Below are 115343 nucleotides of genomic sequence, written 5' to 3'. Positions count from 1 at the left end.
AACGTGCGGTATGCGCCATAGGCGATCCATTCAGCGATGCCACGGCCAAGGGCGGGTGCCTGTTGCAGCCCGTGACCGGAAAACCCGTTCAGGCACAGAAAATTCTCGACCACACTGTGCGGCCCGACAATCGCGTTCTGGTCCAGCGTGTTGTAATCGTAGTGCCCGACCCATTCGTTGATCACCTTGACCTGATCGAACTGCGGGACGCGGGTGGCGATGGCGGGCCAAACCTTGTCCTCCCAAAGGCTGTGGTCAAAGGCAAAGTCGTCATAGGCGACCGCAGGATCTTCGCGCGGGGGGCAACCCGCCATGTAGTATATCCCTTCGGTCCTGAAATGCACCCCCGACGGGTCGATTGTCAGCGGCAGGTCGCGGTCCAGCGGTTTGGCGGCATCGAACACAAAGGTATAGCGTTTGCGCGGCTCGACCGGGAGGGTGATGCCGGCCATGCCCGCCGTCGCGGCCGCCCGCGGGCCAGAAGCGTTGACCACCGTCCCGCAGGCCACCGTCGCGCCGGATTTCAGCATGACATGGGTGACGGATGTGCCATCGGCGGCTTTGGTCATCGCGGTCACTTCGTCGTGCAGGTATTCCACGCCGTTGCGGCGGGCCATGCGCTTGAACCAGTCAAACATGGTGCCGCCGTCGAAATAGCCTTCATCCACGCGGTTGTGGTTGGCGGCAATGATGTCATCAAGCTGATAGAACGGGTAGGCGGCGGCGACTTCGGCGGCGGTCATGTGCTGCGTGCCCGCCCCCAGTGCCACCTGTATCTGCTGGTTCTGTTGCAGCGTCTGCGCAAACTCGGGCGTGTCCGCGAGGTAGAGATAGCCAAAATTTTGCAACGCCAGATGCGGCACCTCTGGATCATCGCCCATAAACCGGCGGAAGTTCTTGATAAACTCGGCCCCGAACTGCGACACTTTCACGTTGATGGCCGAGCTGAACTGCTGGCGGATGCAACTGTTGGTATGGCTGGTGGCGGCGTATTCGTAGGTGGGGTCACGTTCGACCACCAGAACCTTGCCGTCAAAACCGGCCATCTGGGTCAGCCACCATGCGACCGACGATCCAAAGATCGCGCCACCGATGATGACAACGTCATAGGTGCTGTGATTGGGCTGCGGCATCGCGATACTCCTTCCACATAGGGGCCACATAGGGGCCAGACAGACGGGATGCCGTGCCGCGGTGTACAACAAGGCAGCCCTGCCACGACTAAACGCGCAACACCGTCCCCCGTCCATAGCTTGTGAACGCGGGGGGCAATTTCCGCGCCCGCTTGCCGTGCGATAGATTACCCATTGGCCAACGCGATGCGCCTGGGTTACACAAAACCGTCCAATGACAACGCTTTGCTGGACAAATGTAGTGAGTGCCGTAGGTTTCGGTGTAACGCTGGAAACCCGTTCAGGTGGAGAAAAGGCCCGTGCAAATGGACCGACAAGAAATCGAAAACTTGATTGCCCGTGTCGCGTTGAAAGACCGCGCGGCGTTTGACCAGCTCTATGATCGTGTTTCTGCGAAACTTTTCGGGGTTTGTCTGCGTGTGTTGAACAAACGCGCCGCAGCAGAGGACGCCATGCAAGACAGTTTCGTCAAAATCTGGAACAATGCCGATAAGTATAATGCCAATGGCCTAAGCCCGATGACGTGGCTGATCACCATTGCGCGAAATACCTCTATCGACCGTCTGCGGGCCCGCAAAAAAGGCCATCAGGACGTGAACACGCCCGGTTTTGAACTTGTCTCCCCCGGTCCCACGCCCGAACAATACGCCGTTGCCTCGTCAGAGGCGTCGCGCCTGTCGGGCTGTCTTGATACGCTGGAAGAAGACCGTGGCAAAGCCATTCGGGGTGCCTATCTGGATGGCGAGACCTATTCCGATCTGGCCGAACGCTTCGGCGTGCCGCTGAATACGATGCGAACCTGGCTGCGCCGTGGCCTGATCGCCCTGCGGGAGTGTATGAGCCAATGACCCAAACGCCTGAAACACCCCATGATGATGATCTTCTGGCCGCCGAAATGGTGCTGGGCCTGTCGTCTGACGACGATATGATCGCCGCGCGTCATCGCATTGCGACTGAACGTGATTTCGCGGACCGCGTTGTCTTCTGGCAGGAACGCCTGACCGCCATGACCGACGGGATCGATCCCGTCTCGCCGCCCGCGCGCGTGAAGAAAAAGCTGATGGCGCAGGTCTTCCCGAAGCAGCGGGTTTCGATTCTGCAACGTTTGTGGCTCTGGCAGGGGATGGCGATGGCATCGCTGCTATTTGCGGGCTACCTTGGCGTGCAACTGCTTGAGATCAACACACGTCCGGGCGACGATCAACCGACCGTTCTGGCGGCACAGCTGGTCAGCGACACCAGCCCGTTGCAAGTGTTGGCCGTGGTCGAACCGGTCAAGCACGAGATCGCGCTGCGCCGCGTTTCGGGCGCCGCGAACGAGGGGCGTGTGCTAGAACTTTGGGCGATCCTGCCCGATCAGGCTCCGGTTTCCTTGGGCGTTCTGCCCGACAGCGAGACGACGCGGATTCTTGTTCCGGCAGAGCTGCGCAGCCAGGCGGCACAGATCACGCTGGCGATTTCGGATGAACCCGTCGGCGGCTCGCCCACGGGGGCGCCTACGGGCGATGTCCTGGCCGCAGGGGCTATGTCTGAACTGTAATCCGGGTTTTATCGGGGTCGCTGACTATTCAAACAAAGACTTCGTCCGCTTTCATGTGGGCGAAGTCGTTGTTTCTTAACGGTATTTGAGAAAGTTTAATAAAAACTGCGGTTTTTTGCGTTTTCGGTGAAACTTCTCGTTTTCTACTTCCGTGTATTTCCACAACTCAGGCCGACACTGGTTGCAAGCCCATGTCGCTGAGGGACCGTGCCGTGTTTTTGGCGGGGTTTGGTAACGAGTTTGTTGGCGTGGAACCATGCATTCCGCCAACGGGTTTATCCAGTATCGGCACCTCGCGTGCCTTGTAACGAGTACCGCCGGATGTCAGCGCCACGCGCGACGTCCGGCGGCCCTTTCAACAGACATCCAATCTATCCGCAGTACCGCAACCTTAAGGGGGCATTATGAAACGCCGGAATTTCCTGAAATGCACAACGATGACGATGGCGGCCTTGCCGTTTGGCGTAGGGGGGGCGGCGCAGGCCGGGACCGTGGCACAGGGCGACTTTGAAGTCAGCCGCACCCCTGCCGAATGGCGCGCGCAACTGGGCGATGACGCATATGCCGTCCTGCGCGAGGGGGATACCGAACGCGCATTTACCAGCCCGCTGAACGATGAGGTCCGCAAAGGCGTGTTCCATTGCAAGGGTTGTGATCAGGCGCTTTATAGCTCCGAGACCAAGTTCAAAAGCGGCACCGGCTGGCCAAGCTTCTTCGCCCCGCTGGACGATGCTGTCGAAACGATGCCGGACAAGGGGTTCTTTACCACGCGGACCGAGGTGCATTGCGACCGCTGCGGCGGCCATCTGGGTCATGTGTTCGATGATGGTCCTGCACCCACGGGCAAACGCCACTGTATTAACGGTTTGGCGATGACCTTTACGCCCGCCGCCGCCTGATGCAGCGGGTTGAGAGGATTGCGATTTACACGGGCCGCCTGCTTTTGGCGGCCCTTTTCGTCGCGGGATTTGTGCAAAAGCTCGTGGACCCTGCAGCGGCGCAGGGTTTGCTGTCGGATCGCGGATTGCCCGTGCTCCTCGTCTGGCCCGCGATGCTGTTCAACGGGGTGGCGGCGATCAGCCTGATCTTCGGTCTCTGGCTCGCCCCGATGAGCGCAGCACTCGCGCTTTATTGCATGGCAACGAGCATTTTCCACTTCATCCCTGATGACCCGTGGCAGATGTCGATCTTTGTCAAGAACTGGGCGATTGCGGGCGGATTACTGGTACTCGCAGGGCACGCTGCGCAACACCGTCGGGGCTCAGGTGCCGCGGGGTTTGGCCCGTAGCGTCGGATCGGCCTGCGTCGGGTCTTCGGGCCACGGGTGGCGCGGATAGCGGGCGCGCATGTCTTTGCGCACATCGGCATAGGACCCAGCCCAAAACCCCGGCAGATCGGTGGTCACCTGCACGGGGCGCTGCGCGGGGGACAGCAGCGTGATCTGCAAGGGCTGCCCTGCGATCATGGGGTGACGGGTAGTGCCAAAGACCTCTTGCAGGCGCAGGGCGATCTGGGGCTGCGTTTCGCTATAGTCAATCGCGATCCTGCGCCCCAGCGGCGTGGTGAAATGCGCAGGCGCGGCACGATCAAGCGCTTGCTGGTCGTCCCAGCTCAGCCGCGCGGTCAGGGCAGGCAGCAGGTCAAACGCCTTCCAGTCGGCGGTGCTGCGGACACCTGCCAGATGACCGGGCAACCAATCCTCCAAGGTCTCAAGCAGGTGATCCTCGCTGAAATCGGGGAAACCATCGTCCATCAGCCGCGCCCGCGCCAGAAACAGCGCCGCCGCTTTGCCGGGCATCAGTCCCAGCTGCCGCACCCCGTCGAGCATGGCCAGCGCTATGTCGTCGGCGGGGGCGTCGGACCACGCCCTGTCGTCCAGCACTAATGCGCCAAAACGTTCCTGCTGCCGCGCCAGCACGCGGCCCTCGCGGCGGGACCAGACGCAGAGTTTATACCATCCGATTTGATCCGCGAAGCTTTCACGCAGATCGCTGTCGGACAGGCGCGCGGCTTGGCGAATGCGTGCTTCTCGAGGGTCGCCGTCAAGATCGGTCGCCACCAGCAAACGTTCCCCCGCCAGCGGATCGCTCTCGGACAGGATCGCGCCTTTGCCGCCCGACATAACGTATCGCGGGGCGTCGCCCTTGCGCCGCAGTGCTACCCTATCGGGGTAGGCAAGGGCCGCCAGCACCCCCAGCGTATCGGGGCCGTCGCCGGTTTGCCCTCTGGCCAGCCGTTTGGCGTCTTGCTTGATGCGTGAAAGGGCCGCGTGGTTGACCTCGGCCGGGACGCGCTTGCCCGCGACCGCATCCAGACGAAGCGCCAGATCGACAGAGCCGCCGCACAAGGGGTCACGCTCCGACAGGATCGCGGCCAGCGTCGGGGCGCTGCGCCCGCCTTTGGCGACCATATGCGCCAGACGGGGATGCAGCGGCATCTTGGCCAAGCTGCGGCCGTGCTGTGTGATCCGACCCGTCGCATCCAGCGCCCCCAGCATGTGCAGCACGGCCTGTGCTTCGGCCAGACGGCCTGCATGAGGCGGGGTCACGAACTTCAGGTCATCGGCCTGCGCCCCCCAGACTGCCAGCTCTAACGCGAAGGCGCATAGATCGCCGGCCTCGATCTCGGCGGGGGGGTAGGCGGCCAGCGCGCCTTCCTCGCCACGGGTCCATAGTTTGAACGCAGTGCCTTCCGACACACGCCCCGCACGGCCCGCGCGCTGCGTCGCTTCGGCGCGGGTCACGCGGTCGGTGATCAGCCGCGACATGCCAGAGGACGGATCGAACTGTGCCCGTCGTGCGCGGCCCCCGTCCACCACGATCTGCACCCCTTCGATGGTTAGCGAGGTTTCCGCGATAGAAGTCGCGAGCACGACCTTGCGGCCTGTTTTGGCCGGTGCAATCGCAGCGCGCTGCGCTTTGAAGTCCATCGCGCCGAACAGCGGGGCGAGCGTGCAATCGGCGGGCAGCCGTCCCGCCAGCGCGCTTTCAACCCGTCGGATTTCACCTTCGCCGGGCAGGAACACCAGCGCCGATCCGGGGGCGGTATCCAGCGCGTGCAACACCAGATCAGCGACTGCCTGCTCAAACCGTTGTTTGCCTACGGGCCGGTCCAGCCAATTGGGCGTCACTGGAAAGCTGCGCCCTTCGGAGGTGACCACCGGTGCCTGCATCAGGGCGGCGACGGGGGCGGCGTCCAGCGTGGCGGACATGGCGACGATCAACAGATCATCGCGCAACGCTTCGGCCACCTCCAGGCAAAGCGCGAGGCCCAGATCCGCGTTCAGGGATCTTTCGTGGAATTCGTCAAAGATCACCGCGCCGACACCGGGCAGGTCGGGGTCGTCTTGCAGCATGCGGGTCAGAATGCCCTCGGTCACGACCTCGATACGGGTGGATTTGCTGACGGCGCTGGCACCGCGGACGCGAAAGCCCACGGTTTTCCCCGGTTCTTCGCCCAAGGTCGCAGCCATGCGTTCGGCGGCTGCACGCGCGGCAAGGCGGCGCGGTTCCAGCATCAGGATGCGGCCGGTGGTCAGCCCCGCGTCCAGCATCGCCAGCGGCACGCGCGTGGTCTTGCCTGCACCGGGGGGCGCTTGCAGCACAACACGGTCCTGACCGCGCAGCGCGTCGATCACCTGCGGCATCACGTCATCAATGGGAAGGGTAAAAGCCATACGCGTGGTTATGGGCGAAACCCGGCGCGGGGCCAAGACCCGGCCTGCGGTCTGGACATTTGCGCCGCCGGGATCGAAACATGGGCCAAAGGCGTGAGGGGCAGGACCAATGAACATCGACGATCTGGCAAAGGGTATCGCAGCAGGGGAGCGCCGCGCGCTGGCGCGGGGGATCACCTTGATCGAATCCGGTCGCGAGGATCACCGTGCGCAGGCGACAGAGCTGCTTGCCGCGCTGCCCAAGGGGCGCGAGGCGCTGCGGATCGGGTTGTCGGGGACGCCGGGGGTGGGGAAATCCACCTTCATCGAAAGCTTTGGCATGATGCTGATCGGGCGCGGGCTCAAGGTCGCGGTGCTGGCAATTGATCCGTCCTCTTCGCGTTCGGGCGGGTCGATCTTGGGGGATAAGACGCGGATGGACCTCTTGTCGCGCGAACGCGATGCTTTCATCCGCCCGTCGCCCAGCCAGACGCATCTGGGCGGCGTGGCCCGCCGCACCCGCGAGGCGGTGACCCTGTGCGAGGCCGCAGGTTTTGACGTGGTGCTGATCGAAACGGTCGGCGTCGGCCAGTCAGAGACGGTGGTGGCAGAGATGTCCGATGTTTTCATGCTGTTGCTGGCCCCTGCGGGCGGGGACGAGCTGCAAGGCGTCAAGCGCGGCATCATGGAGATGGCGGATATCATCGTGATCAACAAGGCCGATGGGGATCTGAAACCCGCCGCGTCGCGGACCTGTGCCGATTACGCCGGTGCCCTGCGGTTGCTGCGCAAACGGCCACAAGACCCCAAGGGGTTTCCCAAGGCGATGATGGTGTCAGCGCTGGAGGAAAACGGGCTGGACGAGGCATGGGCAGAGGTAGAGGCGCTGACCGAATGGCGCCGCGCCGAAGGGTTCTGGCAACATGCCCGTGCCGCACAAGCCCGCTATTGGTTTGAACAGGCGGTGAAGCAGGCGTTGCTTGCGCAGTTGGAAAAGCCCAAGGCCAAGGCCGCGTTGACCGAGCTTAGCGATCGTGTGGCACAGGGGCTGGCGGACCCCACCAAAGCCGCGCAGGATTTCGTCAGCCAGCTGGACCGTTAACGCCCGCCGTTAGTTGCCGCCGCCCGCCTTGGGGTGGGCGCGGTTATAGACATCCATCAGACGCGCGGTATCGACAGCCGTATAGGCCTGCGTGGTCGAGAGCGAGGCATGGCCCAAAAGCTCTTGGATCGCACGCAGATCGCCCCCCGCATCCAGCAGATGCGTGGCAAAGCTGTGGCGCAGCGCGTGGGGTGTGGCGCTGGCGGGCAGGCCAAGCTGCATCCGTGCATCCGCCATCACCTGTGATATCGCCCGCGCCGCCAAAGGCCCGCCGCGCACTGCGCGAAACAGCGGCGCATCCCGTTCCTTCCCAAAGGGGCAGACGCGCAGATAGGCATCCACCGCATCGCGCGCCGCAGGGAGTACGGGCACCACCCGTTCCTTGCCGCCCTTTCCGATGATACGCAGCACCTCGGGCAGGGGCGCGTCGGCCCCCTTGAGGCCAAGCGCTTCGGATATCCGCAGCCCGCACCCCCACAGCAGGGTCAGGACCGCCACATCCCGCGCGGCCACCCAGGCATGACGCGACTGCATTTCCACACTGTCGATCATCGCCTGAGCGGCATCAATCGCCAAGGGGCGGGGCAGCTTTTTGGGAAACTTCGGCGATCTGGTCGACAGCACGGCGGTAGGCTCGAACCCCTCGCGCTCTGCCAGCCAGCGATAGAACGCCTTGACCGCCGACAGCTTGCGCGCCATCGACCGTGGCCCGACATCCCCACTGCGGGTCTGCGCCATCCAGGCGCGCATGTCCGAGATGGTGATCTTTGACAGTGCGCCCAAGCCTTGGCTGTCGCCCTTATGCAGAGTCATGAACGCAAGGAAATCGACCAGATCCCCCTGATAGGCGGTGATCGTGTTCTCGGCGGCCCCTTTCAGGGCGCGTTGATGGTCCAGCCAGCTTTGCAGGGCGTCCCGCGCGGCGGGGCTGATCAAAAGCGCGTTTGCCCCGCTCAAGACAGCCAGCGGCGCATCGTCCGCTCGAACACGCCAGCGAAGAAGCCCAGCAGATCGGTGCCCTGTTGCGGGCTGAACATATGCGGGTCTTCGGAGCCAAGGATCAACAGGCCCGGCAAACGGCCCGCGCCAAAGTTCAGTTTCAGGCAGGCTTCCGACCGGATCCAATCCGCCGCGCCGCCGTAGATATGTTCGGGGCTGTGTTGCACACCGCGCAGGGTCACCTGACGCACCGTGCCGCCGCGCCCGTGCGACAGGTAGTCGTCGATAAACCCCGGCTCGGCGACGTTCAGCACATCGCCCAAGCGCTTGATCGCGGGATCATCGTCATTCTCGGCAGATTCCAGCACCAGCCGCACAGCGTCGACCCGCAGGATATCGGCAACCTCGCCCCCGAGATCCTTGAGGAAGGGTTCGAAGTCTACAGGGTCAAGCATGCGCAGGATCGCGCGGTGGATCTGGTTGGTCCCGGCAAGGTTTTCATAAGCCGCGGCGATCACGTTGCGGTGCGTGTCCTCAAGCCGGTCCAGACGGGTTTCCAGCCGGTCCATGGCGATGCCGCGCAGATCGACAATATTGCCCCCCATCGCGCGTTCATTCGCGGCGATCAGGGCCTGCATCACGTCGTTGTCGTCAAGAATGACGTCGGGCTGTGAAATAATCGCTTCCCGAAGGGAATCTTCGATCTTGTGGTTACTGCTCATGCGGGTCTCTTTTTATATTTGGCACTGACATAGCATGCGCGTCAGGCTAAATCTGCTTTTTTCTTTTGGCGTATGGCTGGTTTTTCGGCGTCAAACCGCCCGTTCGCCGCGCATGGACGGGGCAGAGGCAGGGCGAAGCTGCTGCGGTTTTCTGCGAGGGCACGGGCCGACTACGGGCACATGCAGATCGTGGTGGGCACGCGCAGCCTGTGACGCGCGTGCCCCTTTGTCGTCGCCTTAGGGCGGGGTCAGAGGATGTTCTGACCTGTCTTTGCCCAATCGGCCATGAAGGTCTCGAGCCCCTTGTCAGTCAGCGGGTGCGCGGCCAGCTTCTTGATCACTTCTGGCGGGGCGGTCATGACATCGGCACCGATACGCGCAGCGTCCAGCACGTGGTTCACGGTTCGGATCGACGCGGCGAGGATTTCAGTCTCGAACCCGTAGTTGTCATAGATCGTGCGGATGTCCTGGATCAGGTCCATACCGTCAAGGTTGATGTCATCCAGACGCCCGATGAATGGCGAGATGAACGTGGCACCGGCCTTAGCCGCGATCAATGCCTGGTTCGCCGAGAAGCAGAGCGTGACGTTGACCATCTTGCCCTCGTCCGACAGCACTTTACAGGCTTTCAGACCGTCCCATGTCAGGGGCAGCTTCACGGTGATGTTTTCCGCGATCTCGGCCAGTTTGCGGCCTTCGGCGATCATGTCGTCCGCTTTGGTCGCGACAACTTCGGCAGAGACAGGGCCGTCGACCAGATCACAGATCTCTTTCGTGACTTCCAGAATGTTGCGGCCGGATTTCAGGATCAGCGACGGGTTTGTTGTTACCCCGTCTACCATGCCCAGATCGTTCAGCTCGGCGATGGCATCGATTTCGGCGGTATCTACGAAGAATTTCATGTTACGTCCTTCAGGTTGGAATAGGCAGCAGGAATGGCTATGTCTGTCGCCTAGGGCTTTAGCGCATCATCCGCCAAGCTGGAACCCTAATTCCCGTAACCCCGTTCCGGAGCGATTGGTGAAACCGCCAGAATTTTTTCATGCAAATGAGCAGGTGGCCGTGATGACCACCCAGCCGCTGGGCCGTGCGCTGGATTACAAAGCGCCCGAAGGCGGCTGCCATATGGGGGCTTTCGTCGAGGTGCCTTTGGGCCCGCGCAAGGTGATCGGTGTCGTCTGGGGCGCTGGGCAGGGGGATTACGATCTGTCCAAGATACGGTCGGTGATCCGCGTGCTCGATGCGGCCCCCATGCGCGGAGAACTGCGCAGTTTTCTGACCCGTGCCGCCGCATATACGCTGACGCCTATGCCCGCGATGCTGCGGCTGGCGACGCGTGCGCCGGGGTTGGGCGACCCGCCGTCGATGCGCAAGATTTACCGGCGCGGGGAGGGGGAGCCTGACCGGATGACCGACGCGCGCCGTCGCGTGTTGGAAACTCTGGCGGAGTATGGCGACCTTTCGTTCACGCTCAAGGAACTGGCCGAGATGTCGGGGGTAACGGCGTCGGTGATCAAGGGGTTGGTGACCCAAGGCGCAGTGCTGGAACAGGACAGCCCACGCGATCTGCCTTTCATGCGCATGGACCCGAGCTTGCCCAGCAAAGAGCTAACGGATGATCAGGCATCGGCGTCGGCGCTGCTGGCGGCGGGGGTGGCCTCGGGCACATATGGCACCACCTTGCTGCGGGGCGTGACCGGATCGGGCAAGACCGAAGTCTATCTGGAGGCCGTGGCCGCTGCGCTGAAATCCGGCAGGCAGGCTTTGGTGCTGCTGCCGGAAATCGCGCTGACCGAACAGTTCTTGCACCGTGTGCAGGCGCGGTTTGGCGCGAAGCCTGCGGAATGGCACTCGGGTGCCACGATGACAGAGCGGCGTCGCATCTGGAAAATGGTCGGGCAGGGGCAGGCTCAGGTGGTGATCGGTGCGCGGTCGGCGCTGTTTCTGCCGTTCCAGAACCTTGGTCTGATCGTCGTCGACGAGGAACATGACACCTCGTACAAGCAGGAAGAAGGCGTGCTGTATAACGCCCGTGACATGGCGGTGCTGCGGGCGTCCATCTGCGGGGCGCAGGTGGTTCTGGCCTCTGCCACACCGTCGTTGGAAAGCTGGGCCAACGCCGAGGCGGGCAAATATACGCGGGTCGAGCTGACATCGCGCTTTGGGCCGGCGGTGATGCCGACGATGGGCGCGATCGACATGCGCAGCGAAGGCCTGCCGAGCGATAAATGGGTGTCGCCCACGTTGAAGGTCGAGGTCGACAAGCGGCTGGAACGGGGCGAGCAGGCGATGCTGTTCATCAACCGCCGCGGCTATGCGCCGGTGACCCTGTGCCGCGCCTGCGGGCATCAGATCGGCTGCGATCATTGCGATGCGCGGATGGTCGAACACCGCTACCTCAAACGGCTGGTCTGCCACCAATGCGGCGAAAGCAAGCCCATGCCCGAGGTCTGCCCGTCGTGCGAGGTCGAAGGCAAGCTGGCTGCCGTGGGTCCGGGGGTGGAACGTCTGGGCGAAGAAGCCGCCGCCCTTTGGCCCGAGGCGCGGGTCGCGACGCTAAGCTCGGACATGTATGGTTCGGCCCGCGCGCTCAAGGCCGAGATCGCGGGGATCGCTGATGGGGCGGCGGATATCATCATCGGCACGCAGCTGGTTGCGAAGGGGCACAACTTTCCCAACCTCACGCTGGTGGGGGTCATCGACGCGGATCTGGGGCTGATGGGATCGGACCTGCGCGCGGCAGAACGAACCTATCAGTTGATGCGGCAGGTGGCGGGGCGCGCCGGTCGGGCGGAGGCTCCGGGCACCGCGCTGCTGCAGACCTTTCAGCCGGATCACCCGGTAATCCGCGCCATTCTGGCAGGGGATGAGGAGGGGTTCTGGAAAGCCGAAGCCGGAGAGCGCCGCCACGCCGGCGTGCCGCCCTATGGCCGGATGGCGGGCATCATCCTGAGCGGCCCTGATGTGGCCGCGCTGTTTGATGCGGGCAACCAGCTGGCGCGGCAGGATGCGCCGCTGCGGGCTATCGGCGCGCAGGTCTATGGCCCCGCGCCCGCGCCAGTCGCACGGGTGCGCGGGCGCCATCGGGTGCGGCTGTTGGTCAAGGCCGAAAAGGCCGCGCCTCTGCAAGAGGCATTGGCGAAATGGGTCGCACAGCTGCGGTTGAAGAATGATGTGCGCATCGCCGTCGATATCGATCCGCAGAGTTTTTATTAGCGGTGCGAAGTGCTTGCCCCTGCGGGGCAAGGGCCTTCGGCGAGGATTTTAGGCCATCTGGAAGCTGCGGTTGCGCGGAGCATACGCGTGAGGCGGGTGATTTGATCTCGTCAAGGGCCGGGAACGGGGGTAAGGAATTGCCCATGACCCAATATGTGACCCTTGAAGATGCCAAGCATCAACCGTTCTGGCGCCGCCCTGTGGCGCTGCTGTTCCTGATGGCGCTGGCGATGCCCATTGCCTTCAACACATGGTCGGCGCTGCTGAATAACTTTGTGATCGAGGTCGCAGGGTTCGACGGATCGGACATCGGGTTGCTGCATACGGTGCGCGAGATACCGGGCTTTCTGGCGGTCGGCGTGATCGCGATTATCCTATTCGTGCGCGAACAGGTATTGGGGTTGGTATCACTGGTGCTGCTGGGGGTGGCGACGGCGCTGACCGCGTGGTTCCCGTCGATGGGCGGTATCCTGACGATCACCATGCTCAGCTCTATCGGGTTTCACTATTACGAGACGGTGAACCAGTCTTTGCAGCTGCAGTGGCTCAAGATCGAGGACGCGCCGCGCATGATCGGCTGGCTGATGGCGGCGGGGTCATTGGCGACGCTGGTGGCCTATCTGGCGATCATGGCGCTGTGGGATACCTTGTCGCTATCCTATAACATCGTCTATCTGATTGGCGGCGGGGTGACGGCGGTGACCGCGCTGGTGGCGCTGCTGGCCTATCCGCAGTTCGAGGCCCCGACACCGCAGGTCAAGAAGATGGTGCTGCGCAAGCGGTACTGGCTGTATTATGCGCTGCAATTCATGTCTGGCGCGCGGCGGCAGATTTTTGTCGTTTTTGCGGGCTTCATGATGGTCGAACGCTTTGGGTTTGATGTGCATGAAATCACCCTGCTCTATCTGATCAACCTGATCGCCAATATGATCTTTGCCCCGCTGATGGGCCGTGCAGTCGGCTTCTTTGGAGAGCGTCGCACGCTGAGCTTTGAATACGTCGGGTTGATCATCGTGTTTCTGGCCTATGGCGGCGTCTATTATCTGGGCTGGGGCGTGGTGGTGGCTGCGACGCTTTATGTGCTGGATCACATGTTCTTTGCGCTGGCGCTTGCGCTCAAGACCTATTTCCAGAAGATCGCCGACCCTGCCGACATTGCGCCGACGGCGGCGGTGGCCTTTACCATCAACCATATCGCGGCGGTGTTCCTGCCTGTGGGGCTGGGGCTGCTATGGCTGATCTCGCCCGCGGCGGTCTTTTTCCTTGCGGCGGGGATGGCGCTGGTGTCGCTGTTGCTATCACTGATGATCCCGCGCCATCCCGTGCCGGGCCACGAGACGATCTTTTCCAATCCGCTGCCGGCCCCGGCCGAGTAGCACCCCCCTGACATAGCCGGATGTCGCGCGGCGATATCGGCGATCCTGACGGAGTTTCCCATGCCAACATTCACAGCTTTGACGACCCTAGAAGGACGCAAGCCCGCCTATGCTTTGGGCGAGGCGATGGAGCGGCTGGTGCCGGAACCCACCGGTGTCGGCGTTTTCGAGATGGAAGACGGCTCGGGCCTGTGGGAAGTCGGCGGCTATTTCGAGGAAAGCCCGGATGAGACAGCGCTGGCGGTGTTGGCGGCCTCTATGGGGGCGAAGGAATTTGTCGTTTCAGAGCTGCCGGAAACCGATTGGGTCGCCCATGTGCGCCGCGAGTTGTCGCCGGTCGAAGCGGGGCGGTTCTTTGTTTACGGCAGCCATGACGCGGACAAGGTGCCCGAAGACTGCGAGCCGCTGTTGATCGAGGCGGCAATGGCCTTTGGCACCGGGCACCACGGCACCACATTAGGCTGCTTGCGCGCGTTGGACCGGTTGGCGAACGGCGGCATGGTCGGGCAGAACGTGGCAGATATCGGCTGCGGTACAGCGGTGCTGGCGATGGCGGCGGCGCGCATCTGGCCGAACCCCGTGTTGGCCAGCGACATCGACGAGGTTGCCGTCGACGTGGCCCGCGCCAATGCGGCGGCGAATAATCTGGCCGACCGTTTGATCTGCGTCGAGGCGGCGGGGTTTGACCATCCCGAACTGGCATCGCGCGCGCCCTTCGATCTGGTATTCGCCAACATCCTGAAAGGGCCGCTGGTCGCACTTGCCCCCGATATGGCCGAGGCGCTGGCCCCCGAGGGCTATGCGATTCTATCTGGCATTTTAAACGAACAGGCGGATGACGTGATCGAGGTTTATGCGCAATCCGGCATCAATCTTGTCAACCGAGAGGTGATTGGTGACTGGACCACGTTGACTGTCCAGAAAATGCCATAATCTTTGTCACTTTTCGCCACGAACAAGGTCGAAATGCAGAGAATTTGACACATTCTTGCTTTATTATGATCTTGCGAGAGGTGGGGGCCTTTAGCGACTAGAGGCTGCCATGGTTGATGCTCGTCAACAATTTGGGACACGCGTAAAGAGTTTAGAGAGTAAGAACGTCAAGCTCGCTCGGGGCTATTACACCACCATCCGTGCCGACGGGCTGGTTGTCGCGCGGCCGGCGCGGCGCGGCCTGCGGGTGCCGACCAAATTACTGGTCGCCTTGGTGGCCCTGTTCGTCTGCTTCAAAGGGTTCGTTCTGGCGGCGATCGGTCCCACGGCCTATGACAGCAGGCTGGACAGTTTGGCGCAGGGCACCGTGATCGAACAGGCGGGGGCTTGGGTTTTGCAGGTCGATCCGGTGACGCAAACGCTTGCCCGTAAGCTGGGGCCGGTCTTTCGCGGATAGGGGTGCTGCGGGACGGTGGCTTGCACCGTCATATTTCACTGTCGTAGAACAAATGAAGCCACGCAGATCATTCAGATGTGCGTGGCTTGTGCTTTGGGTTGGCAGCCCCTTGGGCGCTATGAAACATCGACCCTTAGCGGATGAAGTGGTTCATTGCGACGCGTTCGATGTCGCCACGGACCAGACCGATATCGTCGAGTTCACGGTCGGACAGCGCGGACAGGGCGTTGCGTGTGACACGTGCGTCGTTCCATTTGATGATGCTGCCGACAACGTCGCCAAGATGCGCGAAAAAGCGGTTAACAGCTGCGGCGGTGCCGTAGGTGGTTGGGGTATTATAGTAAACAGCCATTGGAGCCATCCTTGAATAAAGAAAAGCCGGATAATCCGGCGGTGCGCTGTGCAATTAGGCAGAATGAAAACACTTCACAACACCCACCGGCGCATGTGTGTTCTGCGTTTGCTGCATAGCAGCATTTGGCGGTTTAGCGCCTATGGATAAGGGGTTTGCCGCTATTGGCGCGGGGGTCGTTTTCAGTGGCTTGAGCGTCGCAACCCGCCCCGAAATTTAGCTTCCAGGTTGAATTGTGACTTTTGTGTGGCGTGGTGCAAAAACCTTGGTGGATGTTCGCGTTTCGTGCTACTGCCTTGGAAAAAGAAAATTCTTGAGGATAATGGGCATATGATACGGGTAATCGGCATTGATCCGGGCTTGCGCAATATGGGCTGGGGCGTCATCGACGTGGCCGGCAGCCGCATCACGCATGTGGCGAACGGCATTTGTCAGTCCGAGGGGGCCGATCTTGCCACGCGTCTTTTGTCGCTCCATGCGCAGTTGACGCGCATCATGGTGACCTATCGACCCGATGCCGCGGCGGTAGAACAGACTTTTGTGAACAAGGATGGTGCTGGGACGCTCAAGCTGGGGCAGGCGCGGGGGATCGCGATGCTGGTGCCTGCGCAGGCGGGGCTGGCGGTGGGTGAATATGCACCCAATACGGTCAAGAAAACGGTCGTTGGCGTCGGCCACGCGGATAAGGGGCAGGTGCTTCATATGGTACGCATGCAATTGCCGGGGGCAGAGATTGCCGGCCCCGATGCCGCGGATGCTTTGGCGATCGCGATCTGTCACGCGCATCACGGGGGGGCCTCGACATTGGCGCAGGCCGTCGCAAGGGCAAGCGCATGATTGGCAAGATCACAGGACGTATTGATTATCGCGCGCCGGATCATCTGCTGATCGACGTGCGTGGTGTTGGTTATCTGGTCTATTGCTCTGACCGAACGATGGCCGCGCTGCCCGGCGTGGGCGAGGTGGTGGCGCTTTTCACCGATCTGGTGGTGCGCGAAGACCTGATGCAGCTTTTCGGCTTTCAGACTTTGGCGGAGAAGGAATGGCACCGGCTGCTGACCTCTGTTCAGGGTGTGGGGGCCAAGGCATCGCTGGCCATTCTGGGCGCGCTTGGGCCAGATGGTGTCAGCCGCGCCATCGCGCTTGGCGACTGGAACGCGGTCAAAGTGGCCAAGGGCGTCGGCCCCAAGATCGCGCAGCGCGTGGTGCTGGACCTCAAGGATAAGGCACCGGGGGTGATGGCGATGACCGGTTCGCTGGCCGAGGCGCATGGCGAGGTCGAGGCAGCAGCAGAGGTGATCGAAACCGCTGCCCCCAAACGCCGCCCCGTGGCCCCGCCGAACCAGTCCGCGCAGGCAGAGGCGCTGTCGGCGCTTGGCAACCTTGGCTATGGTCCGGGCGATGCGGCAGGGGCCGTGGCGCAAGCTGCCGGAGAGATGCCAGAGGCCGACACCCCGCAGCTGATCCGCGCGGCGTTGAAACTGCTTGCCCCCAAAGGATAGGATGCGCATAGCCGCGTGGCCGTCCGTATGAACCTTGCTTGGATATTTGATGATCGACAGTGACCCAACTTTGCGGCCGGACCCGCAGCCCGGTGATATAGACCGCGCCCTGCGCCCGCAGATGCTGGATGAATTCGTCGGTCAGGCCGAAGCGCGGGCCAACCTCAAGGTGTTCATCCAATCCGCCAAGCAGCGGGGCGAGGCGATGGACCACACGCTGTTCCACGGCCCGCCCGGATTGGGGAAGACCACGCTGGCGCAGATCATGGCACGCGAGCTGGGGGTCGGGTTCCGCATGACCTCTGGCCCTGTGCTGGCAAAGGCGGGCGATCTGGCGGCGATCCTGACCAACCTCGAAGCCCGCGATGTGTTGTTTATCGATGAAATCCACCGTCTGAACCCAGCCGTGGAAGAGGTGCTGTATCCCGCGTTGGAAGACTTTGAACTCGACCTCGTGATCGGCGAAGGCCCCGCCGCGCGCACCGTGCGCATCGAATTGCAGCCCTTCACGCTGGTGGGCGCGACAACGCGCATGGGGCTGCTGACCACGCCGTTGCGCGACCGTTTCGGCATTCCTACGCGTTTGCAGTTCTATACCGAGGATGAGTTGTTCATCATCGTCGATCGCAATGCCCGCAAGCTGGGGGCCCCCGCCGATGAGGGGGGCGCACGCGAGATCGCCAAGCGCGCCCGCGGCACCCCGCGTATCGCGGGCCGTCTGCTGCGGCGCGTTGTGGATTTCGCCGTGGTTGAAGGCGACGGCCGCGTGACCCGCGCGCTGGCGGATATGGCGCTGACCCGTCTTGGCGTCGACAAGCTGGGACTGGACGGGGCCGACCGCCGCTATCTGCGTCTGATCGCCGAGAATTATCAGGGCGGCCCGGTCGGGATCGAAACCATGTCGGCGGCGCTGTCTGAATCCCGTGATGCGCTGGAAGAGGTGATCGAGCCCTACCTGCTGCAACAAGGGCTGATCCAGCGCACGCCGCGGGGACGGATGCTGGCGCAGAAAGCCTGGACGCATCTGGGGATGGCTCCGCCCAAACCCCAAAGCGATTTGTTTGGCTGAGGGCGGGGAAGCCTTCGGCGAGGATTTAAGACCATTTGGAAGTTGAGATGACACCACAAGAGATCGAAGCGCTGTTTACCCGAAGCGACGACAGCTATGCCTTTGCCCGTTGGGGCCGCCCGTTGGCACCTGTGGTCTTTGGCGTGGATGATGCGACGCTGACCGTGGTCAAAAGCGCGATCGAGGCGGTCTGTCAGTTGGCGGGGCACAGCATGTCAGAGACCGACCCCGAGCTTGGCAGCAATCTGATGATGTTCTTTTTCAAGGATTGGGCAGAGCTGTTGGAGGTGCCCGATCTGGACCGTCTGGTGCCTGATCTTGCCCCGTTGGTGGAAAAGCTGGATGCGGCGGGGGCCAATCAGTATCGTCTGTTCCGCTTTGACGAGACAGGCGCCATCAAGGCATGTTTCGTCTTTCTGCGCATGGACGAGCAGCTGAGCGCGATGCCCGCGCAAGCCCTGGCACTGGGGCAGATCGTGCAGTCTTTCTTGCTGTGGTCTGATACTGCGTTCCGCGAGGTGTCGCCACTTGCTCTGCACGAGGGGGCGACGATCCTGAAGCCTGAGGTGGCGGCACTGTTGCGTGCGGCCTATGACCCCGTGATGCCCGTGGCAGCGCAGGACCCGTCTCATGCACTGCGCTTGTTCGCGCGGGTGGGGGCGGCGCAATGACCCATCATCTGCCGATCCGCGTTTACTATGAAGACACCGATATGGCGGGGATCGTCTATTACGCGAATTACCTGCGCTATATCGAACGGGCGCGCAGTGACTGGGTGCGCGAGATGGGAATCGACCAGCTGGCCATGAAGGCCGAGGGCGTGGTTTTTGCCGTGCGCCGGGTAGAGGCGGATTACATCCAGCCTGCGGTATTCGACGATATGCTTGATGTAGAGACATGGGCCACGTCGATCACGCCGGCTCGCATGGTGATGCAGCAAGAGGTCAAACGCGGCGATACGGTCCTGTTTCGGGCGGTGGTCACGATTGTTTGTATCGCGGCGTCAGGCAAACCCTGCAGATTGCCAGCGAAACTTCGCTCAATCCCCGTCTAGCAGGCGGATTGGCCCCATAATCCTAGCAATAGATATTGCACTCGGCTAAGCTTGTGCCAAATAGCGCCTTGGAAAACAGGGCCGTTGAGGCAGATGAAGCCCCTTTTGGGCGCAACAAAAAGAGCAGAACCGATGGAAGCAGAAACGCTGGCGGCGGCAAGCGAGATTGATTTCTCGCTCTTAGGTCTATTTCTCCGCGCAACGATTACCGTAAAACTCGTGATGATCATGCTGATCGTCGCGTCCTTCTGGTCGTGGTCGATCATCATTCAGAAGATGATCCAGTACCGCCATGCCAAAGCCGAGGCAGAGCGGTTTGACCAGGCATTCTGGTCGGGCGAGCCGTTGGACGGGTTGTATGACACGATCGGGCCGGATCCGGATGGGGCCGCAGAAAAGATTTTCGCCGCCGGTATGACGGAATGGCGTCGGTCGCATCGCGAGGATGGCGGGCTGATCCCCGGTGCCACCGCGCGGATCGACCGCAGCATGGATGTGGCGATTGCCAAAGAGGCAGAGCGTCTGCAAAAGGGCTTGCCCGTGCTGGCGACCACCGGGTCGACCGCGCCATTTATCGGTCTGTTCGGGACCGTGTTCGGGATCATGAACTCTTTCATCGAGATCGCGGCCCAGCAAAATACCAGCCTTGTCGTCGTCGCCCCCGGTATTGCCGAGGCGCTTTTGGCCACAGGTATTGGCCTTTTGGCGGCTATTCCCGCGGTTATCTTCTATAACAAGCTGAGCGCGGATTCTGATCGTATTTTGGGCGGCTACGAAGCCTTTGCTGATGAATTCGCCACCATTCTCAGCCGTCAGCTGGATAGCTGAGCCATGGCAGGTGGGGTGATGAAAAAGCAGGGCGGGGGTGGCCGTGGCCGCCGTCGCGGCCGTGCGCAGCCGATGGCAGAGATCAACATCACGCCGTTCGTTGACGTGATGCTGGTGCTCTTGATCATCTTTATGGTCGCAGCACCTTTGCTGACCGTTGGCGTGCCGGTCGAGCTGCCCAAAACAGCGGCCACCGCCCTGCCGTCCGAGCAGGAGGAGCCGTTGACCGTGACCGTTCTGGCGGACGGGTCCGTGCAGATCCAGAAGACAGAAACCGGGCGTGATGATCTGGTTGCCAAGCTGCGTGCCATTTCGGCAGAGCGTGCGAGCGACCGTGTGTTCCTGCGTGCGGATGGGGCTGTGCCCTATGCCTCGATTATGGAAGTCATGGGGGCGCTGAACGCAGGTGGCTTTAGCAACATTGGTCTGGTGACTGAAACCGGCGGGCCGAAGTTGGACGGCACAGGCGCGTCAGGCGGGTAACCATGCACAAGGGGCATTACATCTCTGGCGCGGGTCACTTGGGGCTCATCGGCTGGCTATTGCTGGGGAATATCTTTACCTCGCACAGCGACCCTGTGGAGATGCAGGAGGTGTCGGTCATTTCGGCCGCGCAATATGACGAGATGGTCGCCGCGGCGCAATCCGCGCAGGCGGAGGCCGCAGCGCAGCCCGAGCCTGCCCCTGAACCGGAACCTGCGCCCGAACCAGAACCGACCCCTGCGCCTGCGCCGGAGCCCGAGCCCGCCCCGGAACCCGAGCCTGTGCCAGAGCCTGAACCCATCGCACCGCCCCCCTCGGAGGACGTGAGCGATCAGGCCCCCGAGCTGCCCGAGCCGCCTGCCGATGTCGCCGTTCTGACGCCAGAGGAAGCACCCGTCGCCGTGCCGCGCCCTGTAGAGCGTGTGGCCCCCGAACCTGTAGAGGCTCCGGATCCCGAGGCGCGCACCGATGATGTGCTGCGCGAGGCCGCGACACCGGATGCGCCGGCAGACAAGGTCGTGGAAGAGGCACAGGAAGCCACCGCCCCCGAAGAGGCGACGACGCAGATTGTGACCGAAGCAACGGAAGCGCCCAAAGCGTCGCCGACCCAATCCGCACGTCCTCCGGCCCGCCGCCCCACACCTCCTGCGCCGCAGGTGGCAGAGGCACCCGTGGAGACGCCGAAACCCGAAACGCCGAAACCCGCCACACCGAAGCCGGAAACACCCAAGCCGACGCCCGAACCGGCAACGGATAAGGACGCCGTGGCAGCTGCGCTCGCCGAAGCCATGGGAGAGACCGACGCGCCTGCAACGCCGGCGGCACCCTCTGGCCCGCCATTGTCGGCTGGCGAGAAAGAATCGCTGCGCGTGGCAGTATCGTCGTGCTGGAACGTGGGGTCCCTTTCCTCCGAGGCATTGCGCACTACTGTAGTGGTGAGTGTCGCAATGAACCAAGATGGCACGCCACAGACCAATTCGATCAAGATGACCAGCAGTTCGGGCGGATCACAGGGGGCTGCCAATCAGGCGTTCGAGGCCGCACGGCGGGCAATTATCCGCTGCGGCGCGCGCGGGTATCAGCTTCCTGTAGAAAAATTCGGTCAATGGCAGAATATTGAGATGACCTTTAATCCTGAAAGGATGCGCATCAAATGATTGTACGAATTCTGAGCCTCTGTCTCGCGCTTATCGGCGGTGTTGCCTCGGTCGCGCAGGCGCAGGATGGACCATTGCGGATCGAGATTACCGAAGGTGTGATTGAACCCTTGCCCTTTGCCGTGCCCAGCTTTCAGCCCGAAAGCGGGGACGCGGGGCAGATGGCCGTTGATCTGGCGCGGGTCGTGTCCGAAGATCTTGTCGGTTCTGGTCTGTTCCGCGAAGTACCGGCAAGCGCCTATATCTCGACCGTCAGCGATTTCAACGCGCCGATCCAATATGCTGACTGGAAGGCGATCAACGCGCAGGCGCTGATCACTGGTGCCGTCAGTGTCTCGGGCAATACGTTGAATGTGAAGTTCCGTCTGTATGACGTATTTTCCGGCGCTGAACTGGGGTCGGGCTTGCAGTTTTCGGGCACGGTCGATGGCTGGCGTCGCATGGCACATAAGGTGGCCGATGCCGTCTATTCGCGTATCACGGGCGAAGGGGGCTATTTCGACAGCCGCGTCGTCTATGTCTCCGAGACGGGGCCCAAGGACGACCGCGCTAAACGTCTGGCGGTGATGGATTATGACGGGGCCAATGTGCGCTATCTGACCGACAGCTCGTCCATCGTGCTGGCACCGCGGTTCTCGCCCTCGGGGGATCGTATTCTCTACACCAGCTACGAAAGCGGCTTCCCGCGGATCTATGTGCTCGACATCGGGTCGGTGCAGCGTCGCGTGCTGGAAAGCGCCGAAGGCACCATGAGCTTTGCGCCGCGGTTTTCTCCGTCCGGCAATACGGTTGTCTATTCGCTGACCCAAGGTGGGAACACGGATATCTACACGATGGATATCAACACCGGCCAGTCGACACGGCTGACCAATACGCCTGCGATCGAAACCGCGCCCAGCTATTCGCCGGACGGCAGCCGGATCGTTTTCGAAAGCGACCGTTCGGGATCGCAGCAGCTGTATATCATGCCTGCAACAGGCGGCGAGGCGACGCGGATCTCGTTTGGCGAAGGGCGCTATGGCACGCCGGTCTGGTCGCCGCGCGGCGATCTGGTGGCCTTTACCAAGCAGAACAAGGGCCGGTTCCACATCGGCGTGATGCGGCTGGACGGGTCGGAAGAACGTCTGCTGACCGCGTCCTTCCTGGATGAAGGCCCCACATGGGCCCCCAACGGCCGCGTCATCATGTTCGCGCGGGAAACCCAAGGGGCAGGCGGGGCGTCGTCGCTGTATTCGGTCGATATCTCGGGCCGGAACCTCAAGCCTGTGCGCACCCAAGAGGGCGGATCGGATCCGTCTTGGTCGCCGCTTCAGAAGTAAACAACAGCCATAGTGCCTTGGTGTTTCCCAATACCAAGGCACTATGGTAACACCGTCACAACAGACACATTAAAATGCTATCGTCAAAAAGGCACAGTCCATGAACCGCATTCTCACCGCAACTCTATTGATCGCAGCCCTGGCCGTATCGGCTTGTACCAACCCTGACCGCTTTGGCGCGGACGGCATGAATAACGGTGCCGCGAATGGCGCAGGCCTGAACGGGGGCATTATCCCCGGCAGCGCGAACGACCCGGCTTCTACGGCATATTTCCAGCAAGCTGTCGGGGACCGCGTGCTGTTCCTGGTTGACCAATCCAACCTGACCCCCGAAGGCCAAGCGACGCTGGACGGTCAGGCAGCCTGGTTGAACACCAACACCGATTACCAAGCCGTGATCGAAGGCCACGCGGATGAGCAGGGCACACGGGAATACAACCTTGCGCTTGGCGCACGCCGTGCCAATGCAGCGCGCGAATATTTGATCTCGCGCGGGATCGCCGCCAGCCGTCTTCGCGTTGTAAGCTATGGTAAGGAACGCCCGATCGAAGTCTGTTCGAGCGAGGCATGCTATGCCAAGAACCGTCGGGCCGTGACCGTACTTGCGGGCGGTCTGACCAGCTAAGTCGTCTACGTTAGGTTAGGATTTTAATATGCGGTTTGCTTTGATTGTAGCGCTTGGACTGGCCTTTGGGCCGGTCACAGCGCAGGCGCAGGATGCGCAGACTTTGGCGGATGTGCGTCAGGAACTGACGGTACTGAATGTCGAGGTGCAAAAGCTGCGCCGGGAACTGTCCACCACGGGCGGCGCGAGCGTTGCCGTGACCGGTGGGTCGGTGCTTGAGCGCGTCAATGCAATGGAAAGCGAACTGCAGCGCCTGACCTCTAAAACCGAAGAGCTGGAAAACCGGATCAACCGCGTGGTCACCGACGGGACCAACCGGATCGGTGATCTGGAATTCCGGCTCGTGGAGCTTGAAGGCGGCGATGTGGGCAGCCTCGGCCAGACTTCTACCCTTGGCGGGGGCGAGTTGCCCGCGACCATGGCACCCGCCACGCCCGTGCCCGCACCAGCGGACCCGTTGGCCAATACTTCTACCCCCACCAATACCGCAGAGCTTGCGGTGGGTGAAAAAACAGACTTCGAGCGGGCGAAGGCGGCGCTCGCTGACGGTGACTTTCGCAGCGCCGCAGACCAGTTTGCGACCTTCAATCAGACCTATCCGGGCGGACCGCTAGGCCCCGAAGCCGATCTGCGGCGCGGCGACGCGCTGGACGGTCTGGGCGATACCCGCGAAGCGGCACGCGCCTATCTGGCAAGCTTTAGCGCCGATCCCGCGGGGCCTGTCGCGGCAGAAGCACTGTACCAGCTTGGCAGCTCTTTGGGGGCCTTGGGCCAAACCCAAGAAGCCTGCGTGACCTTGGGCGAAGTCGCATCGCGCTTCCCCACAAGCCCCTTCGTCGCGCAAGCCCAATCCGAACGCAGCGTGCTTGCCTGCCAGTGATCCGATGACCGACCCGCTGGCGCAGAGCATCGCCGCCAGCTTTGACCCCGCGCCGCCGCCCGTATTGGGTGTGGCGGTGTCGGGGGGCGGCGACTCTGTCGCGCTTTTACATCTTCTGAACGACTATGCCCGCAGCCGCGGGATCGTGCTGCACGCAGCAACCGTCGATCACGGCCTGCGACCCGAGGCCGCCCGCGAAGCCGCGATGGTCGCCGGCCAGTGTCGCGCGCTTGGCGTTCCGCATGATACGTTGAGGTGGACGGGCTGGGACCACAGCGGCAATTTGCAGAACGAGGCCCGCAAGGCGCGTTACCGGTTGTTGGCGGATTGGGCACGGGGGCAGGGCATTGGCGCTGTCTGCATCGGGCATACCGCCGACGATCTGGCAGAGACTTTCGTGATGCGTTTGGGGCGCCGGGCAGGGGTCGACGGGCTATCCGCCATGCCTGCGATTTTCGACCGACATGGCATGCGTTGGCACAGGCCCTTGCTCAACGCCCGCCGCGCCGACCTACGCGCGCATCTGACGCGTTGCGGGGTGACGTGGGTCGATGACCCCAGCAACGAGGATGATAGCTTTGCGCGGGTGCGCATCCGCAAGGCGCTGGCGGTGCTGACCGATCTAGGCGTTGATTCTGCCGCACTTGCCGATGTCTCGCGCCACCTTGCCGATGCCCGTACCGCGCTCGACGCGCAGATGTTTGCCGCCGCACGCGCCCATGCTCACGTTCAATGCGGTGCCGTGGCGATGGATTGGCAGGCGCTGTGTGATCTCCCGACAGAGACACGCCGCCGATTGCTGACCCATACGATCGCCTGGATCAACGGGGCCACCTACGCCCCACGCAGCAGTGCCGTGGCAGAGGTGCTGACAGCGCTTGATGGTGCCGGTGCCGCGACCGTGCAGGGGTGCGAGCTGCGGTTGAAGCGCGATAAACTGTGGATTTACAGAGAGTTGCAGGCAGTAAGGGCGGTTGATGCGCCCGTGGATGCGCTCTGGGACGGCCGCTGGCGTCTGGAACCTTGCGGCGATGCGCCCGCGCCCAACACGCAAACCACGATCCGTGCCTTGGGCGCTGAGGGGCTGCGCAGCTTTGCGGATTGGCGCGATTTGGGCGTGCCGCGCGGTGTCTTGCTGGCCTCTCCGGCGGTGTGGCAGGGCGCGGAACTGGTCGCTGCCCCCCTTGTCGGTCGGTCGCAAAACTGGCAAGCAGTGCTCGAACGCGGCGAAGATGCCTTTTTCGCCGCACATATGACGCATTGAACATGCGCCGATCGTGTCTATCTTACACGCATTGGGCGCTGTGTTTGGTGCCGTCCCCCGGATGTAGGAGACTTTCCTTTGGGTAATATGCGCAATCTCGCCTTTTGGGTTGTATTGATGCTTTTGGTTTTGGCGCTGTTCAATCTGTTCAGCGGCTCGACTGGCGGGCTGCAAAGCCGTGAAATCAGCTATTCCGAATTTGTGACCGCTGTCGAAGCAGGGGACGTGCGCAACGTCACGCTTGATGGTGAACAGGTCCGTTTCCGTCGTGCCGATGGCAGTGACTATGTCACGATCCGGCCCGAAGACGCCGAGGTCACCAGCCTGCTGATGTCCAAGGACATCCCTGTGCGCGCTGAACCCCAGCAGCAATCCGGTTTCCAAACCTTCCTGATGTCGCTGTTGCCCATCCTTCTGCTGATCGGTGTGTGGATCTATTTCATGAACCGCATGCAGGGCGGTGGCAAAGGCGGGGCGATGGGGTTCGGCAAGTCCAAGGCCAAGATGCTGACCGAAAAACACGGTCGTGTGACGTTTGACGACGTGGCGGGCATCGACGAGGCGAAGGAAGAGCTGGAAGAGATCGTCGAATTCCTGCGCAACCCGCAAAAGTTCAGCCGTTTGGGCGGCAAGATCCCCAAAGGCGCGCTGCTTGAGGGCCCTCCCGGTACCGGTAAGACGCTGCTGGCGCGGGCGATTGCCGGCGAAGCGGGTGTTCCGTTCTTCACGATCTCGGGCTCTGACTTCGTCGAGATGTTCGTTGGCGTCGGTGCTAGCCGCGTGCGCGACATGTTCGAACAGGCCAAGAAAAATGCGCCCTGCATCGTCTTCATCGATGAGATCGACGCCGTGGGCCGGTCTCGTGGCGCGGGCTACGGTGGTGGCAACGACGAGCGTGAACAGACCTTGAACCAGCTGCTGGTCGAGATGGACGGCTTTGAGGCGAACGAAGGCGTGATCATCATCGCCGCGACCAACCGCAAAGACGTGCTGGACCCTGCCTTGCTGCGTCCGGGCCGCTTTGACCGTCAGGTCACCGTAGGCAACCCTGACATCAAAGGCCGCGAGAAAATCCTTGGGGTGCATGCACGCAAGACGCCGCTTGGCCCTGACGTAGACCTGCGCATTATCGCGCGCGGTACGCCCGGTTTCTCGGGTGCGGATCTGGCGAACCTCGTGAACGAGGCCGCGCTGACCGCCGCACGCGTGGGCCGTCGCTTTGTCGCGATGATGGATTTCGAGGCCGCGAAAGACAAGATCATGATGGGTGCCGAGCGCCGGTCGATGGTGTTGACGCAGGACCAGAAGGAAAAGACCGCCTACCACGAAGCCGGTCACGCCATCGTCGGGATCAAGCTGCCGAAATGTGACCCTGTCTATAAGGCCACGATCATTCCGCGCGGCGGCGCCTTGGGTATGGTGATGAGCCTGCCCGAAATGGACAAGCTGCAGATGTTCAAGGACGAAGCCGAGCAAAAGATCGCCATGACCATGGCGGGCAAAGCGGCTGAAATCTTCAAATATGGCGCTGAAACCGTGTCGTCGGGCCCGATGGGCGATATCATGCAGGCCAGCCAGTTGGCGCGTGGCATGGTGATGCGCATGGGCATGTCCGACAAGGTCGGGAACATCGACTATTCGGAAGCGGCGGCTGGTTACCAAGCCAACGGCGGCGCGGGCGGGTTCAGCGTCTCTGCGGCCACGAAAGAGCTGATCGAATCCGAAGTGAAGCGCATCATCGACGAAGGCTACGACCGCGCCTTCAAAATGATCACCGACCACGAGGAAGAATTCGAACGTCTGGCCCAAGGTTTGCTGGAGTACGAGACCCTCACCGGCGACGAGATCAAGCGCGTCATGGAAGGCAAACCGCCACAAGACCCGGACGGCGAGGACACCAGCGGCACGGACAAACCAAGCCTGACCGCGATCCCCAAGGCCAAAGGCAAGAAGACGCCTCCGCCAAGCGGGATGGAGCCAGAGCCAAGCGTCTGACGCCTAGGCATTGATCACCAGAATACGAAAGAAAAGGCCCTGCACCCGCGGGGCCTTTTCTTTTGTCGCGGCTTTGCGCAGGTTACGGACAACTCAGCGCGAAAGGATGCCGGTCATGCCGACGATGAAAGAAACCGAGTTTACCGCAACGATCACATGGCTTGGTGTGGTGCCCAAGCTGGCCAAGGGCATCCGCGCCGAACCCCGGAGCGAAGCTTTCGCCAGCTACGCCGGTTTCGAGGATGACGTGCATGCGGGGCTGACCCGCGCGTCCTGTGTGCGGGTCACGAACCTCTATCCCAAGGGCACCGAGATCCGGAACGTGCGGCAGCTGTCGATCCTGTCTGCGGAAGAAATGGCCCTGATCGCGGCCGACATGGGGATGGAGACACTGGACCCCATGCACCTTGGCACGTCGATGGTGATCAAGGGCATCCCCGATTTCACCCATGTGCCGCCCAATGCGCGGCTGCAGGCTGCCTCGGGTGCGACGATCACGATTGATACCGAAAACCGCCCCTGCGTGCTGCCCGGTCGCGAGATTGAACAAGACAGCCCCGGCCACGGTCCCAAGTTCAAATCCGCGGCCGAGAACCGTCGCGGCGTGACCGCCTGGATCGAACGCGAGGGGCTATTGCGCGTCGGTGATACGCTGCGCCTGTTCATCCCCGACCAGCCAGCCTGGCAGCACGGCTAGGCCCAATGGGGCGCGGGGTCACAGCGACCCGCCATGCTCAAATCAGCGACACACCCGCCGGATCGCCGCATCAAGCGCCGGATATGTCGGAATTGCCCCCTCTGCCCATGCCCTCACAGGCGTATTGAGGACATAAGAAACATAGAACGCCGACGGCGCATCAGGGAGGACATATGACCTTTAAATCCGACATCCAAATCGCACGCGAAGCCAGCAAACGCCCCATTCAGGAGATCGGGCAAAAGCTGGGCATCAGCAGCGATGATCTGCTGCCCTACGGCCATGACAAGGCGAAGGTGTCGCAAAAGTTCATCAACTCGGTGCAGGACCGTCCCGATGGCAAGCTGATCCTCGTCACCGCGATCAACCCCACCCCCGCGGGCGAGGGCAAGACGACCACCACCGTCGGTCTGGGCGACGGGTTGAACCGCATCGGCAAGAACGCGGCCGTCTGTATCCGCGAGGCGTCTCTGGGGCCGAACTTCGGCATGAAGGGCGGGGCCGCGGGGGGCGGCTATGCGCAAATCGTCCCCATGGAAGAGATGAACCTGCATTTCACCGGTGACTTCCACGCCATCACCTCGGCGCACAACCTGCTCAGCGCGATGATCGATAACCACATCTATTGGGGCAACGCGCTAGAGATCGACCTGCGCCGCGTCGTCTGGCGCCGCGTCGTCGACATGAACGACCGCGCCCTACGCCAGATCACGGCGTCCTTGGGCGGTGTGTCGAACGGTTTCCCCCGCGAGGCTGGGTTCGACATCACCGTCGCGTCCGAAGTCATGGCGATCCTGTGCTTGGCCAAAGACCTGAACGACCTGCAAAAGCGCCTTGGCGACATGATCGTCGCCTATACCCGCGAGCGTAAACCGGTCTATGCGCGCGATATCAAAGCGGATGGTGCGATGACCGTGCTGTTGAAAGACGCGATGCAGCCGAACCTTGTGCAGACGCTGGAAAACAACCCTGCCTTCGTCCACGGCGGGCCTTTCGCCAATATCGCGCATGGCTGCAACTCTGTCATCGCGACCACCACCGCGCTGAAGCTGGCGGATTATGTGGTGACCGAAGCGGGCTTTGGTGCCGATCTGGGGGCAGAGAAGTTCCTGAACATCAAATGCCGCAAGGCGGGGTTGGCACCGTCCTGCGTCGTGGTCGTGGCCACGGTGCGCGCGATGAAGATGAACGGCGGCGTGGCCAAGGCCGATCTGGGCGCTGAAAACGTCGACGCCGTGCAGGCCGGTTGCCCCAACCTTGGCCGCCACATCGAGAACCTGAAATCCTTTGGCGTGCCCGTCGTCGTCGCGATCAACCATTTCGTCACCGACACCGACGCAGAGGTGCAAGCGGTCAAAGACTATGTCGCCTCGCAAGGGGCCGAGGCCGTGCTGTCCCGCCACTGGGAATTGGGCAGCGCTGGCTCTGCCGAACTTGCCGAGAAAGTGGTCGAGACGATCGAGAAGGGTCAGGCGGATTTCGCCACGCTCTACCCCGACGCGATGCCGCTGGCCGATAAGATCAACACCATCGCCACAAAGATCTACCGCGCGGATGGGGTGGTGATGGACCAGAAGATCCTCAACCAGTTGAAAGACTGGGAAGAGCAGGGATATGGCGATCTGCCGGTCTGTATGGCCAAAACGCAATACAGCTTTACCACCGATCCCGAAGCCCGCGGCGCGCCAACCGGCTTTACCATCCCCGTGCGCGAGGTGCGCCTGTCTGCTGGCGCGGGCTTTGTCGTGGCCATCTGCGGTGAGATCATGACCATGCCGGGCCTGCCGCGGGTGCCTTCTGCCGAAAATATTCGTCTCAATGACATCGGCGATGTTGAAGGTCTGTTCTAAGCGCGTATGAACAGGGCGCGGAGGGTCGCCCCTTCGCGCCTTCGCCTGCTGTGGCAGGTGATAGCAGCGCCACAACAGACAAAGGACGGTCCCCATGACAGCGACGATCATTGACGGCAAGGCATTTGCAGCACAGGTGCGGGGGCAGGTCGCCCAGCATGTCACGCGGCTGAAGGACGATCACGGGATCACGCCGGGGCTGGCTGTGGTGCTTGTCGGGGCCGATCCTGCCTCCGAGGTTTATGTCAAATCCAAGGGCAAGATGACCAAGGAAGTGGGCATGAAATCGGTCGAACACCGGCTGGCGGACACCACATCAGAGGCGGAGCTTCTGGCCCTGATCGACACGCTGAACAACGATGACACGATCCACGGTATCCTCGTGCAGCTCCCCTTGCCCGATCACCTGAACGAAGACCTTGTGATCGGCGCGATTGATCCGGCCAAGGATGTCGACGGGTTTCATATCTCGAACGTCGGTCTGTTGGGCACCGGGCAGAAATCCATGGTGCCCTGCACGCCGCTTGGCTGTCTGATGATGCTGCGCGACCACCATGGCACCCTGTCGGGGATGGATGCGGTCGTGATCGGGCGCAGCAATATCGTGGGCAAACCGATGGCCCAGCTTCTGCTCAACGACAGCTGCACCGTGACCATCGCCCATTCACGGACCAAAGACCTTGCCGGTGTTGTGCGCCGCGCTGATATCGTGATCGCCGCCGTGGGCCGCCCCGAGATGGTGCCGGGCGACTGGATCAAACCGGGGGCCACAATCATCGACGTGGGCATCAACCGTCTCGACGCGCCAGAGCGGGGTGAGGGCAAGACCCGTCTGGTCGGGGATGTGGATTTTGACAGCTGCGCCAAGGTGGCCGGTGCGATCACCCCGGTGCCGGGGGGCGTGGGCCCGATGACGATCGCCTGTCTGCTGGCCAATACGGTTACAGCCTGCTGCCGTGCCCATGAGCTGCCCGAACCCGAAGGGCTGACCGCCTAAGCGGCGGTTGCCGGAACCGGCACCATCGTGCCCTGAAGCAAGGCGATCAGCACCTGCTGGTCGCCGGTTTGGGCAAAGACCTCGGCCGTGACCACACAAAGCCGCTTGCCCGGTTTCACCACCTTGCCAATCGCGATCAGCCGGTCTCCGCGGGCGGGGGCCAGCAGGTTGATCTTGATCTCTGCGGTGACGACCTCGGTATCTAAGGGCAGTGTCGTCAGCGCGGCATAGCCCGCAGCGCTGTCCCCGATAGAGAAGGTCAGCCCCGCGTGGCCAAACCCCTGCTGCTGGCGCGTGCCGGGCAGGATCGGTGCCTCGATCCGGATGAGCCCATTCGACACATCGCTGAGTTCAGCGCCGAGGGTCTGCATCATCGATTGTGCGGCAAAGCTGTCGCGGATGCGGGCGATTTCTTGCGGGGTCATAGGGGCTCTTTCAACATGGATAGCGGGCCCCGTGGCTGCGCTTAGCGCGGCATGGGGATCGCGGTGGGCTGCGGTCCGGTAAGTATGGCGCAGGCCTGCGGACCCATCAATGCCTGTAGCACCGGCGCGTCACTGTACAAGCCGCCGGTATAGGTGCCAAAGGCAGGCATGATCAGCCGTTGGTCGTCATACAGGAAGGCCGGACGCGTCACCGACCGCCCGCGCAGCCGCAGCCGTGCCTTGGGGTGATAATGTCCCGAAACCTCGGCCTGCGCGCCGGCCTGTGCGATATGTCGGAACTGCAAGGGGCCGATCACAAGCTCGGCCAGATGCTCCCCGCCCAGTTCGACGGGGCCGGGGTCGTGGTTGCCCTCTACCCACAGCCACTGCCGGCCCGCCTGCAGCCGCGCCAGCGTCAGTCGCGCAGGCTCGGGCAGGGCATGGGCCGCGTGCAGATCATCGAAACTGTCGCCCAGACACATCACGACGCGCGCGGGTACACGGTCAAGCGCCGCCGCAAGCCGGGTCAACGTGTCCATCGTCTCGTAAGGGGGAAGCGCCGTGCCGCCGCGCCGCGCAATCCGTTCGGCTTTGCCAAGATGCAGGTCGGACACGCAGAGCAGCCCGTGATCTGCCCACCACAAGGCACCAGAGCCAAGCGCCGTCAGCCGCGCGCCGCAAAAGTCGAATTCATACCCGATGTTCATGCTGCGTTCATCACCAAGTTTGCCCGCGGGCGCAAGGGGCGCTGGCCGATGGACGCGCCTATGGCGGGGCGCAGGAGTATTTGAAAAAGGGTGAAGCGGAAGACGCCCCCGCCTGATCCCGAGGGGTGTGGGGGCGTCTTCACCCTTTGCGGTCATCGGCTCTCCAGCCTGTACCGCGGGGTGATCATGTGGGAAAAAAAAAAATACCTAAGCGAAAGTTAATTCACCCTTTCAAAAATACTCAGCTGCGCAGCGATTGCCACGTCTAGCGCCGTTTGAGGGGGATGTTATCCGGCGCGGGGGTGATCTGTGCGAGGCCGGAGGCTTCCATCAATCGCGCGGACTCCTCGGCCAGCAGACGCTCTTCTGCCTGCCCCTTGACCGGCACGCGACCCATTTCCAGAAACAGCGGTGCGGACAGCGGGCTGACACGGTCGAGGATACGGTGGTCGATCCGGCCCTTGATACGATGCAGCATTTCCTCGATCCGGCCAAAGTCGACCAGCCCGCGCAGGGCCTCTTCGCGGGTGATATCGAGCAGGAGGTGATCGGGTTCGTATTTCTGCAAGGTGTCATACAGGATATCAGAGCTGAAGGTCGCCTGCCGGCCAGACTTACGGGCTTGGGGGGTGTTCCGTTCGATCAGCCCTGCGATGGTGGCGGCGGCGCGGAACGTGCGTTTCATCACCGCATTGCCGGCCAGCCAATGGTCCAACCCGTCATGCAGGGCTGTGGCATCAACGAGCGGGGCGGGGTCATTGACCGGATCCAGCCCCCAGATCAGCGTGGCATAATCGGTGGCGACGAAGCCCAGGGGGTTCAGGCCCAGTTCCTCCATCCGTTTTGTCAGCAGCAGCCCGAGCGTTTGCTGCGCGTTGCGACCGGCGAAGCCGTAGAAGACCGTCTGGGCGCGGCCCTCATGGGGGAAGCTTTCGATCAGCAGGCGGCCCGGCTGCGGCAGTTGGCTGACCTCGCGTTGCAGGGTCAGCCATTCGGCCGTGTGGCGCGGCAACTCGGGCCAGCTGTCTTGGGTGAACATGCGTTGCACGCGGGCGGAGAGCTGGGTCGAGGTGGCGAATTTGGTGCCCATGAACGTAGCGACGCGTGGTTTCTTGGCGGCGGAGCGGCTGACCTCTACGGTCATTTCCCGCAGCCCTTCGTATTTGACGATCTGGCCGCCGATCAGGAATGTGTCGCCCGCGCTGAACGAGGCGGCGAAACCTTCCTCGATTTCGCCCAAAGGGGCACCGCCGCGGTTGCGTTTCATACGGACTTTCAGCGTGTCCGTGTCCTGAATGGTACCGATGTTCATACGGATACGCTGGCTGCTGCGCGGGTCGCGCAGGTGCCATTTGCCGTTTGTGCACATCAGACGTTGCCATCTGTCGTAGGCGCGCAGGGCGTAGCCGCCTGTGGCACAGAAATCGAGGCAGGCGTCAAAGGCGGCGCGGCTGAGGCTGGCATAGGCCCCGGCAGAGGTCACCTCGGCATAGAGCGCATCGGCGTCGAATGGGCCGGCGCAGGCGGTGATCAGGATATGTTGGCATAACACATCGCGGGGGCCGGGGCCGCGCGGGTCGCCGTCAAGCTCTCCTGCCAATACGGCGTCGAGGGCGGCGACACATTCGACCACCTCGAACCGGTTTGCAGGCACCAGCAGCGCTTTGGAGGGCGCGTTATAGCGGTGGTTGGCCCGCCCGATGCGCTGGACCAGCCGTTTGACATTCTTCGGCGCACCGATCTGGATCACGAGATCGACATCGCCCCAGTCGATCCCCAGATCAAGGCTGCCGGTGCAGACAATCGCGCGCAGATCACCGCGCACCATCGCGGCTTCGACCCGTTCGCGTTGCTGCCGATCGAGCGACCCGTGGTGGATGCCAATGGGCAGGCTATCTTCGTTGGCGAGCCAGAGATTGTGAAAGAAAATCTCGGCCTGAGCGCGGGTATTGTGGAAGATCAGGGTGGTTTTATGCTGGCGTATCTGGTCGAGCACGGCCGGAATCGCATTGGCCGCCCCATTGCCGGACCACGGCGGGGCCGCGTCCGTGCGCAGCATCCGGATGTCGGGCGGCGGGCCGGGATCGGCCAGCAGGATCGGGCAGGGGTCGGGGTGACGTGCCATGAAATGCGCGATGGCGGCGGGATCTTCGACGGTGGCTGACAGGCCCACCCGTTTCAGCCCCGGACACAGACGTTGCAGCCGCGCCAGCGCCAGCATCAGCTGGTCGCCCCGCTTGCTGTCGGCCAGCGCGTGGATCTCGTCGATCACGACACGTTTGAGCCCTTTGAACATGCGCGGTGCATCCTCGTAGGAGGTCAGCAGCGCAAGGCTTTCGGGGGTGGTCAGCAGGATATGGGGCGGGTCGGCGCGCTGCCGGCGTTTGCGCGTTTGCGAGGTGTCGCCGGTGCGGTCCTCGATCCGGATGGGGAGACACATTTCGGTCACCGGGGTGGTGAGGTTGCGCTTGATATCCGCGGCCAGCGCCTTGAGCGGCGAGATATAGAGCGTGTGCATCCCCTCGTGACCGCCCTCGGCCAGATCGACCAGCGTGGGGAGAAAACCCGACAGCGTCTTGCCGCCCCCGGTCGGCGCGATCAACAGCAGGGCGGGCACCTCGGCGCGGTCCAGCATGTCTTGCTGGTGGGGGTGGATGGACCAGCCTTTGGTGGCGAACCAGTCGGAGAACTTGGGGGGCAGGGTCTGCATGGGGTGCAAGATAGGCTGTTTGCACGCGGGGGCCAGCCCCCGCACCCCCGGAGTTTATCTGGCAAAATGAAGCGGATGCCCGCGCCGGTGTCGAGCGCGGTGCTACCTGACGATGGTTTCATCCTCGACGAACATATTGGCCCAAGCACGGTCAATCAGATCAGGGCGCATCTGGTGCGGGATACCTTCGAAATCGCAGATGGAAATCATCTGGTCGATCAGGAAGATCGGCTGATAGTTGGCGAACACGTTGTTGATCGTAGGGTATTTTGTTTTCAGCAAATGGATCAGCGTCGCCTCGTCCAGTTTGATGTTTCGTTTCTTTGCGACCATGGCAAAGATCTTGAGGAAGTTTTCCTGATTAGGCCCGTCGATCTTGATCTTGAAGAAGATCCGGCGCAGGGCGGCCTGGTCGAAGATCTCATTGGGGTGGAAGTTGGTGGAGAAGACCACCAGCGTGTCGAAGGGAACTTCGAACTTCTCGCCGGATTGCAGGGCGAGGATGTCCTTGTTTTCTTCCAGCGGCACGATCCAGCGGTTGACCAGCGCCTGTGGCGATTCTGCCTGTCGGCCAAGGTCGTCGACGATGAAGATGCCGCCGGTGGATTTCAGCTGCAGCGGGGCTTGATAGGTCCGTGCGGTGGGGTTGTAGACCAGATCAAGCATATCGAGCGTCAGCTCGCCCCCGGTGATCACTGTGGGGCGTTCGCATTTGACATAGCGGGTGTCAAAGCGCGTCACGCGGCGCAGGGATTTCGGATCTTGTTTCTCTTCGGAAATGGCGGTGTGCACGATGGGGTCATAGACCGTGATTACCTGACCGGCGTATTCAATCGCGCGGGGGACATAGATGCGGTCGCCAAGCGCGTCGCGAATCCCGTTGGAGATGCTTGATTTACCATTGCCGGGGGGGCCGTACATCAGGATGGAGCGACCGGCCGTCACGGCTGGGCCAAGGTTGCCGATCAGCTCGGACGGGAGCACCAGATGGCCCATGGCGGCTTCGAGCTTTGCGCGGGTGATCTGCATGTTGCGCACGGACTGGCGTTTGATCTGTTCGCGGTAGACATCAAGCGGCACGGGCATCGGGCCGAAGTATTCCGATTGCGCCAAGGCATCCAACGCGCGGGCCTTGCCCAGATCGGTCAGCTGGTAGCCCATTTCATTGCCGTTATTCGCGTTGAGCGTGCCCGTCGCTTCGAGAAGGCGTTGGTCGCGCGACAGATCTACCAGTTCCTGCGTGACCTGAAGCGGCAGGCAGATCGCCGCTGCGAGTTCGCTGACCATGGTGACGTTCTTGCGGAACATCGTCTTGATCATGATGTCGCGCATCATCACCACGGGCAGCTTCATCTCTTGGATGGTGCGCGGCGGAGGAGGGGCCATGACGGCGCTGGTTTGCATATTCATGAAGGCTTCTTTCATGGGGACACGGGCGTGCCCCAAGGCGTAGCGGTTGAATATGGCGAAATCAGGCCCCGAAGTAGGCGCCGAGCATTAAATATGCGGCAAGCACAGTTCCAAGGGCGAGGCCCATGGGGAATTTCTTGGCTTCGTGCCAGCTGACCCATTGCGGGGCAAGTTTGCGCAGAGGGGAATATTTGGCGGCGCGGTGAATGATATAGGCGGCAACCAGCGTCGCCATGAACAGCGCCATGACAAAGCGCACATCCCCGAGCGCGATAAAGGGCGTGGCGGCGGCGATGAATTTCGCATCCCCCGCGCCCATCAGCCCGCCTGCGTTCATGAAGATGCCCACCACAAGGGCCACCACCATCGCCAGCAGGTGCCAGAGGTAGCTGTCAAAGGGCAGGGCAATCGGGCCGATCAGCACAAACACGGCGGCCAATGCGATCACCGTGACATTGGTGATCCGCATAAAGGCCAGATCGGTGTAGATCGTATAGGCACAAAGGGGCAGCGCGAAGGGCAGGAACCACAGCGCTGCGGAGCTGGTGATCTCCACGCGTTAGCCTGCGTTTTCCAACGCGCGCAGCGACCGGACGGCGGCCTCGAAGTGCTGCGGGTGGGTGCTGATGGCGTCGCGCAGCAGCCCTTTACCGGTTTCAACGTCGCCCTTCTTGATCGCGGAGAGGGCGAGGGTGTGCAACAGTTGCGCGCGCTCCGTCTGGTCCATCTCGATCGGGGGGAGGCTGTATTCACGTTGCGCGCCACGGGCGAGGATCAGGTTGTTCTTGGCGGTAAACAGCGTTGAATCCTGCTTCACGGCCTCGCCGAAAAGGCGTTCGGCAGCCTGATAGTCGCCGCGCGTCAGTTTGGAGTAGCCCCAGTTGTTCATGACCGAACCGGGCTTGGTGGTCAGACCGATGGCGATCTCGTAAAAACTGTCGGCCTTGTCCCATTCCTGTTTGCTGTCAGCGACGATCGCCTCGAGCCGGTAGCGGTTGTAGGTTTCATGGGTGGGCGGGACGGAATCCAGCGTCTTTTCCGCCTTAGCCCAATCGCCTGCGCGGATCAGCGCATCGGCGTAATCAACCTTGTCGTCGGGGGTGGCATCCTTGGAAGCGGCAACTTTGCCCCAGACCGATGCGGCCTCTTGGTTGCGTTTGGCGCGGATCAGGGATTTGCCCAAGCTGCGCTGGATGTCGATGCGGTCGGGGTTTTCCTGCGCGGTGCGGGTGAAATAGCTGACCGCCTCGTTCGGGTCGGCCACTGTCAACATCACATCGTTGAGGTTGCTTTCATCCACGACGTTCACGTCCTGGAAGGCGCGGGTGACGGTATCCTCGCCGGATTTCTTGCCGCAGCCTGCTACTGCGACGACGCCTGCAATGCAGGCGGCCAATAGGATAGGGTGGCGCATTTTTGCGTCCTTTTACTGCTCTGCCTCGTTATGATGCTGGCCGAACCAGATAGTCGCCCGAGCCGCGCCGCACCAATTTATAACTGTCTTCTTGATCCGGGATCGTAACAGAGTTTTCCGATTTTGCGAGTGCTAAGCGCAAATTGTCACGGATTGCGTCACTTTCGCCATTATCGAGCGCATAGGCCTTGCGAAAGGTCAGCTGGGCTTCGGCGAGTTTGCCGCGTTCCATCAACACAACGCCGAGATTATTCCAGACCTCGGGGTGGGTTTCGTCCTTTTCTACAGCGTCGCGCAGCAGCTTTTCCGCCTGACCCAATCGCCCCAGCCCAAGGTTGGCGCTGCCCAGTCCCGACAGGATTTCGGCGTCCAACTGGGAGGCGAGCGCGGCGCGGTTGAAGGCGCGGATGGCCAGTTCGTATTCGCCCGCGCGCATCAGACGGTGGGCGACCTCTACCCCGTCTTCGGCGTCCTTGCGGGTGTTGACACCGGGGGCAAAGGGGTTGTCAGGGCTGGCGCGCTTGCCCCCAAACGCGGAAAGACCGCCTGCAGAGCAAGCGGCCAATCCGGCGATCAGGGTCATACAAAGCGCGAGCTTGAAGGGTAACGCGCGCTTGGGAATGTGGATCATGCAGAGCCTTACTGACCTAGTTTGGTAATGTTCATCACCGATGGCGCGACCAGAATGATCAGCAGCGGAGGAACGGTCAGCATCATTGTGGCAAGTGTCATCTTGGTTGGCAACTTGTTTGCGGCCTCTTCGGCGCGCATCACGCGTTTGTCGCGCATCTCGGCGGCATAGACCCGCAGCGCGTCGGCGATGGATGTCCCGAAGGCGGCGGATTGTACCAGCACCGTCACAAAGGACGACACATCTTGCACGCCGCAGCGTTCGCCCATGGCGTTCAGCACGCTGACCTTGTCTTTACCGGCCTTCATCTCATAGGCGACGATTTCGAACTCTTCCGCCAGCGCAGGGTAGGAGGCGCGCAATTCGCGGGCCACGCGGACGATACATTGATCAAGCGACTGGCCGGCTTCGACGCAGACGAGCATCATGTCCAGCGCATCGGGGAAACCGCGTGTGATTTCCTCTTTCCGCTCGGCGACGCGGCGGGTCACCCAATAGCGCGGCAGGAAATATCCGATGCCGCCGGGGCCCACGGTATAGAGCATCATCTTGTTGGTGGTCATGCCTTCGCCGCCGCCAAGGAAATTGATGTAGACGGTGCCGATCACCAGCCCGGCAATGCCAAGCGCCATCTGGGCAAAGTGAAAGAACCGTACCGCATCGCGCGAGCTATAGCCCGCCTGACGCAGCAGCAGCGCCTTGGCGCTTAGCTCTTCCACGTCTTCGGGTTCGAGGAACTTGGCGAATTTTTGCAGCTTCTCGTTGCGGTCCGACTGGCGCAGGCGCTGTTGCTTGCCTGCATCGGCAGCCTCGGTCTGGCTCCGTTTGAGCTTGGCCAAAGGGTCTTCGGGCTGGCGCAGGATCATGACAAGCGTTGCGCCCACCATGGTCAGGCCCAATGCGCCCAGAATGGCGATCCAGCCCATGGGGCCAAGTGCGGTGTCGAGTGAGTTGAGGAAATTCACAGTGAGGCCCCCTTAGACTTTGATATCGGTCAGCTTGCGCATGACGATGAGGTTAAGCGACAGGAACAGGACAACCGCGATACAGCCGGGGATGAACAGCGGGTGGGTCATGACTTCGTCATAGTAATGCGGGTCACCGAGTTTGATCACGATCAGCGCGACAACGGGGAAGGCTGACAGAAACTTGCCCGACCATTTCGCTTCAGCCGTGATGGCGCGGACGCGGCGGAACAGACGGAAGCGGGCGCGGATGACTTTGGCCAGCCCTGCAAGGATTTCGGCAAGGTTACCCCCCGATTGCTGCTGGATGGTCACGGCCACGGCGAGGAAGCGCAAATCCTGCATATCAAGCCGTTCGGCCATATCCTTGAGCGCCTCGCCAATGTCGCGGCCATAGGCGGTTTCATCGGCGATCACGCCGAATTCCGACGCAAGCGGGTCCTGGATTTCCTTGGACACGATAGAGATCGCGCTGGTGAAAGGGTGGCCCACGCGCAGCGACCGCACCATAAGTTCCACCGCGTCAGGCAGCTGCTCTTCGATCATGTCCATGCGCTTCTTCGCTTTGGACGAGATCCAGAAAAATACGGCCCCGACACCGATCCCGACAGAGATCAGGATACGCACGGGCACTTCGGTATTGGTGCCGATGGTCAGCCCCAGAAAGGCGACGACCGAAAGGCCGGCCATGATCATGATCAGCTGTTTCGGCGCAAAGGCGATCGCGGCCTTTTGTGCTTTCTCGGCGAGCAGGGAATAGACCGGAATGGATTTGTTATCCATGTGCTGCTGCATTTCCTTGCGCAGCTTGTCCAGAACCTCTTCGCGGCCCGCGCCTTTTTCCAGCATTTCAAGCCGGCGGTTGACCTTGCTGTTGAGGCTGATGGATTTACCGAAAGCGACCAGATACAGCCCTTCGACCAGCACAAGGACACCGACGAAGATCAGGCCATAGATAATGGGTTCTGCACTCATGATTGATAATCCTTACTTGACCACAACGGGTTCATAGATCGACGATGGCAGGTCATAGCCCCACATCTTGAAACGTTCAGAGAAGTGGCTGCGCACGCCGGTGCCGGTGAAGTGGCCGATGATCTTGTTTTCGGGCGTCAGGCCGACGCGCTGAAAGCGGAAGATTTCCTGCATAGAGATCACGTCGCCCTCCATCCCGGTGATTTCGGTGATCGACGTCATGCGGCGCGACCCGTCCTGCAAGCGCGATGCTTGTACGATCAGGTTCACAGCCGACGAGATCTGGCTGCGGACCGCTTTCAGCGGCATTTCGATACCGGCCATGGCGATCATGTTTTCCAGACGGCTGACCCCATCGCGGGCAGAGTTGGCGTGGATCGTGGTCATCGACCCGTCGTGGCCGGTGTTCATGGCCTGCAGCATGTCGATCACTTCCTCGCCGCGCGTCTCGCCGACGATGATCCGGTCAGGACGCATCCGCAGGGCGTTTTTCAGACAGTCGCGCGGGGATACCTCGCCCTTGCCTTCAACGTTGGGCGGGCGGCTTTCCATGCGGCCCACATGGGTCTGTTGCAGTTGCAGTTCGGCGGTGTCTTCGATGGTCAGGATCCGTTCATCGTTGGCAATAAACGATGACAGCGCGTTCAGCGTGGTGGTTTTACCAGAGCCCGTACCGCCCGAGACGATGATATTCAGACGGGTGGCGACGGCGGCTTGCAGATAGGCTGCCATCTCTTCCGAGAAGGCCCCAAAGCTTACCAGATCATCAATGCCCAGTTTGTCTTTCTTAAACTTACGAATGGAGACAAGGCTGCCGTCCACGGCAATCGGCGGGACCATAGCGTTGAAACGCGAGCCGTCTTTCAAGCGCGCATCGACATAAGGGTTGCTTTCATCGACGCGACGGCCAACGGCGGAAACGATCTTGTCGATGATCCGCAGCAGGTGCTTTTCGTCTTTGAAGGTCACGTCGGTCAGCTGCAGTTTACCCGCGCGTTCCACAAAGATCTGTTGCGGGCCGTTAACCAGAATATCGTTGACGCTGTCGTCTTTCAGCAGCGTTTCCAGCGGGCCAAGGCCGGTCACCTCGTCATACAGTTCGGAGTTCAGTTGAACGCGATCCTCGCGGTTCAACACGATGGATTTCTCGGCCAGAATCTCGGTCGAGATTTCGTTGATCTCGCTGCGCAGATCCTGTTCCGAGGCGTGTTCAAGGGCGGCGAGGTTCAGGTTCTCAAGCAGGGCGCGGTGCAGTTCGAGCTTGATGTCGCTCATGCGTTGCTTGCGCTTCACGTCGCGATCCTGCGGGGCGACGGTTGCGGCTTGAGCCACGCGGCGCATGCTGGCGGGTTTGGGCGCGACCGCTTCCTCGGGCTGTTGCTGGGGCGCGGGAGCTTTCGCCTTTGGGGCGGGTGTGGCTACGGCAACGTCACCTGGCTTTTTATACTTCGAGAACATCTGAATACTCTTTCTAAATTATCTGGCGCTTGGGCCGGATCAGGCGGCTTTGGCTTCGTCAGCCTTGAGGTCGTGGATAGAAGACGCGAGCTTTGCGATCTCGCGGCGTAGCGGGTTCTTGGCGGCGGTATTGGCGAGCGGCAGACCGTGGTCGTTGGCCTGCGTCACCTGCTTGCCGCCATCAGGCAGCTGCACGTCGATGGAAATACCAAGGCTTTCTGCCATCCGTTTGACCCGCGCTTTGGCGTTAAGGTCGGTAAATTTCGGCGCGCGGTTCATGACATAGCGCAGCTTTTCGACCGGCAGCTCTTCGGATTGCAGCGCGCGTTTGAAACGCAGGGCGTTTTGGGCGCAGCGCATATCCAGTTCGAGCATGGCAAAATAGACATGCGCATTGCTCAGCACGGTTTCGGTCCATTGCACCAGCGTCGACGGCATATCGACAACAACGTAGTCGAACTGGTTGCGCGCCATATCCAGAATCCGCGTCACATCTTCCGAGGTGATCAGATCAAGCGGCAGCATATCGGCGGGGGCGGTGAGGACCTGAAGCGTGTCTTCATAGGTCAGCAGAGCCTGACCAAAGCTTTCCTCGTCCATCTCGTCTGTCTCGATCAGCATGTCATAGACGACTTCGCGGCGCGGCAGGTCCAGATAGGTCGCCACGGCGCCGAACTGCAGATCGAAATCCAGCAGGCAGACCTTTGGCGGGTTCTTTTTGTCGGAGGTCGCCAGTTCCCACGCCAGATTAACGGCCATGCTCGTCGCACCGGTGCCACCGGCCAAACCATGTACCACGATCACAGCGCCGTCCTTATCGGCACCGGGTTTCAGCTTGGGGCCTGCCTCGATGTGTTCGGCTTTGGGCTCGGGGCCTGCGCGCAGACGTTCGATGGTCGCCGCCAATTCGCCTTCGGGCAGCGGGTAGGGGACGAATTCATCCGCACCTTGACGCAATAGAGAATGGAGCGAGGCCGGGGACATGTCTTCGGCGATCAGGATCACCTTGATATGACGCGATTTGGCCTGCGAGATGATTTCGGACATCATCGGCAGATTCTCTTCGTCCTCGGAATCAAGCGCCAGTGCAATCAGCTCGAGCGTCGCCGCTTCGGGCTGGCTGAAAAAAGCGAGGCTTTCAGAAAAGCCGAGATCACCCCAGGCTTCGCCCAAAGCTGATTCCATATCCTCGATCAGCAGGTCAAAGTTCTGTACATCACGGCTGACAGTGCAGGCGATGATCTGTGGTGCGTCAATCTGTGGCATACTGCTGCTCATACCTAAACTTCCCCTTCTACTCTTTGGGGCGCGGCAAGGGCTAATCGGGCGTCGCCCTGTTCTTTGCCTTGCGGTCCCCTGCGTCAGACCACGGTGGCCGGGCGCAACTGTCCTATTGCAGTGAATATCCCTGCCAAGTTGGGCAAGATTGGGGCTAAATAGTTTCTATTGTTTGGTCTTTTGAAACGATCCGCAGGGATTTGCCGGATTGAAACGCAAAAGGCCCGACCGTCAGCGACGATCAGGCCTTTCTCGAGGTATCTTTTATCCGGTTATTCCGTCGCGGTTCCGGTCGATGTTGCGCCGCCCGATAGCTGAGTCGGTGGCACGGCGCTGGCAACGTAATCGCGATAGATGATCTGCGCGTATTTGCCGTCCAGAACGGTGGGATGACGCCCGACAAAGCCGCTGACTTCGGTCACTGTGCGACGGTTCGCCCGTGCGCGGCCCTGTGTCACGATCAACGGCTGCGTTTCGCCAAAGGAAACAACGGCCTCAAGACGGCTGCGGCTGATGCCTTGTGTTGACAGATACGCAACAACGGATTGTGCTCGGCGCAGGCCCAACGCTTTATTGTAGCTGTTTGAACCGACAGCATCGGTATGGCCATACACGCGGAAGCGGACCTCGGGGAATTGGCGAATCCATCCCGCTTGGCGCCGCAGCACGGCCTGCGCGGCCCCGTCCAGCTGGGCCGAGTTAAAGGCAAAGGTCACCGTGGATTCGACTTCGCCGGCAAAGCGGTTGGCCAGATCGAAGGTGTACTGGCGTTCGCCTGTCATCACCAAACGGTTGTTCAGCGTGGCGTTTCCAAAGGTGCCTAGATCGGTCAGGGATCCTGCTTCGCGGTGGAACTGGGTATAGACCGGATCAGGGCTGCTGGCACAGCCTGCCACGGTCATCGCCAAAGCGGCGCATAACCCGGTGATTTTGCCTGTCGAAGGGATCGCTGATGTCATCTGATCAATCCAATACATAGCCATATGACCCGCTAAAGTCCTGTTTGGCAACCTCGCCAGCGGCCCCTTTGGTGGGCGCTGTGCTGCCTTTGGACGTGCGACCTGACAGGAACAATTCGCTTTCCGTGGGCGGTTTGATCCGGTCGGTGGGCAGGGCCAAAGCCTCGCCGCGGGTGGGGGTCACAAGATGGGCCGTGATAATGATCACCAGTTCGGACTGGCTGCGCTGATAGTTCGCGCTGCGGAACAACGCGCCCAATACAGGCACATCGCCGATCCAGGGTAGCTGGCTGGAGTTATCGGTGAAATCGTCGGTCAGCAGGCCCGCGATCGCAAAGCTTTCGCCGTCGCGCATTTCAACCGTGGTCGAGGTTTCGCGGCGGGTGAAGGCCGAGATGTCGAAACCATTGCCCAAGGACACGCTGTTGCTGGCATCAATCGCCGACACAGCGGCTTTGAGTTCGAGGTTAATCAGGTCTTTATCCACGACACGGGGGATAAAGCTCATTTCTACGCCGAAGGGTTTGTACTGCACCGAAATCTGGTCGCCGGTCTGGGCGACAGGTACGGGGTATTCGCCACCGGCAAGGAACGTCGCCTCTTGCCCGGACAGCGCGACGAGGTTCGGTTCGGCAAGGAAGCGTACGGCGCCCTTCTGCTCCAGCGCTTCAAGCAGCAGGCCGACTTGGGTGGACCCTGCGTTAAAGCCGAACAGTACCGCGCCTGCGTTGCTGTTGGACGCAGGTGTCGTGCCGCCAAGAGAGTTTGCAATCGCGCCTGACGTATTTGTCGTATTGGTCCCGCCGTTGATCGCAAGATCATTGCCCACCAGCCCGTTCAACGCGAGCGACGCGCTTAGGGATTTGGAGACAGATCGGCTCATCTCGGCAAAGCGGACTTTCATCATCACCTGCTGGATGCCGCCGACGCTCATCAGGTTGGAGACGCGTTCCGGCGCGTAGCGTTCGGCCAGATCAAGGGCGCGCTGCAGGCGTTGGGTGGAGGACACGATGCCCGACAGGACGATACCGTCGTTGGCTGTGCGCACTTCGATCTTTTCGCCGGGCAGGATCTGCCGCAGGCGTTCCTTGAATTCAGAGACATCCGCCGCGACGCGCACATCCACGTTGGTGATCAGCTGACCGGCCGCATCCAGCAGGGTCAGCGTGGTCAGGCCAGGGGATTTGCCCAGCACATAGATGGTGCGATCAGACAGGGATGAAATATCGGCGATCCCCGGGTTGGCGATGCTAAGCTCGGCAAAGGGGATGTCGCTTTCAACCACAACCGCGCGGTTCATCGGGACTTCCAACACACGGTTGGTGCCCTTCTTGACCACGCGGAGCGTGTTGGCCTGCGCGTCGATCGGCGCAGTCAATGCAAATGGCATCGCACCAATGGTCAGTCCCAATAGGGCTGCTTTAATAAACTTATCGATTTTCATGTGACCTGCCTTTGTGATCACGCCTCAAAATAGGGTCTTTGCGCCCGCCGTTTGCGACACTGTGCGGTCCTTTGCGTTTTTTTGCAAGAATCAATGACAGGGGGGGGCGGGTATATGTGGATTAACAGCAACATATCCGAAATGGCAAAACGCCGCGCAAAGTGATGCGCGGCGGTGTTGAGGTCCGTATTTGCCCTGCCTGACAAGCAGATCAGTTGGTGCAGGGGATCGGGATTTCGACCACTTCAGCACCACGACGAGTCCGGATGGTGCAGACTTTTTCTGTAGTTGTTTCGACTTTGACCGTTTCTTCCGTCAGGCCGAGCAGGCGGCGTTGGTCGACTTCGATCTCACCGGCGACGGTGTCATCCTCTGCCCCGACGAGCGAGAGGGATAGGTCACCCGTCGATTGCGCCTGTGCCAATGCGGCAACTTGATAGGGCTGAACGGCAACAGTCACAGTATTCGCGATGGCCGCCTCGCTGCGTTCGCCGCCGGCGCTTTGGTCGATCGCGATGATCTTGACGCCTGCCTCGATCAGTTTGGTCACGTCTCCGGTATCGGCGCGGTCGTTGCCGCCTCGGTTGATGCGGCCGGTCCAGTAGACATCGACACGGTCACCGGGGCGCAGGAAGCCCGAGACGCCGCTTGATACATCGACGCGGATCGCGAAAGCACGGCTGCCCCGTTCCAGCTGCGAGGTGAGGCCGGTATCGGCACCGGGTTCGGTCACCTTCGCCGCCATAATGGCTTCGTCTTTTTCCATCGCACGCAGCACGACACGCAGGTCATCGCTGTTTTCGGGGAAAAGCGCTGCTTCTTCGATAAACGTGCCTTCGGGGATCGCATCCTCGGGCCATTTTACCTGCCGCACATCTTCGCGGGTCAGGCGCTGCCCGTATTTCAGCGGCCCGTTGGCCACGTATACACCAACCGTCGGCACAATCTGTGCCAAAGCCTCTTGGGCCTGTTGGTTGGCGCGTTGATATTCACTGATGCGGCCCTTTGCCAGATACACAGCACCACCTGCCAAGGCGATACCGGCGAGCAGGACCAGTCCAAAAACCATCCGCATGTTACTTACCTCTCTTGAGTGTGTGCCGGTCCCAGGACGCGGCGCGAAACTTATACCAATGGATAGGCGGTGATTGTGTTCAGACTATGGATAATCCGCGACCAAGCTGGGTCATTATAGTGGTGGATTGGGTTAGATGTCGCCCGGCGTCTGGGTCATCACCCGGTCTGCTAGATCCACAGTTCCGGTAGTCATGCTGACGACAATGAGAACCGCCAGAGATACCACCGCTGCGCATAAAACAACCCAGTCAACTGTGACCGCACCGCTTGGGCTTCGCCAGAATTTGATAAGCTTCGAGAGCATTGTTTTGCCTTGCGTGATGAAGGTCTAAAAAAAACTGGCCGCATTCTGTCGAGCAGAATGCGGCCAGCGAAATTTCGTGGTGTGACGAACGCTTAGCCGCCGATGCTGCCAGGGTTTTGTGTCCCCATGTAGGAGTTGGTTTTCGATGTCAGGTTGGAAGCGCCTGTTTCGATCGAGGAGTAAGCTGCCACGGCCAGGCCAACAACGGCGGCGGTCAGAACAACCCAGTCAACAGTCACAGCGCCGGATTCGTCGTTTTTGAAGTTCTTGATAAAGTTCATCATGGTATGTCCCTCCAAGGATCATAAAGTTTTCAATCTCAACCCTGTCGTCCGTTTCGATGCTTCTCTCTCAATTCCGCATCTGGCTGACTTGGTATGAGCCTATATAGCCTTGTGAATGGGGCACGAATTTGGCGGCAATTGTGACATTTCGTTTTTCAGGGCTGGTTTTTGGCAGAATTATTGTAGCCCGCTGATACAAAACAATTTTCCATCTTCATTTTTTGTTATCCTTGATGGGAAGCGGGGCAGGATTGCATCAATTATGGCGAAATCGCCATGTTCCCTGCCATGTTTGGTTGGTTTGGCGAGGGTTTCCGTGCGAGATTGCTGAAAAAGAGCATTAAATAATCAGTGCAGGCAGCGATGTTTCGACGAATGACCGTATCTTTGATGGTGGGGATGCTGGCGGCCTCGGCTGTCTGGGCAGACGCGCCCAAGCCGTTTCCCAAGTTCGAGGCAAAACGTGTGAAGCCGCCCAAGCCGGGCAGTACCAATCGGATCAATGTCTTTATCGAACCCAAGGCAGACGACGTCCCCGAGGTTGTCGCAACCGAAACCGGTGCCATCGTGCCAGCGTCACCGGGGCAGTATGATTGGTTCTGGGATCGTGTCTCTCCGGCGGTCGAGAAATCTGGCCCGGGCCGGCTGGAGGCCGCGATGATCACGCTGGCAACGGCCAGCAGTAAAATCCCCGCGCCACGCATGCAACAGATGCAAGAGATCGCCAAGGCCAACGGGATCGACATCCTCCGCTCTACCATCGGGACACAGGTGTCACCTGCGCTTGTGCTCGCGGTGATCACGGTTGAATCCGCAGGACGGCCCGATGCCATCAGCGGGGCAGGGGCGCAGGGCTTGATGCAACTGATGCCTGATACAGCGACGCGCTTTGGGGTGACCGATAGTATGGTCCCGACGCAGAATATCGCGGGCGGCGTAAAATACCTGGATTGGCTGATGGGCGAATTTGATCGCGATCCGATCTTGGTGCTGGCGGGCTATAACGCGGGCGAAGGGTCCGTGCACAAGCACGCGGGCGTGCCGCCTTTTGCCGAAACCCGTGACTATGTGCCCAAGGTGCTGGCCGCTTTTCAGGTCGCCAAGGGCCTGTGCCAGACCCCGCCCGAGCTAATCTCGGACGGATGTGTCTTTGCGGCGATGAACTGACACCAGTTTGGGGCCGAGTGTAAAAAGGGGCGCGGCCATCGCTGGCTGCGCCCCTTGTCGTTCATCGCGTCAGCAGACTAGACGATTGTCGCTTCGGTCGCGGCGCGCAGTTCGTCTTCCGTGACGCCATCGGCGCATTCAACGATCTTCAGCCCGCCTTCAACGACATCCAGCACACCTAGATTGGTGATGATGCGGTCAACGACGTTCTTGCCGGTCAGCGGCAGGGTGCATTCTTTCAGCACCTTGCTGTCGCCATGCTTGCTGGCGTGGTCCATGACCACCACAACGCGGCCCACACCCGCGACCAGATCCATCGCGCCGCCCATGCCTTTGACCAGCTTGCCGGGGATCATCCAATTGGCGAGGTCGCCGTTTTCAGCCACTTCCATCGCGCCCAGAATGGCCATGGCGATCTTGCCGCCGCGGATCATCCCGAAGGAGGTCGAGCTGTCGAAATACGAGGTGCGGTCCAGCTCGGTGATGGTCTGCTTGCCCGCGTTGATCAGGTCGGCGTCTTCCTCGCCCTCGATGGGGAAAGCCCCCATGCCCAACATGCCGTTTTCCGACTGCAAGGTCACATCCATCCCGTCGGGGATGTAGTTGGACACCAGCGTCGGAATCCCGATGCCAAGGTTCACATACCAACCGTCTTGCAGTTCCTGCGCGGCGCGTGCCGCCATTTGATTGCGATCCCAAGCCATTATGCCGTCCTCACTGTGCGCTGTTCGATGCGTTTCTCGTGATCACCCTGAATGATGCGGTGCACATAGATGCCGGGCAGGTGGATCGCGTCGCCGCCAAGGCTGCCACGGGGAACGATCTCTTCGACCTCGGCGATGCAGATCTTGCCACACATGGCCGCTGGCGGGTTGAAGTTGCGCGCCGTCTTGCGGAACACGAGGTTGCCGGTGTCATCCGCTTTCCAGGCTTTCACGATCGCCAGATCCGCAACGATGCCGCGCTCAAGGATATAGGTCTCGCCGTCGAAATCCTTGTGCTCTTTGCCTTCGGCGATCACGGTGCCAACGCCGGTCTTGGTATAGAAACCGGGGATGCCCGCGCCACCCGCACGCATACGTTCGGCCAAGGTGCCTTGCGGGTTGAATTCCAGCTCAAGCTCGCCGCCGAGATACTGGCGCATGAATTCCTTGTTCTCGCCGACGTAAGAGCTGATCATTTTCTTGACCTGCTTGGTCTGCAACAAGATACCGATGCCGAAATCATCTACGCCCGCATTGTTCGAGGCAAAGGTCAAATCCTTGGTGCCCGCGTCCCGGATCGCGTTCAGCAGCAGTTCGGGAATACCGCAAAGGCCAAAGCCCCCCGCTGCGATCAGCATGCCATCGTGCAGCACGCCTTCCAGCGCCTCGGCAGCGCTTCCATAGATTTTCTTCATTCCGGCTCCTTTCAAGAGAGGCTCACGGCCCTGTCGTATTATCGTTATACGACTTCTATGACGCGGCGTAACGAACGTGTCAAACCGCCGACGCTAATGTCAGCGGTACCAGTGAAGCTTGCCGGAAAATTCGGGTGAATGTGCGCCCACCCTGCGTCGGGTGGGCAGCTGTCGTCGCGGGATCAGTGCAGCCCGCAGAGAGGTCAGACGATGCGTACCTGCGTGCCGATGGGGGCAATCTGGTACAGCGCTTCGATCATGTGGTTGTAAAGCCCGATGCACCCGTCAGAGCTTTGCCGCCCGATCTTGCGCGTGTCATGGGTGCCGTGGATCAGATAGGCGGGCCAGCTGAGGTACATCGCATGGGTGCCAAGCGGGTTGTCCGGACCGGGCGGCATATACTTCAGATCGGGGTCGCGTTCGATCATGCTGGGTGTCGGTGTCCAGTCGGGCCCAACACGTTTGCGCACAATGCGGGTGTAGCCGCGTTTGGTCAGCTCGTCGCTGCGGGGGACGGAGGTCGGGTAAATCTTGTAGGTCTCGCCATCGCCGCCCCAATAGTGCAGCGCGCGGGAAGAGGTATCAGCCACGATCGCGGCTTTGCCCAATGTATCAAAGTGGTCCTGCCAGTTCTGGCTGGAAAATCCATTGGTATTGTGACGTACCGGTGCTGCGATCTCTGGCACCGGCGTCTGTGCGCGCAATAGGGCCGGCGTGAAAAGCGCCGCGCCCGCTGTCAGGATCAACCCGCGTCTCGAGAATGTCTGCTCTGCCATCTTTATGTCCTTCTACCGTGGCGATTGTCACAGGTAAAAGCAGCAAGGGCAGGGCGGGGCAACTCACATATATGTCATTTCATGAATATGTGAGTTGCGCTCTCACTCTTCCGGTGCGGCGGCCGATTTTGCGGGTGCCTTTTTGGCCGCTGGTTTCTTTGCGGGGGCCTTCTTGGCAGCCGTTTTCTTGGCCGGAGCCTTTTTCGCAGCGGTTTTCTTTGCTGCGGGCTTCTTGGTTGCGGCTTTGCGCTTGGCAGGGGATTTCGCCAGCTTTTCCTCGATCAGCTCAACCGCACGATCCATGGTCAGATCGGCAGGCTCGACCTCTTTGGGGATGGTAGCGTTGACTTTTTCCCACTTCACATAAGGCCCGTATTTGCCTTCCATGATGTTAACCTCGCCGCCCAGATCGGGGTGTTCGCCCATCTCGCGGATCGGTTTTGCCGCTTTGCCACGCCCGCCACGGCTGGCGACTTTCTCGGCCAGAAGCTGCACGGCGCGGTTCATGCCAACGGTGAACACCTCGTCCAGTGTTTCGAGGTTCGCATTGGTCCCGCCACGGTTCGACGTGCTGTCGGCGTGTTTGATATAGGGGCCGTAGCGCCCGATATTTGCCCAGACCATCACCCCATCTTCCGGGTGCGGGCCGATCTCTCGCGGCAACGACAGCAGCATGACAGCGCGTTCCAGCTCCAGCTCTTCGGCGGGCCAGTCCTTGGGCACCGATTGACGCGGCGGTTTTTTGTTCTCTTCGGTGACGGGGCCGCGCTGCACATAAGGGCCGAAGCGCCCTTTGAACACGCGAATCTCGTCGCCCATATCCTCGCCCAGCAGTTTGCCATCGGGCGGAATAGCCGAGGCTTCGGCCTCGGGGTCGGGCGGGCCGAAGGGGCGGGTATAGCGGCATTCAGGGTAGTTCGAACAGCCGATGAACGCGCCGCCGGACCGTGCCGTGCGCATGGACAAACGCCCGATCTCGCAGTTGGGGCACAGGCGCGGGTCGCTGCCATCCTCATTGGGCGGGAAGAGGTGCGGCTCGAGTACCTCGTTGATCTTCTCCAACACCTCGGTGATGCGCAAATCGGCTGTTTCGGCAATCGCAGCCGAGAAATCCTGCCAGAACCGGCCCAGCACATCCTTATAGTCGGCATCCGCCGCGCTCACCTTATCAAGCTGGTTTTCCAGATCGGCGGTGAAGTCATAGCCCACATATTTGCGGAAGTAATTCTCGAGGAAGGCCGTCACCAAACGGCCCTTGTCCTCGGGGAACAGACGGTTGCCTTCCTTGCGAACGTATTCGCGGTCCTGAATGGTCGTGACAACGCTGGCGTAGGTCGACGGGCGCCCGATTCCCAGCTCTTCCATGCGCTTGACCAATGTCGCTTCAGTGTAGCGGGGGGGCGGCTGGGTAAAATGCTGCTCTGGCGTGACGGCGCGTTTGTCCATCTTGTCGCCTTGGGTGATCTGCGGCAGGCGCTTGTCATCCTCGTCCACGACATCGTCTCGGCCTTCTTCGTAGACGCGCAGGAAGCCGTCGAATTTCACCACCTGGCCGGTGGCGCGCAGCCCGACCTGTTCGTCCTTGCTGCCGATCTCTACCGTGGTGCGTTCCAGACGCGCGCTTTCCATCTGGCAGGCCAGCGTGCGCTTCCAGATCAGGTCGTAAAGCTTGCGTTGATCCGGTTCGGTCAGTTTCAGCGCGTCGGCATCTTTGGTCATGTCGGTGGGGCGCACACATTCGTGCGCCTCTTGCGCGTTCTTGGCCTTGTTCTTGTAGATCCGCGGCTCGGACGGGACATACTCCGCCCCGAACCGGTCCGAGATGGCGTCCCGTGCCATCGTGATCGCCTCGGGGGCCATGTCGATGCCGTCGGTCCGCATATAGGTGATGTGACCGGCTTCATAGAGGCGCTGCGCCGTGCTCATGGTCTGGCGTGCGCCCATGCCGAACTTGCGGCTGGCTTCCTGCTGCAGGGTCGAGGTCATGAACGGGGCCGAGGGGTTGCGGCTCGCGGGTTTCGCCTCGACGCTGGTAACCGTCAGATCGCGGCTGGTGATCGCCTGTACCGCCATCTCGGCCTGGGTTTCATTGCCAAGATCAAAACGGTCCAGCTTCTTACCGGCAAGCGTCACCAGACGGGCCTCGAACTCTTGCCCGCGCGGCGTGGCGACCAGCGCCTTGACGCTCCAGTATTCGCGGTTGCGGAAGGCCTCGATCTCCATCTCGCGCTCGACGATCAGCCGCAGGGTGACCGACTGTACCCGCCCCGCCGACTTTGCACCGGGCAATTTGCGCCACAGGACGGGCGACAGGTTGAAGCCCACCAGATAATCCAGCGCGCGCCGTGCCAGATAGGCCTCTACCAGTGGCATATCGACCTGACGCGGGTTCGCCATTGCTTCGGTCACTGCCTTTTTGGTGATCTGGTTGAACACCACGCGGCTGACCGGCGTGTCCTTCTTGATCGACTTGCGCTTGGTCAGCGCCTCTTGCAGGTGCCAGCTGATCGCTTCGCCTTCGCGGTCAGGGTCAGTCGCGAGGATCAATGCGTTGTCGTCTTTCAGCGCATCCGCGATGGCTTTGACGTGTTTCTTGCTGGCTGCGGCGACTTCCCAAGTCATGTCGAACCCGTTTTCCGGGTCGACCGATCCGTCTTTGGGCGGCAGATCGCGGACGTGGCCGTAGGACGCAAGCACGGTGTAATCACTGCCGAGATACGAGTTGATCGTTTTAGCTTTGGCAGGTGATTCGACGACGACAACTGGCATAAAATTCGGCACCTTGGATCAAATTAATTCGCGTGGCTTATGCTGTGACATGTGGCGTGAAGCGAAGTTTGTCAATCCGCAGAACAGCGCGCCCCCTTTGATACACGGGCTATAAAGCGCCTTTTCGGGGGTGTTTCACGGTGCAATCCGGCCGGGGTTCCGGCTTCCAGATGGTCTAAATCCCGGGGGCGCTTTGGAGGGTCTCCAAAGCGGGGGCTGGCCCCCGATCTGCGGCCGCGTCACGCTCAGTCCGCGCGGGATACCAGCCCGCCTGCGTGGCGCAGGATATGCCCGTTCAGCTCAAGCTCGACCAGAACAGGCGTGGCGATCCCCGGTGCGACCGCCAGATCGCGCAGCAGCTGGTCTTCGGCAACGGGGCTGGGGCCAAGGCGTGACAATATATCGGTGTGCAGCGCTGCAATGTCGCGCTGCGGCGCGGGGGCGGCTGCTGTGGAAATGGGCGGGCTGGCGGCGGGAGCCTTTGCCGGTCCCAGTTGATCCATCACATCTGCGGCATTGCGCACCAGCGCCGCCCCGTCACGGATCAGCATGTTACAGCCCGCGGCACGGGCATCGAAGGGGTGGCCGGGCACGGCAAGCACCTCTCGCCCCTGATCCAGCGCGTCACGGGCGGTAATCAGGCTGCCGGATTTCGCCGCCGCTTCGACCACGACCGTTGCGCGGCTTAGCCCTGCGATGATCCTGTTGCGGCTGGGGAAATGCCGCGCCATCGGTTGCAGCCCCATCGGTTGTTCCGAAATGCGCAGCCCTTGGGCCGCGATGTCTTGGGCAAGCGTCGTATTCTCTACCGGATAGATCACATCGACGCCCCCCGCTTGCACCGCGATTGTGCCAGTGTCGAGCGTGGGCAGATGTGCCGCGGCATCAATCCCCCGCGCCAATCCCGAGACGACCGTAAACCCCGCCTCACCCAAACCGGATGCCAAGGCGCGGGCCATGCGCGTCCCGAGCGATGAGGCGTTTCGCGCGCCCACAATCGACACCAAGGGGCGGTGCAGCAGCTCGATATCTCCGATTGCCCATAGAAACGGGGGGGCGTCGTCAAGCTCTGCCAGATGAGGGGGGTAGGCTGCGCAATCATGGGCAATCAAGCGCGCGTTCGCGGCCTTTGCCGCGCGCAGCTCTGCATGGACGACATTCTCGGGGCAGATGCGATAGTCTTTCACACCTGCGGCGCGGGCGACGTCGGGCAACGCCTCAAGCGCGGTACGCGCGGTGCCGTAGTCGCGCAGCATGCGGTAATAGGTGACAACGCCGACACGGCGCGAGCGCAACAGACGAAGCCGCGCAAAGCTGTCGTCTTCCAGGGTGGGTGGGACCAAGGGGGGCGTGGAAGAGGAAGGAGTGTTGTTCCTGTCAGTCATCCCGCGTCTCCGTCCGTTGCCTCACCAGCTTTAGGCAAAGCTGCTTAACGAAACGTGAACGGCAAAGGTTTAATCCGAACTACTAATCTTCTTCGGTGTGCGATCCGGTATCGGATCACCGGAGCACCTAAGTGCATTCCGGTAATCCGTTTTCACTTAGGCGGCAGCGGCACCGCCGACGGTCAGGCCGCCGATCATCAATGTGGGCTGTCCAACGCCCACGGGCACCCATTGGCCCGCCTTGCCGCAGTTGCCCATGCCCGGATCCAGCGTGGGATCATTGCCGATGGCGCGGATCTGTTGCAGCGCTGTGGCCCCGTCTCCGATCAGCGTGGCCCCTTTGACGGGGTCGCCGACCACGCCATTGCGCACACGGTAAGCTTCGGTGCAGGAGAAAACGAATTTGCCGTTGGTGATATCCACCTGCCCGCCGCCAAAACCGACCGCATAGATGCCGTCCTTGAGGTCCGCGACGATATCACCGGGGGCCACGTCGCCGCCCAGCATATAGGTGTTGGTCATGCGCGGCATCGGGGTGTGGGCATAGGATTCGCGGCGGCCATTGCCGGTTGGGGCCACGCCCATCAGCCGGGCGTTCTGCCGGTCCTGCATATAGCCTACCAGCACACCGTCCTCGATCAGCACATTCTTGGCCGAGGGCGTGCCCTCGTCATCAACAGAGATAGACCCGCGCCGGTCGGGGAGGGTGCCATCATCCAGCACCGTCACGCCTTTGGCGGCGATGCGTTGGCCCATGAGGCCGGCAAAGGCGCTTGAGCCCTTGCGGTTGAAATCCCCTTCCAATCCGTGACCGATGGCCTCGTGCAGCAGGATGCCGGGCCAGCCGGGGCCAAGCACAACATCCATGACGCCCGCAGGCGCGGGCACGGCACGCAGGTTGACGCAGGCGATGCGCAGGGCTTCGCGCGTTTTGGCCTGCCAGTCGGCGGGGTCCAGCAGCCCGTCCAGCCCGATACGCCCGCCACCACCGGCGGTCCCGCTTTCGCGGCGGCCATCCTGTTCGACGATGACCGACACGTTCACCCGCGTCATCGGGCGCACATCGCGGACAGAGGTGCCTTCGGGGCGCAGAATCTCGACCTCCTGGATAGAGGCAGAGATAGAGGCAGAAACCTGCACGACTCGCGCGTCAAGGCTGCGAGCGAAATCGTCGATCTCGCGCAGGGTGTCGACCTTGACGGGAAAGGCCGCGCCCGCGATCGGATCTTCGTCGGTATAGAGCTTTTGATTGGTCGCGGCTGGCGCATCCGCCCATGTGCCGCCCCCCGCACCCACGGCCAGCCGTGCGGTTTCGCTTGCGCGGCGCAGGGCGGCTTCGGTGATCTCGGTCGAGTGGGCGTAGCCAGAGACATCGCCCCGCACCGCCCGCAAGCCAAAGCCTTCGGAGGCATCGTAGCTGGCCGTTTTCAGCCGCCCGTCGTCAAACACCAACCCTTCAGACCGCCGGCGTTCGAAAAACAGTTCCCCGTCGTCGGCACCTGCCACAGCGTCGCGCAGGATGGATAGCGCGGCGTCACGGTCAAGCTGCGCCTCAAAGGGGTTGAAAGGCGGCTGGCTCATAAAAATGTTCCCTGAATCGTGTCATAAAAATCGCTTCGCGTCCGTTTGACGCAAGCAGAAGTCTTTATCTTGAAGTTAGAATATGATTGTAAGCGTACAGATTACAACGGGACAGCTGCCTCCAATTGCGGGGTGCTGCTGGGATTCGCTTATCAATGGTCACAAGATCAGGACGACATATGAAACATCTTCTCTCTTTTTCGGGTCTCATGGCCGCTTTTTCCGCCGTGCCAGCAATGGCGCAGGAAAACCTTCGCATCGACGGGCTTGAAATCATTGGTGAGCCGGTAGACGGCAAGATGGGCTTTCAGCCAGCCGTGACCCGCGTCGCGCAAGACATCCACGATCTGGACCACCTGATCCTGATCATCATCACCTTGATCACCATCTTCGTGACCGGTCTTATCCTTTGGGTGGCGATCCGCTATAACCGCAAGCGCAACCCCGTTGCCGCGTCGTTCACACACCACACGCCGGTTGAAATCCTCTGGACCGTCGCACCGATCGTGATTCTGGTGCTGATCGGGGCCTATTCGCTGCCGATCCTGTTCCGTCAGCAGGAAATCCCGCAGGCCGACCTGACCATCAAAGCGACCGGCAACCAGTGGTACTGGTCCTATGAATATGTCGACGAGGGCTTTGGCTTTGACAGCTACATGATCGGTGCACCGGCTGTTGGCGGCGAAAACCGCAAAACACCCGAAGTGATCGCGCAGCTTGAAGCAGCCGGCTATACCGAACAGCAGTTCCTGCTGGCGACCGATACCGCCGTTGTGATCCCTGTCGGTCAGACCATCGTTGTTCAGGTCACCGGTTCCGACGTGATCCACTCTTGGGCGATGCCTGCCTTTGGTGTGAAACAGGACGCCGTGCCCGGCCGTCTGGCGGAGACATGGTTCACCGCCGAGAAAGAAGGCGTGTACTTCGGTCAGTGTTCCGAGCTGTGCGGCAACGCCCACGCCTATATGCCGATCACTGTGAAAGTCGTCTCGGAAGAGGCCTATGCCCAGTGGCTTGGCAACGCGAAAGAAGAGTATGCGGGCATCCCGCAGACTCTGACCGTTGCGTCCAAGTAAGGCACAGTTGCTGATGCGGGGTGCGCGAGGCGCGCCCCGGGTTCCTTTTGTATGAGAGATCGCATGACAGATACCAGCACGACACCTGCGGGCGAGTATGAGGCGCAGTTCGGCGATTATTTCGCCCTGATGAAGCCGCGCGTCATGCAGTTGGTGGTATTTACCGCACTTGTTGGCATGCTCGCAGCGCCCGAGTCTGTGCACCCCGTGATCGGCTTTGCCTCGATCCTGTTTGTTGCAATCGGGGCAGGGGCCTCGGGCGCGCTGAACATGTGGTGGGACGCCGACATCGACGCGATCATGCGCCGGACCCAAGGCCGCCCGATCCCGTCGGGGCGCGTCCAGCCGGGCGAAGCGCTGGCGATCGGTGTGGCGCTGTCGGGTATGTCTGTCGTCATGCTGGGGCTGGCGGCCAACCTGCTGGCCGCGGGTATGCTGCTGTTCACGATCCTCTTCTACGCCGTTTTCTATTCCATGTGGCTTAAGCGTGCGACGCCGCAGAACATCGTCATCGGCGGTGCTGCGGGGGCGTTCCCGCCCGTGATCGGCTGGATCATCGCCACCGGCAGCTTCTCGGTCGAGGCATGGCTGATGTTCGCGCTGATCTTCATGTGGACCCCGCCGCACTTCTGGGCCTTGGCGCTGTTCATGCGCAATGACTATGACGACGCGAAGGTGCCGATGCTGACCGTGACCCACGGCCGCCGCTCCACCCGTCGTCACATTCTGGCCTATACTGTTTTGCTGGTCATTCTGGCGGTCGGCACCGGCTTCACCTCGATCGGCGGGCCAATCTATCTGGCGACCGCGGGCGTGCTGAACCTGTTGTTCCTGATCGGGGCCTTCCGCATCTGGCAACGTGATGAAGACGACAGCGAAGCCGATGATTTCCGTGTTGAACGCAAGTTCTTCCGCCTGTCGCTATGGTATCTCTTTTTGCACTTCGGTGCCATTCTGCTTGAGGCCACCCTGCGGGGCTACGGCTTGGGAGGCTGGTAATGGGTATTCGCGCTGAACACGAGATTCACACACGCCGCCGCGGGCGCAACCTTGGCGTCGGTCTGCTGCTGGCCGCCTTCGTCGTGCTGGTCATGGCGCTGACCTTTGTCAAAATCACCAACATCGATTTCAACGATCTGCCCGGTGGTGAGCTTCAAACACAGGAGAGCAACTGATGGCCCTGTCCGGACCCGCGAAGACTGTAGTGCAAACCGTCTCTGTCGTCATCCTGATGGGCGGGCTGGCCTGGGCATCGGTGCCGTTCTACGACTGGTTCTGCCGCGTCACCGGCTTTGGCGGGACGCCGGGGCAGGTCGCGGGGGCCGAGGGCGAGGTGCTGGATCAGACGATCAAGGTGCGTTTCGACGGCAGCTTGAACGAAGATATGCCGTGGGAATTCAAACCCGTCGTCAACGAGATGGAACTGCGCATCGGCGAGACCGGGCTGGCGTTCTACGAGGCCTATAACCCAACCGATCACCCCGTCGCGGGGCAGGCGTCCTACAACGTGACGCCCTATGCCGCCGGGGCCTTCTTTGAAAAGATCGAATGTTTCTGCTTTACTGAACAGGTGCTCGCCCCCGGTGAGCGTGTTCAAATGCCCGTCAGCTTCTTTGTTGACCCCGAAATCGTCGAAGACCGTGATGCCAAGTATGTACATACGATCACACTGTCTTATACGTTCTACGAAATTGACCTGCCCGAGGACTATGAAGCCCCCGATCAGGACAGCGAGACAAACCTGAATTAAGAAAAAGGTGAGGGACTGAACCAATGGCCCATGAAAAGAACCATGACTATCACATTCTGCCGCCGTCCACATGGCCATTGCTCAGCTCCATCGCCGGCTGTGTCATGCTGGTTGGTGGTGTTTTCTGGATGCACGATGTAACCCCCTTCGTCTTCTTGGGTGGTCTGGTTGCCGTTCTGTACTGCATGTTCGGATGGTGGTCCGAGGTTGTTGCTGAAAGCCACGTCGGCGATCACACCAACGTCGTGCGCATCGGTCTGCGCTATGGCTTCATCCTGTTCATCATGTCCGAAGTGATGTTCTTTGTGGCGTGGTTCTGGACCTTCTTCAAAGAAGCCCTCTACCCGATGGATGAATTCCCGGGCTCCACATATGTGCAGCCGGATATCATTCCCGTTGACGCCTTCCACCTGCCGCTGATCAACACGCTGATCCTGCTGCTGTCGGGCTGCGCTGTCACATGGGCACACCACGCGCTGGTACATGAAAACAACCGCAAAGACCTGATCGCCGGCCTGTCCATCGCGATCGTTCTGGGCATGCTGTTCACCGCGTTCCAGGCCTATGAATACTATGAACTGCTGGCCCATGACGACTGGACCTTCGGCGGCGACCTGTTCTTCTCCAGCTTCTTCATGGCGACAGGCTTCCACGGTTTCCACGTTGTGATCGGCACGATCTTCCTTGCGGTCTGCCTGTTCCGCGCGATGAAAGGCCACTTTACCCAAGAGCAGCACGTCGGCTTTGAAGCCGCTGCCTGGTACTGGCACTTTGTTGATGTGGTCTGGCTGTTCCTCTTCTTCGCCGTCTACATGTGGGGCATCTAAGCCCGCAGTCGGCTTGCAAACCGGGCAGCAATCACTAAAAGCAACAGGCGCGCGAGGGGGACCTTGCGCGCCTTTGCATTGCCGCCACCCGTCCACGGGTGCCAACCTCAAGAGAGCTTTATGCGTCGTACGCTATTCCTGCTGATCGTCGGCCTTGGCGGGGCTGCTATCCTGATCTGGCTGGGCGTTTGGCAGATCCAGCGGCTGGCGTGGAAAGAGGCGATCATCGCCGACATCAACACCCGCATCGCCGCCGCCCCCGTCGACCTGCCCCCTACCGTCAACGCCGAGGATGACGCCTACTTGCCCGTCGCGGTGACCGGTTCCTATCACGCAGGCGAGGTGCATGTGCTTGTGTCCCAGAAAGACGTCGGCGCAGGCTACCGCGTTATCGCGCCTTTCACGCTAGAGGATGGCCGCCGCATCATGGTCGACCGCGGCTTTGTCCTGACGACGGACAAGGACGCCCCCCGCGCTTTGGGCCCCGCGACGGTGACGGGCAATCTGCAATGGCCGCGCGAAACCGATAGCTTCACCCCCGAGGCCGACCTGAAGGGCAACATCTGGTTCGCCCGCGATGTGCCGGATATGGCGCAAACGCTTGGCACCGACCCCGTTCTTCTGGTTGCGCGTAGCAGCACGCCTCAGCCAGCGGGGATCAGCCCGTTGCCCGTCGATACTGCCCGTATTCCCAACGACCACTTGCAATATGCCATCACTTGGTTCTCTCTTGCCGCGATCTGGCTTGGGATGAGCCTGTTCTTCTTGCGCCGCCGCCGCGCGCCCAAAACCGAAAGCTGACCCTTATGCGTTATGTCTCCACCCGTGGTTCCGCCCCCGTTTTGTCGTTCGAAGAGGCACTGCTGACCGGCCTCGCCCGTGACGGCGGCCTGTATGTGCCCGAAACGATCCCGACGCTCGGCACCGATGAGCTGCGCGAGATGGCCACGATGTCCTACGAGGATGTCGCCTTTCGTGTGATGAAGCCCTTTGTCGGCGACACATTCAGCGACGATGAATTCAAGGCACTGATCGCCAAGGCTTATGCGGGCTTCAACCACAAGGTGCGCGCGCCGCTGGTGCAGCTTGAACAGGGGCACTTCCTGCTTGAACTGTTCCACGGTCCCACGCTGGCGTTCAAAGACTTTGCCATGCAGTTGATCGGCCACATGTTCCAGGCCGTGCTGTCGCGCAAGGGGGAACGGGTGACCATCGTCGGTGCGACCTCGGGCGATACCGGATCAGCCGCGATCGAAGCCTTCCGCGGGCTGGATAACGTCGATGTCTTCATCCTCTTCCCCCATGGCCGCGTGTCCGAAGTGCAGCGCCGACAGATGACCACACCATCGGAAAGCAACGTGCACGCGCTGGCGCTGGACGGTGATTTCGACGACTGTCAGGCGCGCCTGAAAGACATGTTCAACGACCACGCTTTCCGTGACGGGGTGCAACTGGCAGGGGTCAATAGCATCAACTGGGGCCGCGTGCTGGCGCAGGTGGTCTATTACTTCACCGCAGGGCTCGCTATGGGCGCGCTGGACCGCAAGGTCAGCTTTACCGTGCCCACGGGCAACTTCGGCGATATCTTCGCGGGCTATATCGCGCGCGAAATGGGACTGCCGATTGCCGATCTGGTTGTTGCGACGAACCAGAATGACATCCTGCACCGCTGCCTGACCACAGGCGGCTACCACAAGGGCGAGGTTCATGCCTCTATCAGCCCATCGATGGATATTCAGGTCAGCTCCAACTTTGAACGCGCCTTGTATTTCGCCTACGGCCAAGACAGCGACGCGATCAATGCGCTGATGGGCGATCTGGCGAAGGGTGGGTTCGACGTGGGCGACAATGCCCTGCGCGATCTGCAAAACACCTATAAATCGGGCCGCGTGTCCGAAGAGGAAACCAGCGAGACGATCAAGGCCTTCTACGCCGACACAAACGAACTGCTGTGCCCGCATTCTGCCATCGGGGTGCGCGTGGGGGCGGCCTTGCGTGATCCGGCGACGCCGATGATCACGCTGGCCACCGCGCATCCGGCCAAGTTCCCCGACGCGGTCGAAGCCGCCACAGGCCAGCGCCCGCCGCTGCCCGACCACATGGCCGATCTGTTCGACCGCGAAGAACGCGTGACCCGCGTGCCGAACGACCTTGAGGCGCTCAAGGATATCATTAAAGGGGGCATCGCTCAGTGAGCTTGCAACAACACCGCCTGTCCAACGGCTTTCGTATCGTAACCGAACATATGCCGGGGCTTGCATCGGCATCTATCGGGGTCTGGGTTTCGGCGGGCGCGCGGCATGAGACGGCCACGCAAAACGGTATCGCGCATTTCCTTGAGCATATGGCGTTCAAGGGCACGGCCAAGCGCACGTCGTTGCAAATCGCCGAAGCGATCGAGGATGTGGGCGGCTATATCAACGCCTATACCTCGCGTGAAGTGACGGCTTATTACGTGCGCGTGTTGGAAAATGACGTGTCGCTGGGGCTGGATGTGATCGCGGATATCCTGCGCAATCCCGTCCTTGATAATGGCGAGATCGAGGTAGAGCGCGGCGTGATCCTGCAAGAGATCGGTCAGGCGCTGGATACGCCGGATGATGTGATCTTTGACTGGTTACAGGAAAAGGCATACCCCAACCAACCCATCGGGCGCACCATTCTGGGCCCGTCCGAACGCGTGTCGAATTTTAGCCGCGAAGACCTGTCGGGCTTTATCAGTCAGCATTACGGCCCCGACCAGATGATCCTCGCCGCCGCTGGGGCGGTGGACCATGACGAAATCGTACGCCTTGCTGAACAGCTGTTCGGCGACATGCCCCCCAAGCCTCTCTTCGACGTAGATGCTGCCAAATTCAGCGGCGGTGAAGTGCGCCAGTTGAAACCGCTTGAGCAAGCGCATTTCGCCCTCGGGTTCGAAGCGCCCGGCTACCGCGCCGATGATATCTATGTCGCGCAGATCTATGCCTCTGCCCTGGGGGGCGGCATGTCGAGCCGCCTGTTCCAGGAGGTCCGCGAGAACCGCGGCCTGTGCTATACGATCTTTGCGCAGGCGGGGGCCTATGCCGATACGGGCATGATGACGATCTATGCTGGCACCAGCGGCGAACAGCTGCCCGAACTGGCGGGCATCACGATTGATGAGATGAAGCGCGCCGCGTCCGACATGTCCCCGGCCGAGGTTGCAAGGGCACGGGCGCAGATGAAGGCTGGCCTGCTGATGGGGCTGGAGAGCCCGTCGAACCGCGCGGAACGTCTGGCGCGTCTGATCCAGATCTGGGACCGCGTCCCCCCGCTGGAAGAGACCATCGCGCAGATCGACGCGGTCACCACAGGCGACGTGCGCGACTTTGCCCAGAATATCGCCGCCAGCGCCCCTGCGGCATTGGCGCTTTATGGTCCCGTAGACGGCGCCCCCACATTGGAAGAACTTCAGGAGCGTCGCGCTGCCTGATGCAACTGCTGAAACGAAAGCTTGCCATTGAAACCGAAAGGCTGACGTTGCGCCCACCGGTGCATGCTGACTTCCGCCCCTGGGCCACCCTGCGGTCGGACAGCATCACCTACCTCACCCCGTGGGAGCCGTCCTGGGCACCGGACCACCTGTCGCGCAAAGCGTTTACCAATCGGGTCTACTGGGCCAACCGGTCGGTCTCTGCGGGGACGGCGCTGCCGCTGTTCCTGATCCGCCGCAAGGATAACATGCTGATCGGGGCGATCACGCTGGATAACATCCGTCGCGGCCCGGCACAGGCGGGCACCTTGGGGTATTGGACCGGCGAACAATTCGCCCGCCGTGGCTATATGCGCGAAGCCATCGAGGCGACGGTGCACCACGCCTTCACCCGTCTGGACATCAGCCGTGTCGAGGCCGCCTGCCTGCCCGAGAACATCGCCTCGCGCGGGTTGCTGGAAAAGACCGGTTTCAAGTACGAAGGCGTCGCGCAAAGCTATCTGCAAATCGACGGGCGCTGGCGGACCCATGTGCTGTATGCGCAGCTGCGCGGGGACCGTCGGGGCAAGACCGCAGCGGGGTAGGGGGCTATGATCGCCTATGTCACTGTCGGGGCAGACGACCTTGCACGTGCCAAACGCTTCTATACCGCTTTCCTGCCAGCCTTGGGCTATGCCTTGACCGAAGGTCCCAAAGGCTTGAGCTTTGTGCTGTCGCAGGCTGCGGGGCACCCCGTGGCCTTGCCAGATTTCTACGTCAAACCGACCTTTGATGGCGCGCCGGCTTCTGCTGGCAACGGGTCGATGATCGCGTTCGAAGCAACCAACCAGGCACAGGTGCGCGTGCTACACGCCGCAGCGCTGGCCGCGGGCGGCAGCGATGAGGGCCAGCCGGGGTTTCGCGCCACCTATGGTCCGCGCTTCTACGTCAGCTACCTGCGCGACCCCCAAGGCAACAAGATCGCGTTGTTCTGTGATAATCCGGCAGAGCCGGGCAGGGATGATCCACCCCCTGCGCCGACGCGTTGATATGAAAAAGGCCAGACATCGCTGTCTGGCCTTTCGTTACTCTGATGTCCGCAGCGGCTTACTGGCGGCTTAGCGGCGGCGGTCGCGCCGCGCACTCATCGGTTGGAAGGCGACGCCGACGTGCGCCTCGCAATAGGGCTTGCCCTGCTGTACGGGCAGACCACAGAACCAGAAATCATCCGTTGCAGGGTCACCGACGGGCCATTTGCAGGTCCGCTCTGTCAGGTCCATCAGGCCGATCTTCTTCGACTTTTTCTCGACCTCGCTCACCTTGGCAAGCGCCTCAGGGCTGATCTCGTTCGCGGAGGGCTGCGGCGGCAGCGGCTGACCGGCGGGAATGATCTTGGCGCGCGCGGGCAGGTTGGGACGGGGCGCTGGCGCAGCCTCTGCCGGTTCCGGCTCTGCGGCTTCGGGGGCGGGTTCAGCCTTGGGTTTGGCGGCTGCGGCGGGTTTTGCGGCCGGCTTGGCCTTGGCTTCCGGTTTGGCAGCCGCAGCAGGCGCGGCGGCGGGCGCTGCGGTTGCGGTCCGGTTGGACAGCCCCAGACGATGCACCTTGCCGATCACGGCATTGCGGGTCACACCGCCCAACTCCTTTGCAATCTGGCTTGCGGATTGGCCCTCGCCCCACATTTTCTTCAGGATCTCTACGCGGTCATCGGTCCAAGACATTTGGCGTCCTTAGCTAACAAGCGGCCCTTCTCAGGACCGCCGTGGAAAAATCTCAAGCCCCTATACTAATCACTGACAGCTTGGGTGCAAGGCGCGAACGGGCGATTGGGACGGCAGCGGCGGCAAACGCTCCCTTAAAACCACAGCAAAGCAGCCCCGGCACCGTTCGTGCGACAGATTGCGGCGATCGCGCGCCAATTTTTGCTTTGCAAGCCGCGAAAAGCTGCTTATGCAAACGGCATGATCAACCGTTCGACATCCTCTTTGCGACGACGCCAAGGCTAATTGGCGACACCGGCCCCTGACACGGGGGGCACGGCATTGATCTTTTGCGACATAAATTGCGTCGCACCCCTTCAAATCTTATTGACCCTCTCCGTCACACATGGCCTTTTGTGCCTTTGATGCGGCCAACCCATAAGGATGATCCTGATGATCCCATCTGTTCTGCCGACCTATTCACGCGCCCCCCTGAGCTTTGTCAAAGGCGAAGGGTCCTGGTTGATTGAACAGGACGGCCGCCGATTTCTGGATCTGGGCGCAGGCATTGCGGTGAACGCGCTTGGCCATGCGCACCCCGCGCTGGTGGCGGCGCTGACCGAACAGGCGGGGCAGCTTTGGCATACCTCGAACCTCTACGAGATCCCCCAGCAACAGGAACTGGCCGACCGGCTGGTCGCGCTCAGCTTTGCCGATACGGTGTTCTTCACCAACTCCGGCACCGAGGCATGCGAACTGGCGGTCAAGATGGCGCGCAAGTATTTCTACGACAAGGGCCAGTCCGACCGGACCGAGATCATCACCTTCTCGGGTTCGTTCCACGGGCGGTCATCTGCCGGGATCGCGGCGGCAGGATCCGAGAAAATGACTAAAGGCTTCGGCCCGCTGCTCCCCGGTTTCAAACATATCGAATTTGGCGATATGGAGGCGCTTGGCGCGGCGATCACCGATACCACAGCCGCCATCATGATCGAGCCGGTGCAGGGCGAAGGCGGCATCCGTCCCGTGCCGGATGCTGACCTCAAACAGATGCGCGCGCTGTGCGACACACACGGGCTGCTGTTGATCTTTGACGAGGTGCAATGCGGCGTGGGTCGCACCGGCAAGATGTTCGCCCATGAATGGGCCGGCGTCACCCCCGACATCATGATGGTCGCCAAAGGCATCGGCGGCGGTTTCCCCCTGGGCGCAGTGCTGGCTACAGAGAACGCGGCCTTTGGCATGACGGCGGGCACCCACGGGTCGACCTATGGCGGCAACCCGCTGGGCTGTGCCGTGGGCAATGCTGTGGTCAATATCATCGGCACAGACGCCTTTCTTGACGATGTGAACCGCAAGGCCGGCCTGATGCGCCAAAAGCTCGAAGGATTGGTCGCCAGCCACCCTGACGTGTTCGAAAGCGTACGCGGCAGCGGGTTGATGTTGGGGCTGAAATGCAAAACCACCAACAGCGATGTCGTCGCCGCAGGGTACCGTCACGAGGTCATCACAGTACCGGCGGCAGATAACGTGATCCGCCTGCTGCCCCCTCTCAATATCACCGATGAAGACATCGCCGAGGCCGTCTCCCGCCTTGATCAAGCGGCCAGCAGCCTTGCTGCCAGCTGACCTTCATTTTGCCCTATAAACTCCGGGGGGCCGGGGGGCTGGCCCCCCAACTCCCTAAAATTAAAAGAATACCCCATGAAACATTTTCTCGATATTCACCAAACCGATCCGGCTGACCTGCGCAGCATCATCGACAATGCCGCCACGATGAAATCGTCCCGACTGGGCCGCCCCCGTGGTGCGCCGGATGATGAACAGCCGCTCAAGGATCACATGGTCGCGCTGATCTTTGAAAAGCCCTCGACACGGACGCGCGTCAGCTTTGACGTGGGCGTGCGTCAGATGGGCGGGCAGACGATGGTGCTCTCTGGCGCAGATATGCAACTCGGCCACGGAGAGACCATCGCCGACACGGCACGGGTGCTCAGCCGCTATGTCGATCTGATCATGATCCGCACCTTCGAAGAGGCAACCCTGCTGGAGATGGCGGAATATGCCTCTGTCCCGGTGATCAACGGGCTGACCAACCGCACCCACCCCTGCCAGATCATGGCCGATATCATGACCTTTGAAGAGCATAGCGGCCCGATCAAGGGCAAAAAGGTGGTCTGGTCCGGTGACGGTAACAACGTCTTCGCCAGCTTCGCGCATGCGGCCAAAGCCTTTGATTTCGAACTTGTGTTTACCGGCCCGCAGACACTGGACCCCGAGGCCGCGCTGAATGGCCTTTACACAACCGAGCGTGACCCGAACAAAGCGGTAGAGGGCGCGGATCTGGTCGTGACAGACACATGGGTGTCGATGCATGATCCGCAATCGGCGCGCGAACGTCGGCACAACCAGCTGCGCGGCTATCAGGTGAATGACGCGCTGATGGCCAAGGCAAAACCCGACGCGCTGTTTATGCACTGTTTGCCCGCGCACCGCGACGACGAGGTGACAAGCTCTGTTATGGACGGCCCAAGCTCGGTCATTTTTGACGAGGCTGAAAACCGGCTGCACGCGCAAAAGTCGGTCATGCGCTGGTGCTTGGGGAAATGAGCGACCGGCGGCCCATCGTTGTCGCGGGTGCGGGGGCGATCGGCTGCTTTGTGGGTGGCATGCTTGCCGCCCACGGTCGCGATGTCACGCTGTTGGTTCGCCCCCGCGTGGCAGAGCAGATCCGCAAGCATGGTCTGCGGCTGACGGGTTTTGACGGGCTCGACCAGCAGGTGCCTGCCGCAAGCCTGACCCTGTCACAGGACCCTGCCTGTCTTGCCGGGGCGGGGATCGTGCTGGTCACGGTCAAGACCGACGACACCGCCGACATCGCCCGGCTGGTGGCGCAGCACACACCGGCGCTGTCGACCATTGTCAGCCTGCAAAACGGCCTCGACGCGGCCGAGATCCTGCGCGAGGCTTTGCCGCTGCATGATGTGCGCGGAGGCATGGTGCCTTTCAATGTCGTCCCCCATGGCGACGGGCGGTATCACCGCGCGACCAGCGGGGATATTTTCGTCGAAACGGGCCGGATGCCGCTGGCGGGCTATCTGTCGGGGCCGGGATTGCAGGTCACGGGGACGGGGGCGATCATCGGCGTTCAATGGGGCAAGCTGCTGCTGAACCTGAACAACGCGCTGAACGCCCTGTCAGGGCTGACCTTGCAGCAACAACTGCTTGACCGGCGCTGGCGGCGCGTGATGGCCGCCCAGATGGCCGAGGCGCTTGCCGTGCTAAAGGCTCATGGCATCCACCCTGCATCCTCCACGCCATTGCCCGCACAGCTGATCCCTTGGGTGCTGCGCCTGCCGACGCCGCTGTTCTCACGTGTCGCGGCCAAGATGCTGACGATTGACCCGATGGCGCGGACCTCGATGTCCTATGACCTAGAGGCGGGTAAACCGACCGAGATCGACGCGCTTCAGGGGCGGATCATCGCGATGGGGGCGCAGGAAGGCATCGCCACGCCGCTGTGTCAGCGGGTCTCTGATTTGGTGAAAGAGGCGCAGGCGCGCGGTCCGGGGTTGCCCGATATGGACCCCTCGGACCTTCGCTAGGCGGCGAGGCCATGCGCCACAGCGCTTAGTTGACCAGCGCGTTCAGCCCCAGAAAGATCATCGCTGACATGGTTGCTGCCGCGGGGACGGTGATGACCCAGGCCGCGACGATGGTCATGAAGTGCGACCGGCGCACGAGTTTTCGGCGGCGGCGTTCCTCTACAGCGATGCGTTTGACCTGACCGGCTTTGGCACCGGGGCGACGCAGGCGGCGCTCCATATGCCATTCGCGGTAGAAGCCTACGCCAAAAACGCCCCCCACAGCGATATGGGTAGAGCTGACGGGCAGGCCCAGCCACGAGGCGATGATCACGGTAATGGCCGCAGAGAGGGCGACGCAATAGGCGCGCATCGGGTTCAGCTTGGTGATCTGGCTGCCCACCATGCGGATCAGTTTCGGCCCGAAAAGGAACAGCCCGAACGAGATGCCGAAGGCCCCGATCACCATCACCCACATGGGGATAGAGACTTTGGTCTCGAACCCGCCAAATTCAGTGGCGTGTACGATCGCGGCGAGGGGCCCAACCGCGTTGGCGACATCATTGGCCCCATGTGCAAAGCTGAGCAGCGCTGCGGAAAAGACCAGCGGCAGGCCGAACAACACTTTGACGGATTTGTTGCGGTTCTCCATCCCGATCGACGCGCGGCGGATGACGGGGTAGGAAATGGCATAGGCCAGAACGCCACAGGCCAAACCGATCAGCAGGGCAGAGCCCATGTTGATCTCGACGATCTTCTTGAGCCCCTTGAGCGCCAGATAGGTGGCAAAGACACCGGACATGACGCCAATCAGGATTGGCACCCAGCGGCGCGAAGCAGCGATCTTGTCCTCTTGGTAAAGGATTTGCGACTTGATCAGCGCAAGGAACATCGCCGCGACAGCGCCGCCCAAGACGGGCGAGATGATCCAGCTGAGGGCGATCATACTCATCGAAGGCCAGTTCACTGCCGCCATCCCCGCAGCCGCGATGCCGGCCCCCATGACGCCGCCCACGACCGAGTGTGTGGTCGAGACCGGCGCGCCCACCCATGTGGCCAGATTGACCCACAGGGCCGACGAGATCAGCGCGGCCATCATGGCCCAGATGAACACTTGGGAATCTGCGACCGACGCGGGGTCGATGATCCCTTTCGAGATGGTCGATACCACGTCGCCACCAGCCAGAAGGGCACCGGCACTTTCGCAAATGGCAGCGATGATGATCGCGCCGCCCATGCTCAGCGCCTTGGCCCCGACAGCGGGGCCCATATTGTTGGCAACGTCATTGGCCCCGATGTTTACCGCCATATAGGCCCCGAAGGCCGCAGCGGCGATCACCACATAGTTGGAAGGCTGCGCGCCAAAGAACAGACCTGCGACCAGCGCGGCCAATACGATGAAGGCAAGGGCAATGCCAAATCCGACCATAGGCCGCGCCACATAGGTCGCGGCCTGTTCCACCCGCGAGATGCGGTTCAGGTCAGAATCCAGTGTTTTCCACTGTTGGCCTTTGGGTCCGTCGGTCATTGCTGCCTCATTTTCTAAAACCATGCGCTCGTGGCACAGTGAAAACGGTTTCGCAAGGCCGCACGGGTGGCTATCGGGGCGTGGCGACTAGAGGTTCAGAAGGATTTCGCGCAAATCAGGCTCTGCCACCAGTTCGGCGGCTTCCTTTGGGGGCATCCAGCGGCGGGTGCGCAGGTCGACCTCGGGGTATTCATCCTCGATGTGACGGACGCGGGTCAGGTAGACCTGTGCGATGACGGGCGTGGTCATCCCTTCGGACAGGCCCTTGTCATAGTCATAATACCCGATCGGCTCGCTCTCGATATCGGCCTTGGACACGCCTGCCTCTTCCCATGCTTCGCGCAGGGCGGCACCGGCACCGTCCAGTCCGTCAATCGGCCAGCCTTTCGGCACGATCCACCGGCCGGTGTCACGGCTGGTGATCATCAGGACTTCTTTACCTTCGGGGGTTTCACGGTAGCACAATGCGGCGACCTGAATACGTTTGGGGCGGCGCCAGATGGGGAGGATCATACCCTCCCACGCGCGTTTGAGTTCATGTATCATAATTAAAACGTTAACCTGTAACTTCGTTGTTCTTGCTTTTATCCGGTCATCGTAGCTGAAAAAGAGACGAGAATCAATTTCACCCCCGCAAACCCTTGTGCAGCGGCGGTGTGCATCCCACTGTTTGATGGACATTATAGGAGATTTAGCGCGATGGCCGCAGATTTAAAGACCGCAGATATTGGCGTTTATGGTCTGGGGACGATGGGCAGTGCGCTGGCGCTTAATCTGGCCGAGCAGGGGTTCCGTGTGGCGGTCAGCAACCGCGAAGCCGATTGGATCGCGCCCTTTCTGGAAGAGGCCGGACCGCTGGCGGGTCAGCTCTCGGGCCACGCGACGCTTGAGGATTTTGTCGACAGTATCGCGCAACCCCGCAGCATCTTGTTCATGATCCCGTCGGGTGCACCGATGGATGCGATGATCGACGCGGTGATGCCGCTGCTGGATGAGGGCGACACCATCATTGATGGCGGCAACGCCGATTTCCACGACACCCGCCGCCGCGCCGCCGCCTTTGACGGTACGGGGCGGCATTTCGTCGGCATGGGCGTGTCGGGCGGCGAAGAGGGCGCGCGCCACGGCCCGTCGATGATGGTGGGTGGTACCGATCACAGCTGGACCCAGCTGCGCCCCATGCTCAGCGCGATTGCGGCCAAGTTTCAGGGCGCACCTTGCGTCGATCATCTGGGGCCGGACGGGGCGGGGCATTTCGTCAAGACCGTGCACAACGGGATCGAATATGCCGACATGCAGATGATCGCTGAAGTCTACGGGCTGTTGCGCGACGCCGGTGGGCAAACGGCACCGCAGATCGGGGCGCTGTTTGAAAGCTGGCAGAAAGGGCCGCTCAGCTCTTACCTGATCGAGGTGTCCGCCGCCGCGCTGCAAACCGTGGATGCCGAGAGCGGGACGCCAATGGTGGATTTGATCCTTGATAAGGCGGGTCAGAAAGGCACGGGCCGCTGGACCCTGATCGAGGCGCTGAAGCTTGGCCAGTCGGCCAGCACGATCGAGGCCGCCGTCGGCGCCCGTGGCTGGTCCAGCGAGAAAGCCTTGCGGGTCGCGGCGGCGCCGCTCTTGCCGGATGCGGTGACCGGCGGCACGCTGCCCACCGAGGACGAGATGAAATCGGCCCTGCTGGCCGCGCGCATTCTGGGTCACGCGCAGGGGTTCCGCGTTTTGTCCGCCGCCTCTGACGAATTTGGCTGGCAGCTGGATATGGCCCGCATTGCAAAGATCTGGCGTGCGGGCTGTATCATCCGGTCAGCCTTGCTGGACGATCTGGCCGATGCGTTCCACGCAGGATTGCCCGAGGGGGCCTTGATCCTCGCCCCCGCCATCCGCGATATGCTGGGCGATCACCTTGCTGGCCTGCGCAAGACCGTCGCTGCCGGGGTGAGCCTGGGCGTGCCCATGCCCGCGCTAAGCGCGTCACTGGCGTGGTATGACAGCATCCGAACCGCACGCGGGTCCGCGAATTTGATCCAGGCGCAGCGCGACTTTTTCGGCGCGCATGGGTTTGAACGCGGCGATATCGCGGGGGCGCACCACGGGACGTGGAACGCGATCCGGCGCGACTAGGGCGCTGGTTTAACCGCGGCGCAGGGGCGATTGCGCGAAAGGGTCTGTCTCGTAGGTGACATGCGACAGATACAGACCCTGCGGCGGGGCGACGGGGCCGCAGGCTTGACGGTCCCGCGCAGCGAGCATCTGTTTCACATCGTCGGGCGCAAATGATCCGGCCCCGACGCGTTCAAGCGTGCCCACGATGCTGCGCACCTGATTGTGCAGAAACGACCGCGCGCGCACGTCGAATTGCACCTCGACACCGCCGCCGACGGGATGCTCTGTCATATCCACACGGTCCAGCGTTTTGACCGGCGTTTGCGCCTGACAGATGGTCGAGCGGAAGGTGGTGAAATCATGCTCGCCGATCAGATGGGTCGCGGCCTCGCGCATGCGGTCGATGTCCAGCGGCTTCTTGACCTGCCAGACCAGCCCCGCCTGATGTGTCGCCGGAGGGCGACGTACCAGCACACGAAACAGATACCGGCGTTCGAGCGCGGAAAAGCGGGCGTGAAAATCATCATCCACCGCGACGCAATCGACAATCGCAATGGGCAGTGGTTTCAGATGATAGTTGATCGCCTCGGACAGGCGGAACGGGGTCCAGTCACGTTCCATATCGCAATGGGCGACCTGCGCCAGCGCGTGGACACCGGCGTCGGTGCGCCCTGCGGCGGCGATGTTATGGGCGCGCGGTTCGATCTTGGCCAAAGCGTCCTCTATCGCGCCTTGGACCGACGCAAGGTCGATCTGGCGTTGCCAGCCGACAAAAGGTGCGCCGTGGTATTCGATTTTCAGGGCATAGCGTTGCATGGCGGGCGTTTACCCTGAGGGTGGCCATCTGGCAATCCCTGACCCGCGTGCCTATGTTAGAGCGCAACGACAGGTGAAGGCGGGCACGGGCTTTGGTACTCTCAAGAATTGCCGATGGCATTTGGCGGCAGGTGGAAAATGTGCAGGACGGGGTGTCCGAGACGTTCTTCGAGCCTGTGATCCGTCTGGGCGTGACCGGTTTGGCGCGCTCCGGCAAGACCGTGTTTATCACCTCGCTTGTGGCGAACCTGCTGGATCGCGGGCGGATGCCGGGGCTGCTTGCGGCTTCCGAAGGGCGGATCGAGGCGGCGTTCTTGCAGCCGCAGCCCGACGATACCGTGCCGCGGTTCGAATATGAAAACCACCTTGCTGCGCTGACGGGGCCCACGCCGCATTGGCCTGACAGCACCCGCGCCATATCGGAACTGCGCCTGTCCTTGCGGGTGCGGCCAAATGGCTTGCTTGCGGGGTTTCAGGGGCCGCGCACGGTGCATCTTGATATCGTGGATTACCCCGGCGAATGGCTGCTGGATCTGGCGCTGATGGATGTGGATTATGCCACGTGGTCGGCGCAGGTGCTGGCGCGGATCGCCAACCGCGAAGAGGCCGCGGGCTACCGCGTGCTGGTGGAGGGGATCGACCCCGAGGCGGCGTTGGACGAACCCGTGGCCCAAGCGCTGGCCGCCAGCTTTGCCGAGTATCTGCAAACGGCACGGGCGAATGGCTATTCCGACTGCACGCCGGGGCGGTTCCTGCTGCCCGGTGATCTGGCCGGATCGCCGGTGCTGACCTTTGCGCCCCTGCCGGGCGGCGAGGGGCCGCGCGGGTCACTGCTACGCGAGATGGCGCGGCGGTTCGAGGCGTATAAGCGGCAGGTGGTCAAACCGTTCTTTCGCGATCACTTTGCGCGGATCGACCGGCAGGTCGTGCTGGTGGATGCGCTTGGCGCGATCAATCAGGGCCCCCGTGCGGTCGAGGATCTGCGCGCTGCCATGAGCGATATCCTTGGCAGCTTCAAACCCGGACGCAACGGATTTCTGACGCAGCTTTTGCGCGGCAAACGGGTCGAGAAAATCCTCTTTGCCGCGACCAAGGCAGACCATTTGCACCACAGTCAGCACGCCAGCCTCACCGCGATCATGGAGGCGCTGACACGGGATGCCCGCGACCGCGCGCGCTTTGCGGGGGCTCAGACATCGGCCATGTCGCTGGCGTCTTTGCGTGCTACCACCGAAGCCACAATGACGCACAACGGCGAAACCCTAGAGGTCGTGCGCGGCAGCCTGCTGGATACCGGCAAAGAGGCCGCGTTCTATCCCGGTGAACTACCCAAAGACCCGGCACATCTTCTAAGTCCGGCGCGGGCGGGGGCGGAAAAATGGCTGGATCAGGATTATCAGATCATGCGTTTTGCGCCTGCTCGGCTGAACCTGCGCCCCGGTGACGGGCCGCCGCATATCCGTCTGGACCGCGCGGCGGAGTTCTTGATCGGGGATCGTCTGTGACCGGTGATGATGTGACCATCGCACCCGCGCGGGTGCTGGATGCCGGTCGCCTGTCAGAGGTGATGGCCTGCGCCAATGCAGATCACGATTGGCTGCCTCAGGCCCACAGCCGCGCAGAAGAGATCGGCACTCTGGGCGATATGATCGACGTGGGCTGGGTGCAGGTGGCGCGGACCGACGGGCATGTTGTGGGCTTTCTGGCACGGCGTGCGGCCGAGATTCACGGGCTGTATCTGCACCCCAAGGCCCAAGGCAAAGGAATCGCGCAGCGTTTGCTGAACGGGGCCAAGGCACAAAGCGATCGGCTCGCGCTGTGGAGTTTCGAGGCGAACCTGCGTGCGTCGCGGTTCTACCGTGCCGCGGGCTTTATAGAGGTGGCGCGCAGCGACGGGGCAGGCAATGATTTCGGGCTGCCCGATGTACGGTTTGAGTGGATGAAAGGGGCGGCGTGATGGCCAAGGGTCCGGTGCTATTTGACCTTGAAGAAGACACAACCGCGCGGCCTTCGGTATCGGATGCGCCGCCGGTGCCCGATGTGGGTGCGCCCGCGCCGCAAGGGCAGGCGATGCAGATCGCGGCACGGCTGGCCGCGCGCAAGCCGTCTAAGCTGGTGCGTCTGTTCTGGTGGCTGCTGACCACGCTCATCGGCGCGCTGGTGTCCATTGCCGCGTGGAACTTTATCATGGGGCTGCTGGCGAGCTATCCGCTGTTGGGGCTGGCGATGACCGTGCTTATTGGTGCGGTGCTGCTGGTTCTGGTACTGCTCTGTCTGCGTGAATTGGCGGCCTTTAGCCGTTTGGCGCGGCTTGAAGGTTTGCATCACGACGTGGGCGAGGCGCTGGCGCAGAATGATCTGACGGCGGCGCGGGCTGTGACCGACCGGCTGGTCGGTCTGTATCAGGGCCGCGAGGATACCCGTTGGGGCCGCGACCGTCTGGCAGAGCTGCGCGGCGATCAGTTGGATGCGCAGACCTTGCTGGCCCTGACCGAGGCAGAGCTGTTGGGCCCTCTCGACATCGCCGCCAGCCGCGAGGTCGAGGCGGCTGCACGTCAGGTCGCGACGGTGACGGCGCTGGTGCCCTTGGCGCTGGCCGATGTGGTCGCGGCGATGACCAGCAACCTGCGCATGATCCGCCGCGTGGCCGAGATCTACGGCGGGCGCTCGGGCTTCTTTGGGTCGTGGCGTCTGACGCGGGTGGTGCTGTCGCATCTGGTGGCGACAGGGGCCGTGGCTGTGGGCGACGACATGCTGGAGCCGATCCTTGGCGGAACGATGCTGGCAAAACTGTCGCGCCGCTTTGGCGAAGGGCTGGTGAACGGTGCGTTGACCGCCCGCGTTGGCGTCGCCGCGATGGAGGTTTGTCGCCCCATGCCGTTCTCGGAAGCGCGCCGCCCCAAGGTGCGCAGCATCATCAAACGCGCGCTGTCGGGGCTGTTTTCCAAGGGCAGCTAGATGCCGGGGCGAGGGGGCTTGTCGGTCGATCTGCTGCGGCCTATAAGGCTGCATATGACCCGGAACTCCGCGATCATTATTCGAATTATTTTCCCGGCGCTCTGATTGACGAGACGCCGGGCAGAGGTGCTTGAGTTTTTCGCGCCGCATCCGAACATTCACCATTCCGAAATACCGTTGCCAAAGGACGCCCGCCATGTGCGCCGACACCCCCGAAACGCTTGACTATAAATCCACGCTGAACCTGCCGAAAACCGATTTCCCGATGCGCGCGGGCCTGCCCAAACGCGAACCCGAATGGCTGGAGCGGTGGGAAAAGATCGGCGTCTATGACCGCCTGCGCGAAAAACAGGGGCGCAAGCCCTTTACGCTGCACGACGGCCCGCCCTATGCGAATGGCAACCTGCATATCGGCCACGCGCTGAACAAGACGATCAAGGATATGATCGTGCGGTCGCACCAGATGATGGGCTTTGACGCGCGCTATATCCCCGGCTGGGATTGCCACGGTCTGCCCATCGAATGGAAGATCGAGGAACAGTACCGCCAGAAGGGCCGCGACAAGGACGATGTGCCGATCAACGATTTCCGCGCTGAATGCCGCAAGTTCGCCGCCGGCTGGGTTGATGTGCAGCGCGACGAATTCAAACGTCTGGGCATCACCGGCAACTGGGCTGATCCCTATCTGACGATGGATTTCCACGCGGAACGTGTGATCGCCGAAGAATTCATGAAGTTCCTGATGAACGGCACGCTCTATCAAGGCTCCAAACCCGTGATGTGGTCGCCGGTTGAAAAGACCGCGCTGGCCGAGGCCGAGGTCGAATACCACGACAAGGAAAGCTTTACGATCTGGGTGAAGTTCAAGGTTGTTGGCACGGATGACGCCAGCCTTGACGGCGCGCACGTCGTGATCTGGACCACGACGCCCTGGACCATGCCGTCCAACAAGGCCGTCGTCTACGGCGAAGATATCTCTTACGGTCTGTACGAAGTCACCGGCCGCCCCGAGGAATCCTGGGTCACTATCGGTGATCGCTATCTGCTGTCGGACAGCATGGCGATGGATGTGTTCGGGCGTGCGCGTCTGGATGACACCATGGTGCGCCGTTTGCGGGATGTGACGCAGGACGAACTGGCAAAGATCAAGCTGCAGCACCCGCTGGCAGGGGCCGAAGGCAGCAATGGCGAATGGGACGATCTGCGCGATTTCCGCGCCGCCGATTTCGTGACGGACACCGAAGGCACGGGCTTTGTCCATTGTGCGCCGTCGCATGGTCTTGAGGAATATGAACTCTACCGCGGTCTGGGGATGCTGGATCAGGTGATCACCTATAACGTGGTCGAAGACGGGTCTTTCCGCGCCGATCTGCCGTTCTTTGGCGGCAAGAAGATCCTCAAACCCAACGGCAAGGAAGGCGACGCCAACACGGCCGTTATCAACAAGCTGGTCGAGGTCGGCGGGCTGCTGGCGCGCGGCAAGATCAAGCACAGCTATCCGCATTCCTGGCGCTCCAAGGCTCCGGTCATCTACCGCAACACGCCGCAGTGGTTCGCCGCGATCGACCGGCCCGTTGGCGACGGGCAGGACAGATTCGGCAAGACCATCCGTGAACGCGCCCTGACCGAGATCGACAACGTCAACTGGGTGCCCAAAAAGGGCCGCAACCGTCTGCACTCGATGATGGAGGCACGCCCCGACTGGGTGCTGTCACGTCAACGGGCCTGGGGTGTGCCGCTGACCTGCTTTACCAAGAATGGCGCGCTGCCAACGGATGAAGACTTCTTGCTGCGTAACCCCGAGGTCAACCAACGCATCGTCGAGGCGTTCGAGGCTGACGGTGCGGATGTCTGGTACGAAGATGGCGCAAAAGAGCGGTTCCTTGGCGGCATCGTGAACCCCGACGACTATACCCAAGTATTCGACATTCTGGACGTGTGGTTCGATTCCGGTTCAACCCACGCCTTCGTTCTGCGCGACCGCGAGGATGGCTCGGAAGACGGTATCGCGGATGTCTATATGGAAGGCACGGACCAGCACCGCGGCTGGTTCCATTCGTCGCTGCTGCAATCCGTGGGCACCACAGGCCGCGCGCCTTATCGTAACGTGGTGACGCATGGGTTCACGCTGGATGAGAAGGGCATGAAGATGTCCAAATCCATCGGCAACACCATCGTTCCTGAAAAGGTCGTGCAGCAATACGGCGCGGATATCCTGCGTCTGTGGGTGGCGCAGACCGATTATACCGCGGATCAGCGGATCGGGCCGGAAATCCTGAAAGGCACCGCCGACAGCTACCGCCGTCTGCGCAACACCATGCGTTATATGCTGGGCGCGCTGTCGGACTTTACCGATACCGACCGGACCGAACCCGCGGAGATGCCAGAGCTTGAACGCTGGGTGCTGCACCGTGTGGCAGAGCTGGATCAGATCGTGCGCGAAGGCTATGCGCGCTACGACTTCCAAGGCGTGTTCCAGGCGGTGTTCACCTTTGCCACCGTTGATCTGTCCGCGTTCTATTTCGACGTGCGTAAGGATGCGCTGTATTGCGACGGCGATACGTTGCGCCGCCGTGCTGCGCGCACCGTGCTGGACATCCTGTTCCACCGTCTGACGACATGGCTGGCCCCTGTGCTGGTGTTCACCATGGAAGAAGTCTGGCTTGAACGGTTCCCCGGCGACGAAAGCTCGGTTCACCTGACGGATATCCCTGAAACGCCCAAGGCGTGGCTGGATGCCGATCTGGCGGCGAAATGGGCCAAGGTGCGTGCCGCGCGGCGGGTTGTGACCTCGGCTTTGGAAGTGCAGCGGGTCGAGAAGGTCATCGGGGCCTCGCTTGAGGCCGCGCCAATGGTGTTTGTTGCCGATGACGCTCAGCGGGCGGCGCTTGAAAGCGTTGCGTTCGAAGACGTTTGCATCACCTCGCAGATTGCCATCACCGGCGATGACGCCCCGGCAGAGGCGTTCCGTATGCCAGAGACCGACGGCGTTGCCGTGGTGTTCGAGAAAGCTTCGGGCGAAAAATGCGCACGTTGCTGGAAGGTACTGCCGGATGTCGGCACCCACGATCACGCGGGCGTTTGTGCCCGGTGTGACGAGGCTGTGTCCTAAGATGACGCCGCGCCGCTTGATCCGGAAACTCGGGTGAAGCGGCGCAGCATCCCCACGCGCTTTGGCACCTTGGTCGTGACCGAGGATGCGGGCGCGATTACCCATCTGCATTGGGGGCAGGATACCCTACACCAAGACAAAAGCGCGCTGCTGGATGAGGCCGAGGCGCAGCTGCGTGCCTATGATGCGGGGCGGCTGAGACAGTTCACTTTGCCACTGCGCATTGGCGGAAGTGCCACGTTGCAAGCGGTCTGCGCCGAGATGTCGGCGATCCCCTTTGGCGATACAGTGACTTACGGTGACATCGCGACCAAACTGGCGATCCCGGCGCAAGTGGTGGGGCAGGCCTGCGGGCAGAATCCTGTCCCGGTCATTGTGCCGTGCCACCGTGTGATGGGGGCTAAGGGGTTGACCGGATACTCGGGTGCTGGCGGGGTAGAGACCAAGGTCGCCCTGCTACGCCACGAAGGGGCGGCAGGGTTGCTGATCTAGTTTAGAGGTTTCGTGCCGCTGCTTTGGCCCCGCGCGCCTCTATCAGGCCTCGCGGTCGTAAAGATACTGCTGCGCGACACCGGCAAACATCAGATAGACGCTGGTGATGATCAGGCCCCAATGCGCCCAGCTTTGCGGGTGAAAATCGACCCACGCGGCCCAACCGGCAAAGAACGTCCAGCCCAATGCCATGGGCAGGGTGACCATGCGCCAACGCTTTGTCCGGACGGGGTGCACGAATTTCAGCGGGGCGAACATGGTAACGGCCAAGACCGTGACAAGCACCAGCGACACCCACCATGGCGGCGACAGGGCAAAGAGCACCAGCACCAGCATGTTCCAGCATCCGGGGAAGCCCCAGAAGGAGTTATCCTTGGTTTTCATGCGTGTGTCGCAGAAATACATGGCGCTGGCGAAGGTGACGATGATGATCATGACCCAACCGCTCCACCCGTCCATGAGGCCGGAATGGAATAGCGCAAAGGCCGGAATAAACACATAGGTGAGATAATCGATGATCAGATCAAGCAGCACGCCGTCGAATTCGGGCGCGTTGGTCTTTACATCGTATTTACGCGCCAGCGGCCCGTCGATCCCGTCGACAAAGAAGGCGACAACCAGCCAGAGAAACATCATATCCCAGCGTTCGTCGGCGGCAGCAAGCATGGCCAGCATGGCGAAAATCGCACCCGTCGCAGTGAACAGATGGACAAGAAGGGCGCGGGAATGAATATTCATATGCGACAGATGACAAATCTTTTCGGGGGATGCAAAAGGAAAAGCGTGTGTTGCCGCGCAGGCTTGGGTTGACCCCGCTCGCGATTCCGCCTAAAGCCAGCAAACCAATTTCAGGGTTTGCCGTAGCGCGGCCCATATGGGTATTGCACCGGATCGCCGGAAATGCCCCGCAGCAAAAGGATAGACCCATGTCGCGCGTTTGCGAATTGACCGGAAAAGGCCCGATGACGGGCAACAACGTAAGCCACGCCAAGAACCGTACACGTCGTCGGTTCTTGCCAAACCTGAACGATGTCACCCTGCAGTCCGAAGCACTGGGCCGCGGTTTCAAGTTCCGCATCTCGGCAGCTGCTTTGCGCACTGTTGACCACCGCGGTGGCTTGGACAAGTTCATGGCGAAGGCAAAGGACACTGAACTGTCCGTCAACGCGTTGAAAGTTAAGAAAGCAATTGCAAAGTCCAGCGCCACAGCAGAAGCGCTGTCGTAAGACTTTCCAATCGTTACGATGTTGTAGCCCTGGCCCTCGGCCGGGGCTGCGTCGTTTTGGGCTGGTGCTTTTTCAAGCGCTTCGTCTAGGGTGCGGCCCATGACCCTGCGTTCCCTTTCAGCTTTGGTTCTGGCGTTGATGCTGGCCCTCACGGGGCAAAGCATGGCTGTCGCGCGCGGGGCTTCTGCGGCGACGGGGCAGATGGTGCTGTGCACCGGTGCGGGCCCTGTAGCGATTTATGTGGATGCGCAGGGCAAGCCGACCTCGGCCCCGCATATCTGCCCCGATTCGGCGCTTAACGTTGCAATGGCAGGCACGGTGGTTCTGGCGGCCGCACCGATGCGGATCGTGACCTTTGTCGCGCCGGCGGTGCATGTCCTGACTGCCGATGTGCCGCGACGTAAAACGCGCCACGACCCAAGGGCCCCGCCTGTCGCTGTCTGACCCACACCCTTCACAGACATTTTGAATATGACGACAGGATATACCAATGACACCTGCTTTGCTGACCCGCGCTGTCTGCGCATTGTTTCTCTTTTCCGCCCCTCTCGCTGCCGAAGGCATCATGGTGGATGACGCCTACATCCGCAGCTCGACCGCGAAATCCACCTCCGGTGCGGCGTTTATGGTGGTGATGAACCACTCTGGCGCGGATGACCGTTTGATCGGGGCGTCCTCCGACGTGGCCGACAAGGTCGAACTGCATTCCCACACCTCTGACGACAATGGCGTCATGCGGATGGGCGAGATCGAAGGCGGCGTGGCCATTGCGGCGGATGACATGCACGCCTTCAAACGCGGCGGCGACCACCTGATGTTCATGGGCCTGAAAGGCCCGCTGGAGCAGGGCGCGATGGTGCCCGTCACACTTGAGTTCGAAAAGGCCGGTGCGGTCGAGATCGAGGTGATGGTCGATCAGGACCGCAAGCCGAACCATGGCAAGATGAAGCACGACCGCGGTGATATGGATCACACCGGTCACGAGATGCCGAAAGACTGAGCCTTTTCACACCCATGAATGGTAGCGGCCCGATCTGTGTTAAAACGCGGGCCGCTGCTGGGGTGGGCTGCTCAAGAGTTCCTCCACCCAATCTGTGACCACACGTGTCGCCGGACCGGTGCGGTGCTCGGCGAACTGGTTCCCCACGGCAGAACGTTCGAGGTTCAGCTCTACCGTATGGGCCCCATTGCGCCGCGCCTCTGCCACGAAACCGGCGGCGGGGTAGACGTTGCCAGAGGTGCCGATGGCTGCAAAGATATCGGCCTCGGCCAGATGGTCAAAAATCTCGTCCATGTCATAGGGCATTTCGCCGAACCACACGATGTCGGGCCGCGCGGCTGCGGCATTGCAGGCGGGGCAGGGATCACCGACGGCCATGACCATAGGCGCGGGCCAACGGTGGTCGCAGGCAGCGCAGAGCGCTGAATTCAGCGCGCCGTGCATATGGATCACCCGCGCGCCGCCCTGTTCGTGCAGATCATCGACATTCTGCGTCACAATCACCACCTGTCCGGCATAATTCGCCTGCAGTCTGGCCAGCGCTTGATGCGCCGCGTTCGGTAATACCTCCGCCGCCTGTTTGCGGCGACCGTTATAGAAATCGACAACCAGTTGCGGATCGCGGGCAAAGCCTTCGGGAGTGGCGACGTCCTCGACCCGGTGCTGCGCCCAAAGCCCGTCTTCGGCACGGAAGGTATCAATGCCGCTTTCCGCAGAAATGCCCGCGCCGGTCAGAATGACGATTTTGCTCATGTCAACCCCTTTGTTATACGCGACAAGTGAACCAGCCACGCAGCTTTTGCGCAAGCGGTCAGCCCTCTAGCGCCTCGAAACTGGAAGAAAGCCACGGCAACTGCGCCACCGTCGGCGCGATCATGTGGGACCGAAGCAGTTGCCGCATCGTGTCGGCAATATTCTGGGGCACCGGCCCCGTCCAGTCTGACCCCGCAAACAGCGAGATCTGTCGCGTTAATCCGGGCGTGGGGAGCGGGTGAACCGCAAGCTGCTGGTGAAACCGCTCTGCGCGGCAATAGCCGAAGGGTGTCGTGATGGCCCAGCCGATGCCCCGTGCCACCATCGCCATCAGGGCGAGATGGCTGCCGATCTCGAATTGCGAGGGCAGGGTGATATTGCTGCGCGTCAGATGGTTGTTGATCTGGTCGGCGATCAACTGGTCCGCCGCGTATTTAACAAAGGGCAGGGCGGATCGCCCCGTCATCAGCGCGGCGCTGTCGCCGTCAAAGCTTGCCGGGGTGACGATAACAAAGGGATCGCGCGCCAGCGGAATCTCGATCAGCCCGCTTTTTGCATCCCCACTGGTGGCCGCAATGGCGATATGAAGCGATTTGTCCTGCACCGACTGGATCAGCCCCTTGCTGCCGTCGGTTACCATGCGAAAGCGACAGCCCGCCATACTGTCGGCCAGTAGGGTCGCCAGACGCGGGGTGACATCGTTGTCAAAGTCGTCGATCACGCCAAGGCTCAGGTCGCTGAGGTTGGCAAGATCCATGACCGTCAGCTCGGATTGCGCGAGCCGGATATGGGTCAGCGCCGCGCCGCTGTGACGCAGAAAGCTTTCGCCCGCCGCGGTCAGGCGCATGGGGCGCGTGCTGTGGTCGATCAGGGCGGTGCCCATGGCGGCTTCGAGGTTGCTGATCTGCTGGCTCACGGCGGGTTGGCTTAGCCCTGTCAGCGCGGCGGCCTGTGCGACCGATCCACGGCTGGCCAAAGCCTCGAACACCTCTATACCGCGCAGGGTGATGCCCTTTTTGATCATGGTGCTCGCCCCCTTCGTTCTTTCCAATTTTGTGAAGCATGCCCGATAAATTGGCAAGCTTGTCGCGTATCATGCGCCCATAGTTTCACAAAACTGAAATGAGCCCTGGGGTGGTGCGGCGGTACTTGAAGCTTGGCCGCGCGCGGCGCACCATAAGGGAAATCACGCACCGGAGGCCTCATGAAAATCGCAACCGCCGCATACCCGCTGGATGTCCTGACCAGCTGGGCGCAATATGAAGACAAGCTTGCAGGCTGGGTCGCAACGGCGGCCGCCAGCGGGGCGGAGCTGTTGGTTTTTCCCGAATACGGGGCGATGGAGCTTGCGACGCTCGCTGGCCTTGACGTGGCGGGCAATCTTGAGGCGTCGCTGTTTGCTGTCTCGGACCGGTTGGCGGATGCGGATGCGGCGCATCAGAAACTGGCGGCGGAATATGGCGTGCATATCGTTGCGGCATCGGGGCCCGCGGTGACGCCTGCCGCTGCCCGTCCGGTGAACCGCGCACGTCTGATCACCCCTTCAGGTCAAATCGGGGTGCAGGACAAGCAAATCATGACCCGATTCGAACGCGAGGTCTGGGGCGTGGTCGGCGGGGAGCCTCTGCGCATCTTCGAGACCACATTGGGCAAGATCAGCATCCTCATCTGCTACGATAGCGAGTTTCCCCTGCTGGGCCGTGCCCTTGCCGATTGTGACATCATCGCCGTGCCGAGCGTGACGGAGGCGCTGGCAGGCTACTGGCGTGTCCGCATCGGATCCATGGCGCGGGCACTGGAAAATCAATGCGTTACGGCCATGTCATCCTGCATCGGCCCTGCGGATTGGTCAGAGGCGCTTGGCACATCCTACGGGGCGGGCGGCATCTTCTGCCCGCCGGATGTGGGCTTTCCATCCACCGGAGTCCTTGCCGCCGCAGAGATCAACGTGCCCGGCTGGACCTTCGCCGAGGTCGACATCGCCCAGATCAGCCGCGTGCGTGCAGACGGGGTGGTTTTGAACCGAAACCACTGGGAGGATCAGTTCGGGCGTGACGCAACGGCCATAAACGTGCCTTTGATGTGAATACCCCTTGAAAAAAGGGAAAATTGCGCCCATTTAAGCCTGCGTCCTGAAATTGCAGGGCAAAGTGTTCAAGGAGAGACCATGGCCAAGGAAGACACGCTCGAATTCCCCGGTATCGTGAAAGAACTTCTGCCGAACGCGACGTTCCGGGTCGAGCTTGAAAACGGCCATGAGATCATCGCACATACGGCAGGAAAGATGCGCAAGAACCGCATCCGTGTTCTGGCTGGCGATAAGGTACAGGTGGAAATGACCCCCTATGATCTGAGCAAAGGCCGGATCAATTACCGCTTTAAATAATACGCTTTTCCGAGAATCACCTAGTGGTTTTCGGGCAGCGATCTAGGATCGCATATGAGTTTTATCCTCGGATCAGGAAGTCCGCGCCGCAAGGAATTGCTGGCGCAAATCGGCGTTGTGCCTGACGATATTCGCGCGCCCGATATCGACGAAACCCCCCATGCCGCCGAACTGCCGCGCCCCTATTGTGCGCGTATGGCCCGTGAAAAAGCCGCCGCGGTGCAGGCGGGGGCCGATGATATCGTGCTGTGTGCCGATACCACCGTCGCAGTGGGGCGGCGAATCCTGGGCAAGCCTGCGGATGAAGCAGAGACGATCCGTTTCCTGCGCCTCATGTCGGGGCGTCGCCACAAGGTTATAACGGCCGTCGCGGTCAAGCGCGGAGACAAGCTGTGGCAGCGCGATGTGGTCAGCACCGTCCGCATGAAACGACTGTCGGACGCCGAGATCACGGCCTATCTGGCAACCGGTGACTGGCACGGCAAAGCCGGCGGCTATGGTATTCAGGGCCCGGCAGGAGCCCTTATCCCGTGGATCAGCGGATCATTCACCGGCATTGTCGGCCTGCCACTGGCCGAAACCGCAAACCTGCTGCGTGCTGCAGGATATGTTTTCGCAGGAGAGACCTCATGAAGGGCCGTACGATCGTTCTGGACCATTTTGGCGACATCGAAGCCGCCGCGCTGATCGTGGACGGCAAGCTGGATGACCTTCTGATCGACAGCGACGGCCCGCGCCCCGGCACGATCTACCGCGCCATCGCGGATCGTCCGGTCAAGGGGCAGGGGGGGATGTTTTTGAAAACGCCCGACGGCCCTGCGTTTCTGCGCCAGATCAAGGGGCTCGCACCGGGGCAACCCATTCTTGTGCAGGTATCCGGCTATGCTGAACCCGGCAAGGCCGTTCCCGTCACCCAGAAGCTGCTGTTCAAAAGCCGCTATGCCATCGTGACGCCGGGCGCACCCGGCACCAATATCTCGCGCAGTATCCGCGACGAGGAAGAACGGGACCGGCTGCTCGAAATCGCGCACGAAGCGTCCGACGGGGCCGCACATGGCCTGATTCTCCGGTCCTCTTGCGCTGGCGCGGATGCCGATGACATCGCCGATGATATCGACGCGATGCTGGCGCTGGCGGACAAGGTATTGGACGACCCATCCACCGACATGGAGGTCCTGTCCGAGGGCGATGGTCCGCATATTCTGGCCTGGCGCGACTGGGTCGCGCCCGCCGACGTCGTGACCGACCCCGGTGGTTTTGAAACCCATGGCGTGTTGGACACTGTCGACAGCCTCTCGCAGGCGCGCGTCGCGCTTGACGGTGGTGCCTTTATGTTTGTGGAACCTACCCGTGCGTTGGTGGCCGTTGATGTGAACACCGGTGCGGACGTGTCCCTTGCTGCCGGGATCAAAGCGAATATGGCCTGTGCCCGCGCCTTGCCCCGTGCCCTGCGTCTGCGCGGATTGGGCGGGCAGATCACGCTTGACCTTGCGCCCATGCCCAAAAAAGATCGCCGCCCGTTCGAGACCGCGTTGCGCCAGGCCTTCCGCGCCGATGACGTGGAAACGACGCTGGTCGGCTGGACCCCGCTGGGCCACTACGAACTGCAACGCAAACGCGCCCGTATGCCTTTGGCCGAGGTGCTAAAGTGACCTGCCCGATCTGCGACCGTGAAACCTCTCCCAAGTATCGCCCCTTCTGTTCCGGGCGCTGCGCTGACGTGGATCTGGCCAAGTGGCTGAACGGCAGCTACGCGACCCCCAGCCGCGACCCCGAGGATATCGAGGCCGCAATCGAAGCCACCGAGGCCGCTTTGAACGCCCCCGACAAGCCGCATTAGAATTTTCCGAAAAAACCTTTGCCAAACATGGCAAAACCCTCTGGACACCCCCGCCGCAAACTCCTAGAACCCGCACACCCGACCACTACGGTGGTCTCCGGTGCCCGGGTAGCTCAGGGGTAGAGCAGTGGATTGAAAATCCTCGTGTCGGTGGTTCGATTCCGCCCCCGGGCACCATTTCTAAGTTATAATCTCAGTTTTTATGTTAAAAATGCAAGCTAAGCGTGTGTATTTCAAAAACACACCAAACGCACACTTTTTGACGTGTTCGCGGGCCGGTTTGCGCGTGAAACACTGTGTTGAACACAGTGTTTATGTTTGGGTGTGCGAGCAGAGTGTTTAGCTACGCGATGTTCGCCTCAAGCCGCAAGCAGCGCAGGTGCCAACGGCTCATTGCGGCCATTGACCATATGCGCACAGCAATTCGACATGAGGTGCCCACAGCGGCCGCTCGACTTTCACGCGAAGTTGGGCAGGTGACTATATCTTCAACCGGCGTGCCGCAGCATATCCGCCTGCGCAATCTTTAGAGTGCGATACGTTGATTTAGGAAAACTGCACATTGTTGCAGGTGCGCCACGCTTTCCCTAGTCAGATTGGGTGATTTGGCTAAGATATTGAACCCGAACCAAGTAATGGTGGGCGATTAGGCTCAGATGACCATAACTTTGATCTGATAAGAACTTGGGACCATCGACCTAAAACGATCACACTGTCATTTAGGCAATCAGTTATTTCACTTATTTAGGAAGGCATAGCGCAGCATGGCACGATTTAATCCTCACGAAGACAGTGCCGAAGCCGTTTATGAAGCGGCGGCTGAGTGGCGAGATCAATGTCTCCTCTCAGACGCTTCAATATTCGTTGATAGCCGCTCGCTCTGGACCAAGCCTTTGTTCGACGAACTGGATGAGCGTTTTGTCCAAAACCTCGACGCAGGCGAAGGTGACTTCTTCGAAAAACTTGAAGCGCAACTGGCTGAAGGGTCAAGTGAATGCAAACAACTTATGGCAGAGCTGCTGTGGGTAATGCTGTTGTTTGCATCGCGGATTTCACCTCCCAAAAAGCGGCAAGGTATTCAGAAAATCTGGAGTTGGTCAGGTGAACCACTTTCGGAAGATCACCCACAACTCTCTGATGCAGTACTTGGTGGGCTAGGCCACACTGGCACGGCATACAACACTCAGAGGTGGCGAGAGATTGTTTTTGCAATCAACGCATTGAGAGACTTCAAGGTAAAGACCGCTGAGGACCAGCAAGAGCTTGCAAGTAACCCTTGGGCTTTTGCAGATTGGTTGACGTCAGTATCAGATGACGGAAATCGCCAACTGCGCCACATCTTGCCGCACCTGATCTTTCCCGAAACCTTTGAGCGCATCAGCACTGTCCGCGACAAACATTCAATTCTTGCCGCGTTTGAAGACGTGCCAATCAAAGAAGTGCGCAAGCGCGCCCTTGTTGAGATAGACCGCGACTTAAAAGAGCTCCGTGAAAAATTAGAAGCTGATCAGGATGATCCCGTAGATTTTTATTGGGGCCAGATAGTCGAGCATTGGAAACCATCTCCAGACGACAGTGTGACTTTGCCAAAAACGATCATAAAAGACATCGGCAATATAGGGGGAGTGCCCTCAGATTCACTCAACACCATTTTCTATGGGCCGCCAGGCACGGGTAAGACCTTCGAAACCGCTAAACGCGCAGTCTTGATTTGTGATGGTCATGCCCCTGTCGCACGCGAAGATGTGATGCAGAGGTACAATGAACTCTACCGAGAGCGCAGGATCGATTTTGTTACGTTCCATCAAAGCTACAGCTATGAGGAATTCATTGAAGGGTTGCGCCCCGAAACTGACGGGGGAGACGGTGATCACGAAGATCAGCAATCAGCTGGTTTTCGACTAGTCGCAAGACCCGGTGTTTTAAAGCGCATCGCCGAACGCGCAAAACAAAGGCCCGCCAAATCAGAGCATCATTCTGACTATTCCCAACGCCGCATCTTCAAAGTTTCGCTAGGGCAAGCCTCGAACGCCGAGGATGACGACATAAGGACGGAAGCCTATGAGAAAGGTCTTATTTCGCTAGGTTATGGGGGACAGATAGACTGGTCTGACCCGCAATACAGCACTTTCAACGATGTTTACGAAAGATGGCGCGAGCAAGAAGGAGAGCAGGATGCTACGGGTAAAAACCCAAACATCGAAATGCTAAACCAGCTCCGTAACAATATGCGCTCCGGGGACATCGTCATCGCAAGCCAGGGAAACAAGCGAGTGCGCGCCGTCGGCATCGTAACTGGTCCCTACAGGTACGACGCTGATGCTCGGCATCCACATCGCAGAAACGTTGAGTGGCGTTGGCAAGCGGACGACGAAAACGGAATTGAAGTGGGCGACATCTACGGCGGCAACTTCTCTCAAGTGTCGATTTATCAGCTACTTCATAGGAAGGTTAACTGGGACAATCTGTTGGCTTACATCGAACCAGCAGCAGCAGACGCCCCTCACCCAGCTCACGTGCTCATCATTGATGAAATCAACCGTGCGAATATCTCAAAGGTAATGGGTGAACTGATCACTTTGCTTGAAGAAGACAAGCGCGACGGTGCAGTTAATAAGCTGACGGTAACCCTACCATACTCTGGAGAAAGCTTCTCGCTGCCAGGCAATCTCCATATTGTTGGAACGATGAATACTGCTGACCGCTCGATTGCGATGCTTGATACAGCATTGCGTCGTCGTTTTCGGTTCGAAGAACTAGCTCCAAAACCGGACCGCCTGAGCAAACATGTTGTTGATGGAATTGGTTTGGACAGTGTCTTAGAGGCGATAAACGAACGCCTTGAGTGGTACATAGGAGCGGATCATCTGATCGGTCATGGATATTTGATGACTGTAAGAAATTTGGAGATGCTTGACGACATCATAGCCAACAAAATTGTTCCTCTTCTTCGTGAGTACTTCCATGAGGACCTTGGCCGCGTGCGTGCTATCCTTGGTGGAGGAGATGCCTTCTTGAAGCGAGAGCGCATTCCGAAACCGCCAGGTATCGATGGTGGCTATGAGGATGACCGCTTTAGATATGTCGACAACTATCTAATCAACGGTGAGTATGGACGCGAAGCGTACGACCAGCTTTTAGGTTTGACACCCAAGCAGACTAGTTGAGCTGCAATGATCATTCAGCAGCGAAACCAAGAGGAATTAGTCCTAAGCGAATGGGGGTTCTTACCTGTTGATCAGACCAACCTGCGTGATGACGAGGCAAACGGTCTGTTCAGAGCTGCAGAGCATGCGGCTCGCGAACTGAAGTTGCCAGAAGGTGCGGTCCTCAATCGCGTCGTTGGTGGCTTGAGAGCTGGGCAAGTTTGCGGCGTCATAAGCCATCGAGGGCGTTCACTTGAAATACTTCCAAAGATTGATGGAACCGGCACAGAAAGTCGTCTTAGTCTGGTCCGGATGTTGTCAGTTGCTTACGATCTTCGGGTCTCAGAAGGTGAACTGGCGCAACTACAGACTCAACGTAAGACACTGTTAGAGCTATTGATTGGCCTTTTTGCCCGCCGACTGTCTCATGCCATGAAGGGTGGGCTTCAAAGGCAGTATATTCCTCATGAAGAGGATCTGCCCTTTTTGCGTGGATCATTGGATATTGCACGACAACTCTCGAGACGGCCAGTTGCTCCAACACTACTGATGTGTCGTTTCGATGAGCTGTCAGAAAACACACCGATCAATCGCCTGCTCAAAGCTACGGCTCTTCGTCTGTTCCGGGTATGCAAAAGTTCCAACACACGGCGAGAGCTACAGATTATTCTGGATGCTTTTCACAGCATCGCACATACGAACAACCCGCTTTCCGAACGGATACACTTAGACCGCAGCGCAGCAGCATTTTCAGCTTTGATACCGTTGGCGCGTTTACTGCTAAGCGGCGATTGGCAAAATACGACAAGTGGGAGAAGTGCAGGCACGGCCCTGCTCTTTCCGATGAACATTCTTTTCGAACAGTACATCACCAAACGCGCGCAACAGACGGTTGGTCGAGAAATCGTTAGAAAGCAGCATTCTAAGCATCACGCACTTAAGAACCAGCTGTTCCAGCTCAGACCCGACTTAGTCTTCGAGTATGGCGACCGACCGATTATCCTTGATACCAAATGGAAGCAGCTCGATCGGACAGACCCAAAAAGATTAGGTGTTTCTCAATCTGATATTTACCAGATGCTGGCCTATGGCCACAGCTACACCACTGCTCAGCAAAAACCGCGACTTGTCCTACTATATCCCCACCACGCCGATTTGAGTGCGCCGGAAGGCGTGCTACGACAATGGAGCGTTACAGGGTCTGACTTGCCATTGAGCATAGCTACGGTTGATATATCCAAAGACCGGTCTGGATCAGATTGGGTGGAATTCTTTAGCAACGTTGCGCCAAACCGCAAGCCCGTAGTCTTTGAGTAAGCCACTTTCCGTTCGAGAGAGCGACGTAGCTTTGACGTCAAAGGTCGGTCTAGTGTAGGTCGTCCTTATTCTTAGAAAGGGACCTAGCCAGTGCGCCGGTAAGCATGTCAACTATACCGGCTGCCGTCTTCAACATGGGCTCTCCGTGGTATTTGGCCTTCAAACTTAGCATGAAGTTTGTAGAGGCATTTATTTCATCAGACGAGGGCTTCTCAGGGTCCATGGATAGAAGCTCTAGGCGCTTTAGCCTTATTTCCTCGGAAAGCCTGACGAAACCTATGTAGACATCCGCGGCGTGGCCCGCGATGTCATCGTCGTCTTCAATGATTTTGCGTGTGATTTCATCACCAGCAAGAAAGTCGGCGTCACAGAAGTTGGTTGCGGCCGCCATTTTTGTCCCGAGTTTCGAGCCGCGCATTTCACCGGCGATCTCGGCCTCATGAAATAGGTGGTCATGCGCCAAGCCTACTGCCTTATGAACTTCGGAGAATTGATACCCAAAGGCAGCCATTTGAACTCTGATTAAGGTGTCTTCAGTTGGATCAGCTTCGGCATCTGAAATGAGCGCCATGGCGAGGTCTTTAATTCGCAATGCGGACCAAACCAACGCCTCCGCTGAAGACCTTGAAGCCGACACCGGTGCGAGCTAACCGAGTGGGTGAGGTTCTTCGCAAGATGTTCAGTCTGGCGGTAACGTGGAAAATTCGCGCCGACAATCCCGCCGCCAGTTTCCGCAAGCGCCCCGAAACGGAACTTGAGCGGTTCCTGTCATTCGAGGAAGTACAGCGCCTCGCAGAGGCCCTCTGCGCCGATCCAGACCAGCGTGCCGCCGGGTTTATCCGCCTTTTCATGCTGACCGGCACCCGCTGTGGCGAGGCCCGCACGGCCACCTTCGATCAATTCAACCTCGATCTGGTAATCTGGACCAAGCAGGCGGCCGATACCGAGCAGCGCAGCGTCCACCGCGTGCCAATCTCGCATGAGGCTGTCGCACTGATCCGTTTGCGCAGGGACGCGGTGCCCAATGGCTGCCCTTTCCTGTCCCCGGCGATGAGCCGGGCTAGCTAGTGGTCGATCTCAAGTGCTTCTGGGAGTGGATGCGCGTGCAGGCCGACATCCCCGACGTACGCATACACGACCTGCGCCACACCTTCGCCTCGCTACTAGTATCGGGCGGCGCATCGCCGGAAATGATCGGACGTCTCCTGGGGCACACCCAGATTGGGACAATCCAGCGCTATGCCCACCTGATCGATTTGCCTTGCGGGCAGGGGTGGATGCAGTCGGGGAGATGCTGAAGCCGCGTTTGAAGTTGGTAGGTGGTCACGACCGAACGGGCCAGAGTGGTCTTGGAGCTACTTTAACGTTCGGGATCTCTTGCACAACGGGCCAAACTGACCGCAAATAGGCCAAGGTCGTGGTATGGCGTTGCCAATCCGCGCCGCCGTATGTTTGTGCGGTCGTTTGAATGGCTTGGCGGAAACCCTTCTTCTCGTTACTGAGTAATCAATTGGGCAGAGCCAGAACATTTGCAGCGATCACTTTTAATGGTTGAAACCAATCAAAGCGCAATTGACCGTGTATTCGGCACAATTTGCCAAATAATAATTTGGGGGTCTCGTGGCAGTTAAGAAATCTGAAATCTACAGTTCTCTCTGGGCAAGCTGCGATGCGCTCCGAGGCGGCATGGATGCTTCGCAATACAAGGATTATGTCCTCGTTTTGCTGTTCGTAAAATACGTTTCCGATAAATATGCGGGTGATCCAGATGGCTTGATCGAGATCCCTGAGGGCGGCAGTTTTGCCGACATGGTCGCTTTGAAAGGCGACAAGGAGATCGGCGATAAGATCAATGTTATCATCTCAAGGCTGGCCGAGGCGAATGATCTCAAAGGCGTCATCGACGTCGCTGACTTCAACGAGGAAGAAAAGCTTGGTACCGGCAAGGAAATGGTCGATCGCCTCTCGAATCTGATCGCGATTTTCAATCGGCCAGAACTTGATTTCCGCAACAATCGCGCCGAGGGCGACGATATCCTTGGTGATGCCTACGAATATCTGATGCGTCACTTCGCTACAGAGTCAGGCAAGAGCAAAGGCCAGTTCTACACGCCGTCAGAGGTGTCGCGGATCATGGCCAAGGCGATCGGCATCAGCGCGTCTAGCCGAGCCGACCAGACGATCTATGATCCGACCTGCGGTTCTGGCTCTTTGCTGCTCAAGGCGCGGGATGAAGCGCCCGCTGGCATTACGATCTATGGTCAGGAAAAGGACGTGGCCACCCGGGCGTTGGCAAAAATGAACATGGTGCTGCACGATTGCCCGACAGCGGAAATCTGGCGTGACAACACCCTCGCCAGCCCGCATTTCAAGAATAGCAATGGCGGGCTTAAGACGTTTGATTTCGTCGTCGCCAACCCGCCATTTTCGGACAAGGCATGGGGCACCGGGCTTGATCCGGTCAATGACCAGTACGATCGCTTCGATTATGGCGTGCCGCCAGCCAAAAACGGCGACTACGCTTATTTCCTGCACATCATCGCCTCGTTGAAGACTACCGGCAAGGGTGCTGTTATTCTGCCGCACGGGGTGCTGTTCCGCGGCAATGCCGAAAGCGACATCCGCGAGAAGATCATCCGCAAGGGCTATATCAAGGGCATCATCGGCCTGCCTGCTAACCTGTTCTACGGCACAGGTATTCCCGCCTGCATCATCGTTATCGACAAGGAAAACGCGCAGGCCCGCACCGGTATATTTATGGTCGACGCCTCCAAGGGCTTTGTGAAGGACGGCAATAAGAACCGCCTGCGCAGTCAGGACCTGCATAAGATTGTCGACGCTTTCACCAAGCAGGTCGAGATCGACAAATACTCTCGCATGGTGCCACTGGCCGAGATTGAAAAGCACGGCTTCAACCTCAATATCCCGCGCTACATCGACAGCTCCGAACCCGAAGACCTGCAGGATATCGAGGCGCATCTGAAGGGTGGCATTCCCGTCGGCGACGTCGACGCGCTGGCTGAGTTCTGGCAGGTCCTGCCCGCTGTGCGCAATACGCTGTTTGGGCCGGGCGACCGCGAGGGCTATCTGACGCCCTTGGTTAACGCGTCAGGCGTGAAATTCGCTATCCTTGACCATTCCGAATTCACCAACTTCACCGACCGGGTGACGGCAGTGTTCGATGACTGGCGCGCGGCGCATATCGACCGGCTGCGGGGAATCGCCGTCGGCGACAAGCCAAAAGTGCTGATCGCCGAGATATCTGAGGATCTGCTGAACCGTTTTAAACACGTGGCGCTGATCGATGGCTATGACGTCTATCAGCACCTTATGACCTATTGGGCTGAGGTCATGCAGGACGACACCTATGTACTGGTGCAGGATGGCTGGGCGGCGGGCAAAGTGATCCGCGAACTGGTCAGGAACGCTGACGGCAAATACTCCGAAACACCGGACATCAAGATTGGGAAGCGCCACCTGAAAGCCGAACTGATCCCGCCCGCGCTGATCGTGGCGCGGTTCTTTGCGGCAGAACAGGCCGAGGTTGATCGTCTCACTGAGGTGCTTGAGCAGGCCGAGGCCGCCGTAACAGAGCTTCAGGAAACACATGGCGGCGAAGGCGACGCGCTTTTCGGTGTGGAGAAAAAGAACGAGGCGCTGGCGGCTTGGGCCGATGCTTTTGACACGGTCTGGAACCAGCGTGACCCAGCCAGTCTGCGGCAATATCGCAAGTGCATTGAAAACGCCGAGCGGCTGGTCGCTGATATCGACGATCTGACGTATCGGCCTGTCTTTGGGCCTTTGAAGAACGCCAAGGGAAAGCTAACGTTGGGCGCGATCAAGGACCAGATCAAGCAGACGAACACGCACGAGGATCAGGCCACCCTTGAGAAATACCTAGAGCGTGACAAGCTGCTGAAAGCGCATCGCAAATCGACCAAGGAAACCCGCGAGGCGGCAGAAACCAAACTGTTGCAGCAGATGGAGAACGAGCCAGACAGCGAGGACTTTGCCGACCTTCGGATCATCCGGTGCTATCTGGACGGACTGGAACTGGCTGCCACCGCCAAAGCGGAGAAGACAGAGCGGCAAGCGGCACTGGATGCCATGGTTGTGGCGCAATATGCCAAGTTGTCCGAGGCCGAGGTGAAGGTGCTGCTGGTCGAGGATAAGTGGCTGGCGCAGGTGCTGGCCGAGGTGCTGGCCGAGGTGGACCGCGTGTCTCAGGCGCTGGCGGGGCGGGTCACGGTGCTGGCGGAACGCTATGCAACCCCGCTGCCAAAGCTGGCCGAGGATCTAGACGTGCTGAGCGCCCGGGTGGCGGCGCATCTGAAACGGATGGGGTTTGCGGCGTGACGATACAGGGCGAGATCAGGCCGGGGTACAAGCAGACCGACGTGGGGGTGTTTCCGAAGGATTGGGACGTTGTTCACCTTGGCGAAATCGGAAGCTTTTCCAAGGGCCAAGGCATTCGAAAGGATCAGGCTAACAGCGGCAGCGTTCCGTGTGTCAGGTATGGCGAAATCTACACTTTCCATCACGAGATCATTCGAGAATTTCGCAGCCATATCTCCCCGGACATCGCAAAGACCAGCAAGAAGCTGAAGGTAGGTGATATTCTTTTCGCAGGGTCTGGAGAGACAAAGGCGGAAATCGGGAAGTGTGTCGCATTCCTCGACAACATCGAGACATTTGCGGGTGGCGATATTGTCATCCTCTCGCCAACACGTGGCGACTCCCGCTTGCTTGGCTACCTTCTAAATACTCCTGCAGTTGCGCGGCAAAAGGCCAGCAAAGGGCAAGGCGACGCCGTCGTGCACATCAGCGCTACTGCGCTTTCTACGCTTGTCTTTGCGCTTCCCTCCAGCGAAAAAGAACAACGCGCCATTGCGGCGGCGTTGGCGGATGCGGATGCGTTCATTGCGGCGTTGGAGGGGATGATCGCCAAGAAGCGCGACCTCAAGCAGGCCGCCATGCAACACCTCCTCACCGGCAAAACCCGCCTGCCGGGCTTCTCGGGGGAGTGGGAGGTGAAGCGGTTGGGGGAGGTTGCAGCTATTCGCAACCACAAGATCAACACCTTTGGCGCTGACGCAGCAGCGTTCTGCGTGGAGCTTGAGCAGGTAGGCCAGAATACTGGTCAGATCGACGGCCATTCCGATGCGCGCAGCCGCCGATCCGTAAAATATCTATTCCAGAAAGGCGATGTGCTATTTGGGCGATTGCGGCCATACCTGCGCAAGTTTTGGTGGGCAAACCGCGATGGCGTTTGCTCAACTGAAATCTGGCCCTTAATCCCGATCGGCGATCGCCTGGTGTCTGGTTTCTTGTTCCAAACCCTTCAGACGGATGCCTTCATCGAAGCCGCTAACTCTTCTTACGGCACACATATGCCGCGGTCGGATTGGAAGGCGCTGACGAAGTTCGAATTCAACCTACCCACCGATCCGAACGAACAAACCGCCATCGCCGAAGTTCTCTCCGACATGGACGCCGACCTTGCGGCGTTGGAGGCGCAGGCCGCCAAGGCCCGTGCGGTCAAGCAGGGGGTTATGCAGGAATTGCTGACAGGAAAGGTGCGGTTGGTATGAGTATAGTCGGCCAGATTGAAAAGAAGACGCAAGTACGGGTGGTCCAACTGTTTCGGGACCAGCTTGGCTATGACTACCTTGGCAACTGGATCGACCGCGCGGGCAACAGCAACATCGAAGAGGATTATCTGCGCCCGCATCTTGCGGCCAAAGGTTACGCCCCCGCCCTGATCACCAAGGCCATCGCGCATCTGACCAAGGTCGCCACCGACCAGTCCCGCAGCCTGTATGACATCAACCGCGATGTTTATGACCTGCTGCGCTATGGCGTGAAGGTAAAGGCCGACGTGGGCGAGCAGACCCAGACCGTCTGGCTGATCGACTGGGCGAACCCCGCTGCCAACCATTTCGCCATCGCCGAAGAGGTGGCCGTGAAGGCCGCAACATCGGACGGCAAGACATTCGGCAAGCGCCCCGATGTGGTGATCTATGTGAACGGCATCGCACTTGGCGTGCTGGAGCTGAAACGCTCGACCGTGTCGGTATCCGAAGGCATCCGCCAAAACCTCGACAACCAGAAACCGATGTTTAGCCAGCGGTTCTTTACCACCATGCAGATGATCATGGCGGGCAATGACACCGAGGGCCTGCGCTATGGCGTGATCGAAAGCAAAGAGAAATACTGGCTGAACTGGCGCGAAGAAAACCCCGCCTATCGCGACGGGATCGATGCCCGCGATACGCGATATCTGGGGGACGCGCCGGGTCTGGGGCTGCTGGACACAGCCCTGCTGCGGCTTTGCGCCAAGGACCGGTTTCTGGAGATGATCCACAACTTTCTGGTCTATGACGCGGGCGCGAAAAAGACCTGCCGCCACAACCAGTATTTCGGCGTGCGCGCGGCGCAGGACCAGATCAGGCGGCGCGAGGGCGGGATCATCTGGCACACCCAAGGATCGGGCAAGAGCCTGACGATGGTGTGGCTGGCCAAGTGGATACGCGAAAACGTCAAGGGGTCGCGGGTGCTGGTGATCACCGACCGAACCGAATTGGACGAGCAGATCGAGAAGGTGTTCAAGGGCGTCAACGAGGACATCCAGCGCAGCAAGAGCGGCGCGGACCTGATCGCGCAGCTGAATGCCGAGGCACCGTGGCTTTTGTGTTCGCTGATCCACAAGTTCGGTGGCAAGGACGAAACCGACGCCGATGTCGGCAGCTACATCGAGGAGATGCGCGCCGCGCTGCCGCATGATTTTCGCGCCAAGGGCGATCTGTATGTGTTCGTGGATGAATGCCACCGCTCGCAAAGCGGCGATCTGCACAAGGCAATGAAGGCGATCCTGCCGAATGCGATGTTCATCGGTTTCACCGGCACGCCGCTGTTGAAAGAGGACAAGCAGACCAGCCTTGAGGTGTTCGGCCCCTATATCCACACCTATAAGTTCAACGAGGCGGTCGCCGACGGCGTCGTGCTCGACCTGCGCTATGAGGCGCGCGATATCGATCAAAACATCACGTCGCAGGACAAGATCGACAAGTGGTTCGAGATCAAGACGCAAGGGCTGAACGATCTGGCCAAGGCGCAGCTGAAGGCCCGTTGGGGAACCATGCAGAAGGTGATGTCGAGCCAGTCGCGTCTTGAGAAGATTGTTTCTGATATTCTGATGGACATGGAGCTGAAAGACCGGCTGAAGAGCGGCCATGGAAATGCGATGCTGGTGTCGTCGAGTATCTATCAGGCGTGCAAGTTCTATGAGTTGTTCGACAAGACCGATCTGGCGGGAAAATGCGCGATCGTCACGTCATACAAGCCGACAGCGAGCGATATCAAAGGCGAGGAAAGTGGTGAGGGCCTGACCGAACGGCTGCGGCAATACGACATTTACATAAAGATGTTGGGCGGTATGGAGGCCGAGGCCTTCGAGAAGCAGGCCAAGAAGAAGTTTATCGACGCGCCTGCGCAGATGAAGCTGCTAATCGTCGTGGACAAGCTGTTGACTGGGTTCGATGCGCCGTCGGCTACGTACCTCTACATCGACAAGAAAATGCAGGATCACGGGTTATTCCAGGCGATTTGCCGGGTCAACCGTTTGGACGGTGACGATAAGGAGTACGGCTACATCATCGATTACAAGGACCTGTTCAAGAGTCTAGAGACATCGATCCAGGATTACACGACCGAGGCTTTTGATGGATACGACAAAGAGGATGTGGCGGATCTGCTCACCGATCGCCTTAAGATGGGTCAGACCCGTTTGAATGATGCGCTGGAAGCCGTCCGAGCACTGTGCGAGCCCGTTGAGGCCCCTCGGGATACCCACGCGTATTTGCAGTTTTTCTGCGCCAAGGACACCGGGGACAAAGATGCCCTGAAGGAGAATGAGCCGAAGCGCCTTGCCCTTTATCGGCTGGTTGCATCGCTTTTGCGCGCCTATGCTGAGATCGCAAATGAAATGGGTGAGGCTGGCTATTCTGACAGCGAATCGGCTGCCATAAAGGCCGATGTTGATCACTTCGAAAAGGTCCGCAACGAGGTGAAGCTCGCCAGCGGCGACTACATCGATCTAAAGATGTACGAGCCTGCAATGCGGCACTTGATCGACGCCTATATTCGCGCAGAGGAAAGCGAAACTATTTCCAAGTTTGATGACATGTCGCTGGTTCAGCTGATCGTGGAGCGCGGTGTCGATGCAGTGGAGGCTTTGCCCGGGGGCATACGTAAGAACAAGGAGGCGGTCGCCGAAACCATTGAAAACAACGTGCGCAAGGTGATTATCGACGAGACACCTATCAATCCGAAATACTATGAAAAGATGTCGGACCTCTTGGATGCATTGATCGCACAACGGAAGACTGACGCGATCGACTACGAGGCATATCTTGCAAAGATCGTTGAGTTAACCAAACAGGCAAAGAGCCCTGAGACGACAACCTCATACCCGGCGTCGGTCGACACTCCGGCAAAAAGAGCCTTATTCGATAACCTCGATGAAAATGAGGAATTGGCTATAGCGGTCGACGCGGCCATTAGGGCGACCAAGAAAGACGCCTGGCGCGGCAACCGGTTTAAGGAAAAAGAAGTACGTAACGCCATCAAGGCAAATATCGCTGACCCTGCTTTGGTCGACCTGATCTTTGACCTGGTTCGAAATCAGCATGAATATTGATGGGCACCAGATTACGGTTGGCGGAATTGAAGTCGATATTGTCCGAAAGCCGATCAAGAACCTTCACCTTGGCGTTTACCCTCCGAATGGGCGCGTGCGGGTCGCTGCTCCGGTAGGCGTGAACGATGAGGCTGTGCGTCTCGCGGTTGTGACGCGCATGGGATGGATCAAACGCCAGCAGGCAAAGTTCGATACCCAGCCCCGGCAAACCGAGCGATCCTTTGTATCTGGCGAGAGCCATTTCTTTTTCGGTCAACGCTATCGCCTAAATATAATCGAGGGTGGCCGTGCCGGTCGTGTTCACATCCGCAACAGCCGGACGTTAGACTTACATGTTAAGGTGGGCGGGGATCAGGCAACGCGAGAAAGAGTGTTCCAAGGCTGGTATCGCCACGAGCTAAAGGCGCGCGCGGCCCCGTTGTTGGCATCTTGGGCGGAATCGTTCGGCATTGGTCTTCCAAAATGGGGGATCAAACGCATGAAAACCAAATGGGGCACCTGCAACATCGAGGCGAAGCGAATTTGGCTGAACCTTGAACTTGTGAAAAAGCCGCCGCAGTGTCTGGAATACGTCATTGTGCATGAGTTGGCGCATTTCTTTGAGCGAAACCATTCGGATCGGTTTGTGGCTCTGCTTGATCAGAAGTTGCCTCAATGGCGCCTGGTCAGGGATGAGCTGAACTCGGCGCCGCTCGCCCATGAGGAGTGGAGGGAATGAGCGTTAGGGCCTCAACGGAAAGCAGCTATTTTCCGCCATGACTGAACCCGTCGCATCTTTTTCTAGGACGATTGGCATCGATTACTCCGGTGCCGAGACCGCAAATTCGAGCCTCAAGGGACTGCGTGTCTATATTGCAATGGGGAACGAAGCCCCGGCCGAGGTGCTACCGCCGCCATCGCCGAAGAAATACTGGACACGGCGCGGTATTGCTGAATGGCTGGTGGAGCGTCTTGCAGAAGATATTCCGACTGTTGTCGGGATTGATCACGGTTTTTCGTTCCCGCTGCGCTATTTCGAGGTTTACGGTCTTGAACCAGATTGGCCGGGCTTTCTCGAAGATTTTCAGCGGCACTGGCCAACTGATTCTGATCACACATACGTCGACTTCGTGCGCAATGGGTCTGTCGGCAATGGAGCTACACGGGAGGGAAGCTCGCGCTGGCGTCGCTTGACTGAAGAGCGCTCGCCGGGTGCGAAATCTGTTTTCCAATTCGATGTACAAGGATCAGTTGCGAAATCAACTCATGCAGGCATTCCGTGGCTACGTTTTATCCGCCAAGCGCTGGGCGACCGGGTGCACTTCTGGCCGTTTGACGGCTGGGAAATCCCGGGTGGCAAGTCGGTGGTCCTTGAAGCCTATCCCAAGCTCTGGAGTTCAGCGTTTCCAGCCGAGGATCGAACCGCCGACCAGCATGATGCTTACAGCATTGCTGCCTGGCTTGCGCAGGCAGGTGTCGACGGCAGTTTGATGGAGACATTGCAGCCGAAGCTGACTGCCTCAGAGGCCGCAGTGGCGCAGGTGGAAGGATGGATTCTTGGAGTGCTTTGCGAAGCGCCGCGAAAGGAAAAGCCGCCTGCTAAGCAATCCACTGGCCGGGCTCCGCGTTCAGATCGAAAGACAACTACGCCCGGATATGTGAATCGAAACGGACAGGAAGTCCTTCGTGGCACGGATATTCCCGGAAACGATCACAATCAGGTTGTCTATGTGATGAGGTGCAAGGCCTGTGACAACCGATATGGTGCAAACGGATCAGACATATGGCAACGACGCTGTCCTGCTTGCGAAGGTGGCGCTTCTGGGCTTGGGTTTTGAGGTGACACGTTGTTCCGATTTGGGACATTCAGGTTTTCAGAAGGGTTAACAATAGGTCAACCTGTCTAACCACTCTATGTCCGTTTGAACCCGTCCGCTGCGGTTGATTGTGGCTGGAAAACTTCGGTAGTTCAAGGAGTTATCGCGTAACTCAGTGAAAAAAGGATGGCAAGACTGGCGGGAGATGGGGCGCATAACCTGAAGGCTGCTAGTCTAAATTCTGCCCCCACAAGCAAGATAACCAGCCAGGCGGGACATATACGCCTTTAAGGCCTGCGTGTTGCGACCGCTTGAATGGGCCGGGCTGCTGATGTCGACTCAAGACCAAGGCTCGGAAATGCGCGCCGTCCACGTGTTTAAAAGTCCTCTCTGGCGCAGTGTTTTGAAGTTAGACACTGACGATATGCTTCAGTCGGTGCGCTTGCAGTGAGGCACTCTTGACCTTTTGTAAGTACGGCAGGGTGTTAGGGCGCTATCCTCCATCGTCGAGTTTGCTAACTCGGTTCGTTCTGACGCCAGTCTCCTTTCCGCATTACCCCAAACCAAACTTGACATCGGGCAGGTGAATCGCAGATTGAGAACAAATAGCGAACAGTTAGGATTCCCATGCCAGTTTACCCAGTTGATGAACCCGTCCACATACCATCACAATCTGTTCGAATTGTCAGCACACCAGTCAGCGCAGGTTTTCCTTCGCCAGCTGGGGACGACCTCGAAGATGAGATTGACCCTATGGCATGGGTCGTGCGCCATCCTGCATCGACATTTTGGTGGCGCGTAGAAGGGGACTGCCTCTGGGACGCTGGGATACGTGATGGTGATATCATCGCTGTAGACCGTGCTGGCAAGCGCCGCATCGGGAGAGCCGTGCTGGCCGTGGTAGATGGTGCTGTCACAGCAAAAATCCTCCGTAAGCGTGGCGACAGATACTACCTCGCGCCTGCGAATAGTCAGGAGCAGTTCCCCGACGTCGAACTAACTGAGGATAGTGAGATCTGGGGCGTCATAGCTGGTGTTGTCCGGCGTTACGACTTGGCATGAAGCGGCCTGTTGCGATCAGTGACAGCGCGAATTTCTATGTGAGCGCTGAACGAATATTCGATCCGACGCTAAAGAACGTCCCGGTGATCGTGCTATCCAACAACGATGGCTGCGCCATAGCGCGCAGCGATGAGGCCAAGGCCTTGGGGATCAAGATGGGCACTCCGCTGCATCACATTCGCGAAAAGGTTGATGCTCATGGTATCCGCGTCTTCAGCTCGAACTACACCCTCTATGGCGATATCTCTCGTCGGGTGGTTGAGGTCTACGAAGACTTCACGCCAAACGTCGAGATCTATTCCATCGATGAATGCTTCCTCGACTTCGTCGGATTCAAGGACCGCACTGCACATGCCATGGCGCTGCGTTCAGCGGTCCTAAGGAGAGTAGGGGTGCCAGTACGTATTGGCATCGCGCCCACCAAGACGCTTGCGAAATGTGCGAACGATATCGCCAAGAAGAACCCCATTTTTGCAGGGGTCTTGGATATGATGGATGAGAGCCTTGCGCGCTGGCTGCTACCGCGTGTGCCAGTCGGGGACATCTGGGGCGTTGGTCGCAAGACCACCGACAAGTTGAAGGCCCTGGGTGTACACACGGCAGCCGATCTTCGTGATCTGCCAATCCGGCAGGCACGGGCTGTTGGTACTGTGGTGCTGGAGAGGATCGTATTGGAGCTACAGGGTGAGGCGTGTCTCGCCTTTGAGGACGTAGAGCCACAGCGCAAAGGTATGGCTGTAACACGGTCAGCAGGCACTCCGATGACAGACTTCGACACGCTGTTCCAGGCGATCACCGCGCACGCATCACGTGGCGCTGAAAAGCTACGCCAGCACGGCTTGGTCGCTGGTACGCTGACTGTGTTTTTCCACACCAATAAGCACCGGCCAGATCGACCCCAGTATACTGCATCGAGAACTACCCGCATGACCCCGATGTCGTCGGATACCTTTGATCTCGTTGAGGCCGCACGACGCTGCGCGGAAGCCGCATGGCCTAAGTCGGACGTTAAAAGCTATGGCTTCACCAAGGCTGGTATCATGCTGAATGACCTGGTGCGGTTCGAAGATCGTCCTCAGACGCTCTTTGACCAAACGCGTCCAAAATCACCGGCGCTGATGAAGGCTCTGGATGACGTGAATGATCGGTTTGGGAAGAAGACGATGGTTCTGGCCAGCGAAGGTAAGAACCAAACGTGGCGTCTTCGCGCAGATCATCGGAGCCCGCGCTATACCACGCGAATGGAAGACCTGCCGGTGGTGCGATAGGGGAGGCCAACCGGTCCAAACGGCTGGGTTTTTCTTGTAAAGTAGAGGTCTAAATCTGACCGTACGCTTCGGTCCTCATGCCGACCTACACAGCAATGTCGATAAGAGGTCGCGCCAGTAACTCGACAGAACCTTAAGAAGGCTGACCTGCGGCGCGGCTAACTTAGATACAATCTTCAGCCCGATAGGTTGGCACGCAGGAATTTTACTTAGTTCGCCGAGTACAACCCGATGTTGGATACTGCAACATACGCATCTCGTTCGCATCCTATAGCCAATATCCCAATCCGTCTAAGACAATTTGGGTCGAAGGCTGCGTCCACCCGATGCGGTACCAGTGAAGAAAAAGGAATTCTGACCTTTTGCCAGTGTGGTTCGCCCACAAAATCGGCGCGAAAAGATTGCCAAGGTCTCGATAGCTGCGCCGTGCGAAGCCGAACATCGTAGGTGCCACCATCACCGTATACGTCCATCTCGATGCCGTCCCAGGCGCTTACGTCGACATCCGTACCACCTTCGTGAAGGTCAAATGCCATCTGGATAAAGCCACCGTTGTTCTCGAGAGAAACTGTACCACGAAGAACCGTTGCGTTGCGGCCGCCAACGCTTTCTTCTGCGATGCAACCACTCGATACACCGCCCATGACCGTGTCTGATATAAATTCCCAATTTGGTGGAAGTTGTTTCATAATGCCTATCGTCTTCTCTATTCACGAGGTGCGGCCAGCCTACGCACCCAACAGCTAGATCTGCTGAAACTCAAACGAAAGCGCTTATTCCCTATGGGGGGCTGAGGCTGCAATGACAACCTGTCGCTGGAGCGAGGTACAGGTGAAAGGGTTGATGGGGATCGGATGAGAGGTTTATCACTTAGGTGCAGCGCTCCAGTATAACCCATAGCAGTTGATAAGGATTATGCCGCTCGGTGCAGGCCGATTGTCAACTCAGTGAGCTCCATTATTCGTTCGGAAAGCACGGTCAAAGCCAAACCGGAAGTTCTTTGCTCTGGGAATGAAGATTTTCCACGTTATACGCTGGCAGTATACGAGTTTGGAGCATGCTTACATACAAGCATCGAAAAGTTTAACGGGTCCTAAGCCTGCTCGTAGGTAGCCTACGACTACGTTTATGCAAGGTATCCACGTAGTGCATCGCTAACAACATCACGGGCGACCTCTTTAGAATTCTGCGCGCCTGAGGTTCTAAACCAAATCCCTACCCAATTGATAGCACCTAGGATCACGAGGCTTGCAAGCTTTGGGTCTAGATCTGAACGTAAGGAGCCATCGTCAACGCCTTCTTGCAAGATGGTGCGAAACAGACTGTCGATTTGATCGCGGCTGGTCTGATCTGGTTCGGTGTCTTCGTCGCCAAGTTTCTAGAGATTGGTATGATCACACCGCCAGTGGGTTTGAACGTTTTTGTCATTAAGGGGGTCGTCGACCGTTCTATATCACTGGGCGTGATCTTTCGTGGGGTCATCTGGTTTTTGGTGGCGGATGCGGTGGTAGTGACGATCATGGTAGCCTTCCCGCAAGTGATACTTTGGCTGCCCAGCCTGTCTTAGCGGTGTGTCGGCGTACCTCTAATTATTATGGATTCTTGGAGTTATATTCCGCTTCAAGTTCCTAGTTCGGCCGCCTTGGGCTTCATCCGAGCCCAAGGCTATAAGACTACTGTGCTGAGGGATTCATAAGTTGTTCTCCGGCGCGCCTGATTCTTTAAGGTGCGTGGGTTTGCCTCTTGAAGCGAAAGATCAACCTGCATCGTTTGGTGGCTCGATGGAGTTCCAGGAAGGTTTTGTGCTCGGAACGCCATCTTGGGGCGAACCTCATTTTTACCTCATGTGCGCCGCCTCTGCGAGATCAAGGATCCCCTCAAGGGCTTTCCGAAACGCCCCGTCCAGTTCGATCTCCGTCCTGAGGCTGGCCATCCTGAACATCACAACCAATCCCTGTTCAGCATCACTAAATGGGAGGCCTAATGTATCACTTAGTACCTCATAGACGCCCTGGTGATACTCTTCGATCGCAACCAACAAAAACTTCGACTGATTGAGTCCCAACGTTTGCGCCAGCGCGGGAACCCGGTCCAACGGAACTCTGGTTAATCCCTGTTTCATCATGGTGATTATATTGGCATGCTTGAAGCCGACGCGATCAGCGATTTCCCGTTGGGTGAGGCCGGATTCATCAATCGCTTTAGCGAGCATTTGCGCGGTTGGGCTGAATGTCATTTGTGGAACTCCTAGCGTTTCAAGTTAACAACGCTTTGTTCTAGTCGCTTCAGAATTGTCCGGTGTAGCGATCGCCTGAACAGCAGGCGCGCCCTTAGGGGCTGCGCAGCGCGCCATAAGAGGCGTTGTTGCGGTATCACCCATCACGTTTGGCGAATTTGCGTCTGGCGCTCAGCGGCGCTCTGAGAGCCTCTGATGGCCTGCGCTCTTTTGGGCATGTTTTTCCGCCTCTACAAGGATGGGCGTCCAACCCGGACTTTTATGCCTCCAGTGCAGCCTATGGAGTCAGCCTGCCTTCTAAGACTTCGAACCGCTACTGAGCATAATTTGAATAACTCCACACTTCCTTTTGAGGGGATTTGAACTGTCAAAAACGTTAAATTTACTCGGGGAAACTACGTGGATATTGATGGCTTTTGCATCGATATTTACTTGAAACTCCTCGCAAATGTTGCTTCGTCTCTGCTGATCGCTGAATGACATGTCAGCGCGAAGTTTGGGTGTGTGCACTTGAGGGTATCAACTTGGAGAGATTTGAAATTCCGCTGTTGTTCAACGAGAAGCCAAACTGGCCCATCCTGTTGGATCCACCGAGCCTTCACTACACCTCAAGCGCTTACATGCGCGCCAATGGCGATGACCCACAACCTATCCTGAAAGACCGACTGATCCTGAAGCCAGATATCGACCTCAACCGGTATCGATGTCACGCTGTTCTTGATTGGATCGAGGTTCAGATCGAGACGATTGGCGTGCACCAAGCAATAAATATCCAGAGGTTTGCAAGCAAAGTGCTGGGCGACAACAGATCAGCATCGAAAGTCTATGTCTCTGGACCAACTCGGAATAGTGGGTACAGCGGGTCGAGCTTCATAATCCGGTTGCAACAACCAGAATTCCGCCACTTAGGATTTCTTTGCGCAGAGCTTTTGAAGAAGTACCCAACTTCGGCCAGATCCATAGACGACTTGGCTATTGCCGGGATTGAGGTTTCAGTCGACTTCTACGTCAAGAACCACGCTGAGATGGGTTCTGAAGCACAGAACCTTTTGCGTTGGCAAATGACAGAAGTTTTGCGACGGCATCTCCGGCCTGAAAGATCGCTTACTGAGTTGGAAGAAAATCAACCGCGCTTCTTTGCGACAGTAAACGGGAAGTCGACCTCGAAGTCGTTGGTCAGCAAAGCGACAGCTAAGGCTTCGGGCAAACAGCGCAGCGAGATTCAGCGACTTGGTTTGAATGAAAGAGTTCTCGCGCCGTTGCGGATAGGAGCACACGAACAAGCGCCCATCGATACGACGTTTTACATCGGCAAGAAGGGCTCCCCGGTGATGCTACGAGTCATGGACAAGACTAACGATCAGCGTGACCCAAATCTTGGCACGGCGGTTAATCTCGCGCCAGCCGAATGTCGGTCTCGAATTGAGGTCACATTCATGAAGAAGCCCGACGAAGTTGGTGGCCCTGCTGCAGTTGAACTTGAAACCCTTAGTGACCTCGTTGAGTATCCATTAAAAACAATCAGGAAACTTGTTTTCGAGTTTTTCTACCCCACCACAAATAGCGACGATGAACTGGCTCATCTTTCATTTCCGGTGAATGTCACGGAACTGGATGTTTTCAGGCTGAGTGGGGTTTACGGGTTGGATCGACTGCAGCGATCAATTGCGGAAATCAGCGACCGCCAATATCGGAAGAAAGAAATTACAACGAAGCCGAGACCGATCGGCAGGAAAGGGAAGGCTGTCTCATTTGTAGAGTTGAATCGAATGATCGATAGATCCCTGGTTCGGCTTTCAGGGGATTGGGTGTCATCATGAACCCCGCATTGCTATGAGGTATTGCGCTGAGGGGCTCACAGCGCGCCGTAGGGCTCAGGGTCGTGACTTCGACTTCATGTGTACTGCAGCGCGCAAGGCGTTCACCAGTGAGCCCCTTATGCGCCCTCAGCCACCACAAGTCCTTTCTTGAAAATGTAAGAGGGTGTCGGCGGGTTGTCCTGTCAGTGCGGAGGGTGGATTCTTGACAACTTTTCTGAACGGAAAACCTTTGTATCAGTCACAATCCCCGGGACGTCCTAACGTTGTATGGTAATCAAGCTATGTTGGTTCAATCGACTGTTTTGCAAGATCGGCGTGCAGATGACGACGCTGCGGTCCCTAATAACTGAATTCAGTCATTACTTACTACCCTCAGTCCCAGTACAGACACCTAAAACAATTTTAGTATTCTTTGCAACATAGGACGATCGCCTATCTAGAAGCCTTACTTCAATAGTAACCTTGCCAGCCATCTTGCTTACCTCCTTACTACAAGTACTGACGATACGATCCACCGAAAGCACATAGGCATCTGTTTCGGGCAACTGATACTTGTATGGCGATGATCAAGATAACCCCCTCCCGCATCTGTCAGTAATGGTTCTCTACGTGATGTTAGTCCCTGCACTTTAGTCTAGCCTTTTCAAAGCACGAGCTACTGATGCTGCAGACCACTTACTCCTCCTTGTTGTCATCAAACCTCTTTCGTTTGCTTCACGTGCAAGATCTGTATTGGTGATGCTGTCTCGGTTCTTGAGTAGCTCTGTCTTAAGTCTTTGCAGTTCACTTGCTTTCTGGATAGCCGCTTCTGCTCTAGCTGCTTGTGATGCTTGTGTAGCTTTACGGGTTTGATCTCGTTTGTCTTCTGCGCTCATTGTGGATCGAGAGACCTTTGTCATCGAGAACCTTAAGGGGCTTTCCACCGCTAAGATATTACGCGCCTTTATCTCGCTCAGTGTGCCGATATCTTCGTTGGTTCGTAAATCCCTGAAATGCCCTGCATAGCTGCGAAGCTCATCGAATAGACCCACCCTTTGACCCAGGTCGCATTTTACAAAGATCCTCCGGAAGTCATCGATCCAAACCTTCCCACCGCTGTCCTTCGCTTGTTTGAGAATAGCTTCCAATTTGGGCAGATCGCTGAGCTTAGATCTTGTTCGCGAATAGTCATAGTAGATGCGAGGGCTGATATCTCTCTCGCTTGAATTGATCACGTGGCGGAAGTTGCTGATCTGCTGCTTCGCTGCGATGCAGTTCCTGATAGAACCAGTCGGTTTTGGCCCATAGTCAATAAGAATGTAAATTATCATCATCGCGCCTCGTAAGCGTTGTTGCAACGTAAATGATCAGATTTTGCCATGATATGCAATTTATATCCTGCTTTGGTACAGATGTTTTCAGCTGCTCCGTTCGATATCCGTCTTAGGCACTGATTTATAATCATTTTATTCGTGATGAGCATCGGATTTTGCCCGACGGATGATCGGCGTTGTTGTATAATGAAGCATAGAGAAACAACGCTAAGGAGAAACTTATGCCCCGGAACTCAAAGTCAGTATCTGATGCTTGTGACAGCTGGTTGAAAACGTGTGAGCGCAATGAATTGGAGCGGTCGACGCTCAAAGCCTACAAAAGCCATGCCAAGATCCACATTGAACCGAAGATCGGTGATCTTCTGCTCACGGACCTGTCACGCAGTCAGATCCGCGATTTCATGCATGAACTAATAGACGACGGCGTATCACGCGCTCAGGTTCGCAAAATCATGGTTAGTCTGCGTTCAATATTGTCTGAAGCCGTCGAACGGGAGTGGATCGATCACAATGTCGGAGTCGACGTGAAGGTAAAACGTCAGGCTAGAGCGCTGGGCGATGACAAAATCATTCCAACCAAGAATGAAATCAGAAAGATCATCGACAATGCGCCCGCCTCGCACAAAGCAATGTTCATCACTGCGATCTTCACCGGAATGCGCATATCTGAGCTAAGAGGCTTGACGTGGGGCAACATCGACTTTCAGGCCAAGGTCATTCGCGTCAATCAACGGGCAGACGAATACTGCCAAATTGGTGCGCCAAAGAGTCGAGCCGGGGTACGAACAATCCCCATGGCTCCAACGGTGTTCGAGGTGTTGTCAGAATGGAAGGGCCTGGCCCCAGTGAGCCCTCTTGATCTGGCATTCCCGAACTCAGTGGGGAAAGTTCAGAATTATTCAAACATATACAACCGTGTGTTTAAGCCCATGTTGGTCGACAACGGTATCGTTGATCATAGTGGGCAGTCAAAGTTCGGCATCCATGCACTTAGACACGCCGCCGCGTCATTGTTCATTGAGCAGGGCTGGAATCCAAAGAAGATCCAAACGCTTCTGGGACACGCGTCGATCAATATGACGATGGATGTCTACGGACATTTGTTCGAAAATGCAGAAGAAGACGTGTCGATGTTTGAAAAGCTTGAGAACGATCTAATGGGCGCTTGAAGCACAACAAAGGCGTCTTAAATGCCCCCCCGCTAAATAATTCCAAAAGATACCAACGCGGTATTGGACTCCCATGCAAACACGTTAAGGTCGAAACTCGCGAAATGAGCGGTGGTAGTGGAGTGTGAGGAACAGCATGATAACAGACAGTGTTATTGATAGCTTGAAGGTATTGGTCGACAATCGTTCGTTGCTGCCAAATGTGCTCAAATTGCTTTTACCAGAAGGCAAGCCGTTCGACTGCGAAGGTCAGCTTTGGGACTACAAGGTCAAAGCACCTATTCTTGATGTCGATCCTTCAACCGACAAGAAAGCAGCCCATAAAATCGCTATTGGCGAGATGGTAAAGGACGCCGTCTCGTTTCATAATGCACACGGCGGGTATCTAGTTTTCGGCATTAAAGATAAGGGCAAAGATCGTATAGTTGGTGTGCAAGACGCTTTCAATTGCGCTGATTTCAACAAGTCTCTGCACAGCTATACCGGAGTGAGCATTGAGTGCCTCTACAACGTTGTAGAATGGACTTCGGAGCGCCACTCCTTACCTTTCAATATCGGCTTGCTGCTTATTCCGCGGCGCGCGGCAGGTGTAGCGCCAGTAAAGTTGGTTCGAAAAGGTCCTGAAAAAGCCAATGGGAAACGTTGCTTCGAAGATCAGATATATGTTCGAATCCGAGATGAGTGTCGGGCGGCTGCAAATACACACGAAGATTGGCAGTTCCTTCATTCGGACAGGCTTCCCCCAGAGCAGATAGCCAGCTCAGCACGCGTTGCAGTTCAGACGCATCTTCCAGCACGTGATTCTGATTTAGTTGAGTTTGTTGGTCGGAGCGAACAGCTTGCGAGTCTTCGCCAATGGATAGCCGATGTTCGCAGCCCAGTTCGTTTAATAACTGGCATTGGAGGGCTCGGGAAGACAACGCTTGCATTTCATTTTGCGGAGGAAGTCTCTAACACCGGCGCTGGTGAGGTCGAATCCGTAATCTGGCTTACTGCGAAACAGCAAACCTTTTCTGCTCTTCGCGGTAAGATGGTGCCCACTTCTCGCGTTGATTTTGCAGATATCGGATCGCTCTTTAACAGTATTCTTAAAGTGTTGAGCTATGAATTCCCTATTAGGGAAGAAGAGCCCACTATCGATGAAATTTCAGACCGTTTGGTTGAGGCACTAACAACAATCCCATCATTGGTTATTGTTGACGACCTAGATACACTTCCACCGGACGAACAGAAAGAAACTGTCGCAGCGCTGAACAGCTTGGCCCTTCGAACTGTTGGCCGAGACCTGCCCCCTTCGAGGGTATTGATGACCTCAAGGCTTGATCAGGGTTTGCCGCTGACAGCCATAGTAAAGATAAAGGGCCTCGAACTCCAAGACTTCAAAGTTTATCTACATAATCTGTGTGCAATGTTGGGTATCTCAACTTTTAAGGAAGCAGAGCTTCAATTGATATTTGAAGCATCTTCGGGTTCTCCACTCTTTGCTGCTTCAATATTGCGATTAATCAAGCTCGGCGAAGACAGGCGGGAGGTCATAGAAAAATGGAACGGTGCAGACGGTGAAGAGGTTCGTAGTTTCGCATTTCAACGTGAGCTATCACGACTGAGTAGCGTGCAAGCGCGCGTTCTCTATGCGGTGATGCTGCTAGGGGAGACAACGCTCAACGACATCGCTGAAATTCTCAATATGTCCTCACGGATAGTGCGCGATCAAGTTTCAGAGCTACAAGCCTATCACCTCATCTCCACAATCACTCGCGCTAAAGGCGATTCGGCACTCACTATGCCCAACGAATTACAGCCAGTGGTAGGACTAATCAGAGATCAGTTAGGAAGTTCTTCAAAACCAGTGGAGGAAGCAGTAGCTCTCGCTCATGCAAAGAGTGGAAATCAAGAGCGAGAGGTAGGTACAAGCATCCGCGCGATTGCTCGTTCGTGGGCCGACGACAAACACAACGAGGCTCTGATTATCGCCCAAGACTTACGTCGCAAATTTCCGGACAATGGCGATGTCGCAAGCGTATTAGGCTCGGCATTTCTCCGCATTAGGCAACCGAAGTATCGAGAAGCAGACCGGGAATTAGAGAGGGCAGTCAAGCTTGGCTGCACAAAGTCGGAGCTCCTATCAAATATTATTCAGACGAAAACAGCCTTGGAAGATTGGTCTGGACTAAAGGAATACGTGCGCACTCGAATATCGAATGAGTTCGGCCAAGATATAGCATTGAATGCTCACCTAACCGCCAACAGAAAGCTCATCTCAATCGCACGCGGAAACGGCAATAACGATCAGGTTGCAGCGTTGTCAATTGAAGCAGTGGAGAGAATCTCTGCCAAAATCCAGCGCGCTAGAATAGAGCCCAATTATTTTACTGAACTGGTCCAGCAACGCTTCGACTTTGCGAACACCTACGTCGAAGCGATAGAGCGAGAATGCAAGCATCCAGGCGACAAACTGAAGGTGTTCGAAGCTGTATCCCGTCTTGCGAATGCAGATTTCGTGGTCCTCTTTCTCCTTGAAAAGGGTGTAATCGCTTTGGAACAATGGTGGGACGATGTTGAGAAGAGACCGGTGGCAGATATCTCCGCATGCACCATTCTCATCAGTATGCTAGGGAAGCTGGAGGGCATAGAGCAGCGGCTTGCGGACTACAAAAACGACACCGATGCACCCAAGAAGTTCGAAGCTCGGCGAAGGTCTCTCGAATTTCGGGGGGGTGCGCTTCAAGCTTCGATTGGGTGAAGTTGCCTCCACAAAGAGCATACCTAATTTCAAAAACGTGCCTGTTAGGGAGTATCACTTGCGTTGTGAAAACGTAAATGAAACCTTGCTATTGTGACGGGATTGGATGGATTGAAAATCCTCGTGTCGGTGGTTCGATTCCGCCCCTGGGCACCATCTTTTACCATAACCTGCTGATATCCCTCGGTTTCTTTGAGAAACTGCGCGGGCGTAGGACATGGTGTATGACAATTTGGTGCCTTTCTCGTTCACGAAGAACGGCATATTCTATTTCGAGAGACGTGTCCCAACGGACCTCTTGAGGCATTACGACACACGGAAAATTTCATATTCTTTGAGAACGAGGTCGGCGCAGGTCGCTACAACTCGGGCTAGGCGGGCGGCTGATCAACTCGACGAATACTGGTACTACCTCCGTTGCAAGGATGCGGAGCTGCCCGGTAAGCACCGCTTGCGGATGACCTCGAGTTCCGCCCAGGCAGCGCCAGAGGTGGCGATAGGCGACGCTGTGCTTCTATCTGAGGCCGTGTCTATCTATCTTAAACAAAAGGGTCATGGGCGTCCTGTGACCTTTCACAGGGCTGCGGAGCGTTCCTGTGGGTACGTGATCGATGTCGCGGGAGATAAAGACCTTCGAGGCTATACGAAGAAGGACGCCAATGCCTTCCGGGATGCGCTGATCAAGCGCGGGCTGTCGGGGAGCAGTATCACCCGCATCTTCGGCACCGTCCGGTCCGTCACTAACTTCGCAGCAAGCGAGGCAGGGGTGTCGTTCAACAACCCTTTCAGCGGGGTATACTTCGACCGTCAGGCTGGGGTGCAAGAGCGTGAGCCGCTAGTCGGAGAAGTAATCGACATTGTGCAGGCGGAGTGCGTTTCACTGGACGACGACCTACGTTGGCTTGTGGCGTTGGTTTCTGACACAGGTATGCGCTTAGCTGAAGCGACAGGGCTAGCTTTGACCGATCTGGTGGTGGAAGGTGACTGTAAGAAAGTCATCATCCGAGAGCACCCCTGGAGACGCCTCAAAACGGCTGGTAGCTCCCGGGAAATTCCCCTTGTCGGTAAGGCGCTCTGGGCCGCTCAGCGTATCCACACTCACGCTGCGGGCCAAGTTCACGCCTTCCCAAGGTACAACAGAGGCCAGCTAACGAATGCTAACTCAGCCAGCGCCGCACTAAATAAGTGGTTGAAGCCGATGGTGCCGACTGGGTGTACCATGCATAGTTTCCGCCACTCACTAAGAGACCGTCTCCGCGCTGTTGAGTGCCCTTCAGACATCGTAGATCAGCTCGGGGGGTGGCAAACTGATGGCGTTGGGCATGCCTACGGAAGGGGTTACCCCCTTGAGGTTCTCGCGAAATGGATGCGGAAATTGGTGTGAGGGGCAGTGTGGGTCGCTATGACTTAGCCGCCCCTTGTGTGCCTGTTTGTTGGCGCTTATGCTATTGGACCGGATGTGATCCCTGCTAGCTGAGTGCCAGGAACGTCGTATATTAATTTGTCCAAGATAACCTCAACGCACAGGCTGGGCTGCAACACGCCTGTAGCTGTATCGTGAAGCTCGGTCTGGATCAGTTGGTCCAATGGTTGGGCGTATCGCCTGTCTTCGCTCTCGCCGTGCTCAGCAATCGTCTTGGCTCTGAGTTCCTCCAAGGCATTCTTGGCGGCTTCCAACAGAGTGTCGAGGTTTTGTACCTCGTAATCCAGCGTGATGCTGACGTTCTTAACGGTATCGGTCAACAGGTTGCTCCTTCATAAGGCGAGCAAGGTTTGTACGGACGCACCATGTCCTACGCCCGCGCAGTTTCTCAAAGAAACCGAGGGATATCAGCAGGTTATGGTAAAAGATGGTGCCCAGGGGGGGGGGTGGGGTTTGCCGTCTTTTGTCCCTTCTGCCCCCCCCCTCTTCCCTCCCCCCCCCT

At 59.5% G+C, this 115343-nt stretch carries 109 protein-coding genes and 2 tRNA genes (1 of these 111 running past the window's edge); 70 read left to right on the top strand and 41 right to left on the bottom strand.

What is annotated here, in order from left to right; all coding sequences use genetic code 11:
• Nucleotides 1–1133: the 5' portion of an NAD(P)/FAD-dependent oxidoreductase gene (locus B4F27_RS00830; protein WP_286758607.1), read on the bottom strand. The gene continues 70 nt to the left of window position 1, outside the view; the window shows 1133 of its 1203 coding nt (coding positions 1–1133); the start codon lies at nt 1131–1133; the stop codon falls past the left edge of the window.
• Nucleotides 1134–1438: 305 nt separating this feature from the next.
• Between B4F27_RS00830 and B4F27_RS00825 the strand changes: the two genes are divergently transcribed.
• The 4 genes from B4F27_RS00825 to B4F27_RS00810 all read left to right on the top strand — a co-directional run bounded on the left by B4F27_RS00825 (nt 1439) and on the right by B4F27_RS00810 (nt 3961).
• Nucleotides 1439–1981 carry a sigma-70 family RNA polymerase sigma factor gene (locus tag B4F27_RS00825; protein ID WP_005851609.1) on the top strand — a complete coding sequence of 181 codons (543 nt, stop codon included), beginning with the start codon at nt 1439–1441 and terminating at the stop codon, nt 1979–1981.
• Nucleotides 1978–2673, top strand: a complete 696-nt coding sequence (locus B4F27_RS00820) for an anti-sigma factor (protein ID WP_286758606.1) — start codon at nt 1978–1980, stop codon at nt 2671–2673. The genes B4F27_RS00825 and B4F27_RS00820 overlap by 4 nt, the downstream gene beginning before the upstream one ends.
• A 404-nt stretch (nt 2674–3077) precedes the next feature.
• Complete coding sequence (gene msrB / locus B4F27_RS00815) at nt 3078–3572, top strand: peptide-methionine (R)-S-oxide reductase MsrB (protein WP_286758605.1); 495 nt, start codon at nt 3078–3080, stop codon at nt 3570–3572.
• Nucleotides 3572–3961, top strand: a complete 390-nt coding sequence (locus tag B4F27_RS00810; protein ID WP_286758604.1) for a DoxX family protein — start codon at nt 3572–3574, stop codon at nt 3959–3961. The genes msrB and B4F27_RS00810 overlap by 1 nt, the downstream gene beginning before the upstream one ends.
• Here B4F27_RS00810 and hrpB read toward each other — a convergent pair.
• The gene (gene hrpB, locus B4F27_RS00805) at nt 3935–6349 is read right to left on the bottom strand and encodes an ATP-dependent helicase HrpB (protein ID WP_286758603.1); all 2415 of its coding nucleotides are present in this window, start codon (nt 6347–6349) and stop codon (nt 3935–3937) included. The two genes, B4F27_RS00810 and hrpB, sit on opposite strands and share 27 nt — an antisense overlap.
• A 109-nt stretch (nt 6350–6458) precedes the next feature.
• Here hrpB and meaB point away from each other — a divergent pair, with 109 nt between their 5' ends.
• Complete coding sequence (meaB, locus tag B4F27_RS00800) at nt 6459–7430, top strand: methylmalonyl Co-A mutase-associated GTPase MeaB (RefSeq protein WP_286758602.1); 972 nt, start codon at nt 6459–6461, stop codon at nt 7428–7430.
• 9 nt (nt 7431–7439) lie between these two features.
• On the opposite strand, the gene B4F27_RS00795 is transcribed toward meaB, so the two are convergent.
• The 3 genes from B4F27_RS00795 to fsa all read right to left on the bottom strand — a co-directional run bounded on the left by B4F27_RS00795 (nt 7440) and on the right by fsa (nt 9993).
• Nucleotides 7440–8387 (bottom strand): tyrosine recombinase XerC, encoded by a 948-nt coding sequence (locus tag B4F27_RS00795; RefSeq protein WP_286758601.1) that lies wholly within the window; start codon nt 8385–8387, stop codon nt 7440–7442.
• Complete coding sequence (locus B4F27_RS00790; protein ID WP_005851624.1) at nt 8384–9091, bottom strand: DUF484 family protein; 708 nt, start codon at nt 9089–9091, stop codon at nt 8384–8386. The genes B4F27_RS00795 and B4F27_RS00790 overlap by 4 nt, the downstream gene beginning before the upstream one ends.
• A 248-nt stretch (nt 9092–9339) precedes the next feature.
• Entirely contained in the window at nt 9340–9993 is a 654-nt protein-coding gene (gene fsa, locus B4F27_RS00785) for a fructose-6-phosphate aldolase (RefSeq protein WP_009826101.1), read from the bottom strand.
• Between the two features lie 118 nt (nt 9994–10111).
• On the opposite strand from fsa, the gene B4F27_RS00780 reads away from it, so the two are divergent.
• The 4 genes from B4F27_RS00780 (at nt 10112) to B4F27_RS00765 (ending at nt 15073) form a co-directional block, all read left to right on the top strand.
• Nucleotides 10112–12307 carry a primosomal protein N' gene (locus tag B4F27_RS00780; protein ID WP_286758600.1) on the top strand — a complete coding sequence of 732 codons (2196 nt, stop codon included), beginning with the start codon at nt 10112–10114 and terminating at the stop codon, nt 12305–12307.
• A gap of 143 nt (nt 12308–12450) precedes the next feature.
• Nucleotides 12451–13683 carry an MFS transporter gene (locus tag B4F27_RS00775; RefSeq protein ID WP_286758599.1) on the top strand — a complete coding sequence of 411 codons (1233 nt, stop codon included), beginning with the start codon at nt 12451–12453 and terminating at the stop codon, nt 13681–13683.
• A 60-nt stretch (nt 13684–13743) separates the two neighbouring features.
• Complete coding sequence (locus B4F27_RS00770) at nt 13744–14616, top strand: 50S ribosomal protein L11 methyltransferase (protein WP_009826104.1); 873 nt, start codon at nt 13744–13746, stop codon at nt 14614–14616.
• A 109-nt stretch (nt 14617–14725) separates the two neighbouring features.
• Nucleotides 14726–15073, top strand: coding sequence for a hypothetical protein (locus B4F27_RS00765; protein WP_037943314.1), 348 nt, complete (start codon nt 14726–14728; stop codon nt 15071–15073).
• A 133-nt stretch (nt 15074–15206) separates the two neighbouring features.
• On the opposite strand, the gene B4F27_RS00760 is transcribed toward B4F27_RS00765, so the two are convergent.
• Entirely contained in the window at nt 15207–15425 is a 219-nt protein-coding gene (locus B4F27_RS00760; RefSeq protein ID WP_005851636.1) for a DUF1127 domain-containing protein, read from the bottom strand.
• Between the two features lie 330 nt (nt 15426–15755).
• Between B4F27_RS00760 and ruvC the strand changes: the two genes are divergently transcribed.
• From ruvC to folD, 16 genes are all read left to right on the top strand, one after another.
• A complete protein-coding gene (ruvC, locus tag B4F27_RS00755) occupies nt 15756–16262 on the top strand; it encodes a crossover junction endodeoxyribonuclease RuvC (RefSeq protein ID WP_009826106.1) in 507 nt (168 codons plus the stop codon).
• Nucleotides 16259–16927, top strand: coding sequence for a Holliday junction branch migration protein RuvA (gene ruvA, locus B4F27_RS00750; protein ID WP_037943315.1), 669 nt, complete (start codon nt 16259–16261; stop codon nt 16925–16927). Before ruvC ends, ruvA begins: the two co-directional genes overlap by 4 nt.
• Before the next feature lie 49 nt (nt 16928–16976).
• Nucleotides 16977–17996 (top strand): Holliday junction branch migration DNA helicase RuvB, encoded by a 1020-nt coding sequence (ruvB, locus tag B4F27_RS00745; protein ID WP_009826108.1) that lies wholly within the window; start codon nt 16977–16979, stop codon nt 17994–17996.
• A gap of 47 nt (nt 17997–18043) precedes the next feature.
• The gene (locus B4F27_RS00740) at nt 18044–18667 is read left to right on the top strand and encodes a hypothetical protein (RefSeq protein WP_132997128.1); all 624 of its coding nucleotides are present in this window, start codon (nt 18044–18046) and stop codon (nt 18665–18667) included.
• Nucleotides 18664–19050: a tol-pal system-associated acyl-CoA thioesterase gene (gene ybgC / locus B4F27_RS00735; RefSeq protein WP_005851645.1), complete on the top strand. Its 387-nt coding sequence runs from the start codon at nt 18664–18666 to the stop codon at nt 19048–19050. The genes B4F27_RS00740 and ybgC overlap by 4 nt, the downstream gene beginning before the upstream one ends.
• A gap of 132 nt (nt 19051–19182) precedes the next feature.
• On the top strand, nt 19183–19878 hold the full coding sequence (gene tolQ, locus B4F27_RS00730) for a protein TolQ (RefSeq protein WP_005851646.1): 696 nt from the start codon (nt 19183–19185) through the stop codon (nt 19876–19878).
• Nucleotides 19879–19881: 3 nt separating this feature from the next.
• Nucleotides 19882–20361, top strand: coding sequence for a protein TolR (gene tolR / locus B4F27_RS00725; RefSeq protein WP_005851648.1), 480 nt, complete (start codon nt 19882–19884; stop codon nt 20359–20361).
• Between the two features lie 2 nt (nt 20362–20363).
• Nucleotides 20364–21518 carry an energy transducer TonB gene (locus tag B4F27_RS00720; RefSeq protein ID WP_286758598.1) on the top strand — a complete coding sequence of 385 codons (1155 nt, stop codon included), beginning with the start codon at nt 20364–20366 and terminating at the stop codon, nt 21516–21518.
• Nucleotides 21515–22837 carry a Tol-Pal system beta propeller repeat protein TolB gene (gene tolB, locus B4F27_RS00715; protein WP_005851653.1) on the top strand — a complete coding sequence of 441 codons (1323 nt, stop codon included), beginning with the start codon at nt 21515–21517 and terminating at the stop codon, nt 22835–22837. The genes B4F27_RS00720 and tolB overlap by 4 nt, the downstream gene beginning before the upstream one ends.
• 100 nt (nt 22838–22937) lie before the next feature.
• Nucleotides 22938–23462: a peptidoglycan-associated lipoprotein Pal gene (pal, locus tag B4F27_RS00710; RefSeq protein ID WP_005851654.1), complete on the top strand. Its 525-nt coding sequence runs from the start codon at nt 22938–22940 to the stop codon at nt 23460–23462.
• 28 nt (nt 23463–23490) lie between these two features.
• Complete coding sequence (gene ybgF / locus B4F27_RS00705; RefSeq protein ID WP_286758597.1) at nt 23491–24342, top strand: tol-pal system protein YbgF; 852 nt, start codon at nt 23491–23493, stop codon at nt 24340–24342.
• 4 nt (nt 24343–24346) lie between these two features.
• A complete protein-coding gene (gene tilS / locus B4F27_RS00700) occupies nt 24347–25606 on the top strand; it encodes a tRNA lysidine(34) synthetase TilS (protein WP_340246793.1) in 1260 nt (419 codons plus the stop codon).
• A 78-nt stretch (nt 25607–25684) separates the two neighbouring features.
• Nucleotides 25685–27601, top strand: a complete 1917-nt coding sequence (ftsH, locus tag B4F27_RS00695; RefSeq protein WP_074635859.1) for an ATP-dependent zinc metalloprotease FtsH — start codon at nt 25685–25687, stop codon at nt 27599–27601.
• A gap of 115 nt (nt 27602–27716) precedes the next feature.
• Nucleotides 27717–28298, top strand: a complete 582-nt coding sequence (locus B4F27_RS00690) for an MOSC domain-containing protein (protein ID WP_074635857.1) — start codon at nt 27717–27719, stop codon at nt 28296–28298.
• Between the two features lie 173 nt (nt 28299–28471).
• The gene (locus tag B4F27_RS00685) at nt 28472–30148 is read left to right on the top strand and encodes a formate--tetrahydrofolate ligase (protein ID WP_286758595.1); all 1677 of its coding nucleotides are present in this window, start codon (nt 28472–28474) and stop codon (nt 30146–30148) included.
• 94 nt (nt 30149–30242) lie between these two features.
• Entirely contained in the window at nt 30243–31145 is a 903-nt protein-coding gene (gene folD / locus B4F27_RS00680; RefSeq protein WP_286758594.1) for a bifunctional methylenetetrahydrofolate dehydrogenase/methenyltetrahydrofolate cyclohydrolase FolD, read from the top strand.
• On the opposite strand, the gene B4F27_RS00675 is transcribed toward folD, so the two are convergent.
• The 15 genes from B4F27_RS00675 to B4F27_RS00605 form a co-directional block, all read right to left on the bottom strand.
• Nucleotides 31142–31570 carry a PaaI family thioesterase gene (locus tag B4F27_RS00675; protein WP_286758593.1) on the bottom strand — a complete coding sequence of 143 codons (429 nt, stop codon included), beginning with the start codon at nt 31568–31570 and terminating at the stop codon, nt 31142–31144. The two genes, folD and B4F27_RS00675, sit on opposite strands and share 4 nt — an antisense overlap.
• Before the next feature lie 41 nt (nt 31571–31611).
• The gene (gene pdeM / locus B4F27_RS00670) at nt 31612–32277 is read right to left on the bottom strand and encodes a ligase-associated DNA damage response endonuclease PdeM (RefSeq protein ID WP_286758592.1); all 666 of its coding nucleotides are present in this window, start codon (nt 32275–32277) and stop codon (nt 31612–31614) included.
• A 265-nt stretch (nt 32278–32542) separates the two neighbouring features.
• Complete coding sequence (locus B4F27_RS00665) at nt 32543–34987, bottom strand: ligase-associated DNA damage response DEXH box helicase (RefSeq protein ID WP_286758591.1); 2445 nt, start codon at nt 34985–34987, stop codon at nt 32543–32545.
• A 102-nt stretch (nt 34988–35089) separates the two neighbouring features.
• Complete coding sequence (locus B4F27_RS00660) at nt 35090–36397, bottom strand: ATPase (protein ID WP_286758590.1); 1308 nt, start codon at nt 36395–36397, stop codon at nt 35090–35092.
• 61 nt (nt 36398–36458) lie between these two features.
• Nucleotides 36459–36953 (bottom strand): prepilin peptidase, encoded by a 495-nt coding sequence (locus tag B4F27_RS00655; protein ID WP_037943330.1) that lies wholly within the window; start codon nt 36951–36953, stop codon nt 36459–36461.
• A 3-nt stretch (nt 36954–36956) separates the two neighbouring features.
• Complete coding sequence (locus tag B4F27_RS00650) at nt 36957–37811, bottom strand: tetratricopeptide repeat protein (RefSeq protein WP_005851667.1); 855 nt, start codon at nt 37809–37811, stop codon at nt 36957–36959.
• 28 nt (nt 37812–37839) lie between these two features.
• Nucleotides 37840–38394, bottom strand: a complete 555-nt coding sequence (locus B4F27_RS00645; RefSeq protein ID WP_005851668.1) for a tetratricopeptide repeat protein — start codon at nt 38392–38394, stop codon at nt 37840–37842.
• A gap of 56 nt (nt 38395–38450) precedes the next feature.
• Entirely contained in the window at nt 38451–39407 is a 957-nt protein-coding gene (locus B4F27_RS00640) for a type II secretion system F family protein (protein WP_373276849.1), read from the bottom strand.
• 12 nt (nt 39408–39419) lie between these two features.
• Complete coding sequence (locus B4F27_RS00635; protein ID WP_237278445.1) at nt 39420–40382, bottom strand: type II secretion system F family protein; 963 nt, start codon at nt 40380–40382, stop codon at nt 39420–39422.
• 12 nt (nt 40383–40394) lie between these two features.
• Nucleotides 40395–41840, bottom strand: coding sequence for a CpaF family protein (locus B4F27_RS00630; RefSeq protein WP_037943335.1), 1446 nt, complete (start codon nt 41838–41840; stop codon nt 40395–40397).
• Nucleotides 41841–41879: 39 nt separating this feature from the next.
• Nucleotides 41880–43118 (bottom strand): AAA family ATPase, encoded by a 1239-nt coding sequence (locus B4F27_RS00625; protein ID WP_005851672.1) that lies wholly within the window; start codon nt 43116–43118, stop codon nt 41880–41882.
• Nucleotides 43119–43390: 272 nt separating this feature from the next.
• Nucleotides 43391–44095, bottom strand: coding sequence for an OmpA family protein (locus tag B4F27_RS00620; protein WP_286758589.1), 705 nt, complete (start codon nt 44093–44095; stop codon nt 43391–43393).
• The gene (locus tag B4F27_RS00615; protein WP_037943338.1) at nt 44082–45521 is read right to left on the bottom strand and encodes a type II and III secretion system protein family protein; all 1440 of its coding nucleotides are present in this window, start codon (nt 45519–45521) and stop codon (nt 44082–44084) included. The genes B4F27_RS00620 and B4F27_RS00615 overlap by 14 nt, the downstream gene beginning before the upstream one ends.
• A gap of 211 nt (nt 45522–45732) precedes the next feature.
• The gene (cpaB, locus tag B4F27_RS00610; RefSeq protein WP_074635840.1) at nt 45733–46596 is read right to left on the bottom strand and encodes a Flp pilus assembly protein CpaB; all 864 of its coding nucleotides are present in this window, start codon (nt 46594–46596) and stop codon (nt 45733–45735) included.
• 398 nt (nt 46597–46994) lie between these two features.
• Nucleotides 46995–47186: a Flp family type IVb pilin gene (locus tag B4F27_RS00605; protein WP_037943339.1), complete on the bottom strand. Its 192-nt coding sequence runs from the start codon at nt 47184–47186 to the stop codon at nt 46995–46997.
• A 375-nt stretch (nt 47187–47561) separates the two neighbouring features.
• Between B4F27_RS00605 and B4F27_RS00600 the strand changes: the two genes are divergently transcribed.
• Nucleotides 47562–48353 (top strand): lytic transglycosylase domain-containing protein, encoded by a 792-nt coding sequence (locus B4F27_RS00600; protein WP_286758588.1) that lies wholly within the window; start codon nt 47562–47564, stop codon nt 48351–48353.
• A gap of 77 nt (nt 48354–48430) precedes the next feature.
• On the opposite strand, the gene B4F27_RS00595 is transcribed toward B4F27_RS00600, so the two are convergent.
• From B4F27_RS00595 to tldD, 6 genes are all read right to left on the bottom strand, one after another.
• Nucleotides 48431–49057, bottom strand: coding sequence for a 3-oxoacid CoA-transferase subunit B (locus B4F27_RS00595; protein ID WP_009826130.1), 627 nt, complete (start codon nt 49055–49057; stop codon nt 48431–48433).
• On the bottom strand, nt 49057–49752 hold the full coding sequence (locus tag B4F27_RS00590; RefSeq protein ID WP_005851680.1) for a CoA transferase subunit A: 696 nt from the start codon (nt 49750–49752) through the stop codon (nt 49057–49059). Before B4F27_RS00590 ends, B4F27_RS00595 begins: the two co-directional genes overlap by 1 nt.
• 203 nt (nt 49753–49955) lie before the next feature.
• Nucleotides 49956–50528: a L,D-transpeptidase gene (locus B4F27_RS00585; protein ID WP_005851682.1), complete on the bottom strand. Its 573-nt coding sequence runs from the start codon at nt 50526–50528 to the stop codon at nt 49956–49958.
• 102 nt (nt 50529–50630) lie between these two features.
• Nucleotides 50631–53297 carry a type I DNA topoisomerase gene (gene topA / locus B4F27_RS00580; protein ID WP_286758587.1) on the bottom strand — a complete coding sequence of 889 codons (2667 nt, stop codon included), beginning with the start codon at nt 53295–53297 and terminating at the stop codon, nt 50631–50633.
• Between the two features lie 245 nt (nt 53298–53542).
• Nucleotides 53543–54682 carry a DNA-processing protein DprA gene (gene dprA / locus B4F27_RS00575; protein ID WP_286758586.1) on the bottom strand — a complete coding sequence of 380 codons (1140 nt, stop codon included), beginning with the start codon at nt 54680–54682 and terminating at the stop codon, nt 53543–53545.
• A gap of 156 nt (nt 54683–54838) precedes the next feature.
• Nucleotides 54839–56263, bottom strand: a complete 1425-nt coding sequence (gene tldD / locus B4F27_RS00570) for a metalloprotease TldD (protein ID WP_074635831.1) — start codon at nt 56261–56263, stop codon at nt 54839–54841.
• Between the two features lie 179 nt (nt 56264–56442).
• Between tldD and coxB the strand changes: the two genes are divergently transcribed.
• The 10 genes from coxB to B4F27_RS00520 all read left to right on the top strand — a co-directional run bounded on the left by coxB (nt 56443) and on the right by B4F27_RS00520 (nt 64398).
• On the top strand, nt 56443–57339 hold the full coding sequence (gene coxB / locus B4F27_RS00565) for a cytochrome c oxidase subunit II (RefSeq protein ID WP_037965074.1): 897 nt from the start codon (nt 56443–56445) through the stop codon (nt 57337–57339).
• Between the two features lie 63 nt (nt 57340–57402).
• Nucleotides 57403–58338 carry a heme o synthase gene (gene cyoE / locus B4F27_RS00560; RefSeq protein ID WP_005851689.1) on the top strand — a complete coding sequence of 312 codons (936 nt, stop codon included), beginning with the start codon at nt 57403–57405 and terminating at the stop codon, nt 58336–58338.
• Nucleotides 58338–58514 (top strand): hypothetical protein, encoded by a 177-nt coding sequence (locus B4F27_RS00555; protein ID WP_005851690.1) that lies wholly within the window; start codon nt 58338–58340, stop codon nt 58512–58514. The genes cyoE and B4F27_RS00555 overlap by 1 nt, the downstream gene beginning before the upstream one ends.
• Complete coding sequence (locus B4F27_RS00550) at nt 58514–59089, top strand: cytochrome c oxidase assembly protein (protein WP_074635829.1); 576 nt, start codon at nt 58514–58516, stop codon at nt 59087–59089. Before B4F27_RS00555 ends, B4F27_RS00550 begins: the two co-directional genes overlap by 1 nt.
• A 23-nt stretch (nt 59090–59112) precedes the next feature.
• A complete protein-coding gene (locus tag B4F27_RS00545; RefSeq protein ID WP_005851694.1) occupies nt 59113–59916 on the top strand; it encodes a cytochrome c oxidase subunit 3 in 804 nt (267 codons plus the stop codon).
• 120 nt (nt 59917–60036) lie between these two features.
• Nucleotides 60037–60717, top strand: coding sequence for an SURF1 family protein (locus B4F27_RS00540; RefSeq protein WP_286758585.1), 681 nt, complete (start codon nt 60037–60039; stop codon nt 60715–60717).
• A 5-nt stretch (nt 60718–60722) separates the two neighbouring features.
• The gene (gene thrC / locus B4F27_RS00535; protein ID WP_009826137.1) at nt 60723–62111 is read left to right on the top strand and encodes a threonine synthase; all 1389 of its coding nucleotides are present in this window, start codon (nt 60723–60725) and stop codon (nt 62109–62111) included.
• Complete coding sequence (locus B4F27_RS00530; RefSeq protein ID WP_005851699.1) at nt 62108–63370, top strand: M16 family metallopeptidase; 1263 nt, start codon at nt 62108–62110, stop codon at nt 63368–63370. Before thrC ends, B4F27_RS00530 begins: the two co-directional genes overlap by 4 nt.
• Complete coding sequence (locus B4F27_RS00525) at nt 63370–63954, top strand: GNAT family N-acetyltransferase (RefSeq protein WP_005851700.1); 585 nt, start codon at nt 63370–63372, stop codon at nt 63952–63954. Before B4F27_RS00530 ends, B4F27_RS00525 begins: the two co-directional genes overlap by 1 nt.
• Before the next feature lie 6 nt (nt 63955–63960).
• Nucleotides 63961–64398: a VOC family protein gene (locus B4F27_RS00520; protein WP_286758584.1), complete on the top strand. Its 438-nt coding sequence runs from the start codon at nt 63961–63963 to the stop codon at nt 64396–64398.
• A 69-nt stretch (nt 64399–64467) separates the two neighbouring features.
• Here the strand turns inward: B4F27_RS00520 and B4F27_RS00515 are convergent, their stop codons facing one another.
• Complete coding sequence (locus tag B4F27_RS00515; RefSeq protein ID WP_005851702.1) at nt 64468–65067, bottom strand: GcrA family cell cycle regulator; 600 nt, start codon at nt 65065–65067, stop codon at nt 64468–64470.
• Between the two features lie 432 nt (nt 65068–65499).
• On the opposite strand from B4F27_RS00515, the gene B4F27_RS00510 reads away from it, so the two are divergent.
• The 3 genes from B4F27_RS00510 (at nt 65500) to B4F27_RS00500 (ending at nt 68651) form a co-directional block, all read left to right on the top strand.
• On the top strand, nt 65500–66675 hold the full coding sequence (locus B4F27_RS00510; RefSeq protein WP_286758583.1) for an aspartate aminotransferase family protein: 1176 nt from the start codon (nt 65500–65502) through the stop codon (nt 66673–66675).
• A gap of 75 nt (nt 66676–66750) precedes the next feature.
• Nucleotides 66751–67656 carry an ornithine carbamoyltransferase gene (gene argF / locus B4F27_RS00505; protein ID WP_009826142.1) on the top strand — a complete coding sequence of 302 codons (906 nt, stop codon included), beginning with the start codon at nt 66751–66753 and terminating at the stop codon, nt 67654–67656.
• Complete coding sequence (locus tag B4F27_RS00500) at nt 67653–68651, top strand: 2-dehydropantoate 2-reductase (RefSeq protein ID WP_286758582.1); 999 nt, start codon at nt 67653–67655, stop codon at nt 68649–68651. Before argF ends, B4F27_RS00500 begins: the two co-directional genes overlap by 4 nt.
• 25 nt (nt 68652–68676) lie before the next feature.
• Here the strand turns inward: B4F27_RS00500 and B4F27_RS00495 are convergent, their stop codons facing one another.
• Both B4F27_RS00495 and B4F27_RS00490 read right to left on the bottom strand, forming a co-directional pair.
• Entirely contained in the window at nt 68677–70158 is a 1482-nt protein-coding gene (locus tag B4F27_RS00495; protein WP_286758581.1) for an inorganic phosphate transporter, read from the bottom strand.
• A gap of 87 nt (nt 70159–70245) precedes the next feature.
• On the bottom strand, nt 70246–70704 hold the full coding sequence (locus tag B4F27_RS00490; RefSeq protein ID WP_009826145.1) for an NUDIX hydrolase: 459 nt from the start codon (nt 70702–70704) through the stop codon (nt 70246–70248).
• Between the two features lie 153 nt (nt 70705–70857).
• Between B4F27_RS00490 and gndA the strand changes: the two genes are divergently transcribed.
• The gene (gene gndA / locus B4F27_RS00485) at nt 70858–72285 is read left to right on the top strand and encodes an NADP-dependent phosphogluconate dehydrogenase (RefSeq protein ID WP_286758580.1); all 1428 of its coding nucleotides are present in this window, start codon (nt 70858–70860) and stop codon (nt 72283–72285) included.
• Nucleotides 72286–72294: 9 nt separating this feature from the next.
• Here gndA and truA read toward each other — a convergent pair whose 3' ends face one another.
• The gene (gene truA, locus B4F27_RS00480) at nt 72295–73083 is read right to left on the bottom strand and encodes a tRNA pseudouridine(38-40) synthase TruA (protein WP_074635813.1); all 789 of its coding nucleotides are present in this window, start codon (nt 73081–73083) and stop codon (nt 72295–72297) included.
• A gap of 92 nt (nt 73084–73175) precedes the next feature.
• Between truA and B4F27_RS00475 the strand changes: the two genes are divergently transcribed.
• From B4F27_RS00475 to B4F27_RS00455, 5 genes are all read left to right on the top strand, one after another.
• Entirely contained in the window at nt 73176–74588 is a 1413-nt protein-coding gene (locus tag B4F27_RS00475) for a YcjX family protein (protein ID WP_167543138.1), read from the top strand.
• Nucleotides 74585–75040 carry a GNAT family N-acetyltransferase gene (locus B4F27_RS00470; protein ID WP_074635809.1) on the top strand — a complete coding sequence of 152 codons (456 nt, stop codon included), beginning with the start codon at nt 74585–74587 and terminating at the stop codon, nt 75038–75040. The genes B4F27_RS00475 and B4F27_RS00470 overlap by 4 nt, the downstream gene beginning before the upstream one ends.
• Nucleotides 75040–76041 (top strand): YcjF family protein, encoded by a 1002-nt coding sequence (locus B4F27_RS00465; protein WP_286758579.1) that lies wholly within the window; start codon nt 75040–75042, stop codon nt 76039–76041. Before B4F27_RS00470 ends, B4F27_RS00465 begins: the two co-directional genes overlap by 1 nt.
• A 196-nt stretch (nt 76042–76237) precedes the next feature.
• Nucleotides 76238–79153: an isoleucine--tRNA ligase gene (ileS, locus tag B4F27_RS00460; RefSeq protein ID WP_286758578.1), complete on the top strand. Its 2916-nt coding sequence runs from the start codon at nt 76238–76240 to the stop codon at nt 79151–79153.
• A 33-nt stretch (nt 79154–79186) separates the two neighbouring features.
• Entirely contained in the window at nt 79187–79645 is a 459-nt protein-coding gene (locus tag B4F27_RS00455) for a methylated-DNA--[protein]-cysteine S-methyltransferase (RefSeq protein WP_286758577.1), read from the top strand.
• Between the two features lie 42 nt (nt 79646–79687).
• Here the strand turns inward: B4F27_RS00455 and B4F27_RS00450 are convergent, their stop codons facing one another.
• On the bottom strand, nt 79688–80383 hold the full coding sequence (locus B4F27_RS00450; RefSeq protein ID WP_286758576.1) for a CDP-alcohol phosphatidyltransferase family protein: 696 nt from the start codon (nt 80381–80383) through the stop codon (nt 79688–79690).
• A gap of 188 nt (nt 80384–80571) precedes the next feature.
• Here B4F27_RS00450 and rpmB point away from each other — a divergent pair, with 188 nt between their 5' ends.
• The 3 genes from rpmB to B4F27_RS00435 all read left to right on the top strand — a co-directional run bounded on the left by rpmB (nt 80572) and on the right by B4F27_RS00435 (nt 81871).
• Nucleotides 80572–80871 (top strand): 50S ribosomal protein L28, encoded by a 300-nt coding sequence (gene rpmB, locus B4F27_RS00445; protein ID WP_005851725.1) that lies wholly within the window; start codon nt 80572–80574, stop codon nt 80869–80871.
• A gap of 99 nt (nt 80872–80970) precedes the next feature.
• A complete protein-coding gene (locus B4F27_RS00440) occupies nt 80971–81315 on the top strand; it encodes a hypothetical protein (protein WP_243251314.1) in 345 nt (114 codons plus the stop codon).
• 46 nt (nt 81316–81361) lie between these two features.
• The gene (locus tag B4F27_RS00435; RefSeq protein ID WP_286758575.1) at nt 81362–81871 is read left to right on the top strand and encodes a copper chaperone PCu(A)C; all 510 of its coding nucleotides are present in this window, start codon (nt 81362–81364) and stop codon (nt 81869–81871) included.
• Between the two features lie 39 nt (nt 81872–81910).
• Here B4F27_RS00435 and B4F27_RS00430 read toward each other — a convergent pair whose 3' ends face one another.
• Together B4F27_RS00430 and B4F27_RS00425 are read right to left on the bottom strand one after the other, a co-directional pair.
• The gene (locus B4F27_RS00430; protein ID WP_286758574.1) at nt 81911–82624 is read right to left on the bottom strand and encodes an NAD-dependent deacylase; all 714 of its coding nucleotides are present in this window, start codon (nt 82622–82624) and stop codon (nt 81911–81913) included.
• 58 nt (nt 82625–82682) lie between these two features.
• On the bottom strand, nt 82683–83648 hold the full coding sequence (locus tag B4F27_RS00425; protein WP_064216900.1) for a LysR family transcriptional regulator: 966 nt from the start codon (nt 83646–83648) through the stop codon (nt 82683–82685).
• 180 nt (nt 83649–83828) lie between these two features.
• Here B4F27_RS00425 and B4F27_RS00420 point away from each other — a divergent pair, with 180 nt between their 5' ends.
• The 8 genes from B4F27_RS00420 (at nt 83829) to B4F27_RS00385 (ending at nt 91313) form a co-directional block, all read left to right on the top strand.
• The gene (locus tag B4F27_RS00420) at nt 83829–84710 is read left to right on the top strand and encodes a carbon-nitrogen hydrolase family protein (RefSeq protein ID WP_005851734.1); all 882 of its coding nucleotides are present in this window, start codon (nt 83829–83831) and stop codon (nt 84708–84710) included.
• An 81-nt stretch (nt 84711–84791) separates the two neighbouring features.
• A complete protein-coding gene (gene infA, locus B4F27_RS00415) occupies nt 84792–85010 on the top strand; it encodes a translation initiation factor IF-1 (RefSeq protein ID WP_005851736.1) in 219 nt (72 codons plus the stop codon).
• Between the two features lie 54 nt (nt 85011–85064).
• Entirely contained in the window at nt 85065–85643 is a 579-nt protein-coding gene (locus B4F27_RS00410; protein WP_286758573.1) for a Maf family protein, read from the top strand.
• Complete coding sequence (locus tag B4F27_RS00405) at nt 85640–86662, top strand: ribonuclease E/G (RefSeq protein WP_286758572.1); 1023 nt, start codon at nt 85640–85642, stop codon at nt 86660–86662. Before B4F27_RS00410 ends, B4F27_RS00405 begins: the two co-directional genes overlap by 4 nt.
• Nucleotides 86659–86850 (top strand): DNA gyrase inhibitor YacG, encoded by a 192-nt coding sequence (locus B4F27_RS00400; RefSeq protein ID WP_037943388.1) that lies wholly within the window; start codon nt 86659–86661, stop codon nt 86848–86850. The genes B4F27_RS00405 and B4F27_RS00400 overlap by 4 nt, the downstream gene beginning before the upstream one ends.
• A gap of 102 nt (nt 86851–86952) precedes the next feature.
• Nucleotides 86953–87027: transfer RNA gene (locus tag B4F27_RS00395), tRNA-Phe, on the top strand.
• Nucleotides 87028–87614: 587 nt separating this feature from the next.
• A complete protein-coding gene (locus tag B4F27_RS00390) occupies nt 87615–90017 on the top strand; it encodes an AAA family ATPase (protein WP_286758571.1) in 2403 nt (800 codons plus the stop codon).
• 6 nt (nt 90018–90023) lie between these two features.
• The gene (locus B4F27_RS00385) at nt 90024–91313 is read left to right on the top strand and encodes an McrC family protein (RefSeq protein ID WP_286758570.1); all 1290 of its coding nucleotides are present in this window, start codon (nt 90024–90026) and stop codon (nt 91311–91313) included.
• 49 nt (nt 91314–91362) lie between these two features.
• Here the strand turns inward: B4F27_RS00385 and B4F27_RS00380 are convergent, their stop codons facing one another.
• Together B4F27_RS00380 and B4F27_RS17640 are read right to left on the bottom strand one after the other, a co-directional pair.
• On the bottom strand, nt 91363–91884 hold the full coding sequence (locus B4F27_RS00380) for a hypothetical protein (protein ID WP_286758569.1): 522 nt from the start codon (nt 91882–91884) through the stop codon (nt 91363–91365).
• Between the two features lie 197 nt (nt 91885–92081).
• Nucleotides 92082–92294 carry a hypothetical protein gene (locus B4F27_RS17640; protein ID WP_414717679.1) on the bottom strand — a complete coding sequence of 71 codons (213 nt, stop codon included), beginning with the start codon at nt 92292–92294 and terminating at the stop codon, nt 92082–92084.
• A 116-nt stretch (nt 92295–92410) separates the two neighbouring features.
• On the opposite strand from B4F27_RS17640, the gene B4F27_RS17635 reads away from it, so the two are divergent.
• The 8 genes from B4F27_RS17635 (at nt 92411) to B4F27_RS00340 (ending at nt 104137) form a co-directional block, all read left to right on the top strand.
• Complete coding sequence (locus B4F27_RS17635) at nt 92411–92611, top strand: tyrosine-type recombinase/integrase (protein WP_414717681.1); 201 nt, start codon at nt 92411–92413, stop codon at nt 92609–92611.
• Between the two features lie 322 nt (nt 92612–92933).
• Nucleotides 92934–95669 (top strand): type I restriction-modification system subunit M, encoded by a 2736-nt coding sequence (locus B4F27_RS00370; protein WP_286758568.1) that lies wholly within the window; start codon nt 92934–92936, stop codon nt 95667–95669.
• The gene (locus B4F27_RS00365) at nt 95666–96904 is read left to right on the top strand and encodes a restriction endonuclease subunit S (RefSeq protein WP_286758567.1); all 1239 of its coding nucleotides are present in this window, start codon (nt 95666–95668) and stop codon (nt 96902–96904) included. The genes B4F27_RS00370 and B4F27_RS00365 overlap by 4 nt, the downstream gene beginning before the upstream one ends.
• Nucleotides 96901–100011 carry a type I restriction endonuclease subunit R gene (locus tag B4F27_RS00360; RefSeq protein ID WP_286758566.1) on the top strand — a complete coding sequence of 1037 codons (3111 nt, stop codon included), beginning with the start codon at nt 96901–96903 and terminating at the stop codon, nt 100009–100011. Before B4F27_RS00365 ends, B4F27_RS00360 begins: the two co-directional genes overlap by 4 nt.
• Nucleotides 99980–100729, top strand: coding sequence for a M48 family metallopeptidase (locus tag B4F27_RS00355; RefSeq protein ID WP_286758565.1), 750 nt, complete (start codon nt 99980–99982; stop codon nt 100727–100729). Before B4F27_RS00360 ends, B4F27_RS00355 begins: the two co-directional genes overlap by 32 nt.
• Before the next feature lie 37 nt (nt 100730–100766).
• Entirely contained in the window at nt 100767–101828 is a 1062-nt protein-coding gene (locus B4F27_RS00350) for a hypothetical protein (RefSeq protein ID WP_286758564.1), read from the top strand.
• A 606-nt stretch (nt 101829–102434) separates the two neighbouring features.
• Nucleotides 102435–102869, top strand: a complete 435-nt coding sequence (locus B4F27_RS00345) for a LexA family protein (RefSeq protein WP_286758563.1) — start codon at nt 102435–102437, stop codon at nt 102867–102869.
• Nucleotides 102866–104137, top strand: coding sequence for a Y-family DNA polymerase (locus B4F27_RS00340; protein ID WP_286758562.1), 1272 nt, complete (start codon nt 102866–102868; stop codon nt 104135–104137). Before B4F27_RS00345 ends, B4F27_RS00340 begins: the two co-directional genes overlap by 4 nt.
• A 209-nt stretch (nt 104138–104346) precedes the next feature.
• Here B4F27_RS00340 and B4F27_RS00335 read toward each other — a convergent pair whose 3' ends face one another.
• Together B4F27_RS00335 and B4F27_RS17630 are read right to left on the bottom strand one after the other, a co-directional pair.
• Nucleotides 104347–104826 carry a CIA30 family protein gene (locus B4F27_RS00335; RefSeq protein ID WP_286758561.1) on the bottom strand — a complete coding sequence of 160 codons (480 nt, stop codon included), beginning with the start codon at nt 104824–104826 and terminating at the stop codon, nt 104347–104349.
• Nucleotides 104827–105263: 437 nt separating this feature from the next.
• Nucleotides 105264–105446: a hypothetical protein gene (locus B4F27_RS17630; protein WP_414717680.1), complete on the bottom strand. Its 183-nt coding sequence runs from the start codon at nt 105444–105446 to the stop codon at nt 105264–105266.
• A gap of 21 nt (nt 105447–105467) precedes the next feature.
• Here B4F27_RS17630 and B4F27_RS00330 point away from each other — a divergent pair, with 21 nt between their 5' ends.
• Complete coding sequence (locus B4F27_RS00330; RefSeq protein ID WP_286758560.1) at nt 105468–105704, top strand: TRAP transporter large permease subunit; 237 nt, start codon at nt 105468–105470, stop codon at nt 105702–105704.
• A 270-nt stretch (nt 105705–105974) separates the two neighbouring features.
• Here B4F27_RS00330 and B4F27_RS00325 read toward each other — a convergent pair whose 3' ends face one another.
• Complete coding sequence (locus B4F27_RS00325; protein ID WP_286758559.1) at nt 105975–106373, bottom strand: helix-turn-helix domain-containing protein; 399 nt, start codon at nt 106371–106373, stop codon at nt 105975–105977.
• 524 nt (nt 106374–106897) lie between these two features.
• Here B4F27_RS00325 and B4F27_RS00320 point away from each other — a divergent pair.
• Nucleotides 106898–108193 (top strand): hypothetical protein, encoded by a 1296-nt coding sequence (locus B4F27_RS00320; RefSeq protein WP_286758558.1) that lies wholly within the window; start codon nt 106898–106900, stop codon nt 108191–108193.
• Nucleotides 108194–108822: 629 nt separating this feature from the next.
• Here B4F27_RS00320 and B4F27_RS00315 read toward each other — a convergent pair.
• Nucleotides 108823–109506, bottom strand: coding sequence for a hypothetical protein (locus B4F27_RS00315; protein WP_286758557.1), 684 nt, complete (start codon nt 109504–109506; stop codon nt 108823–108825).
• 221 nt (nt 109507–109727) lie between these two features.
• On the opposite strand from B4F27_RS00315, the gene B4F27_RS00310 reads away from it, so the two are divergent.
• The 4 genes from B4F27_RS00310 (at nt 109728) to B4F27_RS00295 (ending at nt 114802) form a co-directional block, all read left to right on the top strand.
• Nucleotides 109728–110675 (top strand): tyrosine-type recombinase/integrase, encoded by a 948-nt coding sequence (locus B4F27_RS00310; RefSeq protein ID WP_286758556.1) that lies wholly within the window; start codon nt 109728–109730, stop codon nt 110673–110675.
• A gap of 136 nt (nt 110676–110811) precedes the next feature.
• Complete coding sequence (locus B4F27_RS00305; protein ID WP_286758555.1) at nt 110812–113418, top strand: RNA-binding domain-containing protein; 2607 nt, start codon at nt 110812–110814, stop codon at nt 113416–113418.
• Nucleotides 113419–113491: 73 nt separating this feature from the next.
• Nucleotides 113492–113574 (top strand) — tRNA-OTHER (locus tag B4F27_RS00300).
• Between the two features lie 61 nt (nt 113575–113635).
• On the top strand, nt 113636–114802 hold the full coding sequence (locus B4F27_RS00295; protein WP_340246783.1) for a DUF6538 domain-containing protein: 1167 nt from the start codon (nt 113636–113638) through the stop codon (nt 114800–114802).
• A 56-nt stretch (nt 114803–114858) separates the two neighbouring features.
• Here the strand turns inward: B4F27_RS00295 and B4F27_RS00290 are convergent, their stop codons facing one another.
• Nucleotides 114859–115161 (bottom strand): hypothetical protein, encoded by a 303-nt coding sequence (locus tag B4F27_RS00290; protein WP_286758553.1) that lies wholly within the window; start codon nt 115159–115161, stop codon nt 114859–114861.
• Between the last annotated feature and the right edge of the window lie 182 nt (nt 115162–115343).

The sequence above is a fragment of the Sulfitobacter sp. UBA1132 genome (assembly GCF_002311545.1).
GTDB lineage: Bacteria > Pseudomonadota > Alphaproteobacteria > Rhodobacterales > Rhodobacteraceae > Sulfitobacter > Sulfitobacter pontiacus.
Note: the sequence above shows the minus strand (reverse complement) of the source record. Positions and strands in the feature narration are given on the sequence as shown.

Coding starts and splice junctions, on each gene's coding strand:
- B4F27_RS00635 (WP_237278445.1), bottom strand. CDS start 40,382: ATGAGTGCAGAACCCATTATCTATGGCCTGATCTTCGTCGGTGTCCTT.
- tilS (WP_340246793.1), top strand. CDS start 24,347: ATGACCGACCCGCTGGCGCAGAGCATCGCCGCCAGCTTTGACCCCGCG.
- B4F27_RS00390 (WP_286758571.1), top strand. CDS start 87,615: ATGGCACGATTTAATCCTCACGAAGACAGTGCCGAAGCCGTTTATGAA.
- B4F27_RS00665 (WP_286758591.1), bottom strand. CDS start 34,987: ATGCAGACCCTGCCCCCCAAGTTCTCCGACTGGTTCGCCACCAAAGGC.
- pdeM (WP_286758592.1), bottom strand. CDS start 32,277: ATGAACATCGGGTATGAATTCGACTTTTGCGGCGCGCGGCTGACGGCG.
- B4F27_RS00345 (WP_286758563.1), top strand. CDS start 102,435: ATGCCAGTTTACCCAGTTGATGAACCCGTCCACATACCATCACAATCT.
- B4F27_RS00305 (WP_286758555.1), top strand. CDS start 110,812: ATGATAACAGACAGTGTTATTGATAGCTTGAAGGTATTGGTCGACAAT.
- hrpB (WP_286758603.1), bottom strand. CDS start 6,349: ATGGCTTTTACCCTTCCCATTGATGACGTGATGCCGCAGGTGATCGAC.
- rpmB (WP_005851725.1), top strand. CDS start 80,572: ATGTCGCGCGTTTGCGAATTGACCGGAAAAGGCCCGATGACGGGCAAC.
- B4F27_RS00625 (WP_005851672.1), bottom strand. CDS start 43,118: ATGAGCAGCAGTATGCCACAGATTGACGCACCACAGATCATCGCCTGC.
- B4F27_RS00450 (WP_286758576.1), bottom strand. CDS start 80,383: ATGAATATTCATTCCCGCGCCCTTCTTGTCCATCTGTTCACTGCGACG.
- B4F27_RS17640 (WP_414717679.1), bottom strand. CDS start 92,294: ATGCGAGATTGGCACGCGGTGGACGCTGCGCTGCTCGGTATCGGCCGC.
- ruvB (WP_009826108.1), top strand. CDS start 16,977: ATGATCGACAGTGACCCAACTTTGCGGCCGGACCCGCAGCCCGGTGAT.
- B4F27_RS00550 (WP_074635829.1), top strand. CDS start 58,514: ATGGCCCTGTCCGGACCCGCGAAGACTGTAGTGCAAACCGTCTCTGTC.
- B4F27_RS00660 (WP_286758590.1), bottom strand. CDS start 36,397: ATGAATATGCAAACCAGCGCCGTCATGGCCCCTCCTCCGCCGCGCACC.
- tldD (WP_074635831.1), bottom strand. CDS start 56,263: ATGAGCCAGCCGCCTTTCAACCCCTTTGAGGCGCAGCTTGACCGTGAC.
- B4F27_RS00820 (WP_286758606.1), top strand. CDS start 1,978: ATGACCCAAACGCCTGAAACACCCCATGATGATGATCTTCTGGCCGCC.
- B4F27_RS00590 (WP_005851680.1), bottom strand. CDS start 49,752: ATGAAGAAAATCTATGGAAGCGCTGCCGAGGCGCTGGAAGGCGTGCTG.
- B4F27_RS00810 (WP_286758604.1), top strand. CDS start 3,572: ATGCAGCGGGTTGAGAGGATTGCGATTTACACGGGCCGCCTGCTTTTG.
- B4F27_RS00410 (WP_286758573.1), top strand. CDS start 85,065: ATGAGTTTTATCCTCGGATCAGGAAGTCCGCGCCGCAAGGAATTGCTG.
- B4F27_RS00430 (WP_286758574.1), bottom strand. CDS start 82,624: ATGAGCAAAATCGTCATTCTGACCGGCGCGGGCATTTCTGCGGAAAGC.
- B4F27_RS00380 (WP_286758569.1), bottom strand. CDS start 91,884: ATGGCGCTCATTTCAGATGCCGAAGCTGATCCAACTGAAGACACCTTA.
- B4F27_RS00605 (WP_037943339.1), bottom strand. CDS start 47,186: ATGATGAACTTTATCAAGAACTTCAAAAACGACGAATCCGGCGCTGTG.
- cpaB (WP_074635840.1), bottom strand. CDS start 46,596: ATGCGGATGGTTTTTGGACTGGTCCTGCTCGCCGGTATCGCCTTGGCA.
- B4F27_RS00295 (WP_340246783.1), top strand. CDS start 113,636: ATGGTGTATGACAATTTGGTGCCTTTCTCGTTCACGAAGAACGGCATA.
- dprA (WP_286758586.1), bottom strand. CDS start 54,682: ATGACTGACAGGAACAACACTCCTTCCTCTTCCACGCCCCCCTTGGTC.
- cyoE (WP_005851689.1), top strand. CDS start 57,403: ATGACAGATACCAGCACGACACCTGCGGGCGAGTATGAGGCGCAGTTC.
- msrB (WP_286758605.1), top strand. CDS start 3,078: ATGAAACGCCGGAATTTCCTGAAATGCACAACGATGACGATGGCGGCC.
- truA (WP_074635813.1), bottom strand. CDS start 73,083: ATGCAACGCTATGCCCTGAAAATCGAATACCACGGCGCACCTTTTGTC.
- B4F27_RS00440 (WP_243251314.1), top strand. CDS start 80,971: ATGACCCTGCGTTCCCTTTCAGCTTTGGTTCTGGCGTTGATGCTGGCC.
- B4F27_RS00620 (WP_286758589.1), bottom strand. CDS start 44,095: ATGTATTGGATTGATCAGATGACATCAGCGATCCCTTCGACAGGCAAA.
- ileS (WP_286758578.1), top strand. CDS start 76,238: ATGTGCGCCGACACCCCCGAAACGCTTGACTATAAATCCACGCTGAAC.
- B4F27_RS00615 (WP_037943338.1), bottom strand. CDS start 45,521: ATGAAAATCGATAAGTTTATTAAAGCAGCCCTATTGGGACTGACCATT.
- B4F27_RS00545 (WP_005851694.1), top strand. CDS start 59,113: ATGGCCCATGAAAAGAACCATGACTATCACATTCTGCCGCCGTCCACA.
- B4F27_RS00650 (WP_005851667.1), bottom strand. CDS start 37,811: ATGCGCCACCCTATCCTATTGGCCGCCTGCATTGCAGGCGTCGTCGCA.
- B4F27_RS00585 (WP_005851682.1), bottom strand. CDS start 50,528: ATGGCAGAGCAGACATTCTCGAGACGCGGGTTGATCCTGACAGCGGGC.
- B4F27_RS17635 (WP_414717681.1), top strand. CDS start 92,411: ATGCGCGTGCAGGCCGACATCCCCGACGTACGCATACACGACCTGCGC.
- B4F27_RS00465 (WP_286758579.1), top strand. CDS start 75,040: ATGGCCAAGGGTCCGGTGCTATTTGACCTTGAAGAAGACACAACCGCG.
- B4F27_RS00600 (WP_286758588.1), top strand. CDS start 47,562: ATGACCGTATCTTTGATGGTGGGGATGCTGGCGGCCTCGGCTGTCTGG.
- B4F27_RS00500 (WP_286758582.1), top strand. CDS start 67,653: ATGAGCGACCGGCGGCCCATCGTTGTCGCGGGTGCGGGGGCGATCGGC.
- tolB (WP_005851653.1), top strand. CDS start 21,515: ATGATTGTACGAATTCTGAGCCTCTGTCTCGCGCTTATCGGCGGTGTT.
- B4F27_RS00685 (WP_286758595.1), top strand. CDS start 28,472: ATGACCTTTAAATCCGACATCCAAATCGCACGCGAAGCCAGCAAACGC.
- B4F27_RS00760 (WP_005851636.1), bottom strand. CDS start 15,425: ATGGCTGTTTACTATAATACCCCAACCACCTACGGCACCGCCGCAGCT.
- B4F27_RS00335 (WP_286758561.1), bottom strand. CDS start 104,826: ATGAAACAACTTCCACCAAATTGGGAATTTATATCAGACACGGTCATG.
- B4F27_RS00765 (WP_037943314.1), top strand. CDS start 14,726: ATGGTTGATGCTCGTCAACAATTTGGGACACGCGTAAAGAGTTTAGAG.
- tolQ (WP_005851646.1), top strand. CDS start 19,183: ATGGAAGCAGAAACGCTGGCGGCGGCAAGCGAGATTGATTTCTCGCTC.
- fsa (WP_009826101.1), bottom strand. CDS start 9,993: ATGAAATTCTTCGTAGATACCGCCGAAATCGATGCCATCGCCGAGCTG.
- B4F27_RS00645 (WP_005851668.1), bottom strand. CDS start 38,394: ATGACCCTGATCGCCGGATTGGCCGCTTGCTCTGCAGGCGGTCTTTCC.
- B4F27_RS00435 (WP_286758575.1), top strand. CDS start 81,362: ATGACACCTGCTTTGCTGACCCGCGCTGTCTGCGCATTGTTTCTCTTT.
- B4F27_RS00675 (WP_286758593.1), bottom strand. CDS start 31,570: ATGACCCCGCAAGAAATCGCCCGCATCCGCGACAGCTTTGCCGCACAA.
- B4F27_RS00525 (WP_005851700.1), top strand. CDS start 63,370: ATGCAACTGCTGAAACGAAAGCTTGCCATTGAAACCGAAAGGCTGACG.
- B4F27_RS00630 (WP_037943335.1), bottom strand. CDS start 41,840: ATGTTCTCGAAGTATAAAAAGCCAGGTGACGTTGCCGTAGCCACACCC.
- B4F27_RS00770 (WP_009826104.1), top strand. CDS start 13,744: ATGCCAACATTCACAGCTTTGACGACCCTAGAAGGACGCAAGCCCGCC.
- B4F27_RS00405 (WP_286758572.1), top strand. CDS start 85,640: ATGAAGGGCCGTACGATCGTTCTGGACCATTTTGGCGACATCGAAGCC.
- coxB (WP_037965074.1), top strand. CDS start 56,443: ATGAAACATCTTCTCTCTTTTTCGGGTCTCATGGCCGCTTTTTCCGCC.
- gndA (WP_286758580.1), top strand. CDS start 70,858: ATGGCCGCAGATTTAAAGACCGCAGATATTGGCGTTTATGGTCTGGGG.
- topA (WP_286758587.1), bottom strand. CDS start 53,297: ATGCCAGTTGTCGTCGTCGAATCACCTGCCAAAGCTAAAACGATCAAC.
- argF (WP_009826142.1), top strand. CDS start 66,751: ATGAAACATTTTCTCGATATTCACCAAACCGATCCGGCTGACCTGCGC.
- meaB (WP_286758602.1), top strand. CDS start 6,459: ATGAACATCGACGATCTGGCAAAGGGTATCGCAGCAGGGGAGCGCCGC.
- B4F27_RS00340 (WP_286758562.1), top strand. CDS start 102,866: ATGAAGCGGCCTGTTGCGATCAGTGACAGCGCGAATTTCTATGTGAGC.
- B4F27_RS00310 (WP_286758556.1), top strand. CDS start 109,728: ATGCCCCGGAACTCAAAGTCAGTATCTGATGCTTGTGACAGCTGGTTG.
- B4F27_RS00690 (WP_074635857.1), top strand. CDS start 27,717: ATGCCGACGATGAAAGAAACCGAGTTTACCGCAACGATCACATGGCTT.
- B4F27_RS00510 (WP_286758583.1), top strand. CDS start 65,500: ATGATCCCATCTGTTCTGCCGACCTATTCACGCGCCCCCCTGAGCTTT.
- B4F27_RS00720 (WP_286758598.1), top strand. CDS start 20,364: ATGCACAAGGGGCATTACATCTCTGGCGCGGGTCACTTGGGGCTCATC.
- B4F27_RS00775 (WP_286758599.1), top strand. CDS start 12,451: ATGACCCAATATGTGACCCTTGAAGATGCCAAGCATCAACCGTTCTGG.
- B4F27_RS00520 (WP_286758584.1), top strand. CDS start 63,961: ATGATCGCCTATGTCACTGTCGGGGCAGACGACCTTGCACGTGCCAAA.
- B4F27_RS00385 (WP_286758570.1), top strand. CDS start 90,024: ATGATCATTCAGCAGCGAAACCAAGAGGAATTAGTCCTAAGCGAATGG.
- B4F27_RS00425 (WP_064216900.1), bottom strand. CDS start 83,648: ATGATCAAAAAGGGCATCACCCTGCGCGGTATAGAGGTGTTCGAGGCT.
- B4F27_RS00490 (WP_009826145.1), bottom strand. CDS start 70,704: ATGATACATGAACTCAAACGCGCGTGGGAGGGTATGATCCTCCCCATC.
- B4F27_RS00825 (WP_005851609.1), top strand. CDS start 1,439: ATGGACCGACAAGAAATCGAAAACTTGATTGCCCGTGTCGCGTTGAAA.
- thrC (WP_009826137.1), top strand. CDS start 60,723: ATGCGTTATGTCTCCACCCGTGGTTCCGCCCCCGTTTTGTCGTTCGAA.
- B4F27_RS00325 (WP_286758559.1), bottom strand. CDS start 106,373: ATGACATTCAGCCCAACCGCGCAAATGCTCGCTAAAGCGATTGATGAA.
- B4F27_RS00740 (WP_132997128.1), top strand. CDS start 18,044: ATGACACCACAAGAGATCGAAGCGCTGTTTACCCGAAGCGACGACAGC.
- B4F27_RS00420 (WP_005851734.1), top strand. CDS start 83,829: ATGAAAATCGCAACCGCCGCATACCCGCTGGATGTCCTGACCAGCTGG.
- pal (WP_005851654.1), top strand. CDS start 22,938: ATGAACCGCATTCTCACCGCAACTCTATTGATCGCAGCCCTGGCCGTA.
- ruvA (WP_037943315.1), top strand. CDS start 16,259: ATGATTGGCAAGATCACAGGACGTATTGATTATCGCGCGCCGGATCAT.
- ybgC (WP_005851645.1), top strand. CDS start 18,664: ATGACCCATCATCTGCCGATCCGCGTTTACTATGAAGACACCGATATG.
- B4F27_RS00315 (WP_286758557.1), bottom strand. CDS start 109,506: ATGATGATAATTTACATTCTTATTGACTATGGGCCAAAACCGACTGGT.
- tolR (WP_005851648.1), top strand. CDS start 19,882: ATGGCAGGTGGGGTGATGAAAAAGCAGGGCGGGGGTGGCCGTGGCCGC.
- B4F27_RS00540 (WP_286758585.1), top strand. CDS start 60,037: ATGCGTCGTACGCTATTCCTGCTGATCGTCGGCCTTGGCGGGGCTGCT.
- B4F27_RS00790 (WP_005851624.1), bottom strand. CDS start 9,091: ATGAGCAGTAACCACAAGATCGAAGATTCCCTTCGGGAAGCGATTATT.
- B4F27_RS00515 (WP_005851702.1), bottom strand. CDS start 65,067: ATGTCTTGGACCGATGACCGCGTAGAGATCCTGAAGAAAATGTGGGGC.
- folD (WP_286758594.1), top strand. CDS start 30,243: ATGACAGCGACGATCATTGACGGCAAGGCATTTGCAGCACAGGTGCGG.
- ybgF (WP_286758597.1), top strand. CDS start 23,491: ATGCGGTTTGCTTTGATTGTAGCGCTTGGACTGGCCTTTGGGCCGGTC.
- B4F27_RS00350 (WP_286758564.1), top strand. CDS start 100,767: ATGACTGAACCCGTCGCATCTTTTTCTAGGACGATTGGCATCGATTAC.
- B4F27_RS00360 (WP_286758566.1), top strand. CDS start 96,901: ATGAGTATAGTCGGCCAGATTGAAAAGAAGACGCAAGTACGGGTGGTC.
- infA (WP_005851736.1), top strand. CDS start 84,792: ATGGCCAAGGAAGACACGCTCGAATTCCCCGGTATCGTGAAAGAACTT.
- B4F27_RS00555 (WP_005851690.1), top strand. CDS start 58,338: ATGGGTATTCGCGCTGAACACGAGATTCACACACGCCGCCGCGGGCGC.
- B4F27_RS00595 (WP_009826130.1), bottom strand. CDS start 49,057: ATGGCTTGGGATCGCAATCAAATGGCGGCACGCGCCGCGCAGGAACTG.
- ruvC (WP_009826106.1), top strand. CDS start 15,756: ATGATACGGGTAATCGGCATTGATCCGGGCTTGCGCAATATGGGCTGG.
- B4F27_RS00495 (WP_286758581.1), bottom strand. CDS start 70,158: ATGACCGACGGACCCAAAGGCCAACAGTGGAAAACACTGGATTCTGAC.